The sequence below is a fragment of the Micromonospora sp. NPDC051925 genome (genome assembly GCF_044548625.1).
Taxonomy (GTDB): domain Bacteria; phylum Actinomycetota; class Actinomycetes; order Mycobacteriales; family Micromonosporaceae; genus Micromonospora.
In genome coordinates, this window is record NZ_JBIUCH010000023.1 from 1 (window position 1) to 103,426 (window position 103,426).

91 protein-coding genes and 2 tRNA genes (1 of these 93 cut by a window edge) are annotated in these 103,426 nt (G+C 72.3%); 42 read left to right on the forward strand and 51 right to left on the reverse strand.

Annotation, left to right across the window (positions count from 1 at the left end; all coding sequences use genetic code 11):
• Window positions 1–213: 213 nt before the first annotated feature.
• Window positions 214–1,575, forward strand: coding sequence for a PHB depolymerase family esterase (locus tag ACIG87_RS26715; RefSeq protein WP_396854175.1), 1,362 nt, complete (start codon window positions 214–216; stop codon window positions 1,573–1,575).
• A 137-nt stretch (window positions 1,576–1,712) separates the two neighbouring features.
• Here the strand turns inward: ACIG87_RS26715 and ACIG87_RS26720 are convergent, their stop codons facing one another.
• Window positions 1,713–2,048: an L-rhamnose mutarotase gene (locus tag ACIG87_RS26720; protein WP_396854176.1), complete on the reverse strand. Its 336-nt coding sequence runs from the start codon at window positions 2,046–2,048 to the stop codon at window positions 1,713–1,715.
• A gap of 49 nt (window positions 2,049–2,097) precedes the next feature.
• On the opposite strand from ACIG87_RS26720, the gene ACIG87_RS26725 reads away from it, so the two are divergent.
• Window positions 2,098–2,796 carry a FadR/GntR family transcriptional regulator gene (locus tag ACIG87_RS26725; protein WP_396854178.1) on the forward strand — a complete coding sequence of 233 codons (699 nt, stop codon included), beginning with the start codon at window positions 2,098–2,100 and terminating at the stop codon, window positions 2,794–2,796.
• A 24-nt stretch (window positions 2,797–2,820) separates the two neighbouring features.
• Here the strand turns inward: ACIG87_RS26725 and ACIG87_RS26730 are convergent, their stop codons facing one another.
• From ACIG87_RS26730 to ACIG87_RS26745, 4 genes are all read right to left on the reverse strand, one after another.
• Window positions 2,821–4,140, reverse strand: a complete 1,320-nt coding sequence (locus ACIG87_RS26730) for an enolase C-terminal domain-like protein (protein ID WP_396854180.1) — start codon at window positions 4,138–4,140, stop codon at window positions 2,821–2,823.
• A gap of 88 nt (window positions 4,141–4,228) precedes the next feature.
• Window positions 4,229–5,260, reverse strand: a complete 1,032-nt coding sequence (locus ACIG87_RS26735) for an ABC transporter permease (RefSeq protein WP_396854182.1) — start codon at window positions 5,258–5,260, stop codon at window positions 4,229–4,231.
• On the reverse strand, window positions 5,253–6,794 hold the full coding sequence (locus ACIG87_RS26740) for a sugar ABC transporter ATP-binding protein (RefSeq protein WP_396854184.1): 1,542 nt from the start codon (window positions 6,792–6,794) through the stop codon (window positions 5,253–5,255). The genes ACIG87_RS26735 and ACIG87_RS26740 overlap by 8 nt, the downstream gene beginning before the upstream one ends.
• Complete coding sequence (locus tag ACIG87_RS26745) at window positions 6,791–7,963, reverse strand: sugar ABC transporter substrate-binding protein (RefSeq protein WP_396854186.1); 1,173 nt, start codon at window positions 7,961–7,963, stop codon at window positions 6,791–6,793. Before ACIG87_RS26745 ends, ACIG87_RS26740 begins: the two co-directional genes overlap by 4 nt.
• 599 nt (window positions 7,964–8,562) lie before the next feature.
• Between ACIG87_RS26745 and ACIG87_RS26750 the strand changes: the two genes are divergently transcribed.
• Window positions 8,563–10,974 (forward strand): ricin-type beta-trefoil lectin domain protein, encoded by a 2,412-nt coding sequence (locus ACIG87_RS26750; RefSeq protein ID WP_396854188.1) that lies wholly within the window; start codon window positions 8,563–8,565, stop codon window positions 10,972–10,974.
• A 230-nt stretch (window positions 10,975–11,204) separates the two neighbouring features.
• On the opposite strand, the gene ACIG87_RS26755 is transcribed toward ACIG87_RS26750, so the two are convergent.
• The 3 genes from ACIG87_RS26755 to ACIG87_RS26765 all read right to left on the reverse strand — a co-directional run bounded on the left by ACIG87_RS26755 (window position 11,205) and on the right by ACIG87_RS26765 (window position 16,019).
• Window positions 11,205–12,653 carry an arabinofuranosidase catalytic domain-containing protein gene (locus ACIG87_RS26755; RefSeq protein WP_396854189.1) on the reverse strand — a complete coding sequence of 483 codons (1,449 nt, stop codon included), beginning with the start codon at window positions 12,651–12,653 and terminating at the stop codon, window positions 11,205–11,207.
• 473 nt (window positions 12,654–13,126) lie between these two features.
• Window positions 13,127–14,110, reverse strand: a complete 984-nt coding sequence (locus tag ACIG87_RS26760) for a LacI family DNA-binding transcriptional regulator (protein WP_396854191.1) — start codon at window positions 14,108–14,110, stop codon at window positions 13,127–13,129.
• Between the two features lie 547 nt (window positions 14,111–14,657).
• Window positions 14,658–16,019, reverse strand: coding sequence for a LacI family DNA-binding transcriptional regulator (locus tag ACIG87_RS26765; protein ID WP_396854192.1), 1,362 nt, complete (start codon window positions 16,017–16,019; stop codon window positions 14,658–14,660).
• 524 nt (window positions 16,020–16,543) lie between these two features.
• Between ACIG87_RS26765 and ACIG87_RS26770 the strand changes: the two genes are divergently transcribed.
• Entirely contained in the window at window positions 16,544–18,067 is a 1,524-nt protein-coding gene (locus ACIG87_RS26770; protein WP_396854324.1) for a glycoside hydrolase family 27 protein, read from the forward strand.
• 199 nt (window positions 18,068–18,266) lie between these two features.
• Here ACIG87_RS26770 and ACIG87_RS26775 read toward each other — a convergent pair whose 3' ends face one another.
• Window positions 18,267–19,226: a family 43 glycosylhydrolase gene (locus ACIG87_RS26775; protein ID WP_396854193.1), complete on the reverse strand. Its 960-nt coding sequence runs from the start codon at window positions 19,224–19,226 to the stop codon at window positions 18,267–18,269.
• A 98-nt stretch (window positions 19,227–19,324) separates the two neighbouring features.
• Complete coding sequence (locus ACIG87_RS26780) at window positions 19,325–20,350, reverse strand: LacI family DNA-binding transcriptional regulator (RefSeq protein ID WP_396854194.1); 1,026 nt, start codon at window positions 20,348–20,350, stop codon at window positions 19,325–19,327.
• A gap of 409 nt (window positions 20,351–20,759) precedes the next feature.
• On the opposite strand from ACIG87_RS26780, the gene ACIG87_RS26785 reads away from it, so the two are divergent.
• Genes ACIG87_RS26785 through ACIG87_RS26800 form a run of 4 tightly spaced genes read left to right on the forward strand, consistent with a single transcriptional unit; the run spans window position 20,760 to window position 25,055 of the window.
• Window positions 20,760–22,109 (forward strand): ABC transporter substrate-binding protein, encoded by a 1,350-nt coding sequence (locus ACIG87_RS26785; RefSeq protein ID WP_396854196.1) that lies wholly within the window; start codon window positions 20,760–20,762, stop codon window positions 22,107–22,109.
• On the forward strand, window positions 22,106–23,077 hold the full coding sequence (locus ACIG87_RS26790) for a carbohydrate ABC transporter permease (protein WP_396854198.1): 972 nt from the start codon (window positions 22,106–22,108) through the stop codon (window positions 23,075–23,077). The genes ACIG87_RS26785 and ACIG87_RS26790 overlap by 4 nt, the downstream gene beginning before the upstream one ends.
• Complete coding sequence (locus tag ACIG87_RS26795) at window positions 23,074–23,898, forward strand: carbohydrate ABC transporter permease (protein WP_396854200.1); 825 nt, start codon at window positions 23,074–23,076, stop codon at window positions 23,896–23,898. Before ACIG87_RS26790 ends, ACIG87_RS26795 begins: the two co-directional genes overlap by 4 nt.
• Before the next feature lie 2 nt (window positions 23,899–23,900).
• Window positions 23,901–25,055, forward strand: coding sequence for a serine hydrolase domain-containing protein (locus ACIG87_RS26800; protein ID WP_396854202.1), 1,155 nt, complete (start codon window positions 23,901–23,903; stop codon window positions 25,053–25,055).
• A gap of 230 nt (window positions 25,056–25,285) precedes the next feature.
• Here ACIG87_RS26800 and ACIG87_RS26805 read toward each other — a convergent pair whose 3' ends face one another.
• On the reverse strand, window positions 25,286–26,614 hold the full coding sequence (locus ACIG87_RS26805) for a hypothetical protein (protein ID WP_396854203.1): 1,329 nt from the start codon (window positions 26,612–26,614) through the stop codon (window positions 25,286–25,288).
• A gap of 427 nt (window positions 26,615–27,041) precedes the next feature.
• Here ACIG87_RS26805 and chvE point away from each other — a divergent pair, with 427 nt between their 5' ends.
• Window positions 27,042–28,184 carry a multiple monosaccharide ABC transporter substrate-binding protein gene (gene chvE / locus ACIG87_RS26810; RefSeq protein ID WP_396854205.1) on the forward strand — a complete coding sequence of 381 codons (1,143 nt, stop codon included), beginning with the start codon at window positions 27,042–27,044 and terminating at the stop codon, window positions 28,182–28,184.
• Window positions 28,185–28,296: 112 nt separating this feature from the next.
• Here the strand turns inward: chvE and ACIG87_RS26815 are convergent, their stop codons facing one another.
• From ACIG87_RS26815 to ACIG87_RS26845, 7 genes are all read right to left on the reverse strand, one after another.
• A complete protein-coding gene (locus ACIG87_RS26815; RefSeq protein ID WP_396854207.1) occupies window positions 28,297–30,054 on the reverse strand; it encodes a trypsin-like peptidase domain-containing protein in 1,758 nt (585 codons plus the stop codon).
• Between the two features lie 84 nt (window positions 30,055–30,138).
• On the reverse strand, window positions 30,139–31,689 hold the full coding sequence (locus ACIG87_RS26820) for a sensor histidine kinase (RefSeq protein ID WP_396854208.1): 1,551 nt from the start codon (window positions 31,687–31,689) through the stop codon (window positions 30,139–30,141).
• Window positions 31,686–32,387 (reverse strand): response regulator transcription factor, encoded by a 702-nt coding sequence (locus tag ACIG87_RS26825; RefSeq protein ID WP_088646020.1) that lies wholly within the window; start codon window positions 32,385–32,387, stop codon window positions 31,686–31,688. Before ACIG87_RS26825 ends, ACIG87_RS26820 begins: the two co-directional genes overlap by 4 nt.
• Window positions 32,388–32,454: 67 nt before the next feature.
• Complete coding sequence (locus tag ACIG87_RS26830; RefSeq protein ID WP_396854210.1) at window positions 32,455–33,072, reverse strand: PadR family transcriptional regulator; 618 nt, start codon at window positions 33,070–33,072, stop codon at window positions 32,455–32,457.
• Window positions 33,069–33,899, reverse strand: coding sequence for a DUF4097 family beta strand repeat-containing protein (locus tag ACIG87_RS26835; protein WP_396854212.1), 831 nt, complete (start codon window positions 33,897–33,899; stop codon window positions 33,069–33,071). The genes ACIG87_RS26830 and ACIG87_RS26835 overlap by 4 nt, the downstream gene beginning before the upstream one ends.
• A 209-nt stretch (window positions 33,900–34,108) precedes the next feature.
• Entirely contained in the window at window positions 34,109–35,026 is a 918-nt protein-coding gene (locus ACIG87_RS26840; RefSeq protein ID WP_396854213.1) for a lysophospholipid acyltransferase family protein, read from the reverse strand.
• Complete coding sequence (locus ACIG87_RS26845; protein WP_396854215.1) at window positions 35,023–35,802, reverse strand: GNAT family N-acetyltransferase; 780 nt, start codon at window positions 35,800–35,802, stop codon at window positions 35,023–35,025. Before ACIG87_RS26845 ends, ACIG87_RS26840 begins: the two co-directional genes overlap by 4 nt.
• Before the next feature lie 209 nt (window positions 35,803–36,011).
• On the opposite strand from ACIG87_RS26845, the gene ACIG87_RS26850 reads away from it, so the two are divergent.
• The 5 genes from ACIG87_RS26850 to ACIG87_RS26870 all read left to right on the forward strand — a co-directional run bounded on the left by ACIG87_RS26850 (window position 36,012) and on the right by ACIG87_RS26870 (window position 42,965).
• A complete protein-coding gene (locus ACIG87_RS26850) occupies window positions 36,012–36,677 on the forward strand; it encodes a hypothetical protein (RefSeq protein WP_396854217.1) in 666 nt (221 codons plus the stop codon).
• Between the two features lie 150 nt (window positions 36,678–36,827).
• Complete coding sequence (locus tag ACIG87_RS26855) at window positions 36,828–37,760, forward strand: ABC transporter ATP-binding protein (protein WP_396854219.1); 933 nt, start codon at window positions 36,828–36,830, stop codon at window positions 37,758–37,760.
• Window positions 37,757–38,581: an ABC transporter permease gene (locus ACIG87_RS26860; protein WP_396854220.1), complete on the forward strand. Its 825-nt coding sequence runs from the start codon at window positions 37,757–37,759 to the stop codon at window positions 38,579–38,581. The genes ACIG87_RS26855 and ACIG87_RS26860 overlap by 4 nt, the downstream gene beginning before the upstream one ends.
• Before the next feature lie 353 nt (window positions 38,582–38,934).
• Window positions 38,935–42,708 (forward strand): multifunctional oxoglutarate decarboxylase/oxoglutarate dehydrogenase thiamine pyrophosphate-binding subunit/dihydrolipoyllysine-residue succinyltransferase subunit, encoded by a 3,774-nt coding sequence (locus ACIG87_RS26865; protein WP_396854222.1) that lies wholly within the window; start codon window positions 38,935–38,937, stop codon window positions 42,706–42,708.
• Between the two features lie 65 nt (window positions 42,709–42,773).
• Window positions 42,774–42,965 carry a DUF6104 family protein gene (locus ACIG87_RS26870; protein ID WP_396854224.1) on the forward strand — a complete coding sequence of 64 codons (192 nt, stop codon included), beginning with the start codon at window positions 42,774–42,776 and terminating at the stop codon, window positions 42,963–42,965.
• A gap of 83 nt (window positions 42,966–43,048) precedes the next feature.
• On the opposite strand, the gene ACIG87_RS26875 is transcribed toward ACIG87_RS26870, so the two are convergent.
• Window positions 43,049–45,283 carry a bifunctional polysaccharide deacetylase/glycosyltransferase family 2 protein gene (locus ACIG87_RS26875; RefSeq protein WP_396854226.1) on the reverse strand — a complete coding sequence of 745 codons (2,235 nt, stop codon included), beginning with the start codon at window positions 45,281–45,283 and terminating at the stop codon, window positions 43,049–43,051.
• The gene (locus ACIG87_RS26880; RefSeq protein ID WP_396854227.1) at window positions 45,276–45,845 is read right to left on the reverse strand and encodes a hypothetical protein; all 570 of its coding nucleotides are present in this window, start codon (window positions 45,843–45,845) and stop codon (window positions 45,276–45,278) included. The genes ACIG87_RS26875 and ACIG87_RS26880 overlap by 8 nt, the downstream gene beginning before the upstream one ends.
• Before the next feature lie 405 nt (window positions 45,846–46,250).
• On the opposite strand from ACIG87_RS26880, the gene pta reads away from it, so the two are divergent.
• Together pta and ACIG87_RS26890 are read left to right on the forward strand one after the other, a co-directional pair.
• The gene (pta, locus tag ACIG87_RS26885) at window positions 46,251–48,326 is read left to right on the forward strand and encodes a phosphate acetyltransferase (protein ID WP_396854229.1); all 2,076 of its coding nucleotides are present in this window, start codon (window positions 46,251–46,253) and stop codon (window positions 48,324–48,326) included.
• On the forward strand, window positions 48,323–49,444 hold the full coding sequence (locus tag ACIG87_RS26890) for an acetate/propionate family kinase (RefSeq protein ID WP_396854230.1): 1,122 nt from the start codon (window positions 48,323–48,325) through the stop codon (window positions 49,442–49,444). The genes pta and ACIG87_RS26890 overlap by 4 nt, the downstream gene beginning before the upstream one ends.
• A 106-nt stretch (window positions 49,445–49,550) precedes the next feature.
• Here ACIG87_RS26890 and ACIG87_RS26895 read toward each other — a convergent pair whose 3' ends face one another.
• On the reverse strand, window positions 49,551–49,727 hold the full coding sequence (locus tag ACIG87_RS26895) for a hypothetical protein (RefSeq protein WP_396854231.1): 177 nt from the start codon (window positions 49,725–49,727) through the stop codon (window positions 49,551–49,553).
• A 156-nt stretch (window positions 49,728–49,883) separates the two neighbouring features.
• Between ACIG87_RS26895 and ACIG87_RS26900 the strand changes: the two genes are divergently transcribed.
• Window positions 49,884–50,771, forward strand: a complete 888-nt coding sequence (locus ACIG87_RS26900) for an alpha/beta hydrolase family protein (RefSeq protein WP_396854233.1) — start codon at window positions 49,884–49,886, stop codon at window positions 50,769–50,771.
• Window positions 50,772–50,948: 177 nt separating this feature from the next.
• Window positions 50,949–51,914, forward strand: coding sequence for an alpha/beta hydrolase family protein (locus ACIG87_RS26905; protein WP_396854234.1), 966 nt, complete (start codon window positions 50,949–50,951; stop codon window positions 51,912–51,914).
• 90 nt (window positions 51,915–52,004) lie between these two features.
• On the opposite strand, the gene ACIG87_RS26910 is transcribed toward ACIG87_RS26905, so the two are convergent.
• From ACIG87_RS26910 to ACIG87_RS26920, 3 genes are all read right to left on the reverse strand, one after another.
• A complete protein-coding gene (locus ACIG87_RS26910) occupies window positions 52,005–52,967 on the reverse strand; it encodes a zinc-binding dehydrogenase (protein ID WP_396854236.1) in 963 nt (320 codons plus the stop codon).
• Between the two features lie 137 nt (window positions 52,968–53,104).
• Window positions 53,105–54,283, reverse strand: a complete 1,179-nt coding sequence (locus tag ACIG87_RS26915) for an NADP-dependent malic enzyme (RefSeq protein ID WP_396854238.1) — start codon at window positions 54,281–54,283, stop codon at window positions 53,105–53,107.
• Between the two features lie 146 nt (window positions 54,284–54,429).
• The gene (locus tag ACIG87_RS26920; RefSeq protein WP_396854239.1) at window positions 54,430–54,780 is read right to left on the reverse strand and encodes a S24/S26 family peptidase; all 351 of its coding nucleotides are present in this window, start codon (window positions 54,778–54,780) and stop codon (window positions 54,430–54,432) included.
• 84 nt (window positions 54,781–54,864) lie between these two features.
• Between ACIG87_RS26920 and sodN the strand changes: the two genes are divergently transcribed.
• From sodN to ACIG87_RS26935, 3 genes are all read left to right on the forward strand, one after another.
• Window positions 54,865–55,269: a superoxide dismutase, Ni gene (gene sodN / locus ACIG87_RS26925; RefSeq protein WP_088645999.1), complete on the forward strand. Its 405-nt coding sequence runs from the start codon at window positions 54,865–54,867 to the stop codon at window positions 55,267–55,269.
• A 65-nt stretch (window positions 55,270–55,334) separates the two neighbouring features.
• Window positions 55,335–55,763 (forward strand): GNAT family N-acetyltransferase, encoded by a 429-nt coding sequence (locus ACIG87_RS26930; protein ID WP_396854325.1) that lies wholly within the window; start codon window positions 55,335–55,337, stop codon window positions 55,761–55,763.
• 58 nt (window positions 55,764–55,821) lie between these two features.
• Window positions 55,822–56,229, forward strand: a complete 408-nt coding sequence (locus ACIG87_RS26935) for an ATP-binding protein (RefSeq protein WP_396854241.1) — start codon at window positions 55,822–55,824, stop codon at window positions 56,227–56,229.
• A gap of 132 nt (window positions 56,230–56,361) precedes the next feature.
• Here the strand turns inward: ACIG87_RS26935 and ACIG87_RS26940 are convergent, their stop codons facing one another.
• Complete coding sequence (locus ACIG87_RS26940) at window positions 56,362–56,751, reverse strand: hypothetical protein (protein WP_396854243.1); 390 nt, start codon at window positions 56,749–56,751, stop codon at window positions 56,362–56,364.
• A gap of 42 nt (window positions 56,752–56,793) precedes the next feature.
• Between ACIG87_RS26940 and ACIG87_RS26945 the strand changes: the two genes are divergently transcribed.
• Complete coding sequence (locus tag ACIG87_RS26945) at window positions 56,794–57,744, forward strand: diacylglycerol/lipid kinase family protein (protein WP_396854245.1); 951 nt, start codon at window positions 56,794–56,796, stop codon at window positions 57,742–57,744.
• Window positions 57,745–58,187: 443 nt separating this feature from the next.
• Window positions 58,188–58,445 (forward strand): WhiB family transcriptional regulator, encoded by a 258-nt coding sequence (locus tag ACIG87_RS26950; RefSeq protein WP_067311984.1) that lies wholly within the window; start codon window positions 58,188–58,190, stop codon window positions 58,443–58,445.
• 124 nt (window positions 58,446–58,569) lie between these two features.
• On the opposite strand, the gene ACIG87_RS26955 is transcribed toward ACIG87_RS26950, so the two are convergent.
• The 4 genes from ACIG87_RS26955 to ACIG87_RS26970 form a co-directional block, all read right to left on the reverse strand.
• Window positions 58,570–59,352, reverse strand: coding sequence for a sirohydrochlorin chelatase (locus tag ACIG87_RS26955; protein WP_396854326.1), 783 nt, complete (start codon window positions 59,350–59,352; stop codon window positions 58,570–58,572).
• Between the two features lie 62 nt (window positions 59,353–59,414).
• Window positions 59,415–60,179, reverse strand: coding sequence for a phosphoadenylyl-sulfate reductase (locus tag ACIG87_RS26960; protein ID WP_396854247.1), 765 nt, complete (start codon window positions 60,177–60,179; stop codon window positions 59,415–59,417).
• Window positions 60,176–60,334, reverse strand: a complete 159-nt coding sequence (locus ACIG87_RS26965; protein WP_396854249.1) for a hypothetical protein — start codon at window positions 60,332–60,334, stop codon at window positions 60,176–60,178. Before ACIG87_RS26965 ends, ACIG87_RS26960 begins: the two co-directional genes overlap by 4 nt.
• A complete protein-coding gene (locus ACIG87_RS26970; protein WP_396854250.1) occupies window positions 60,331–62,052 on the reverse strand; it encodes a nitrite/sulfite reductase in 1,722 nt (573 codons plus the stop codon). The genes ACIG87_RS26965 and ACIG87_RS26970 overlap by 4 nt, the downstream gene beginning before the upstream one ends.
• A 1,575-nt stretch (window positions 62,053–63,627) precedes the next feature.
• On the opposite strand from ACIG87_RS26970, the gene ACIG87_RS26975 reads away from it, so the two are divergent.
• Window positions 63,628–65,292 (forward strand): glycosyltransferase family 39 protein, encoded by a 1,665-nt coding sequence (locus tag ACIG87_RS26975; RefSeq protein ID WP_396854252.1) that lies wholly within the window; start codon window positions 63,628–63,630, stop codon window positions 65,290–65,292.
• 84 nt (window positions 65,293–65,376) lie between these two features.
• On the opposite strand, the gene ACIG87_RS26980 is transcribed toward ACIG87_RS26975, so the two are convergent.
• Together ACIG87_RS26980 and ACIG87_RS26985 are read right to left on the reverse strand one after the other, a co-directional pair.
• Complete coding sequence (locus ACIG87_RS26980; RefSeq protein ID WP_396854254.1) at window positions 65,377–66,900, reverse strand: histidine kinase N-terminal domain-containing protein; 1,524 nt, start codon at window positions 66,898–66,900, stop codon at window positions 65,377–65,379.
• Between the two features lie 52 nt (window positions 66,901–66,952).
• On the reverse strand, window positions 66,953–67,984 hold the full coding sequence (locus ACIG87_RS26985) for an SIS domain-containing protein (RefSeq protein WP_396854327.1): 1,032 nt from the start codon (window positions 67,982–67,984) through the stop codon (window positions 66,953–66,955).
• A 190-nt stretch (window positions 67,985–68,174) separates the two neighbouring features.
• Here ACIG87_RS26985 and ACIG87_RS26990 point away from each other — a divergent pair, with 190 nt between their 5' ends.
• Window positions 68,175–69,998 (forward strand): tetratricopeptide repeat protein, encoded by a 1,824-nt coding sequence (locus ACIG87_RS26990; RefSeq protein ID WP_396854256.1) that lies wholly within the window; start codon window positions 68,175–68,177, stop codon window positions 69,996–69,998.
• Window positions 69,999–70,138: 140 nt separating this feature from the next.
• Here ACIG87_RS26990 and ACIG87_RS26995 read toward each other — a convergent pair whose 3' ends face one another.
• On the reverse strand, window positions 70,139–71,728 hold the full coding sequence (locus ACIG87_RS26995; RefSeq protein WP_396854257.1) for an MDR family MFS transporter: 1,590 nt from the start codon (window positions 71,726–71,728) through the stop codon (window positions 70,139–70,141).
• A gap of 111 nt (window positions 71,729–71,839) precedes the next feature.
• Between ACIG87_RS26995 and ACIG87_RS27000 the strand changes: the two genes are divergently transcribed.
• Window positions 71,840–72,403 carry a TetR/AcrR family transcriptional regulator gene (locus ACIG87_RS27000; protein ID WP_396854258.1) on the forward strand — a complete coding sequence of 188 codons (564 nt, stop codon included), beginning with the start codon at window positions 71,840–71,842 and terminating at the stop codon, window positions 72,401–72,403.
• 14 nt (window positions 72,404–72,417) lie between these two features.
• On the opposite strand, the gene ACIG87_RS27005 is transcribed toward ACIG87_RS27000, so the two are convergent.
• Window positions 72,418–72,948, reverse strand: coding sequence for a GNAT family N-acetyltransferase (locus ACIG87_RS27005; protein ID WP_396854328.1), 531 nt, complete (start codon window positions 72,946–72,948; stop codon window positions 72,418–72,420).
• On the reverse strand, window positions 72,948–73,163 hold the full coding sequence (locus ACIG87_RS27010; RefSeq protein ID WP_145921537.1) for a biotin/lipoyl-binding carrier protein: 216 nt from the start codon (window positions 73,161–73,163) through the stop codon (window positions 72,948–72,950). The genes ACIG87_RS27005 and ACIG87_RS27010 overlap by 1 nt, the downstream gene beginning before the upstream one ends.
• A 301-nt stretch (window positions 73,164–73,464) precedes the next feature.
• On the opposite strand from ACIG87_RS27010, the gene ACIG87_RS27015 reads away from it, so the two are divergent.
• A complete protein-coding gene (locus ACIG87_RS27015) occupies window positions 73,465–73,539 on the forward strand; it encodes a 50S ribosomal protein bL37 (protein ID WP_369752275.1) in 75 nt (24 codons plus the stop codon).
• Window positions 73,540–73,682: 143 nt separating this feature from the next.
• Here ACIG87_RS27015 and rsrA read toward each other — a convergent pair whose 3' ends face one another.
• From rsrA to ACIG87_RS27040, 5 genes are all read right to left on the reverse strand, one after another.
• Window positions 73,683–73,970: a mycothiol system anti-sigma-R factor gene (gene rsrA, locus ACIG87_RS27020; RefSeq protein WP_067312082.1), complete on the reverse strand. Its 288-nt coding sequence runs from the start codon at window positions 73,968–73,970 to the stop codon at window positions 73,683–73,685.
• 1 nt (window position 73,971) lies between these two features.
• Entirely contained in the window at window positions 73,972–74,790 is an 819-nt protein-coding gene (locus ACIG87_RS27025) for a sigma-70 family RNA polymerase sigma factor (protein ID WP_396854259.1), read from the reverse strand.
• Between the two features lie 249 nt (window positions 74,791–75,039).
• Window positions 75,040–75,651, reverse strand: coding sequence for an alpha/beta family hydrolase (locus ACIG87_RS27030; protein ID WP_396854260.1), 612 nt, complete (start codon window positions 75,649–75,651; stop codon window positions 75,040–75,042).
• A gap of 186 nt (window positions 75,652–75,837) precedes the next feature.
• Entirely contained in the window at window positions 75,838–76,230 is a 393-nt protein-coding gene (locus tag ACIG87_RS27035) for a WhiB family transcriptional regulator (RefSeq protein WP_396854262.1), read from the reverse strand.
• A gap of 199 nt (window positions 76,231–76,429) precedes the next feature.
• Window positions 76,430–77,128 carry an SOS response-associated peptidase gene (locus ACIG87_RS27040; protein WP_396854264.1) on the reverse strand — a complete coding sequence of 233 codons (699 nt, stop codon included), beginning with the start codon at window positions 77,126–77,128 and terminating at the stop codon, window positions 76,430–76,432.
• 102 nt (window positions 77,129–77,230) lie between these two features.
• Between ACIG87_RS27040 and aroA the strand changes: the two genes are divergently transcribed.
• From aroA to ACIG87_RS27060, 4 genes are all read left to right on the forward strand, one after another.
• Window positions 77,231–78,532 carry a 3-phosphoshikimate 1-carboxyvinyltransferase gene (gene aroA / locus ACIG87_RS27045; RefSeq protein ID WP_396854266.1) on the forward strand — a complete coding sequence of 434 codons (1,302 nt, stop codon included), beginning with the start codon at window positions 77,231–77,233 and terminating at the stop codon, window positions 78,530–78,532.
• Between the two features lie 165 nt (window positions 78,533–78,697).
• Window positions 78,698–79,630, forward strand: a complete 933-nt coding sequence (gene rsgA / locus ACIG87_RS27050) for a ribosome small subunit-dependent GTPase A (protein ID WP_396854329.1) — start codon at window positions 78,698–78,700, stop codon at window positions 79,628–79,630.
• 340 nt (window positions 79,631–79,970) lie between these two features.
• Window positions 79,971–80,789 carry an inositol monophosphatase family protein gene (locus ACIG87_RS27055; protein WP_396854267.1) on the forward strand — a complete coding sequence of 273 codons (819 nt, stop codon included), beginning with the start codon at window positions 79,971–79,973 and terminating at the stop codon, window positions 80,787–80,789.
• Between the two features lie 60 nt (window positions 80,790–80,849).
• Window positions 80,850–81,704: a hypothetical protein gene (locus ACIG87_RS27060; protein WP_396854330.1), complete on the forward strand. Its 855-nt coding sequence runs from the start codon at window positions 80,850–80,852 to the stop codon at window positions 81,702–81,704.
• A gap of 319 nt (window positions 81,705–82,023) precedes the next feature.
• Here ACIG87_RS27060 and ACIG87_RS27065 read toward each other — a convergent pair whose 3' ends face one another.
• Window positions 82,024–83,331, reverse strand: a complete 1,308-nt coding sequence (locus tag ACIG87_RS27065) for a glycosyltransferase (RefSeq protein ID WP_396854268.1) — start codon at window positions 83,329–83,331, stop codon at window positions 82,024–82,026.
• A 321-nt stretch (window positions 83,332–83,652) separates the two neighbouring features.
• Here ACIG87_RS27065 and ACIG87_RS27070 point away from each other — a divergent pair, with 321 nt between their 5' ends.
• Together ACIG87_RS27070 and ACIG87_RS27075 are read left to right on the forward strand one after the other, a co-directional pair.
• A complete protein-coding gene (locus ACIG87_RS27070) occupies window positions 83,653–84,456 on the forward strand; it encodes an ATP-binding protein (protein WP_396854269.1) in 804 nt (267 codons plus the stop codon).
• 73 nt (window positions 84,457–84,529) lie between these two features.
• Entirely contained in the window at window positions 84,530–85,102 is a 573-nt protein-coding gene (locus tag ACIG87_RS27075) for a DUF5709 domain-containing protein (protein WP_396854270.1), read from the forward strand.
• A gap of 3 nt (window positions 85,103–85,105) precedes the next feature.
• Here ACIG87_RS27075 and ACIG87_RS27080 read toward each other — a convergent pair whose 3' ends face one another.
• On the reverse strand, window positions 85,106–85,774 hold the full coding sequence (locus ACIG87_RS27080; protein ID WP_396854271.1) for a response regulator: 669 nt from the start codon (window positions 85,772–85,774) through the stop codon (window positions 85,106–85,108).
• Window positions 85,771–86,901 carry a MacS family sensor histidine kinase gene (gene macS, locus ACIG87_RS27085; RefSeq protein ID WP_396854273.1) on the reverse strand — a complete coding sequence of 377 codons (1,131 nt, stop codon included), beginning with the start codon at window positions 86,899–86,901 and terminating at the stop codon, window positions 85,771–85,773. Before macS ends, ACIG87_RS27080 begins: the two co-directional genes overlap by 4 nt.
• 121 nt (window positions 86,902–87,022) lie before the next feature.
• Between macS and ACIG87_RS27090 the strand changes: the two genes are divergently transcribed.
• Window positions 87,023–87,457, forward strand: coding sequence for an ATP-binding protein (locus ACIG87_RS27090; RefSeq protein ID WP_396854274.1), 435 nt, complete (start codon window positions 87,023–87,025; stop codon window positions 87,455–87,457).
• Window positions 87,458–87,462: 5 nt separating this feature from the next.
• Here ACIG87_RS27090 and ACIG87_RS27095 read toward each other — a convergent pair whose 3' ends face one another.
• A complete protein-coding gene (locus ACIG87_RS27095; RefSeq protein WP_396854275.1) occupies window positions 87,463–88,401 on the reverse strand; it encodes a ribose-phosphate diphosphokinase in 939 nt (312 codons plus the stop codon).
• 64 nt (window positions 88,402–88,465) lie between these two features.
• Here ACIG87_RS27095 and glpK point away from each other — a divergent pair, with 64 nt between their 5' ends.
• The 5 genes from glpK (at window position 88,466) to ACIG87_RS27120 (ending at window position 95,692) form a co-directional block, all read left to right on the forward strand.
• Window positions 88,466–89,950, forward strand: a complete 1,485-nt coding sequence (gene glpK / locus ACIG87_RS27100; RefSeq protein ID WP_396854276.1) for a glycerol kinase GlpK — start codon at window positions 88,466–88,468, stop codon at window positions 89,948–89,950.
• A 91-nt stretch (window positions 89,951–90,041) separates the two neighbouring features.
• Window positions 90,042–91,241 carry a hypothetical protein gene (locus ACIG87_RS27105; RefSeq protein WP_396854277.1) on the forward strand — a complete coding sequence of 400 codons (1,200 nt, stop codon included), beginning with the start codon at window positions 90,042–90,044 and terminating at the stop codon, window positions 91,239–91,241.
• A gap of 100 nt (window positions 91,242–91,341) precedes the next feature.
• Window positions 91,342–92,946 (forward strand): glycosyltransferase family 39 protein, encoded by a 1,605-nt coding sequence (locus tag ACIG87_RS27110; protein WP_396854278.1) that lies wholly within the window; start codon window positions 91,342–91,344, stop codon window positions 92,944–92,946.
• Window positions 92,943–94,697 (forward strand): glycosyltransferase family 2 protein, encoded by a 1,755-nt coding sequence (locus ACIG87_RS27115; protein ID WP_396854279.1) that lies wholly within the window; start codon window positions 92,943–92,945, stop codon window positions 94,695–94,697. Before ACIG87_RS27110 ends, ACIG87_RS27115 begins: the two co-directional genes overlap by 4 nt.
• Window positions 94,694–95,692: a glycoside hydrolase family 26 protein gene (locus ACIG87_RS27120; RefSeq protein ID WP_396854280.1), complete on the forward strand. Its 999-nt coding sequence runs from the start codon at window positions 94,694–94,696 to the stop codon at window positions 95,690–95,692. The genes ACIG87_RS27115 and ACIG87_RS27120 overlap by 4 nt, the downstream gene beginning before the upstream one ends.
• Window positions 95,693–95,741: 49 nt before the next feature.
• On the opposite strand, the gene ACIG87_RS27125 is transcribed toward ACIG87_RS27120, so the two are convergent.
• The 3 genes from ACIG87_RS27125 to ACIG87_RS27135 form a co-directional block, all read right to left on the reverse strand.
• Complete coding sequence (locus ACIG87_RS27125; protein WP_396854332.1) at window positions 95,742–96,659, reverse strand: alpha/beta fold hydrolase; 918 nt, start codon at window positions 96,657–96,659, stop codon at window positions 95,742–95,744.
• A gap of 173 nt (window positions 96,660–96,832) precedes the next feature.
• Window positions 96,833–97,057 carry a GntR family transcriptional regulator gene (locus tag ACIG87_RS27130; protein ID WP_396854281.1) on the reverse strand — a complete coding sequence of 75 codons (225 nt, stop codon included), beginning with the start codon at window positions 97,055–97,057 and terminating at the stop codon, window positions 96,833–96,835.
• Window positions 97,058–97,079: 22 nt separating this feature from the next.
• Window positions 97,080–97,301 carry a winged helix-turn-helix domain-containing protein gene (locus tag ACIG87_RS27135; protein ID WP_396854282.1) on the reverse strand — a complete coding sequence of 74 codons (222 nt, stop codon included), beginning with the start codon at window positions 97,299–97,301 and terminating at the stop codon, window positions 97,080–97,082.
• Window positions 97,302–97,681: 380 nt separating this feature from the next.
• Here ACIG87_RS27135 and ACIG87_RS27140 point away from each other — a divergent pair, with 380 nt between their 5' ends.
• Both ACIG87_RS27140 and ACIG87_RS27145 read left to right on the forward strand, forming a co-directional pair.
• A complete protein-coding gene (locus ACIG87_RS27140; RefSeq protein WP_396854283.1) occupies window positions 97,682–97,996 on the forward strand; it encodes a hypothetical protein in 315 nt (104 codons plus the stop codon).
• A gap of 62 nt (window positions 97,997–98,058) precedes the next feature.
• Window positions 98,059–98,400 (forward strand): hypothetical protein, encoded by a 342-nt coding sequence (locus ACIG87_RS27145; protein ID WP_396854334.1) that lies wholly within the window; start codon window positions 98,059–98,061, stop codon window positions 98,398–98,400.
• A 67-nt stretch (window positions 98,401–98,467) separates the two neighbouring features.
• Here ACIG87_RS27145 and ACIG87_RS27150 read toward each other — a convergent pair whose 3' ends face one another.
• Together ACIG87_RS27150 and ACIG87_RS27155 are read right to left on the reverse strand one after the other, a co-directional pair.
• Complete coding sequence (locus ACIG87_RS27150; RefSeq protein WP_396854285.1) at window positions 98,468–100,027, reverse strand: S8 family serine peptidase; 1,560 nt, start codon at window positions 100,025–100,027, stop codon at window positions 98,468–98,470.
• 268 nt (window positions 100,028–100,295) lie between these two features.
• Entirely contained in the window at window positions 100,296–101,129 is an 834-nt protein-coding gene (locus tag ACIG87_RS27155) for a phosphoribosylaminoimidazolesuccinocarboxamide synthase (protein WP_396854286.1), read from the reverse strand.
• A 144-nt stretch (window positions 101,130–101,273) separates the two neighbouring features.
• On the opposite strand from ACIG87_RS27155, the gene ACIG87_RS27160 reads away from it, so the two are divergent.
• Window positions 101,274–102,605 (forward strand): ABC transporter substrate-binding protein, encoded by a 1,332-nt coding sequence (locus ACIG87_RS27160; protein WP_396854287.1) that lies wholly within the window; start codon window positions 101,274–101,276, stop codon window positions 102,603–102,605.
• Window positions 102,606–102,669: 64 nt separating this feature from the next.
• On the opposite strand, the gene ACIG87_RS27165 is transcribed toward ACIG87_RS27160, so the two are convergent.
• From ACIG87_RS27165 to ACIG87_RS27175, 3 genes are all read right to left on the reverse strand, one after another.
• A complete protein-coding gene (locus ACIG87_RS27165; protein WP_396854288.1) occupies window positions 102,670–102,939 on the reverse strand; it encodes a hypothetical protein in 270 nt (89 codons plus the stop codon).
• Between the two features lie 137 nt (window positions 102,940–103,076).
• Window positions 103,077–103,150: transfer RNA gene (locus ACIG87_RS27170), tRNA-Met, on the reverse strand.
• A 221-nt stretch (window positions 103,151–103,371) separates the two neighbouring features.
• Window positions 103,372–103,426 (reverse strand) — tRNA-Met (locus ACIG87_RS27175); it runs 119 nt beyond the window's last position.

Below are 103,426 nucleotides of genomic sequence, written 5' to 3' on the forward strand. Positions count from 1 at the left end.
TCCAGGGCACTGGTAGTGCGTCGGGTGTGACCCCGACCTGCACCGCCAGCTGATCCTGCCGTCGGCCCGACCCGGTACCTCCGGGTCGGGCCGACGGTCCACGGCTATCCGACCGGCTCGACGCGCATCGGCCGGACCATCGTCTGCCAGGCCGGGCAGCCGGCCGGACTGCTGTGCGCCGCTGACCACCGACTCCCGACAGAGGAACCGTCGATGAGACCAAGAATCGCAATGCTCGCCGCCGCGCTGGCGACGGCCCTGGCGACGATGACGGCCGTGGTCACGGTCGCCACCCCGGCGTCGGCCGCGACGCTGACCCAGGTGACCAACTTCGGCACCAACCCGACCAACCTCCAGATGCACCTCTACGTGCCCGACCGGGTGGCTGCCCGGCCGGCCCTGCTGCTCGCCCTGCACTACTGCACCGGCAGCGGCCCGGCGGTGCACTCCACCTTCGGGCTCAGCACTCTCGCCGACCGCTACGGCTACATCGTGATCTACCCGTCGGTGACCCGGAGCAGCAAGTGCTGGGACGTCTCGTCCCCCCAGGCGCTGCGGCGGGACGGTGGCAGCGACCCGATCGGCCTCAAGTCGATGATCGACTACGTCCGGAACCGCTACCCGGTCGACCCCAACCGCATCGGCGTCGCGGGGTTCTCCTCCGGCGCCATGATGACCAACGTGATGGTCGGGCTCTACCCGGACCTGTTCAACGCCGGGGTCAGCTCCTCCGGCGTTCCGTTCGGCTGCTTCGCCACCACCAACGGCTCGGAGTGGAACAGCGACTGCTCCGGCGGCCGGATCGTCAAGACCCCGCAGCAGTGGGGCGACCTGGTGCGTAACGCCTACCCCGGGTACACCGGCAAGCGGCCCCGGTTCCAGATCTGGCACGGCACCACGGACACCACGCTGAGCTACGTCAACTTCGGCGAGCAGATCAAGCAGTGGACCAACGTGCTCGGCGTGTCCCAGACCCCCAGCTCCACCGACTATCCACAGACCAGCGCCACCCGTACCCGCTACGGGGGCACCGGCGGCACGCCGCCGGTGGAGGCGATCAGCTTCCAGGGCTACGGCCACTCCATCCCGTTCGACGCCGCTCAGGCCATCCGCTTCCTGGGCTTCGACGGCGCGAGTCCGACGACGCCGCCGAATCCGACGACGACCCCGCCGAATCCGACGACGCCGCCTCCGAGCCCGACGACGCCGCCTCCGAGCCCGACGACGCCGCCTCCGAGCCCGACGACGACTCCTCCGAATCCGACGACGACGCCGCCGGGTGGGGCTGGTTGTTCGGCTTCGGTGTCGTTGAATTCGTGGACCGGTGGTTTTGTGGCCACGGTGAAGGTGACTGCGGGTTCTTCGGGTACGCGTGGTTGGACGGTGAGTATGGCGTTGCCGGGTGGGGCGAGTGTGACGAACACGTGGTCGGCGACGGCCAGTGGTAGTTCTGGGACGGTGCGGTTCACGAATGTGGACTACAACGGTCAGCTCGGTGCGGGTCAGGTCACCGAGTTCGGTTTCCAGGGCACTGGTAGTGCGTCGGGTGTGACCCCGACCTGCACCGCCAGCTGATCGACTGAGCCACCTCGGCGTCGGGGCGGAGGGCCCGCACGGGTCCTCCGCCCCGACGTCCCGTGTCTGCGTCGGCTGCCGTCGGCACCGCACCCAGCCACCCGGCCCCCACCCGCGCTGCCGGGACGCGGGCCCGGTCAGCCGGTCTCCTCGGGCAGGTGCCACACCTCTCGCATCGGCGCCCACCAGTGCCCCGATCCGGGCTCGGCGAGCGACTCCTGGCACGGATCGGTCAGCTTCCACCACGCCTGCGTCTGCGGGTCGGCGGCGATCAGTCGCTGGTCGGCGTCGTGGTCGTCACCGACGTACTCGTAGTAGCCGAACAGCAGGTCGCCGTGGAGGAAGATGGTGTAGTTGCGGAAGTTCGCCACGCGCAGGGTCTGCTCCACGCCCGGCCACACCGCGGAGTGCAGCCGTAGGTAGGTTTCCCGGTGCTCGGGCCGGAGCCGGATGAGGCAGCCGTAACGTTGCATGGGGGTCCTTTCGGTGCGGGGTGGCTACGCGGGGGCTGGCGAAGGAGGCATGGTGGCGCTGACCGACGACGCGATCGCGCGGATTCGCAGCATGATCCAGAGCGGTGAGCTGCCACCGGGCGCGCGGCTGCCGCCGGAGCCGCAACTGGCCGCCCAGATGGGCCTGTCGCGCAGCGGGGTACGGGAGGCGGTGAAGGTGCTCGAATCCGCCCGGGTGCTCGACGTGCGACGTGGCGACGGCACGTACGTCACAAGCCTCGCCCCCCGCCTGCTGCTGGAAGGGCTCGGTGTCGCGGTGGAACTGCTGCGCGACGACACGCTGCTGGAGGTCATGGAGGTACGCCGCATGCTGGAGCCGGTGGCCACCGGGCTGGCGGCGCTGCGGATGACCGACGCGGACCTCGACGAACTCAGCCGGATACTGGAGCAGATGCGGGCGGCGGCCGACGACGCCGAGAAGCTCATCCGGTTCGACACCGCCTTCCACCACACCGTCATCGCGACCACCGGCAACGAGACCCTCACCTCACTGCTCAACGGGCTGTCCAGCCGTACCGTGCGGGCCCGGGTGTGGCGCGGGTTGATAGAGGGCAACGCGGCGCACAAGACGATCGACGAACATCACGCGATCTACCTCGCACTGCGCTCGCGGGACCAACTGCTCGCCCAGGCCAGCGCGCTGATGCACGTCAACACCTCGGAGGCCTGGTTGCGCCGGGTGCTCGCCGCCAAGGCGGCGGACGCCTGACGGCTGCCCCGGCGGCGGAGCAGGTCATCCCGCTGCCGTCCCGGCCGGGGCGGCAGCCCACTGCGGACCGTCCGGGAACCGGAAGGCGGCCAGCGAGGCCGGGTGGATCTCCGCGCTCATCCCCGGGGCGGTGGGCGTCAGGTACCGCCCGCCACCGACCCGGGCCGGGTCGACGAAGTGCTCGTGCAGGTGGTCGACGTACTCGATGGCCCGGTCGTCGGTGGTGCCGCTGAGCGCCACGAAATCGAACATCGCCAGGTGCTGCACCAGCTCGCACAACCCCACCCCGCCGGCGTGCGGGCAGACCGGCACCCCGAACTTCGCGGCGAGCAGCAGGATCGCCAGGTTCTCGTTGACCCCGGCGACCCGGCAGGCGTCGATCTGCACCACGTCGACGGCGTCGGCCTGGAGCAGTTGTTTGAACATCACCGCGTTGTGCACGTGCTCACCGGTAGCCACCCGGACCGGGTTGAGCGCCTTGCGGACGGCGGCGTGCCCGAGCACGTCGTCCGGCGACGTGGGTTCCTCGATCCAGTACGGGTCGAACTCGGCCAGCTCGCGCATCCACCGGATCGCCTCGGGCACGCCCCAGACCTGGTTGGCGTCGACCGCGAGGCGGACGGCCGGCCCGACGGCCTGGCGGGCGATCCGCATCCGGCGTACGTCGTCGGCCAGGTTCCCACCGACCTTGAGCTTGATCAGCCGGTATCCGTCCCGCACCGCCTCCGCGCAGAGCCGGGCCAGCTTCTCGTCGTCGTAGCCCAACCAGCCCGGTGTCGTGGTGTACGCCGGATAGCCCTCGGCCCGCAGCCGGCGCTCGCGTTCGGCCCGGCCTCCGTGCGCCCTTCTCAGCAGCGCGAGCGCCTCCTCCTCGGTGAGGGCGTCGCGCAGGTAGCGGAAGTCGACCTGCGCGACGAGCTGCTCCGGGGTGAGGTCGGCCAGCAGCTTCCACAGTGGCGTGCCCGCCCGTCGGGCGGCGAGGTCCCACACCGCGTTGACCAGGCCGCCGGCGGCCATGTGCACGACTCCCTTCTCCGGGCCCAGCCAGCGGATCTGGCTGTCGCCGACGAGTCTGCGCGCGAGGGCACCCGGGTCGGTGGTCAGCTCGTCGACCGGCTGGCCGACGACCATCGTGGCGAGCGACCGCACGGCGGCGACCTGGATCTCGGTGCCGCGTCCCACGGTGAAGACCAGACCGTGCCCCTCGGCACCCGCCGAGGTCCGCAGGACGACATAGGCGGCGGAGTAGTCGGGGAACGGGTTCATCGCGTCCGACCCGTCACGGTGCACGGAGGTGGGGAAGCGTACGTCGATCGTCTCCACCGACGAGATGCGCTCAGTCACGGGAACTCCTGGGAATGGGGACGTGGGCGGTCTGCCGCCCCGCCTCGGGGGCCTGTCACGCCTGGCCCGGCCGGGGGACCGGGCAGGTTCAGGTCTGTGCCTTGCCTCCGGTGATCCGGGAGACCACCAGGGCGACCAGGATGACGGCGCCGTTGAGGAAGTTCGTCCACTGCGCGGGCACCCCGGCCAGGGTCAACACGTTGATGATCAGAAACAGCAGCAGTACGCCGGTGAAGGCGCCGAAGACGCTGCCCCTGCCGCCGTTGAGGCTGACCCCGCCGATCACCGCCGCCGCGAAGACCTGGAAGATCGCGCCGTTGCCCTGGGCCGACGGCACCGCCGCGAGCCGGCCGCTGATCAGCAGGCCGGCGAGGGCGGCGAGGACACTGGCCACGATGAGCGCGAGCCACAGCATCCGGTCGGTGCGGATGCCGGCCGCGCGGGCCGCGTCGACGTTGCCCCCGATCGCGTACAGGGCCCGGCCCGGCCGGGTGTGGCCGAGCACCACGATGCCCGCGGCGAAAAGGGACAGGGCCACCCAGATCGACGCCGGAACCCCCAGCCAGGTGGCCGAGCCCAGGTAGGTCATCGACGATGGCAGGGCGAAGAAGGTCTTGCCGCCCGAGATGCCGGTCAGCAGGCCGCGCAGCACGATGAGCATGCCCAGGGTGACGACGAACCCGTTGAGCCCGAACCGGACGATCAGCAGCCCGTTGAAGGCACCGACGAGGGCGCCGACGAGCAGGACGACCGGGACCGCCCAGGCCGCCGGCAACACCTGCAGGCCCAGGCCGTGGGTGATCGCGGGGTCGACGATCAGCCAGGCCGCGATGCCCGGGGCGAGCCCGAAGGTGGACTCCAGCGACAGGTCCATCTTGCCGGTGATCAGCACGATGGTCTGGGCCAGCACCAGGATGGCGATCTCCGACATGCCCTGCAGCACGTTGATGATGTTGTCGGAACTCAGGAAGACCGGGTTGACGATCGACCCGACGATCGCCACCGCCACGATCGCCGGCACCAGGGCCAGATCCCGCAGCCGGGCGACGGCCAGCGTCCTCGGTGACGGCGGCGACGGCGGTACGGGCGTCGACGTGGTGGCGGACAGCGTCTCAGACATGGTGGAGGTCCACCCCTTCCATGGCGGCTACCAGATCGTTGTCGCTCCAGCCGTGCCTCATCTCGCGGACGATCCGGCCCTGGAACATCACCAGTACGCGGTCACAGATCCGCAGGTCGTCGAGCTCGTCGGAGACGACGAGCACGGTGGTGCCCCGGCGGCGCACGTCCTCGACGACCCCGAGGAGGGTCTGCTTGGACCGCACGTCGACACCGGCGGTCGGGGTGATGAGGACCAGCAGCTTCGGATCGCTGGCCAACGCCCGACCCATGACGACCTTCTGCTGGTTGCCGCCGGACAGGTCCGAGACCGGTGTCTGCGGTCCGGCCGCCTTGATCGCCAGCCCGGTGATGGTGTCCCGGGCCAGGGCGTCCCGTCGGGCCGAGGAGATGACGCCGTACCGCCCGATGCGACCCGGCACGGTCATCGCGACGTTCTCCGCGATCGACAGCGACGGCACCAGCCCCTCCCGGTGCCGGTCCTGCGGCACCAGGCCGACGCCGGCGTCCAGCGCGTCGGGCACGCTGCCCGGACGCAGCGTCCGACCGTCGAGGGTCACCGTCCCGCCCGCCGGGCGGGCCAGGCCGACGATCGCCTCGGCCACCTCGACCTTTCCGCTGCCGCCACCGCCGGCGATGCCGACCACCTCACCGGCCCGTGCCCGGACCGAGAACTCCGCGCCGGAGCGGGTCACCAGATCCCGCACCGACAGGGTCACCGGCACGTCGGCCCCGATCGTCCGGTGTGCCGGCTCGGGCAGGCTCACGTCCTCACCTGTCATCGCCGCCACCAGCGCCGGGCGGCTCAGCCGCGCCACCGGGGCGGTGACGATGTGCCGGGCGTCGCGGAACACCGTCACCTGGTCGCAGATCTCGTAGATCTCCTGCAGGTGGTGGCTGATGAACAGGAAGGTCACCCCCTGCGCACGCAGGTCCCGGAGCCGGTCGAAGAGTCGGTTGATGCCCGCGCCGTCGAGCTGGGCGGTCGGTTCGTCGAGGATGATGAACCGGGCGCCGAAGGAGAGCGCACGGGCGATCTCCACGAACTGCCGCTGTTCGACCGAGAGGGTCGCGGCGGGCCGGCGCACGTCGACGTCGACCGACCATTCGGCGAGCAGCCGTTCGGCGTCACGGCGCAGCGCCGACCAACGGATCAGCCGCCCGGGGCCCCGAGCGTGCCGGTTGAGGAACAGGTTCTCCGCCACCGTCAGGGTGGGGATGATGGTGGACTTCTGGTAGACGCATGCCACCCGTCGCCGCCAGGCGTCACGGTCGCCGAGCGCCGGGGCCGGTCGACCGTCGAAGGTCACCCGGCCCTCGTCGGCCGGCTGGAGGCCGGTGAGGACGCCGACCAGGGTCGACTTCCCCGCGCCGTTGCGCCCGACCAGGGCGTGGGCCTCACCCCGCCGGACCACGATGCCGGCGCGGTCCAACGCCACCGTGGACCCGAACCGCTTGGTGATGTTCACCGCCTCGACGGCCGGGTGGTCGTCGTCGACCGGCCCGCCGTGGGCTGCCGGGGCGCCGGCACTCATCCGGCGTTGCCCCACAGGGACGGGTCGTCGTACTTCACCATGGGCTGCCCGGCGATGGCGGCCCCGTCGGCGGTCACCAGCGGTGCCGCGAGCTGGTCTTCGAGTACGCCGTCGCGTACCTGGACGATGGTGCTGCCGTGGTCGGTGGGGCCAGGCGGGAAGGTCCTGCCGTCGATCGCCGCCTTGACGTAGTACAACCCGTACTTGGCGTACAGGTCGGCCGGCTGGCTGACGGTGGCGTCGACCAGGCCGTCCCGGATGTTCTTGAGTTCCTCGGGGATGCCGTCGTTGGAGACGATGAAGACGTGCTTCGGGTCGCTCGGCGGCACCTGCAGGCGCTTCTGCTTGAGGATCTGCAGGGTGCCCGACAGGGCGAACGACGACTGCATGTAGATGCCCCTGACGTCCGGGTCCGAGGCGAGCCGGGTCTGGAGCTTCGCCGCCGCCACGTCCGCCTTCCAGTCGGTGGCCTCACCGAAGACGGTGATCCCGGGGTACTGGACACGCATGCACTCGGTGAAGGCCTCGGTGCGGTCCCGACCGTTGATCGAGTCCAGGCCGCCCTGGAGCATGACGACCTTGCCCTGGCCGGCCAACTTGCTGCCCAGGAACTGGCACGCCTTGGTGCCGTACGCGCGGTTGTCGGCCCGGACCACCATGAACACCCTGCCGGCGTCCGGCCGGGTGTCGATGGTGACCACCGGGATGTTCTTGGCGTCCAACTGTTGCAGGATCGGCGCGATGGCGGCGGTGTCCTGCGGTGCCATCACCACTCCCTTGACCCCCTGGCTGATGAAGGTCTGGGTGTTCGAGATGAGGTTCGCGACGTCGTTCTGCGAGTTGGTCGTCTTGAGATCGACCCCCAGTTCCCGGCCGGCCTTCGGCACCTCCTTGATGTACGAGTTCCAGAAGTCGGTGTCCGACCGGGGGTAGTCGACCCCGACGAGCGGCGTCGAACCGCCCGAGCCGGTCCCGCCGGTGGTGTCCTCGCCGCAGCCCGTCGTGACGGTGGCCGTCACGCCGAGCAGCACTGTCAGCCCGACGCTCAGCAGAGTTCTGCGATCCGTTGTCGACCGTCCATCGGTCGTCTGCTGGGCGGGGGTGCGGATGAGTCCGCCGACGTTGAGGCCGGCCAGCGGCGAACGGCGGGTGAACGGGTGACGGGACATGGGAATCCTTCCACGCGGGAGTGGCGATGGTGGTGGCCGCGCGCTCAGACATCAGACGTTAGGGGCTTCGATTGGCCGACGTCAACGTCTATCTGCTCGGGTGATCCCATTTCGATGCGAGTGGTGAGCCGGCTTCCGCTCCTGTTTCAGACACGCACATCAGATGTCTCGGGTGGGCGCGGGCGTCGGCTGGGTGGCGTCGCCGCGGCGTCGGTCTCGAGCGTCGACTTCTGGGTTCCGATGCGGTGTCGTCGCTGTTGTGAGAACGTTAACATTGACAGCCATGATGGTGCTAGTCGTTCCAGGTGGGCGGCGGTGGTGCGCGGGAGGTCGTCGGTCCATGCATTGGTGTCACGTATGATGACTTTTCATCGACGTCTGTCGATTGCGAAGGCTGATCGCGCTTTCGTCCGGCGTCCGCGACGGGACCAGCCGGATCGTCGACCCTGGCGGCGGGCACCGCCACGGGTGGTTCACCGGGCCGTACCGGTCACCGATCCCGCCGTGATCAGCACCGCACCCCCCACCACCAACAGTGGACCGTCCCAGCGGTGTGACGAGAGTCCACGGTGCCGAGTCGTTCCGAAGGAGAACCACTCATGTTAGGAATCAACAGGTTCCTCCGCCGTCCCAAAGCCCTGGCGTTCCTGGTCGCCGGCAGCATGCTGGCGGCCAGCGGCCTGGTCGGCGGGTTCGCCGAGCCCGCCCAGGCCGCCACCTCCATCACGATCAACGGATCGTCCGGTGGCCGTACGTTCGACGGTGTCGGCGCGGTCAGCGGCGGCGGCGGCAACAGCCGACTGCTGATCGACTACCCCGAACCCCAGCGTGGCCAGATCCTCGACTACCTGTTCAAGCCCAACTACGGCGCCTCGCTCCAGATCCTCAAGGTGGAGATCGGCGGCGACACCAACTCCACCAGCGGCTCCGAGCCGAGCCACTCCCACTTCCGCGGCGACCTCGACTGCAACCGTGGCTACGAGTGGTGGATCATGGAGCAGGCGAAGCTCCGCAATCCGAACATCAAGCTCGTCGGGCTGGCCTGGGGCGCACCGGGCTGGATCGGCAACGGCACCTTCATGTCCCAGGACTCGATCGACTACCACCTGTCGTGGCTGGGCTGCGCCAAGCAGCACAACCTGACCCTGGACTACCTCACCGCCGCGCAGAACGAGCGGTTGTACGACGCCAACTGGACCATCAACCTCCGTACCGCGCTCAACAACAACGGCTACGGCGGCGTGAAGCTCATCTTCGGCGACGACTACCCGGGCAGTTGGAACCCGGCCAACGTGGCCGTCAACAACGCGGCCCTGCGCAACGCGATCGACGTGATCGGCGGCCACTACCCGTGCGGCTACCTGGCCGCGCAGACCACCTGCACGGTGTCGGCCAACGCCACCAACACCGGTGAGACGCTGTGGAACAGCGAGGGCGGCTCACAGGACTACAACGACGGCGCCAAGCCGTTGGCGCGCGGCATCAACCGGGGCTACATCGACGGGAAGATGACCGCGTACATCAACTGGAACCTGATCGGTGCGACCACCACGAACATCCCCTGGGCAACCGTCGGGCTGATGCTGGCCAACCAGCCCTGGTCCGGCTGGTACGCCGTCGGCAAGAACGCCTGGACCCTCGCCCACACCAGCCAGTTCACCTCGCCGGGCTGGAAGTACCTGGACTCCTCCAGCGGCTACCTCGGCGGCAACCGCAACAACGGCAGCTACGTGTCGTTGAAGTCGACAAACAACTCCGACTACACCACGGTCATCGAGACCATGGACGCGACCGCCGCGCAGACGTTGAACCTCAACGTCACCGGTGGGCTCTCCACCGGGGCCGTGCACGTCTGGCAGACCAACCTGAACTCCAACAACACCGCCGACCACTTCGCCCGTGCGGCCGACATCACCCCGTCGGGCGGCGCCTACTCGCTGACCGTGCAGCCCGGCTACCTGTACACGATCACCACCACCAGCGGTGGTGGCAAGGGCACCGCGACCAGCCCCGCGCAGGGTCAGCTGAGCCTGCCCTACAGCGACAACTTCGACAGCTACCCCGCCGGCAAGCTGGCGAAGTACCTCCAGGACAACCAGGGCGCGTTCGAGACCGCCACCTGCGGCGCCGGTCGGGCCGGCATGTGCCTGCGCCAGTCCTCCCCGATGGCGCCGATCACCTGGAAGACCCTGGCCGACCCCAGCACCTACGGCGGCAACCTGAACTGGAACAACTACACCGTCTCGGCCGACGTGCTGCTGGAGAAGTCGGGCTACGTCCAGTTGGAGGGCCGGGTCGGCAACCAGACCCTGGACCCGGTCAGCGCCCAGAATGCCTACTTCCTGCGGGTCACCGACGGCGGCAGCTGGTCCATCCTGCGCAACAACACCAGCAACCAGCTCACCACCCTGCGTAGCGGCACGGTCGCCGCGCTGGGCACCAACCGCTGGCACAGCCTGGCCCTCGGCTTCTCGGGCAGCACCATCACCGCCACCGTCGACGGGGCCACCGTGGGCACGGCCACCGACTCCTCGTTCGGTGCGGGGCTCGTCGGGTTCGGCACCAGCCAGGGCCAGACCGCCCAGTTCGACAACCTCAGCGTCGTCCCGGGCGTGGGCGGCGGCACGTCGTCGGTGCTGCGTAACGTCAACGCCGGTCGCTGCCTCGACGTCCCGTCGCAGTCGCAGACCAACGGCACCCAGCTGGCGTTGTGGGACTGCAACAGCGGTCAGAACCAGCAGTGGACGACGACGTCGGGCAAGCAGCTCCAGGTGTACGGCACGAAGTGCCTGGACGCCGAGAAAGCAGGGACCACCTCGGGCACCCGGGTGATCATCTGGGACTGCAACGGCGGCACCAACCAGCAGTGGAACGTCAACACCGACGGCACGATCACCGGTGTGCAGTCCGGGTTGTGCCTCTCGCCCAACGCCTCCGGCACCGCCAACGGCACACTGATGGTCCTCTCGACCTGCAACAACAGCAACAGCCAGAAGTGGACCCGGAGCTGATCGGGCACCGGTGACCCGGCACGCCCCCGGCGCACTGCGCCGGGGGCGTCGCCCTGTCCGCTGCCGCGGGGCGGCGGACGTCCACTCGGAACCGCGCGGACGTCGGCCACCCGGTGTCGGCACGCGGGTGCGCCCGGCGGGGCGGGCCCCGCCGGGCGGGAGATGGTCCGGCCGCCACCCCCGTCGTGGGACGGGGATGACGGCCGGATGGTTCGTCGGCGGCCGGTGGGTCAGCGGTAGCCGGCGGCGGTGATGTTCGCCTGCACCGCGTTCTCGGTCGCGTCGGACGGGTAGCCGGCGACCATCGCGCCCTCGTAGAAGGTGCCGACGCTCTGGTTGGAGTTGTCGATGCAGCAGTCCCCGCCGCTGCCCAGGATGATGGCGCCCTGCTTCTTCATTGGGTTGTACCCGGAGGGTAGTGAGCCGTCCCAGAGGGTGTAGAGGCTGCCGGACTGGGCGTTGCTGCCCTTGATGGCGAACCGGGTGGTGCCGTTGTTCTTCAGGGTGGCGGTGACGAACTTGCTGGTGAAGGCCCGCTGGTTGGGGTTCCAGGAGCTGCTGCCACCGGGGAACAGGCCCCATTCCAGGTCGGCCTGCACCCAGGGCCCGGAGCCGGAGCAGCCACCGAACCAGCAACTGGTGCCGAAGTAGATCGCGTCCATCGTGCCCCGGCCGTCGGCCCGGCGGGTCGTCTCGCTGTTGCCGTAGTCGAAGCAGCAGCCGCTGTTGACGTGGGTGCCGCTGGTGACCATGTACATGCCCTCGGGCGCGGCCCCGGTCGGGACGCCGGTCAGGTGACCGTCACGCCAGTAACTGCTGTTGCCGGGAATGTAGAGCGAGTAGACCTTGTCGCCGCCGACCGTCACCGACTCCCTGGTCGCGACCGCCGGTTGGACGGCGCCACCGATGCCGCCGGCACCCTGGTAGCCGAGGTTGTTGCCGCGCCCGGACTGGTCGTAGATGATCGTGATGACGCAGGTGGTGTTCGCGCAGAAGCTGTCCTGGGTGGCGGCGTTGGCCCGCCCACCGGGGGACAGCACCCCGATGTTCCTGGTGGTGTTGTCCGAGGAACGGCGTACCTGGTAGAGCGAGCCGTTGTAGGCGGCGTAGAGGGCCCGGGTGGTGCTGTGCGCCGCGACGCAGGGGGTGCCGCCGGCGGTGTAGATGTCGCACGGCTGGCTCGTGCTGGGCGGCGGTGTGGTCGGGGGTGGGGTGGTCGGTGACGGTGGTCCGGTCGTCGGCGGGTTGGTCGGGTTCACCCCGCCGGTGCAGGTGGTGCCATTGAGGCTGAACGAGGTGGGCGCGGGGTTGCTGCCGTTCCAGGTGCCGTTGAAACCGAAGCTGGTGGTGCCGTTGGTGGGGATGCTGGCGTTGTAGGAGACGTTGGTGACGGTGGTCTGGGCGCCGGTCTGGGTGTAGCTGCCGTTCCACAGCTGGGTGATGGTCTGTCCCGCAGTGAAGCTCCAGGTCAGACGCCAACCGTCGACCGCGTCGCCCAGGTTGGTGATGGTGACGTTGGCACCGAAGCCGCCCTGCCACGACGAGCTGACGGAGTAGGTGACCTGGCATCCGGCGGCAGCCGCCGAGGCTTCGGTCTGGGCGGCTGCGGCGCTGACGAGCAGGAGGGCGGCGGCGGTGATCAGCGCTGGCCGCCGATGGGGGAGTCGGGTTTGTCGCACGGGATCTCCTGGGGTGGGGTTGATGGTGGGAGGCGACGCGGGCCGGTCCGGGTTCCCGCTGCTCGGGCCTGGACTCCGAGCAGCGGGAAGCGCAGTCCGGCCCGGCCTCTGTCCACCGCCGGTCGTCGTCGGGCCGACCCGGGTCAGCCCGCCGTGGTGCGACTCTTGGGGTGCGCGGGTACTCGCCCATGACCCGGCGCTCGACCGGTCGGACCGCGAGCGGGGCGGCTCCCGCCTGCCCGCACGGCCCTAACCGGAGCGTTCCCGCTCCGGTTCTCCGCCCCACCCGCCCGTCCCGCCGGACCCGGCGTCAGCCGGGTAGCCCTGATCGGCGGATGGTGGGGCATCGGGATGACCTGGATCGCCCCAGGAATCGACGATCCTGGCAACGTTAACGTTAACAGCGACGACTGTCCATAGATGATGACAAGTGGGTGGGTGGTCGGTGGTGGCGGTGGCGTCCAAACCGGTCGTCACGGGGGTGGAGCGACGCTGTCCCGCCTGATCAGGGTGGGGGAGACGGTCTGCCGCAACGTGTGGTCGACGCCGGCCTCGATCTGCGTCAGGAGCAGGGCGAGGCTGGCCTCCGCCACGGTGTCGAAGTCCGGCCGGACGGTGGTCAACGGCGGGATGAAGTACGCGGCATCCGGGACGTCGTCGAAACCGACCACGCTTACCTCGTCCGGCACCCGCCGGCCGTACTCGTGCAGCGCGTGCAGCACGCCCAGGGCGAGATCGTCGTTGGCCGTGAAGACCGCCGTCACTCCCGGCGTCCGGGCCAGCATCTGACCGCAGCGGTACCCCGACGCGGCGGACCAGTCCGCCTGGAGCACCGGAGGAACCTCCGCGCCCGCCGCCTGCAACGTCTCCCGCCAGCCGGCGATCCGTCCCGCGCTGTCGAACCAGTCGATCGGGCCCGACACGTGCCAGACCGTCTGGTGGCCCGCGTCGAGGAGGTGCCGGGTGGCCAGTCGTCCACCCTCCACCTGGTCGATGGTGACCAGCGGCACCGGTCGGCGGGGGTCGCCGTCGACGGTGACGAGCGGGATGTCGGTGGGCAGGCACTCCAGCGCCTCGCCGGCCGACTCCACCGGCGCGATCACCACGATCCCGGCCACCCGGTGGGCCAGGTGCCGCTCGACGACTGCGGTGATGGAGGTGCGGTCCAGGTTGCGGACGCTGCCCACGCTGACGGCGAAACCCGCCTCGGCCGCGGCGAGTTCGAAGGCGGAGAGCAGCGACGCCGGGCCGTAGAGGGTGGTGTTGAGGGCGACCACACCGAGGACCTGTGAACGTCCGGTGACCAGCGTGCGCGCCGCGCGGTTCGGACGGTAGCCGAGTTCGGTGATCGCGGCCTGGACCCGTAACCGGGTCTGTTCGCGCACGTGGGGATGCCCGTTGAGGACACGCGAGACGGTCTGGTGGGAAACTCCGGCGAGGCGGGCGACGTCTCTCATCGCAGGAGCACGCACAGTCATCCCACACCTCTCCGTCCGCCCCGCAGCCCGTTGACGCGGAGCGGCCTGGCCCGCCGTCCGAGCCCGGACGTCAAGGCATGGGCGCACACGCCGTGGACAACGCTGGATCAGCGAGAGTCTACGCGGCGTGTGGCTGCGGGTGGGTCGACGGCGCGACCGAGAGTCGTCTGCGTACCGTGATGTTCGTCATCATGGATCGTAGGCGGCGCACGGACCGTCCGTGATGATTGGCCTCTTTTCCTCCCTCGGTCGTCGATGGACCCGGGCACGGTGTCCCCGTCGGCGCGGCCTGGCCGACCGGAGCGGTCGATTCGCCACGTCGGCCGGGCGTCGGTGCGCGTCGGGGCGGTGTGCCGTCGGCCGATCCGGAACCAGCGTCGTGGGACGCGCCGTATCGATCGGATCGGATGCTACTGGAAACGGTTCGGCAACGACAAGGACAGGTTTCCATGCTCTGCCCCGGTGCCCCGGTGCCCCGGTGCCCCGGTGCCCCGGTGCCCCGGGCCGGCCGCCGCCCCGGATCCGGTCAGCGATCCGGCGCGGCGGCGGCGGTGCTGTCCCGCACCACAAGCGTGGTCGTCAGCTCCACCCGGGTCTGGGCGAGGCTCTGGTTGGCCGCCAGGGTCAACACCATCCGCGTCGCGGCGGCCCCCATCTCGGTTAGCGGTTGTTTGACCGAGGTCATCGGCGGACCGCACAACCTGGTGTGTGGAATGTCGTCGAAGCCCACCACGCTGAGGTCCTGGGGAATCCGCCGGCCGGCGAGTCGGGCCGCCTCGTAGACCCCCAGGGCCTGCAGGTCGTTGCCGCACAGTATCGCCGTCGGCACCGGGTTCAGCCGCAGCAGTTCCTGGCCGAAGTTGAGGCCGTCCTCGAAGGAGAACCAGTGGCCGACACGCAGCCATCGCGGGGCCAGTCCGACTCCGTCCGCCTCCAGCGCCGCCCGGACGCCGTCGAGTCGAGCCTTGGCGCACAGTCGGTCGGTCGGGCCGGAGATCACTCCGATCCGTCGATGGCCGAGGTCGAGCAGGTGCCGGGCCGCCTCGAATCCGCCGGTCCAGTTGGTCGCCGTCACCGACGGGACGGCGTGCAACGGCGGCTCTCCCGTGGGGTCGAGGACCACCAGCGGGATCGCGCTCGCGCCCAGCAGGGCGTGTTGTTCGGAGGTGAATCCGAGGTGCACCGCGATCACCCCGGTCGGGCGTCGGGCCAGCAGGTCACGAGCCCAGAACCGTCCCTCCGAGATCTGCCGGCGGGCGTCGGTGAAGCCGACGGCGAGCCGATGTGCCCCGGCGACCTGCTGCACTCCCTGCATGATCATCACCGCCAGGTTGCTCTGCATGCCGTAGAAGACCACCTCCACGGTGGCGCTCGGCGTGCCCAGCTCCGGCCGGCGGTAGCCGTGCTTGCGCAGCAGGGCCTCCACCCGGGACCGGGTCTCCGCCGCGACTCCCGAGCGGCCGTTGAGGACCTTCGACACCGTGGGGGCCGACACGTCCGCCAGCAGGGCGATCGTGGCCAGGGTGGGCTCGCCCCGCCGTCGGCCCCGCCGTCGTGCCCCTGCGGACCCGCCGAGCGGCGTACTGACCGCGGTGGCCGCGGCGGTCACCGGGACGACGGCCGCCGGAGCGTCGGCGCCGTCCGTCGGCCCGCCGGCCGGCGTGGACAGTCGGGGGTCGTGCTGTCGCCGTACCGTGTCGAGCAGCAGGCTGCGGACCGCCTCGGCGTCCCGGGCCGCGGACGGACCGGCGGGTACCGTCTCGGTGAGGTAGCGCCGACGCCGCGACACGGGGTCGATGCCGGCGTACACCCGCACCCGTAGGGAGCCGCTGGGCAGTTCCTCGATCTCGCCACGCGCCCGCCGGCCGGGCCTGGAGCCAGTTGACATGGAGCTACCGTATTCGATGCGGGACCGTGCAGATAGCTCCAGGAAGGCTCCATGCCCCTGCTCCCAGGGGGCATTTCCCGCCGAAGGACGGGTATCTCGCCGGCTTGGCTCCACGGGCAGCCGTCCGCCAGGGGCGGGTGGGTACGCGGCTCGATGTGCGGTCGGGGTCCGTGCGGGTCGCCACCGGTCGGCGGTGTCACCCCTGCATTGGGGGGGCGACCGGAGGCCGGAACGGCGGCCGTGCGACGACGCAAGACATGGAAGCAGTTGAATATGCCGAAATGCTTCCGTAACATGAGGGGCCGTGTTAGCGCTAACAGCATGCGTCGGCCCCGGGTCTTCCGCTCGTCCGGCCGGCGTCTGCCCGAGGGCGTCACTGATGGGAGACTTTTGTGAAGCGTTTCGTTCGAGCCCGCGGTTGGGGGCGGGCCGTGCTGGCCGGGTTGCTCCTGGCCGGCGTCCTGGTGGGCGTCCGCGCCCCGGTGGCGCAGGCACTGGAGAACGGGGTGGCCCGGACGCCGCCGATGGGGTGGAACAGTTGGAACTCCTTCGGCTGCAACATCAACGAGACGTTGATCCGCCAGACGGCCGACTCGCTCGTCAGCAGCGGAATGCGGGACCTGGGCTACCAGTACGTCGTGGTCGACGACTGCTGGTTCAACCCCAACCGGGACTCGGCCGGCAACATCCAGGGTGACCCGACCCGGTTCCCCAGCGGGATGAAGGCGCTCGGCGACTACCTGCACGCCCGGGGGCTGAAGTTCGGCATCTACCAGGTGCCGGTCGACAAGACCTGCGCCCAGTACTTCGGCTCCTACCCGGGCGCGACCGGCAGCCAGGGCCATGAGGTGCAGGACGCCCGGCAGTTCGCCGCCTGGGGCGTCGACTACCTCAAGTACGACTGGTGCTCGCCGAACGGTTCCATCGACCAGCAGGTGACCACGTTCGCCAAGATGCGCGACGCCCTGGCCGCGACCGGCCGGCCGATCGTCTACAGCATCAACCCCAACAGCATCCACGCCAAGACCGGCCCGCAGCGCAACTGGGGCGACGTGGCGAACATGTGGCGCACCACCGAGGACATCACCAACACCTGGAACAGCGGCCAGACCAACGGCTACCCGATGGGCATCCAGAACATCATCGACGTCAACGTGCCGCTGGCCCCGTACGCGAAGCCCGGTGCCTTCACCGACCCCGACATGATGGAGGTGGGCCGGGGCGGGATGACCGACACGGAGATGCGCAGCCACTTCGCGATGTGGGCGATCATGGCCTCGCCGCTGATCGCCGGCAACGACGTCCGGTCGATGGACTCCGCCACCCAGACCATCCTCAAGAACGCCAACCTGATCGCCATCAACCAGGACTCCCTGGCGTTGCAGGGCAGCCAGGTCTCGTTCGACGGCACCCGCCGGGTGCTGGCCAAGCGGCTGGCCAACGGGGACGTGGCGGTCGCCCTGTTCAACCAGGGCGGATCGACGACGACGATCTCCACCACCGCAGCGGCCATCGGCAAGTCCGGCTCCTCCTTCACCCTGGTGGACGCCTGGACCAACGCCAGCACCACCAGCACCGGCACCATCTCGGCCAGCGTGCCGTCGCACGGCACCGTGGTGTTCCGGGTCAGCGGCGGTGGGACCGCCCCGCCGACGACGCCGCCGCCGTCCACGACGAACGCGCTGTCCAGCGTCGCCTCCGGCCGCTGCCTGGACGTCCCGCAGAGCAACACCGCCAACGGCACCCAGCCGGTGATCTGGGACTGCAACGGGGCCGCCAACCAGCGGTGGACGGCCAACGGCCAGACCCTCCAGTCCCTCGGCAAGTGCCTGGACGCCCCGCCCAACGCCACCGCCGGCACCAAGGTGCAGCTCTGGGACTGCAACGGTGGGACCAACCAGCAGTGGACGTTCAACGCCAACGGGACGATCAGCGGCGTGCAGTCCGGGCTCTGCCTCGACGTGAACAACAACGGCACCGCCAACGGCACCACCGTGCTCCTGTGGTCGTGCACCGGGGCGACCAACCAGCGCTGGAACCGGGTCTAGCCGGCCGGGTGTCGCCGCTCGTCCGACGCCCCACCGGGCGTCGGACGAGCGGGACGACGGCGAGGCAGGCCGGAGCCGGGCGAGGTGGTGTCGACACCGTCCGGTCCCGGCGTCCCGGCGTCCCGGCGTCCGCCGGCGGTGCGGCGGTGGGCGTCGGGCCGCCGCCCGGGGCGGCCGGCCGGACGGTGATCGGGAACTCTCAGCCGGTCGCGGTCACCGTGGTGGTCGGCGTGCCGGCCGTGGTCAGCCCGGTCGAGGTCCGGTAACGGACCGGGATCGGGTCGCTCAGCGCACCGACGAACTCTCCGTCGACGTGGTCGAGGAATCCGATGAGGGACCAGTCGCCGGCCGGACCGGCGACCAACCGGGGCGCGTAGAGGTGCGGGTGCGGGAACGGGCGGGCCGAGGCGATGTCCCACGGGCCGCGCACGTCGTGGCCCTCCGCCACCCAGATCCGATGACCGTGTCCTCGCGTGCCGGCGGCGTCGGTGGAGAACAGCAGCAGGGGCTGCCCGTCGACGACGGCGACCTGGGGCACCTCCAGATGTCCGAAACCGGCCGGGATCGACAGCGGTGGCTGGACTGTCCAGTTCACCAGGTCCGGCGAGGTGGCGTGACCGACGACCCCGCGGGCGTCGGCCGGCCCGGTGTTGGCGCGGGCGGTGACCAGCATGTGCCAGCCGCCGCCGTCCGGGTCGGGGAACACCCACGGGTCGCGCCAGGCCTGCTCGTACCAGAGCGTCCGGTCGAGAAGCTCGTACCAGGTGGGGTCGGCTTCGACGAGCGGCTCGGCACCGTGCCGATGCCAGGTGGTCAGGTCGTCGGAGACGGCCAGGCCGATCCGTTGGACCAGCCCGTCCTCGGCCCGACCGACCCCGGTGTAGAACAGGTACCACCGCCCGTCCGGGCCACGCACCGTGCAGCCCGTCCAGGTCGCGAGGTCGTCCCAGCTCGGCGCGTCGGCGGGCACGATCGCGTCGGCGACCAGTTGCCACGAGCGTAGGTCGGTCGAGACGGCGTGGCCGATCGTGGCGCGGCGGTGCCGGCGGTGCGGGTCGTGCAGGGCGCGGGAGGCGCGCAGGAAGAACGCGTGCCACCGGTCGTTGTCGTCCCGGGCGTACCAGCTGTCCCACACCCAGTGGTCGGGTAGACGTAGCATGGCGGGAAGGTAGCACTAAATCGTTTTAGCAGCCAGGTCGGCGAACCTCCGCAACCCTGCGAGGGGCCGACACGGGGTGCCCGGCGGGCTTTCGCGGCCTATTCCGCCGGGGCGGCCACGGACCTGCGTCGACGCAGCGGCATGGGGACGAGGGACGGCTCGGCGTCGCCGCCGTCGAGGAGGATCTCGACCGCCCGCCGTCCCATCTGCTCGTGCGGCAGTGCGGTGGTGGACAGGCCGGGACGCAGCCAGGCGGCGATCGGGTCGTCGTCGAACGAGACCACCGAGATGTCGTCCGGGACGGTCAGTCCGGCCTCGGCGAGCGCCTGGTAGGCGCCGAAGGCCAACCGGTCGTTCATGCAGATGATCGCGGTGGGACGGGCCGGCCGGCCCAACAGCGTGCGCATCGCGGTGTAGCCGTGCTCGGGCAGCCACTCGGCGCAGAAGCACTCGGTCAGCAGGTCGACCCCGGCGTCGCCGAGCGCCTGGTGGATGCCGCGCAGCCGGGCCCGCGCGGCGAGGGAGACCTCGATGTCGTCCTCCTTGAGCCGGTTGCGGCCGATCAGCGCGATCCGGTCCCGGTGACCCTGGTCGAGCAGGGCGGTGGCGACGGTGCGGCCGGCCCGCTCGTCGTCGGGGAGCACGCAGGGCAGGCTGTCCGGGCTGGTGGCGTTGAGCAGCACCACCGGGCCGCCGAGGATGGCCGGGGGGACGGTCAGCCGGCGGGTCGCCATCGCGGCGTAGATCACGCCGTCGACCTGCCGGTCGAGCATGGCCTCGATGGCGTACTGCTCGAACGTGGCGTCGCCCTGCGTCTCGGTGATGAGCAGGACATGGTCCCGTTCCCGGGCCGCGTCCAGCGCGCCGCGGATGAGGCCGCCGGCGAACCGGGTGGTGGCGACGATGTCGGACACGAACGCGATGGTGGCGGTCTTGCGGGTACGCAGGCTGCGGGCGGCCAGGTTGGGCCGGTAGCCGAGTTCCTCGGCGGCGGCGAAGACGCGTTGGTGTGCCTCGGCCGACAGGCGGGTGCCCTCCCGACCGTTGAGGACCATCGACGCGGCGGTCTTGGACAGCCCGGCCCGCCGCGCGACGTCGGCCAGGGTTGCTCTGTTGCGGCCCATCAGTCCTCCGAATCAGGGCGGCGTCACGGACACCGCACCCGCCCATCATGATGCGTCGGCCCGTCCGGCTCGCTGCCGGAGGCCGCCGGGCGCGCTGCCGGGGCCGCCCGGATCGGGCGTCCGGCCGTGAACCAGACGTTTCCGGACCGTTGCAATTTGGTCCTTGACAGCTCAAGCCGCCGCGCGCATGCTCTGCTAAATCAGTTTAGCGGCTACTTTTGGCAGGTCGGGCGGCACCCTCGTCGCTCCTGGCGCGGTCATCGGTGGCGGCATCGCGTGCTGCGGCGGCACGCCGGTCGCGACGTACTGTTGCGGCTGGTCAACCCGCCGTGACGGGTTCGGTGGACCGTCGCGGCCAGCGGTCGCGGGACGCGCGGAAGAGTCAGGGAGTCCTCAATTGGCTACATCATTGACAAAGTTCCCCCGCCGGCGGATGGCGTTCCTCGCTCCGGTGCTGGCGCTGGGGCTGGCCGCGACGGCGTGTAGCGCGCCCGGGGCGGACAAGTCGCCGACCACCGGGTCCGACGCCCCCGTCAGCACCGAGCTGGGCACCGACCCGATCACCCTGGAGATGTACGCCGAGACCGGCTTCCCGCTGGCCAAGGCGTTGGCCGACGAGTTCACCAAGCAGCACCCGAACGTCAAGTTCAACATCCGCGAGGACCAGTTCACGGTGATCGTGGAGAACGCGCCACGGGTGATGGCCTCGGACAACTCGCCCGACATCATCCGGCTCCCCACCATGGTCGACCTGGTCAAGGACGACCTGCTCAAGAACCTCGACCCCTACTTCGACGCGTACGGCTGGGACAAGTTCCCCGCCTCCCAGCTGGTGCAGCTGCGGGTCGGCGACGGCGGCACCACCCGGGGCACCGGGTCGCTGTGGGGGATGGGCCTCGGCTACAGCGTCACCGGGGTGTTCTACAACAAGAAGCTGGCCGCGCAGATCGGGATGACCCAGCCGCCGGCCACCATCGCCGAGTTCGAGCAGCTCCTGGCCAAGGCGAAGACCGGCGGGGTCCAGCCGATCGTGCAGTTCAACAAGAACACCGCGGGCATCAACTTCCCGCACCAGGCGCTGCAGAACCAGTTCGGTGACCCGACCCAGGTGGCCGACTGGATCTTCCAGAAGCCGGGCGCGACGTTCGACACCCCGGCCGCGCTGAAGGCCACCCAGACCATCCAGAAGTGGGCCCAGGCCGGCTACTTCACCAAGGACGCCAACGCCCTGGACTACGCGAGCATGGTGGGCGAGTTCCAGAAGGGCAACGGCCTGTTCATGTTCAATGGCGACTGGGAGTCGGCCAACCTCGACAAGACGATGCCCGGCGACGTGGGCTTCTTCCTGTTCCCGACCGAGTCGGCCGGCGGCAAGCACGTGGCGATGTCCGCCCCCAACACCTTCGGCATCGGCGCCAAGGCCAAGAACCCGGACGCTGCGGCGTTCTTCCTGAACTGGGTGCACACCAACGCCAAGGCGCGCGAGATCTCGGTCACGGTCGGTGGGTCCAGCCCCGGTGGGCCGAGCGACCTAGCCGTGCCGACCGCCGCCCCGAACACCGTGCTGGCCGAGACGCTCAAGGCGTCCCAGCAGCTCGGCGAGGAGAACGGCGCGGTGGACTTCACCGCGAACGCCACCGGTGGCATCTTCGCCGCCGCGATCACGCCCGAGATGCAGAAGCTGATCGCCGGTCAGCAGACGCCCGAGGGGTACGTGAAGGCGGTCCAGGCCGAGTACGAGAAGGAACTGTCCCGATGACGTCTGCCCTCGGCAGCGCACCGACCGGGCGGGGTGGCGCGGGACCGTCGCCGGACCGACCCACCCACCCGTCCCCCGCGCGGGCCCACCGACTCCGGTGGGCCCGCGCGGGCGGGACGGGCTGGCTCTTCGTCCTGCCGGCCGTGCTGATGTACGCCGTGTTCGTCCTGCGTCCGCTCGTGTTGACCATCCAGTACTCGTTCTACGACTGGAACGGCATCGGGGTGGCCCGCTGGGCGGGACTGGACAACTACCTCACGGTGTTCACCGACAGCGACCTGCTGAAGATCATCGGCAATGCGCTCGTCCTGATCGTCTTCTTCAGCTTCGTCCCGGTCGCGCTCGGGCTGCTGGTGGCCAGCATGGTCCGCCGGATCACCACCGGCGCGTTCGGCACCGTCGTCCGGACGGTCCTGTTCCTGCCCCAGGTCATCCCCCTGGTGGCGGCGGGCATCGCGTGGAGCTGGCTGCTGTCGTCGAACGGCCTGGTCAACCAGGTGCTCCGCGCGGTCGGCCTGGGCGGGGTGGCCCGCGCCTGGCTCGGTGACTTCGACACCGCGCTGCCCGCCGTCGGCGTCATCGGCGCCTGGGTCCTGCTCGGCCTCTGCACGATCCTGCTGGTCACCGGGATGAGCAAGATCGATCCCGCGCTGTACGAGGCGGCCCGCCTCGACGGCGCCGGCCCGATCCGGGAGTTCTTCGCGGTGACCCTGCCCAGCCTGCGCCAGGAGATCGGGGTCTGCCTGACGGTGACCATCATCGCCGCCCTGGCCAGCTTCGACATCGTCTACATCTCGACCAGCGGCGGTCCCGGACTGCAAACCACCGTGCCGGGCCTGGAGATCTACCGGCTGGCCTTCTCGCAGCGGCAGGTCGGGCTCGCCTCGGCGCTGGCCGTCGTGCTGATGGTCCTGGTGCTGGTCTGTGTGCTGCCGATCCAGCGACTGACCCGGGGAGACAAGTCATGAACCTGAGCCGGCGCGAACACCTGACCGGCCGGATCTTCCTGATCGTCCTGGTCCTGGTCACCCTGCTGCCGTTCGTCAGCATGCTCTCCGCGGCGCTCCAGCCGCGCGGCACCATCCCCAGCGGTCTGGCCTGGCCGTCGGACCCGCAGTGGGGCAACTTCGCCGACGCCTTCACGGTGGCGAACATGGGCGCGCTGCTGCGCTCCAGCCTGCTCATCGTGGCCGGCGTCGTGCCGGTCTCGGTGCTCATCGCCACCATGGCCGGCTTCGGGCTGGGGCAGCTCCGGGTCCCCGGCGGCCGGATCGTGTTCGGTCTGCTGCTGCTCGGGCTGACCCTGCCGTTCGAGGCGGTGGTCACCCCGCTCTACTACCAGATGCAGGATCTCGGCCTGCTCAACACCCGTTGGGCGATCATCCTGCCGTTGATCGGGCTGTACATGCCGTTCGCGGTGTTCTGGATGCGGGCGCACTTCACCAACGTGCCGGTGGAGCTGTCCGAGGCGGCCCGGGTGGACGGCAGCAGCACCTGGCAGCTGTTCTGGCGGGTCCAGGTGCCACTTGCCCGCCCGGCCATCGCGTCGCTGACCATCCTGATGTTCCTCTGGACGTGGAACCAGTTCCTGCTGGCCATCGTCCTGGTCGACGACCCTGCCAAGCGCACGATGGCGGGTGCGCTCGGGGCGTTCCAGGGCCAGTGGGGCACCGACCTGGTGCTGCTGTGCGCCGGGTCGCTGCTGATCCTCACCCCGACCCTGATCGTCTTCCTGATCTTCCAGCGTCAGTTCATCAAGGCCCTGATCCAGGGCTCACTGAAGGGATAGCAGTGGCCACGCAGCCGCAGATCCACGGCGACGCCGACGAACACTACGGGCGGGTGGCCGACGTCTTCCGGGAGAACTTCACCGCCCGGGGGGAGGTCGGCGCGGCAGTCACCGTCTACGTACGGGGTCGCAAGGTCGTCGACCTGTACGGCGGGACGGCCGACCCCCGGACCGGCCGGCCCTGGACGCCGCACACGCCGGTCGTCGTCTTCTCCTGCACCAAGGGCATCCTGGCGATCTGCGCCTACCTGCTGGTGCAGCAGGGCCGACTCGACCTGGACGCGCCGGTCACCCGCTACTGGCCCGAGTTCGGCCAGCACGGCAAGGAGCACATGCCGGTGCGCTGGCTGCTCACCCACCAGTCCGGCCTGCCCGCGCTGGACCGCCCGCTGACCCTCGACGAGGTGCTCGCCTGGGAGCCGGTCGTCAAGGCGATCGAGGCCCAGACCCCGCTGTGGCGGCCGGGTACGGCGCACAGCTACCACCCGATGACCTACGGGTGGCTGATCGGCGAGGTGATCCACCGGATCACCGGCCAGTTGCCCGGCGCGTTCTTCCGGGACGCCCTGGCGACGCCGCTCGGCCTGCGTACCTGGCTCGGGCTGCCCGCCGCCGAACGCGACTCGGTCGCCTGGAACCTCGCCCCGCCGCCCGACCCGGAGCCGTTCGTCGACCCGGTCGCCGACCGGGGGATCACCATGGGCGGCGCGTTCGCCTTCCCCGCCGACGACACCGGCCTGGTCAGCTTCAACGACCCGGCCATCCAGGCCGCCGGCATCCCCGGCGCGGGCGCGGTGAGCACGGCCGACGGCCTGGCCCGCCTCTACGCCGCCTGCGTGTCGGAGGTGGCGGGGCCGCCCCTGCTCGACCCGACGTCGGTGGACGACGCGACCGTCGTGCGGTCCCGGGGCCAGCAGCGGCACGGCCCGCCGGACACCGGACAGCGCTGGGGCAGCGGCTTCCTGCTGCACTCCCCGCCGGCCCGGCCGTTGCTCGGCGAGCGCAGCTTCGGTCACGACGGCGCTGGCGGGAATCTCGCCTTCGGTGACGACACCCACCAGGTCGGCTTCGGCTACGTGGTGAACCAGATGCAGGCAATGGGCGACGAGCGCGCCAACCTGCTGACCGCCGCCGTCCGCTCCTGTCTGGACGTCTGAGCGCCAGGGACCTCTGAGCGCTCCGGACGTCGGTGCGCTCCGGGCGTCTGGGCGTTGCGGTGACCGGGCGTTGCGGACCGCAGGGTGTTGCGGTGACCGGGGCGTTGCGGACCGCAGGGCGTTCGGTGCCGGCCGCTCGGGAAGACCGGAACGTCCGCCCCGGGTACCCCCGATCTCGGGCACCCGGGGCGGACGCTGTCCTGACCGGTGGTCGGGCGGGCCGGAGTTGCTCAGCTACCCGGCTTCGCCGGCTTCCGCTGGCTCAGCAGCCAGCGCAGGATGCGGCCGTCCTCGTAGGTCGGCCCGAACGCCGCGTGGTAGTCCGGCAGGGTGAACGCCGAGTCGGCGTACTCGGTGTAGTGGACCAGCCCGTCGATCTGTGCCGGCGTCTTGCCCCGGGTCTCGTACGCCTGCCGCAGCAGGGCGGAGGAGTTGCGCGCGCCCGAGACGTCGAGCAGGTGGTCGTGCTCGCCGTGGGTGATCCAGACCGGGACCTCGGCCGCCGCGATCGCGGTGGCCTGGCTGGTGTTGACCGGGAAACCGCCGGTGACCAGTCCGCCGGCGAACAGGTCCGGACGCTTGGCGAACGCCTCCCACAGCAGCTGGGAGCCGTACGACACGGTGGTCGCGTACACCCGGCGGGTGTCCACGGCGAACTCGTCGACGAACTGGTCGAGCAGCTTGACCAGCAGGTCGGCCTCGGCGACGCCGCCGACCCGCTGGTGCTGCGGGGCGAGGACGATCACGTCCTCGCGGCTGCCGGTCCAGCCCGGCTGCGACCAGGCGGTCGCCGGGATGTCGGCGGCGAGCTGGACGCCGAGGTTGTCGCCGTCCCAACCCATTCCGTGGCCGGGCAGGACGACCATCAGCGGGTACGTGCGGCCCGGTTGGTAGTTCTTCGGCAGGCGGTAGTGGTAGGGCAGCACCATTCCCGCGCTCAGGAACGAGCCGTAGCGGAACTCGTCGACCAGCGGGTCGACCGGCGCTTCGGTGACCGGGCGGGACTGGCCGGGAGTGGCCCTGGCCAGCACCGGCCCCTTGCCACCGCCCCGGCCCGGCTGGGCGTGCACGTCCTTGCGCTGCACCACCCGGGTGGGCAGCACGGGGTTGACCTTCACCGAGCAGAGGAAGGTCGGGCACTTGGAGACGATCACCGTCCAGCCACCCTGGTCGGCCGGGTCCAACTCCACGATGACGTACCGGCCGGGTGTCGACCGGTGGTCGGCCCGGGTGGTCGGTGCGCTGTTGGTGTAGGTGCGGGTGACCGTGCGGTCGGCGAGTTTCGGCAGGTCCTCGATGGGATCGAAGCGGAAGTTGTAGACGGTGTCGGCCACGGTGAAGGTGCTGTCGTCAAGCGTGCGGGGGTTGACCGTGGCGCCGTACTCGACGGCCACCGCGGACACCTTCTGACCGTAGGTGTAGACGGTGGTGATCGGGGTGATGCTGCGGATCCCGTCCCGGCCGCCGCGGTCGTCACCGGGGGTGCCGTACGCGGTGCCGGAGGAGGCGACCAGCACGAGCGTGGCGACGAGCGGGATCAGTCCTCTGCGCAGTCTCATCCGAGTCCTTTCCTCGGGGTACGGCCGTCCGTCCGGTCCCGTCCGCCGGCTCGTCTGCCGGCCGCACGGTGGAGAGGGGACGGTCGCTAAATTGATTTAGCGAAGCATGAATGTCTGCCCTCGCCGTGTCAATGGTGGACCCGTGGCAAGCCGGAAGCCTCGTGTGACGGGCTCCGGCGGCCGTCCGACCCCGGTGGCGTCACTGTGTGTGGGCGCGGCCGAACCGGTTCGCCGGCGCGGCGTGGAGTCGCGCAGGCCCCGGTGCGCGGGCGGGTCACTGGGCCGACAAATCGGTGGAGCCCGTTACGAGACCGTGACGTCCGGATTTCCGAGGGGGTGTTGACGGGGGCGATGTGAGCGCTAACACTACCCCGAAAGGTGACAGGTGGTCCCCGCAGTCGGCGGGAGTTCCGGAGAGGAGAAACCTGTGCGCAGGAAATTCCTGGTTGCGCTCGGCGGCGCGGCATTGGCGTTCAGCCTGGCCGCGTGCAGCGGAGGAGGAGCCGGTAGCGGCGGCGACACCAGCGACAAGAAGCCCGCCGACCTGACCATCGGCGTCGCCATGCCGACCCAGACCTCGGAGCGGTGGATCGCCGACGGCAAGGCGGTGAAGGAGAAGCTGGAGGCCAAGGGTTACAAGGTCGACCTCCAGTACGCCGGTGACGACATCCCCACCCAGTCCCAGCAGGTCGACCAGATGATCACGCAGGGCGCCGACGTCCTGATCATCGCGGCGATCGACGGCACCGCGCTGAGCGGCCAGTTGGACGCCGCCGCCGCCGCGAAGATCCCGGTCATCTCCTACGACCGGCTGATCCTGGGCAGCAAGAACGTCGACTTCTACGTCAGCTTCGACAACTACAAGGTGGGCGTCGCCCAGGCGACCGCTCTGCTGGTCGGGCTCGGCCTGCAGACCAAGGACGGCGCGAAGGGCACCGCGACCGGCCCGTTCAACGTCGAGCTGTTCGCCGGGTCGCTCGACGACAACAACACCCAGTACTTCTTCGGCGGCGCGATGGACACCCTCAAGCCGTTCATCGAGAACGGTTCGCTGAAGGTGAAGTCGGGTCAGAACCGCATCGAGCAGGCGGCGATCCTGCGCTGGCAGCAGGAGACCGCGCAGCAGCGGATGGAGAACCTGCTCACCTCCACCTACAACGACGGCACGGTGGTCAACGGGGTGCTGTCGCCGTACGACGGGATCTCCCGGGGCATCATCACCGCCCTGCAGAACGCCGGCTACGGCAAGGGCGCGAAGAAGCTGCCCGTGGTGACCGGTCAGGACGCCGAGATCGCCTCGATCAAGCTGATCAACGACGGGGTGCAGAGCTCCACTGTCTTCAAGGACACCCGGCTGCTCGCCGAGCAGGCCGCCCTCGCGGCGGAGGCATACCTGCAGGACAAGGAGCCGCAGGCCAACGACACCAAGACCTACAACAACAAGGTCAAGGTCGTTCCGGCGTACCTGCTGCCGATCCAGACCGTCTACAAGGACGACATCCAGAAGGCGCTGATCGACTCCGGCTACTGGACGGCCGAAGAGGTCGCCGCCGGCCAGGCCAAGAAGTAAGCCGGTCGTGGGGGGGGGGGGGGGGGGGGGGGGGGGGGGGCGGCCCCCCCCCCCCCCCCCCCCCCCCCCCCCCCCCCCCCCCCCCCCCGCCCGGAGGAGGCAGGTCTCGTTGCTATGACGTCTCGGCGAGCGTGACGGTTGCCGTAGCCTCGGCACCATTTCGCTTGTAGGTCACCTCGACCCGGTCACCGACCTTGCCGGCCTGGACCGCGCCGACGAGGTCGTTGGAGTCGTTGATCGCCTTGTCGCCGAACTTGGTGATCACGTCACCCCGCTGGATGCCGGCCCTCTCGGCGGCGCTGCCCGCGACGACCGAGGCGACCAGGGCGCCACCGTCCTCGGCCGCGTTGACGCTGACCCCGAGGGAGGGGTGGCTGATCTTCTCGCCACGCTGGAGCTTCTCGGCGACGTCCTTGGCCTTGTTGCTCGGGATGGCGAAGCCGACGCCGATGTTGCCGGTGCTGCCCTGCCCGGCGGTGGCGATGGCGGTGTTGATGCCGATCACCTCGCCACGGGTGTTGACCAGCGCGCCACCGGAGTTGCCCGGGTTGATCGGGGCGTCGGTCTGGAGCAGGCCGGAGATCGAGCTGGCACCCTGCTGCGGGGCCTGCTGCGGGATGTCCTGCGGCTGCTCCGGGCTCTGGCTGCCGGCCTGGATGGTGCGGTCGCGGGCGCTGAGGATGCCGGCGGTCACCGAGCCCTGGAGGCCGAGCGGGCTGCCCAGGGCGAGCACCTGGTCACCCACCTGCATGGCGTCGCTGTCGCCGAACTTCGCCGCCTTGAGGTTGTCGACGCCACTGGTCTGGACCACCGCGAGGTCGGTCTTCGGGTCGGTTCCGATGATCTTGGCTTGGGCGGACTTGCCGTTGGCGAAGACCACCTTGACGGTGCCACCCGAGGCGGACGCCACCACATGGTTGTTGGTGAGCACGAAGCCGTCGGCGCTGAGGATCACGCCCGAACCCTCACCGCTGTCGGTCATGATCGAGACCACGCTGTCCTGCACCGACGCCGCGATCTTCGGCAGGTCGGCGCTGCTGATCACCGGGGCGGCCGAGTAGGTGCGGGTGATGCCGCCCCGGTCGCCGCCGTCGACGGCGAGGGCGAGCGCGCCGCCGGCCACGCCGGAACCGAGCATGAGGGCGAAGACGGCCACTCCGGCGCCCACGAACTTGGCCACCTTGCCGGCCTGCGGCCCCGGGCCACCGGCCTGCGGCCCCGGACCGGACGCCCACGGCGGAACGGGCTGGCCGGGGTGCTGCGGCCCGGCCGGTCCACCGGAGCCGGCCTGCGCCGGGTAGCCGGCGGACGGCTGACCCGTGACCGTCGCCCCCTGCTGGCCGGGGTAGCCGGTGCCCGGCTGCCCTGCGGCGGTGGAGCCGTACTGACCGGAATAGCCGACGGACGGGTTACCCGGACCGGGCTGCCCGGCGGCGTGCTGCCCGGAGTGACCGGGGGCCCAGCCGGACTGCGGGTAACCGGACTGCGGGTAACCGGACTGCGGGTAACCGGCCGACGGCGGCTGGCCTGCCGAGGGGTAGCCCGGGTAGCCGGCGGACGTGGGATAACCGGGCCGGTACGCCTGGTCACCGGCGGTCGCACCGGACTGGTGCGGGGTCTGCGGGTACGGGGTGGCGGAGGGCGGCGCGTACGGCGACGACGGCGGCGCGTACGGCGATCCGGGGCTGGGCGTGCCGGCCGGCTCCCCCGCGGGGCCGGCGGCGTCACCGGGGGCGGCGGTGGTGTCGCCCCGGGCGGCGGTGGTGTCGGACTCGCCGCGCTCGACGCGGGACGGCTCGGCGGAGGGGTGCGACGGCTCGGCGTCGGTGGCAGCCGGCCGACGCTGCGGGTCGGTCTCGAACTCGGTCATGCCACTAGTTTTCCCCGTGGCACTGTCACCAGCCTGGAACCTGGCTGGAAGTTATCTGAAAGTCACCCCCCGGCCGGCGGAGGATCATTCCGGGTCGCCGTCCACCTCGGGCAGCAGGGGCAGCCTGACCCGGAAGGTCGCGCCACCGCCCGGCGTCTCGTCCACCTCCACCGTGCCCTGGTGGGCGGTGACCAGCGCGGCGACGATGGCCAGCCCCAGGCCGGTGCTGGTGATCCCGCTGGCCCGGCGGGTCCGGGCCGCGTCGGCCCGGTAGAACCGCTCGAAGACCCGCTCGGCCTGCTCCGGGGCGAGCCCCGGCCCGGTGTCCGCCACCTCGACCACGGCCACGTTCCCGGTCTCGGAACGCAGCCGCAGGGTCACCGACGCCTCCGGCGGGGTGTGGGTCAGCGCGTTGGTCATCAGATTGCCGATCACCTGCCGCAGGCGGGCGTCGTCGGCGTGCACCACCAGCGGGCCGGAGCCCGGTGCGATCTCCAGCTCGATGCGCCGCTCCGGGGCGACCACCCGGGCCGCCTCGACCGCCTCGGAGGCGAGCACCGGCAGCTCCACCGGGGCCAACGCGAGCGGACGTTCCCGGTCCAGCCGGGCGAGCAGCAGCAGATCCTCCACCAGCAGCCCCATCCGGGCCGCTTCGTCCTCGATCCGGCGCAGCAGGTCGGCGGTCTGCTCCGGCGCGCGGGCCGCCCCCTGCCGGTACAGCTCGGCGAAGCCCCGGATGGTGGTCAGCGGGGTCCGCAGCTCGTGCGAGGCGTCCGCGACGAACTGCCGCATCCGCTCCTCCGACCGCCGGGCCCGGGCCTCGGAGGCCAGGGCGGCGTACGCCGCGTCCCGGGCACCGGCCTCCGCCGTCCGGGCGGCCATCTCCGAGGCGGCGCGGGCGGTGAAGGCGGCCTCGATCTGGGCCAGCATCGCGTTCAACGCCCGGGAGAGCCGGCCCAGTTCGGAGGTGGCGCAGTCCTGCCCCTCCTCCGGGTCGGGCACCCGACGGGTCAGGTCGCCGCCGGCGATCGCGGCGGCGGTCCGCTCGATCTCCACAAGTGGTTTCAGGCTGGTCCGCACGATGGCCGCGCCGACCGAGGCGAGCAGGATCAGCACCGCCCCGCCGACCAGCATGTCTATCCAGATCAGCCGCTTGACGGCCAGGTCCACGTCGGTCATGTGCTGGCCGAAGGCCAGAATCCGGCCGTCACCGAGATCGGTGTAGAGCATCCGCCAGCGGGTCCGGCCGTCCTGGGACCGGACGGTGAACGGTTCGCCGACCTGGGCGGAGAAGCCGGCGAAGTCGTCGGGAAACGCGGGCAGTTCCTCCGGCCGCAGCCCCGAGTAGCGCGAGGGGCCCTCCACGCCGGAGCTGCTGGCCTGCGCCGCCACGTAGTCGGTAGGGATACCGACCAGGATCGGGCCACGAGATTCCTTGAGTGCCCGCGCCACCCCGTTGGTGTCGCCACTCAGCTGGTCGTCCACCTGCCCGATCAGGTACTCGCGCAGGAAGTACGTGGTCAGCGAGCTGATCACCACGAGGGCGATGGCGACCAGGGTGAGTACCGCCGCGACCAGCTTGACCCGCAGCGGGACGCTCCGGATCCGCCCTTTCGCCTCGTCGAGCGGGCTCACGCCGCCGGCTTGCGCAGGACGTAACCCACCCCACGCAGGGTGTGGATCAGGCGGGGCTGGGTGTTGTCGACCTTGCGACGCAGATAGGAGATGTAGGACTCGACGATGTTGTCGTCGCCCCGGAAGTCGTAGTTCCAGACGTGGTCGAGGATCTGCGCCTTGGACAGCACCCGGTTGGCGTTGAGCATCAGGTAGCGCAGCAGCTTGAACTCGGTCGGCGAGAGCTGCACCCGCTGGCCGGCCCGGTGCACCTCGTGGGTCTCCTCGTCCAGTTCCAGGTCGGCGAAGGTGAGCCGGGAGGGGGCGTGCTCGCCGGTGGCCGTACGGCGCAGCACCGCCCTGATCCGGGCGGTCAGCTCCTCCAGGCTGAACGGCTTGGTGACGTAGTCGTCGCCGCCCAGGGTGAGCCCACGGATCTTGTCGTCGGTGGCGTCCCGGGCGGTCAGGAACACCACCGGGGTGCGGGTGCCGCCCTCTCGGAGCATCCGGATGACCTCGAAGCCGTCCAGGTCGGGCAGCATCACGTCGAGCACCACCAGGTCGGGGCGGTGGTCCTTGGCCGCGTGCAGGGCCGCGCTGCCACTGGTGGCGGTCGCCACGTCGAACCCCGCGAAGCGGAGGCTGGCGGAGAGTAGTTCGAGGATGTTGGGGTCATCCTCGACGACGAGCAGTCGCGCCTCGGTCTGGGTAGCGGCCATGCTGGCCATCATCCGTGACGTCGCTGCGTCGGCGCTGGACGCTTCCTGCAAAAACCCTGTGAAGCCGTCAGCGCAACAGCCGGCGCAGCCCGTCCAGCGCGCCGTCGAGGACCCGGATCGCGGTACGGAGCTGGGTGTCGCTGAGCCGGCCGGCCCGGACCAGCGCGCCGACCTCCACGGTGAACGCGGCCAGCCGCTGGTCGAACTCGGCCAGCAGGGGAGAGCCGTCCGGGGCGGGGGCCGCCGGGCGGGGCGTCGGCCCGGGTGCCGGCCGGTCCCAGCGGGCCTGCCGGGTCTGCCGGGTGGCCTCACGCAGCTCACGCTTGAGATCGCGCACCGACCCTCGCACCTCGGACTGGATCTCCCCGGCCAGCGCGGAGAGATCCTCCACGGAGGCGGTGATGTCGGATTCCAGGGTGTTCAGTTCGTCGGCGCGTTGGCGCAGCTCGGCCCGGCCGACATCGGTGATCTCGTAGACCTTGCGACCACCGGCGGCGGTGTGGGTGACCAGGCCGTCGGCCTCCAGCCGTTGCAGCCGGGGGTAGATGGTGCCGGCGCTGGGGGCGTACAGGCCGAGGAAGCGCTCCTCCAGCAGCCGGATCAGCTCGTAGCCGTGCTTGGGACCGTCGTCGAGCAGCCGGAGCAGGTAGAGCCGGAGTCGCCCGTGACTGAACACGGCGGTCACGGCTGCTCCTCCTGGTCGTCGGCCACCGGCCGGGCGAGCAGCGCGATGCTGCCGGACGTCGCGGACGCCCAGAGCTTACCCTCGCCCGCGCCGAGCACCCCGTGGCCGTCCTTGACCGGGCCGGACCCGGCCCCGCCGACGACCTGGGGGAAGCCACTGGTGATCCGGCCGGAGGTGGTCTGCAGGTGGACGGCGAGATCGCTGTCCTCGCGGACCCGGACGGTGATCGGCCCGGAGATGGTGCTGAGCCGGATCTCGCTGCGCCGGGGGTTGTCCAGGTCGCAGGTGATCGCCCCGGAGACGGTGTTGGCACGGACCCGGCCGGCCGCGCTGTCGGCGAGGGTCACCTCGCCGGAGACGGTCTCCAGGGTGAGGTCGCCGGTCACGCCGAGCGCCTCGACCGGACCGGAGATGACCTTCGCGTTGGTACGGCCGGCGAGCCCCATCAGGGTGACCCGCCCGGAGGTGACGTCCACGCTGGTGTCGGCGGTCAGCCCGGAGGCGACCAGCGAGCCGTCGACCAGCCTCAGGTAGGCCGGCACGTCGGCCGGGACGGCGATGGAGACCTCGGTGCGGAACCGGCGACCGAGCTGCCCCAACCACCAGAGGAACCCGGGCCAGCGGGGGTCGCGCTCGTGCCTGATCTGGAGCGCGCCGTCGTGGTGCTCGACGACGAGCGGGCGGCGGCCGATCCGGGTGATGTCGATCCGGGCCGGGCCGTCGGTGCCGACCACGTTGAGCCGCCCGGTGATCAGCCGGACGTCGAGCCGGGTGACCGGCCCCTCGATGGTGAGCCGTTGTGGGCTGTCGACAGTCCAGGTGGTCATGGCGTCCTCCCCTCGGGTGGGGCCGACCGGTCCCACCACTCACCAGGGAAGCGTAACGCGATACATCGCGATAGAACAAGACTGTCGCGTGTCGCCTTCCCGTCCGGCCTTCGGGCACCCGGGCGTCCGGGCCGGAAGGGCTCCGACGCCAGCACCTCCGGGCGGTACCGCGGTGGGGCGGGTGGGCCCGCGACACGGGTGATGACCCGTCAGGCGGCCAGACCGAGCCCCTTCCCACCGACAGCCGGAGACCCGCCGGCCGTCGCAGACGCCACCGCTGGCACGGGCCGGAGGGCGACCGGGCGGGGCGGGAGCAGGTGCACCGCCGACTCGGCGGCACGGGCCAGCAGCCGACGGTCCGCGCCGGGGGCCGGGTGCAGGGCAGCGGTCACCGCGACGTCCACCACCAGGTCACGGGCGGCCAGCACCCGGCACACCGAGCGCCACAGGGTCTCGTCGCCGAGGAAGGCGGCCGTGGTCGTCGCCTCCCCGGTGGTGGCGCAGCGGTAGCCGATCCGCAGCGGCACCACCGGCGCCCCGGCGTCGATCGCCGCCTGGAACGCCGCCGGCCGGAATCCCCGGCGCGGCCGGCAGTCCGCCGAGGGGGTGCTGCCGCACCAGGTCGTACCCTCGGGGAAGACCGCGACCGGGTGACCGGCCCGCAGCGTGGCCGCGAGCCGGGCCACCGTGCGGGGCAGCTCCCGGGGCCGCGACCGGTCGACGAAGACCGCGCCGGCGGCGCGGGCCAGCAGCCCCAGCACCGGCCAGTTCCGGACCTCCCGCTTGGCCAGCAGCCGGGCCGGCGCGACCGCCAGCACCGCGAGGACGTCCAGCCAGGAGACGTGGTTGGCGACCAGCAACGCCCGCCGCCGGGGCAACCGGCCGCGCACCGCCAGCCGCACCCCGAGCGCCCCGGCCGTCCCCCGGGCCCAGCCCCGGACCGCCGCCGCCCGCTCCGCCGCCGGCAGCACCGGCAGCAGTACGACCAGACCGACCCCGACCAGCACCATCCCGAGTACGCCCAGCAACCGGGCCGCCCGCCGCCCGAGCGACACCTCCGCCCGCCCCGCCCCCGGCAGACAGTCCGGGCCGCAGCCGGCGGTCGGCCGCCACAGCTCGGCGCTCACCGCGCCGCCCCGCCCAGGAAGTGCCGCAGGTAACGCGGGTTCATCCGGTCCAGCGAGAAGAGCACGTAGAAGTCGGCGCAGCGGAAGTCCGGGTCGTACGCCGGCTCACCGGCGATCCACGCGCCGAGTCGCAGGTAGCCGCGCAGCAGTGGGGGGACCAGCGCCCGCCCGGCGGCGTCGCCGGTGGCGGTCTCCGGTGCCGCCGCGCCCGGCTCGGCGAACCAGGGCCGCAGCGGGCGTACCCGCAGTGGCGGGGGTGCGAGGTGGCCGGCCCGGATCAGCGTCCACGCCTCGGCGGCTGCCCGGCCACCGTCACCGACCGGCACCGAGGCGCAGCCGCCCAGCCAGTTCGAGCCGCGCAGGTGCAGGTAGCGGGTCAGCCCCGCCCACATCAGGTTGATCACCGCGCCGGAACGGTGGTCCGGGTGGACGCAGGAGCGGCCCGTCTCGACCAGCAGGTCGCGCAGCGGGTCCAGCGCGGTCAGGTCGAACTCACCGGCGGCGTACCGGCGGCCGGTCCGCCCCGGTGGCAGCAGCCGGTAGGTGCCGACCACCGCGCCGGTGCGCTCCTCGCGGACGATCAGGTGGTCGCAGTGGACGTCGAGATCGTCGGTGTCCAGTCCGGCGACGTCCGGACGCAGGGTCGCGCCGAGTTCGGTGGCGAACACCTCGTGGCGCAGGCGTTGCGCGGCCGCGACCTGGGTCGGGTCGTCGGCGATCAGCAGGGTGTATCCACTGGTCGTCAGGGGTGCGCCAGCGGCATGCAGAACAGCCATGGGACCTGTGTAGGTGCCCCGGGTTGCCGGCCGCCCGGAGACGGGTGTCGATCCGGTGAACGCCGGTCGGCGGACCGGCCCCCACCGTGACCAGCGAGACCGACGGGACCGGTGGGGCCGGTGGGGCGTTTCGCGGGCCGGGCGGGGCGTGCGAGGCTGCCTCCGGGCACCCGGCCACCCGGGCCGGACGTACGACACGCGGAGAGCAGATGATCATCGAATCCCGGTACAACGGCCCGCCCGGCTCCGGCAACGGCGGCTGGAGCGCCGGGGTCTTCGCCGGGGCGTACGGCGCGGACCGACCGGTCGAGGTGACGCTGCGCCGCCCACCGCCACTGGACACCCCGCTCACCCTCGCCGACGGCGACGTCCACGACCCGGACGGGCAGCTGGTCGCCGAGGTACGCCCGGCCGGTGACCCGCCCGCCCCGGTCCCACCGGTCGACCTGGCGAGCGCGACCGCCGCCTCGGCCGCGTACCCGGGACTGGTCGACCACCCCTTTCCCGGCTGCTACGTCTGCGGCCCGGATCGCCCGGACGGCCTGCGGATCTTCCCCGGCCGGCTGCCCGACGGCCGGACCGCCGCGCCGTGGCGGACGCCGGAGCGGGTGACCGCGCCGACCGCCTGGGCGGCGCTGGACTGCCCGGGAGGCTGGACGGTGATCACTCCCGGCCGGCCGTACGTGCTGGGCCGGATCACCGTCGCGCTCGACGCGCTGCCCGAGCCGGGCGAGGAGTGCGTGGTCACCGGCGCGGTGGTCACTGCTGAGGGACGCCTGGCGGTGGTGCACACCAGCCTCTACGACAGCGCCGGTGGGCTGCTCGGCCGGGCCCGCGCCACCTGGGTCGCGCTGCCCTCCGCGTCTCGTCCCTGAGGACGACCGCCTCCTGCCTGAGACGGAGTACGACTTACCGACCTGGGCTGATGGCGTAGCTTGACCTGACCAGCCAGGCTGGCAGCGGCGCGTTCCGCAACGACGCCGCAGGATGCGGCGCACGAGGCGCCGCCGCACGGGAGGAGAACGATGTCCGACGGGCAGAGGAGCCCCAGCACCGGCCAGATCGTCGTGTCCGGACTGACCAAGCAGTACAAGAACGTACGGGCGGTCGACAACCTGTCCTTCACGGTCGAGGCCGGTCGGGTGACCGGCTTCCTCGGCCCGAACGGGGCGGGCAAGACGACCACCCTGCGGATGCTGCTGAACCTGGTCACCCCGACCGGTGGCACCGCGACCATCGGTGGCCAGCGGTACGCCGACCTGACCGACCCGCTGCGGCACGTGGGCGCGGTGCTGGAGGCGTCCAGCGCGCACAAGGGCCGCACCGGCGTCAACCACCTGCGGGTGATCTGCGCGGCGGCCGGCCTACCCAAGAGCCGGGCCGACGAGGCGCTGGCCCTGGTCGGGCTCAGTCCGGCGGCGAAGCGCAAGTTCAAGGGCTACTCGCTGGGCATGAAGCAGCGGCTCGGCATCGCCGCCGCGATGCTCGGTGACCCCCGGGTGCTGATCCTCGACGAGCCGGCCAACGGCCTCGACCCGGAGGGCATCCGCTGGATGCGTGGCTTCCTCAAGGGGCTGGCCCACGAGGGACGTACCGTGCTGGTCTCCAGCCACCTGCTGTCGGAGATGCAGTTGCTCGCCGACGACGTGGTGATCATCGCGGCCGGCAAGCTGATCCGGCAGGGGCCGGTCGAGCAGGTGCTCGGCTCGATGGCGCAGAGCGGCCAGGTGCGGGTGCGCACCCCGCAGGCCGAGGAGCTGACCGTGGCGCTGCGCGAGCAGTCCGCGACGGTGCAGACCGACGAGCACGGCGTGCTGCTGGTCAGCGGGGTGGACGCGCCGGCGATCGGCCGGGTCGCCCTGGCTGCCAAGGTCGAGTTGCACGAACTGACCCCGGAACGACCCGACCTGGAGCGGGTCTTCCTGGAGCTGACGGCCGGGAAGGCGGGCATTCGATGAACCTGGTCCGATCCGAGCTGCTGAAGATCCGTACCACCAGCACGTGGTGGATCTTCGGGCTGATCACGCTGCCGCTGTGGGCGCTCACAGCGCTGATCAACTGGTTGCAGACCGACGCGCTGGCCAACAGCGACTTCGGCGAGATGTCGGCCGACCAGGAGGCCCAGATCGAGGCCTCGCGGGCCGTGGAGAGCCTGGCCGCCAACGTCTACACCAACGGGCAGTTCTTCGGGCTGCTCATCGTGATGCTGCTCGGCATCATCGTGGTGACCAGCGAGTTCTTCCACCAGACGGTCACCACCACCTTCCTCACCGTGCCGCACCGCACGGCGGTGATGGTGGCCAAGCTGGTCGCCGCGGCCGTCGTGGCCATGCTGTTCTGGCTGGCCACCACCGTGCTCAACCTGATCTTCGGGGCACTGGTGATGAGCAGCGTCGACCTGGGTTCCCAGCTCGGCAGCGGCGCGGTCTGGCGGGCCACCGCGCTCAACGGCCTGGCGTACCTGCTCTGGTCGGTGCTCGGCGTCGGCCTCGGGGTGCTGATCCGCAGCCAGATCGGCGCGACCGTCACCGGCATCCTGCTCTACCTGGGCGGTGCGGTCGGCGCGGCCATCGCGATCGGCATCCTGGCGAACCGCTGGGGCGACTGGATCAACGACCTCCAGGTGCTGGTGCCGTCGCTGGCCTCGTCGCTGATGGTCAGCGGCACCGACATCCCGGGCAACCCGCCGCGCTGGGCGGGGGCGGCGGTCCTCATCGGGTACGCGGTGGTGGCCGGTGCCATCGGCGCGCTCACCATGCGGCGGCGGGACATCTCCTGACCTGTCCGGCATCCCGGCTGGTTCCGGCCCGGCGCGACGACCCGTCGCGCCGGGCCGGCCCACGTTCCGGGGCCACTCCGGGCCGACGGTGACTCCCCGGAGGCCCGCACCCACAGCTGGTAGGGCCCCGCGCGCCGGCCGGTCGGCCCGGGTGGCGCAGCGGAGTCGGTGGGACACGGGGAGCTGATCGCGCCTCTCGCATCTTCTGTGAAACCGACCACCCGCCGGAGGTGGAAATGCCTACCGTATTCCTACGGCGTAGCCTGGGAGCCGTCCCCCGCCCATTCGCACTCTCGGACGACGGCGGACACCGCGTGACACACAAACCCGCGTGAAAGAGGCGATTACCGGCCGTGTCGACCCAGCAGACTTCGCAGGAGAACCCACTGGCGGGTTTCGGCCCGAACGAGTGGATCGTCGAGGAGATGTACCAGCGCTACCTCGCCGACCCATCGAGCGTCGACTCGGCCTGGCACGATTTCTTCGCCGACTACCGACCCGCCCCCGGCGCCGCGACCCCGCGTCCAGCCGAAGGCAAGGGCGCACCGGCCACGGGCAAGGCCGCGACGCCGGAACCGGCCGAACAGCAGGAGCCGGCCGCCACCGTCACCCAGCAGCCGGCGAAGCCGGCCGCGCCCCCCGCCGCGAAGCCGGCCACCACCGCGAAGCCCGCCACCACCGCGAAGCCCGCCGCGAAGCCGGCCACCGCCAAGCCCGCCGCGACCGACAAGGCCGCCCCGGCGAAGCCGGCGGCGAAGGTGCCGACGGTCAGCGCCGCCGGCACCACGCCGCTGCGCGGGGTCGCCGCCCGGATCGTGCAGAACATGGACGCCTCGCTGGCCGTGCCGACCGCCACCAGCGTGCGCGCGGTCCCGGCCAAGCTGCTGGTGGACAACCGCATCGTGATCAACAACCACCTCGCCCGGGGGCGTGGTGGCAAGGTCAGCTTCACCCACCTGATCGGGTACGCGCTGGTCCGGGCCGTGGTCGAGCACCCGGAGCTGAACAACTCCTTCGCCGAGGTCGACGGCAAGCCGGCGATGATCCGCCCGGAGCACGTCAACCTGGGCATCGCCATCGACCTGACCAAGCCCGACGGCACCCGCAACCTGGTGGTGCCGTCGATCAAGGGCTGCGAGCAGATGGACTTCCGGCAGTTCTGGCAGGCGTACGAGGACGTGGTCCGACGCGCCCGCCGCAACGAGCTGACCATGGAGGACTACGCCGGCACGACGATCTCGCTGACCAACCCGGGCGGCATCGGCACGGTCCACTCGATCCCCCGGCTGATGCAGGGGCAGAGCGCGATCATCGGTGTCGGCGCGATGGAGTACCCCGCGCCGTACCAGGGGATGAGCGAGGCGACCCTGGCCGAGCTGGCGGTCAGCAAGATCATCACGCTGACCAGCACCTACGACCACCGGATCATCCAGGGCGCGCAGTCCGGCGAGTTCCTCAAGGTCATGCACGAGCTGATGCTCGGCGAGCGCGGCTTCTACGACCAGATCTTCACCTCGCTGCGCATCCCGTACGAGCCGGTGCGCTGGGTGCGGGACGTGGCCGTCGACTCCGAAGGCCAGATCAACAAGACCGCGCGGGTGCACGAGCTGATCCACGCCTACCGGGTCCGGGGCCACCTGATGGCCGACACCGACCCGCTGGAATTCACCATCCGCAAGCACCCCGACCTGGACGTCCTCCAGCACGGGCTGACCCTGTGGGACCTGGACCGGACCTTCCCGGTCAACGGCTTCGCCGGCAAGCAGCGGATGAAGCTGCGCGAGATCCTCGGCGTGCTGCGCGACTCGTACTGCCGCCGGGTCGGCGTGGAGTACATGCACATCCAGGACCCGGAGGAGCGCCGCTGGATCCAGGAGCGGATCGAGCGCCGCTACGAGAAGCCGGCCGCCGACGAGCAGAAGCACGTGCTCAACCGGCTCAACGCCGCCGAGGCGTTCGAGACCTTCCTGCAGACCAAGTACGTCGGCCAGAAGCGGTTCTCGCTGGAGGGCGGCGAGTCGCTGATCCCGCTGCTCGGCGAGGTGCTGGAGGCGTCCGCCGAGGACGGGCTGGACGAGGTCGTCATCGGCATGGCCCACCGGGGCCGGCTCAACGTGCTGGCCAACATCGTCGGCAAGCCGTACGAGAAGATCTTCTCCGAGTTCGAGGGCCACCTGGACCCGCGCTCGACGCAGGGTTCCGGTGACGTGAAGTACCACCTGGGCCAGAACGGCAAGTTCACCACCCCGGACGGCGACCACCAGGTCAAGGTCTCGGTGGTGGCGAACCCGTCGCACCTGGAGGCGGTCGACCCGGTGCTGGAGGGCATCGTCCGGGCCAAGCAGGACCGGATCGACCTCAAGCTGGAGGGCTACACCGTGCTGCCGCTGGCGGTGCACGGTGACGCCGCCTTCGCCGGGCAGGGCGTGGTGGCCGAGACGCTCAACCTGTCCCAGCTGCGCGGCTACCGCACCGGTGGCACCGTGCACGTGGTGGTCAACAACCAGGTCGGCTTCACCACCGCCCCGGAGTACAGCCGGTCCAGCCTCTACAGCACCGACGTGGCCCGGATGATCCAGGCGCCGATCTTCCACGTCAACGGCGACGACCCGGAGACCGTGGTCCGGGTCGCCCGGCTGGCCTTCGAGTACCGGCAGGCGTTCAACAAGGACGTCGTGATCGACATGGTCTGCTACCGCCGGCGCGGGCACAACGAGGGCGACGACCCGTCGATGTCCAACCCGCAGATGTACAAGATCATCGACTCGAAGCGTTCGGTCCGCAAGCTCTACACCGAGGAGCTGATCGGGCGGGGCGACATCACCGTCGAGGACGCCGAGGAGCTGCTGCGCGACTACCAGTCGCAGCTGGAGCGGGTCTTCAAGGCCACCCGGGACGCCGCCACCACCCCCCGCCAGGTCAGCCGGCCGCGCCGCGAGCACGAGCCGGAGCCGCAGGTGGAGACCGCCACCGACGCCGCCGTGGTCAAGGCGGTCGGCGAGGCGCACGTCAACCTGCCCGACGGCTTCACCCCGCACAAGCGGATCCAGCAGTTGCTCGACCGGCGGGCCAAGATGTCCGTCGAGGGCAACATCGACTGGGGGTACGGCGAGATCATCGCGTTCGGCTCTCTGCTGCACGACGGGATCACCGTCCGGCTCGCCGGCCAGGACTCCCGCCGGGGCACCTTCGTCCAGCGGCACGCCTCGGTGGTCGACTCGAAGACCGGCGAGGACTACCTGCCGTTGAAGACGCTCACCGCCGACGGCGAGCGGTCCCGGTTCTTCGTGCACGACTCGCTGCTGTCCGAGTACGCCGCGATGGGCTTCGAGTACGGCTACTCGGTGGAAAACGTCAACGCGCTGGTCGCCTGGGAGGCCCAGTTCGGTGACTTCGTCAACGGTGCCCAGTCGGTGATCGACGAGTTCATCTCCTCCGGCGAGGTGAAGTGGGGCCAGCGCTCCGCGGTCACCCTGCTGCTGCCGCACGGCCACGAGGGACAGGGCCCGGACCACACCTCCGGCCGCCCGGAGCGGTTCCTCCAGATGTGCGCCGAGGACAACATGCGGGTGGCCATCCCGACCACCCCGGCGAACTACTTCCACCTGCTGCGTCGCCAGGCCCTGTCGCCCAAGCGCAAGCCGCTGGTGGTGTTCACGCCGAAGTCGCTGCTGCGGCACAAGCTCTGCGTCAGCTCGGTGGAGGACTTCACCACCGGCACCTTCGCCCCGGTGCTCGCCGACACCGCCGCACCCGCGCCGGAGCAGGTCAAGCGGGTGCTGCTCTGCTCGGGCAAGGTCTACTACGACCTGTTCTCCGCCCGCGCGGAGCGGGGCGTCACCGACACCGCGATCATCCGGATCGAGCAGCTCTACCCGCTGCCGGTGGAGGAGATCCGGGCCGCGCTGGCGGCGTACCCGAACGCCGAGGACTTCGCCTGGGTGCAGGAGGAGCCGGCCAACCAGGGGGCGTGGAGCTTCGTCGCGCTCAACCTGCTGGAGCACCTGGCCGACGTCCGGCTGCGTCGCATCTCCCGCCCCGCCGCCGCCGCCCCGGCGGTCGGCTCGGCCAAGATGCACGAGGTGGAGCAGACCGGTCTGCTCGACGCCGCCCTCCCCCGCCCCTGACCCACCCGATCCCGACCCACCCGGCCCGCCCCTGTCAAGGTGCGGGCCGGCCCCGTCACCGAGGAATGAGGAACACGGTGTACTTCACCGATCGTGGGATCGAGGAGCTGGTGCAGCGGCGGGGAGACGAGCAGGTCACCCTGGAGTGGCTCGGGGAGCGGCTGCGCGACTTCGTCGACCTCAATCCCGAGTTCGAGACGCCGATCGAGCGCTTCGCCACCTGGCTGGCCCGCCTCGACGACCTCGACGAGGACTGACCTTCCTGCACCCGCACCCGCCTGGTCCACCCCGGCGCGATGGTCAGCCGTCCGCCGCCGGACCGCCTTCGGAACGGCGGCGGTCAGCCGTTGCGGACGGCCGGTGCCAGGCCGGTGCGGCGGAGCTTCTGCCAGCCCAGCCGGCCGCCGGTCAGCGCGGTGACCACCGCCTGGACCAACACCAGGTACATCAACTGCCGGTAGACGAACTGCTGGAGGGGTAGCACCCACAGCACCCCCAGCTTCTCCCGGTCGAGCCGGAACGCCACCACGGCGGTGATGGTCTGCACGCCGAGCATGAGCAGCCAGGCCACCGCCGTGGCCTGGCGGTCGAGGAAGAACAGGCCGTACAGGGCCAGCAGGTCGATCACCGGCGCGAGCAGCGGCAGCAGCACCCCGAAGAGGCTGAGGAAGAACATGCACCGCCGGGTGAACCGGCCCGACGCGCCCCGGTCGAACACGGAGCGACGGTGCTTCCACATCGCCTGCATGGTGCCGTAGCTCCACCGGTAGCGCTGCTTCCAGAGCTGGCCGATGGTCGTCGGCGCCTCCGTCCAGGCGCGGGCGGTCTCCTCGTAGACCACCTTCCAGCCGGCCCGGCCCAGGGCGATGGTGATGTCGGTGTCCTCGGCCAGGGTGTCGTCGGTCATCCCCCCGGCGTAGCGCAGCGCCTCCCGCCGGAACCCGCCGATCGCGCCGGGCACGGTGGACATGCAGCGCAGCGTCTCGTAGAGCCGCCGGTCCAGGTTGAACCCGATGACGTACTCGATGTGCTGCCACTTGGCGATCAGGCTGCGCCGGTTGCCGACCTTGACGTTGCCGGCCACCGCGCCCACCTGCGGGTCGGCGAAGGGCTGCACCAACCGGCGTACCGCGTCGGGCTCGAAGACGGTGTCCCCGTCGACCATCACGATCAGGTCGTGCCGGGCCAGCGCCAGACCGGTGTTCAACGCGCTGGGCTTGCCCCCGTTGGGCTTACGGACGACCCGGACGTTGGGCAGGCCGAGGGCGTCGACGATGTCCGCGGTGCCGTCGGTGGAGCCGTCGTCGACGACGACCACCTCGATCCCGCCGGGATGGTCGCCTCCGGCCAGGGATCGGACCGCCGCGGCGATCCCCTCCTTCTCGTTGTACGCCGGGACGATCACCGAGACCGGCGCGGTGACCGGCGGCCCCCAGGTCCAGCCCTTGGCCCGTCGACGTCGGGCGTGCCGCCCGGCGAGCACGAACAGCACGACGCTACGCCCCACGGTGAGCAGACCGACGACGACGAAGAGGCTCCCGAACACGGTCAGCATGTTGTCGGCGCCCTGCACCGCCCAGATCAGCATCCGACCGCGCCACCGGTCCCCGGTGCTGGCGGCCTTGGCGGCGTCCACCCGATGGTCCACCCCGGCGGCGGCGAAGGCGAGGTTCAACCCCTCGGTCGCGGTGACGAACCGGTATCCCCGTTCCTTCATCATCGGGATGAACCGGTCGAGGGCGGCGACGGTCTGCGCCCGGTCGCCACCGGCGTCGTGCCAGAGGGTGATGGCACCGGAGTCACCGTCCGGGGCGGCGTTCTCGACGATCTTGTCCACCCCGGGCAGCGACCAGTCCTGGCTGTCGGTGTCGTTGAGGAACGTCAGGTAGCCCAGGTCACCGGCGGTGGTGACCACCGGCCAGTCCCGGTTGTCGATCGCGTAGGCGTGCGAGGAGTACGGGAACCGGATCAGCGAGGTCCGCAGGCCGGTGGCGCTGGCCACGGCGAGCTGCGTCTGGGCGTACTCCAGCCGTTGCCGCCACTCGGGCAACTCCGCGAGGTCGGGGTGGGTGAAGGTGTGCACGCCGAGCTGGTGCCCACCGTCGGCCAGGTCCCGGGCCACCTCGGGGTACCGGGCGACCTGCGAGCCGAGCACGAAGAACGTGCCCTTGACCTGGTGGTCGTCCAGCACCCGCAACACCTCACGGGTCCAGACCGGGTCGGGGCCGTCGTCGAAGGTCAACGCGATGGTGCGCGGTGGCAGCCGGTAGGAGCGGACCATCTCGCTGCTGGCACTGATGATCGGTCCACCGGTCACCACCGAGGTGGGCACCTCACGCTGCCCGTCGGTGCTCTGCCGGCGGTCCGGGGCGAAGGACGCGTTGGCGTACGCGCCGACGAGCAGCACGCTGGCCAGCAGGGCCAGCACCATGCCCAGCAGGATCCAGCTCGGCGGCGGTACCGCCCGGCGACGCCGGGACGGGGGGACGGCTCGCCGGCGGGCCTGCGGGATGGCTCGGCTACGGGACGGCGGGATGGCTCGGCTACGGGACGGCGGGCGGGCCGGGTCAGCCATCGACGCGCCCGCCGTCGGCCCCGGGCAGCGGCTCGGGCAGGGACGACGGGTCGTCGGTCGGCGGCGGGGTGGGTGTCGTGGCCTCCGGGACGGTCCGGGTCGGCCGGGGCGACGTCGACGAGGTGACCGGGCTACGGCTCGGCGAGCGGGTGACGCTCGGCGACCGCGAGGGGGCGGCCGTGGTGGCCGGGACGGCGGCGGGGGCGCTCGCCCTCGGCGTCCGGGTGACGGCGCTCGGCGGCACGGGGGCGGCGGCCGTGCTGGCGGTCGGGGTGCTGGTCGCCTCGGCCTGCGGCGAGGGGGACCGCGCGGGTTGCTCGATCTCGTCCACGAAGGGGAGCACCGTGTGCGGCTCGATGCCCCCGGCGAAGCTGACCCCCACCAGCCCGGTGTAGATCAGGCCCAGCAGCCCGAGGGCGTACGCGAGCCAACGCAGCCGGGAGTGGCGTCGGCCGCTGGGGTCGACGAAGACGGGGGTCAGCCGGGGAACCGCGGCGATCAGCGCGGTGGGACCGTCTGCCCGACTGATCACCACGGTCGGCCCGTCGGCCGGGCTGATCACCGCGGTCGGCCCGTCGGCCGGGGTGGACGATCTGACGGGGGCGGGTGGTCTGACGGGGGCGGCCGGGCCGACGGAGGCGCGGGGACGCACGACCGGGGTGGCCGCCCTCGGCCGCACCTCGGTGGGCCCATCGAAATCCGTCACGCTTTCGGTACGTGGTGAATCGACAATCGACCGACGGCCGTTTGCACCTACGGGCGTCGATCTCCCATTCGGCGCATTGTTGCTGCTCAGACGGTCGGCAGTCATGGGATGCGAGTCTAGGCACGAGGATCGTTCGACTCCCAATGCGTCCCACGAATGAGACTCGGGTCGCACTGCCGGACGTCGCCCCACCCCGCCGGTGGTGGCAGGTCAGGACGAAGGTCCCGGGCGGGGAACGACGTGATCTTCTAGGGTGGTGGCGTGGCCCGCAGCGTCTACCTGACCAGCGTGGGGTCCGGCGGGGGTAAGTCGACCATCGCCCTCGGCCTCGCGGAACTCCTCTCCCGGCAGGTCGGACGGATCGGCGTGTTCCGGCCGCTGGTCTCCGGTGGCGGCCCCGACCCGATCCTCGCCCTGCTGCACGACCGCTACCGGATCGACCTGCCCGAGGGTGAGCTGACCGGCGCGACGTACACCGAGGCGGCGGCCCTGGTCGCCGACGGACGCCGGGAGGAGCTGATCTCCCGGATCGTCGAGCGGTACCGGGCGGTGGAACGACGCTGCCCGGCGGTGGTCGTGGTGGGCAGCGACTTCGCCGACGGCGGGGACGCCGCCGGCCCCCGTGAACTGGCCTTCAACGCCCGGCTGGCCACCGAGTTCGGCAGCGTGGTGGTGCCGGTGGTGGACGGCTTCGGGCAGCAACCTGAGGCGATCACGGCGGCGGCGCGGGGGGCGTACCACGATCTGGCGGACCTGGGCGCGACGGTGCTGGCGGTGATCGCCAACCGGGTCACCGGGTCGCTGACGCTGCCGGAGCTGCCGGTCCCCGCGTACGCCATCCCCGAGGTGCCGAGCGTGTCGGCGCCGACGGTGGCCGAGGTGGCGGCGGCGCTCGACGCCACCCTGCTGGCCGGGGACGACGCCGCCCTCGGTCGGGACGTGCTCGACTACGTGGTCGGCGCGGCGCACGTGCCGACCCTGCTCGACCACCTGACCGAGGGGGCGCTGGTGATCACCCCCGGCGACCGGGCCGACCTGCTGGTCGCGGCGAGCACCGCACACGTCGCCGGGCAGGTCTCGCTGGCCGGCGTGGTGCTCACCCTCGGCGAGCAGCCCGATCCCCGGGCGATGCGCCTGGTCGAGCGGCTCAACACCGGTTTCGCCGTGCTCTCGGTGACCAGCGACAGCTACGACACGGTCGAGGCGTCCAGCCACATCGAGGGGCGGCCCGGCCCGGCCAACCCGCGCAAGGTGGAGGCCGCGCTCGGCGCGTTCGAGGGCCACGTGGACACCGTCGACCTGGCCCGCCGGCTGCGGGTCAGCCGCTCCGACCGGGTCACCCCGCTGATGTTCGAGTACGACCTGATCGACCGGGCCCGCGCCGACCGCCGCCGCCTGGTGCTGCCGGAGGGCACCGACGAGCGCATCCTGCGCGCGACCGAGATCCTGCTCCGCCGGGGCGTGGCCGACCTGACCCTGCTCGGCCGCCCGGACGACGTGGCCCGCCGCACCCGCGAGCTGGGCATCGACCTCACCGGCGCGGACGTGGTCGACCCGGCCGCCAGCGCCTGGCGGGACGAGTTCGCGACCCGGTACGCGAAGCTGCGCGCCCACCGCGGCGTCACCGCCGAACTGGCGCACGACATCGTGGCCCAGCCCAACTACTTCGGCACCATGATGGTGGCCACCGGCCACGCCGACGGGATGGTCTCCGGGGCCACCCACACCACGGCCGCCACCATCCGGCCCGCCTTCGAGATCATCCGTACCGTGCCGGGCGTCTCGGTGGCGTCGAGCGTCTTCTTCATGCTGCTCGCCGACCGGGTGCTGGTCTACGGTGACTGCGCGGTCAACCCCGACCCGGACGCCGCCCAGCTCGCCGACATCGCCATCTCCTCGGCCGACACGACGGCCCGGTTCGGCATCGAACCCCGGGTGGCGATGCTGTCGTACTCGACCGGGGACTCCGGCGCGGGCGTCGACGTGGAGAAGGTCGCCGCCGCCACCAAGCTGGTCCGCGAGCGCCGGCCCGACCTGCTGGTCGAGGGGCCGATCCAGTACGACGCGGCGATCGACCCGCAGGTCGCGGCGACGAAGCTGCCGCAGAGCACGGTCGCCGGCCGGGCCACCGTGTTCGTCTTCCCGGACCTCAACACCGGCAACAACACGTACAAGGCGGTGCAGCGCTCGGCGGGCGCGGTCGCCGTCGGCCCGGTCATGCAGGGCCTACGTCGACCGGTCAACGACCTGTCCCGGGGCGCGACCGTCGCCGACATCGTCAACACCGTGGCCATCACCGCCATCCAGGCGGCCGGGTCGCCGGAGGAGGGGTCGTGACAGACCGGGTGCTGGTGCTCAACTGCGGGTCGTCGTCGGTGAAGTACCGGCTCTACGACGGCGAGTCGGTGGTCGACTCCGGCACCGTGGAGCGGGTCGGCGAGCCGGGCGGCGGACCGGCCGACCACGCCACCGCCGTGCGGGAGATCCTGGGCCGGCTCGACCTGGCCGGACTGACCGCAGTCGGGCACCGGGTGGTACACGGCGGCCGGCGGTTCAGCGAGCCGGTCCGCATCGACGACGCGGTCTTCGCCGCGATCGAGGAGCTGGTCCCGCTCGCCCCGCTGCACAACCCGGCGAACCTGGCCGGCATCGCGGTGGCCCGGGAACTACTGCCGGACGTCGGGCAGGTGGCGGTCTTCGACACCGCGTTCCACCACACCCTGCCCGAGGCCGCCGCCACGTACGCCATCGACCTGGCCACCGCCCGCCGCCACGACATCCGCCGGTACGGCTTCCACGGCACCTCCCACGCGTACGTGTCGAGGCGCACCGCCGAACTGCTCGACCGGCCGTACGACCGGCTGCGCACCATCAGCCTGCACCTGGGCAACGGGGCGAGCGCCTGTGCTGTCGACGGCGGGCGCAGCGTGGCCACCTCGATGGGGATGTCCCCCCTCGAAGGGCTGGTGATGGGCACCCGCAGTGGTGACCTCGACCCGACGATCATCTTCCACCTGCGCCGCGAGGGCGGGCTGACCGTCGACGAGATCGACGACCTGCTCAACCACCGCAGCGGGCTGCTCGGGCTGACCGGGGCCAACGACATGCGGGAGGTGCAGTCCCGACGGGCCGACGCGGACCCCGCCGCCGTCCTCGCCTTCGACGTCTACTGCCGCCGGATCACCGGGTACGTCGGGGCGTACCACGCGCTGCTGGGTGGGGCGGACGCGATCACCTTCACCGCCGGGGTGGGCGAGCGCTCCCCCGAGGTACGGGCCGCCAGCCTGGCCGGGCTGGACCGGCTCGGCATCGCCGTCGACCCGGACCGCAACGCCGGCACCGGGGACCGGGTGATCTCCCCGGCCGGTGCGCAGGTCAGCGTCTGCGTGGTCGGCACCGACGAGGAGCGGGAGATCGCCCGGGAGACCCGTGCGGTGGTCGGGGCGGGCGGCTGAGGCCGCCTGGCCAGCGCCGCGCCGTCCGGCAGCCAGGGTTGCGGCTCTACGGAGTGGAACAGCGTCGGCCGGCTCAGGGGCGGGCCGGGCGCGGAACCTGGGCGGGTCAGCTCAGGGCGAGCCACAGGGTGACCACGACCACCGCCGCCACGACCACGGCCACGCCGATCAGCAGCGGCAACCGGGACGCTGCGGCATCCGCCGGCGAGGCGGCGTCGGGGGCGTGGGCGAAGGCGCGGAACTGCTCGGTGTCGCCGCTCGGGTCCAGGTACTCGTCAGGCATGTCGGAGACCCTAGCGAAGCCGGGCATCCCGCAGCACCCTGCCTCACCTGAAGTGACGGCTCCGATCCGAGGGGTGGAGGCCGACCGGCCGGGTGGTGACCCCCATCGGTCCGGACGGCGGGGCCGGGGTGGGCGGCCGACCCCTACGGTCGGGGGATGGGGATGAGGCGGCTGGGCGTCGTGGTGCTGACCGCGTTGCTCGCCGGTTGCGGCCCGGCCACCGCCACCACCGGGCCACCGCCGCCGGCCCGGCACGCCCCGGACCTGGTCCGGCCGGTCGCGGTACGCACCCTCACCGTCGACCCGACCGGGCCGCGTCCGCTGCCGGTGACGCTCTGGTACCCGACCGAGGGCGGTCGGATCGCCCCGGGTCGGTTCCCGGTGGTGGTGCACAGCCACGGCCTGCGCAGCCTCCCCGAACTGCACGCCGCGCTGGCCACCCGGTGGGCCGCCGCCGGTTTCGTGGTGGCCGCGCCGGCCTACCCGTACACCAACCGGCGGGCTGCCCGGTTCAGCCGCGCCGACGTCCGCAACCAGCCCGCCGACGCCTGGCGGCTGATCCGCCACCTGGTCCAGCTGGATTCCCGCGCCGGTGACCCGCTCGCCGGGCACCTGGACGTCGGCCGGTTCGCCGCGACGGGGCACTCGGCGGGCGGCTTCACCACGGCCGGCATGTTCACCTCCGGTCACTCCGCCCGGCTGCGCTCCGGCGTGATCATCGCCGGTGGCGGGCTGGCCGGCGCCTTCGCCGGACCGACCGCCCCGCTGCTCTTCGTGCACGGCACCGCCGACCCGGTGGTGCCGCTGGCCGTCGGTCAGGCCGGTTACCAGCGGGCGACCGGCCCGAAGGCGTTCCTCAGCGTGCTCGGACAGGGCCACGGCGAATACCTGGCCCCGGGCCGGCCCGGCTTCGAGCAGGTCCTCGCCACCACCACCGACTTCCTCCGCTGGACCCTCTACGACGACCGGGACGCCGGCCGCCGGCTGCGCACCGACGCCACCCGCCCCGGCGTCACCACCCTGGACGACCGGCTGACCGGCTGACCGCCTTCGCCGGCCGAGCCCCGCCCCGAGCCCCGCCGGCCGAGCCCCGCCGGCCGCGCGGGCCGACCGGCCGGTGGGTCGCCCCGGCGTGCTGCCAGGTCGACCGACCGTCCGCTGCCGGCCACCCCGCGTCCAACCCGGGGCGGGCGGCCTGCCGGGCGGGGCACAATCGGGTTCATGTTCCGTCGCCGTACCCCGGTCCTGCTGACCGCCGCGCTGCTCGCCACCGGCCTCGCCGGCTGTTCGACGCAGAGCCCCAGCTCAGGCAGCACCACGCTGCCGGAGCCACCGAAGATCACCACGCCGGCACCGCGCGTTTCCGCCGGCACCGCGCCGGCCGAGGCGTTCGCGGTCGGCGTACGACAGCTGAAGCTCAACCGGGGCGGCGACCGCCCGCTGCCGGTGACCCTCTGGTACCCGGCCCGGGGCACCGCCGGCGAGGCGGCGCAGCGCGACGCGACGGCGGCGACCGGACGGTTCCCGGTGGTGGCGTTCAGCCACGGCCTGAACGGCCGGCCGGCCGACTACCAGGCGCTGCTGACCCGCTGGGCGGCGGCCGGCTTCGTGGTGGCCGCACCGGCCTTCCCGCACACCGGCAAGGGCTCCGACGGCAACGTCCTGGACGTGCTCAACCAGCCCGCCGACGTGTCGTACGTGCTCGACAAGGTGCTGGCGCTGGAGACGAAGGCCGGCGACCCGCTGCGCGGCCGGTTGGCCACCGACCGGGTGGCCGCAGCCGGGCACTCGGCGGGCGGGGCGACCACCATCGGCCTGTTCACCACCTGGCGCGACAAGCGGTTGGCCGCCGGGGTGGTCTTCGCCGGGACAGGGCTGGGGGTGGGCACCGCCTTCGCCGGGGCCGCCGCCCCGCAGCTCATCGTGCACGGCCAGGCCGACAAGGTGGTCGACTACGCGGCCGGCAAGGCCGTCTACGACGCGGTGCCCTGGCCGAAGGCCATGCTCAGCCTGCCCAAGGGCGACCACGGCCAGGCCCTGCTCGGCGACGGCGCGGCCCTGCGGGTGGTCTCGGACACCACCGTCGAGTTCCTCCGCTGGACCCTCTACGGCGACGAGGCCGCCAAGGACCGGATCCCGGCCGAGGCGGCCCGGGGCGGCCTTGCCACCCTCGACGACCGTCTCTGACCGCGATGCCCGTCGGGCCGCCTGGCCCGCCACCGGCCCGGCGGCCACGGTCGGGGCCGTCGGGCCGACAGCGTGGCGGCCGTCGCCGGATCAGGCGGTGTGGTCGACGACGACCTTGCCGAAGACCTCACCGGAGTGCAGCCGGGCGAAGGCGTCGGCCACCCGGCTGAACGGGACCACGCTGTCCACCACCGGGCGCACCTCGTGCTCGGCGCAAAAGGCGAGCAGCTCGGTCAACTCGTCCGGGGTGCCCATCGAGGTGCCGAGGATCTCCAGCTGCATGGCGAAGACCCGGCGCAGGTTGATCTCCGGCAGGTGACCGGAGGTCGCGCCGGAGACCACGATCCGGGCCATCGGAGCGGCCGACTTCAACGAGTGGTCGAAGGTGGCCGCGCCGACCGTCTCGACCACCACGTCGACCCGCTCCGGCAGCCGGGCGCCGGGCTCCACCGCGGTGGCGCCCAGCGCGGCGATGCGCTCCCGCTTGCCGGCGTCGCGGCTGGTGGCGTACACCCGCTTGCCCAGCGCCACACCGAGCGCCACCGCCGCGGTGGCGACACCGCCGCCGGCCCCCTGCACCAGCACCGACTCGCCGTCGGCGACCCGGCCCCTGGTGGTGAGCATCCGCCAGGCGGTGAGCCAGGCGGTCGGCAGGCAGGCCGCGTCGGTCACCGACAGGCCGGTCGGCAGCGGCAGCAGGTTCATCCGGGGTACGGCCACCCGCTCGGCGAGGGTGCCCTGGTAGTGCTCGGAGAGGATGGAGACGCCGCGCGGGTCGCCGGGGGTGGGCAACACCGGGTAGATGACCACCTCGTTGCCGTCCGGGTCGGTGCCGGCCGCGTCACAGCCGAGGATCATCGGCAGTTGACCGTCGGCGAGCCCCACCCCCTTGAGCGACCACAGGTCGTGGTGGTTGAGCGAGCTGGCCCGGACCTGCACGGTCACCCAGTCGCCGTCCGGGTGGGCGGGCTCGGGGCGGTCACCGACGGTGAGCGCGGCGAGCGGGTTGTCGGCGTCGAACCGGGAGGCATAGGCGGCACGCATGATCCGCACCGTAACAGCGGAACGATCGTTCAAGAAGGGTCCGGGCCGGCCCGGACCCTTCCCGTGCGGTCACGACGTGCGGCGCACCACCGGTCGGGACGGCGTGGCGCACCGATGGTCGGCACCGGCGCGCGCCGGTCGCCGGCTCAGGCGCGGGCGACGCCGTCGTGCCGGGCCGCCTCGGCGACCGCCTCCGCCACCGCCGGGGCGACCCGGGGATCGAGCGGGGACGGCACGATCGCGTCCGCGCTGAGCGATTCGGCGACCACCCCGGCGATCGCGTCGGCGGCGGCCACCTTCATCCCGTCGGTGATCCGGGTGGCCCGGGCGTCCAACGCGCCCCGGAACACGCCGGGGAAGGCGAGCACGTTGTTGATCTGGTTGGGGTAGTCGCTGCGCCCGGTGGCGACCACCGCCACGTGCCGGGCCGCCACCTCGGGGTCCACCTCGGGGTTCGGGTTGGCCAGCGCGAAGACGATGCCGCCGGGGGCCATCCCGGCGACCGCCGCCTCGGGAATCCGCCCGCCGGAGACGCCGATCAGCACGTCCGCGCCGCGCAGCGCCTCGGTGACGTCACCCCGGCGGCCCTCGGCGTTGGTGATCTCGGCAAGGTGCGCCTTGGCCTCGGTCAGGTCGGTGCGGTGCCGGCCGATGACGCCCCGGGAGTCGCAGACCACCACCTGGTCCGGGTTCACTCCCCCGGCGATCAGCATGTGGGTGACCGCGATTCCGGCGGCGCCGGCCCCGCTGACCGTCACCCGCAGGTCGCCGAGCTTGCGGTGGAGCAGGCTCGCCGCGTTGCGCAACGCGGCCAGCACCACGATCGCGGTGCCGTGCTGGTCGTCGTGGAAGACCGGGATGGGCAACGCCTCGTCGAGCCGTCGTTCCACCTCGAAGCAGCGCGGGGCGCTGATGTCCTCCAGGTTGATCCCGCCGAACGACGGGGCGAGGGCCCGCACCGTCGCCACGATCTCGTCCACGTCCTGGGTGTCCAGACAGATCGGAACCGCGTCCACGCCGGCGAACTGCTTGAACAGCACCGCCTTGCCCTCCATCACCGGCAGCGCCGCACGCGGGCCGATGTTGCCGAGTCCGAGGACGGCGGAGCCGTCGGTGACGACCGCGACGGTGTGCGACACCCAGGTGTACTCGTCGACCAGGGCCGGATCGGCGGCGATCGCCTCGCACACCCGGGCCACCCCCGGGGTGTAGGCGAGCGAAAGGTCCTCACGGCTGGTCAGCGGGACCGTCGAGGTGACGGCCAGCTTGCCGCCGAGGTGCAGTCGGAAGACGGGATCAGCGGGATCCACGGTGGACGCAGACATGGTGACTCCAGGATCTGTCGAGCAGACGGAGCGGCCGGCGCGTGGGCGCGAGGTGAGGCGGTGCGGCGACACGCGGTACGCGGTACGGGGGTCACCCGGGCACCCCCGAGCATAGTCAGCCGACTGGCACCCGGATGTGGGGAGGGTCATATCGGTTTGGGTGTCAGCCGGCCGGGACGGGGCCAGTAGCGGAACACCACCCGACCCAGCACATCGGCCACCCCGTACGCCCGGGAGTCGTCGGTGACCAGGTCGTTGTCGCCGCGTAACCACCAGCCGCCGTCCTGCGGGCGGACGGCGCGCTTGACCACCAGCAGTTCCGGCCTGCTCCGGAAGACGGCCACCACCACGTCGCCGGGGCACACCGGCCGGCCACCCCTGCGGACCAGGACGGCATCGCCGTGCCGCAGCGTCGGTGACATGGACGGCCCGGTCACACCGACGGCGGTGAGCGGTGCGCGCAGCCGTACTGTGGAACCCGACCCACCTACCGTCACGAGGTTTCCCCTCCGCCCCTGCCGGGGACGTCCTCAGGAGTAGTGTCGGTTCGGATCATCGCAAACATCCCATGGAGGACCCTGATGCGACTTCCCCGCATCCTCTCGCCCCGTGTGACCGCCAGCGCGCACTGCGACCTGCCGTGCGGCGTATACGACCCGGCGCAGGCCCGGATCGAGGCCGAGTCGGTCAAAATGATCTGCGAGAAGTACCAGGCGAACACGGACCCCGAGTTCCGTACCCGGGCGATCCTGATCAAGGAGCAGCGCGCCGACCTGGTCAAGCACCACCTGTGGGTGCTCTGGACCGACTACTTCAAGCCGCCGCACTTCGAGAAGTACCCGCACCTGCACCAGCTGTTCAACGAGGCCACCAAGGCGGCCGGCGCGGCCGGCGCCAAGGGCGCGACCGACCCGGCCAAGGCCGACGAGCTGCTCCAGAAGATCGACGAGATCTCCAAGATCTTCTGGGAGACCAAGCAGGCGTGACCCTGCCCGCCCCGGCACCGACGATCCGGCCGGCACGTCCTGAGGACGTGCCGGCCGTCGTCGCGATGGTGCACGAGCTGGCCGACTACGAGCGGGCCGCCGACCGGTGCCGGCTGACCGGGGCGCAGCTCGACACCGCCCTGTTCGGCCCGACACCGGCCCTGTTCGGCCACGTCGCGGTGGACGGCGACGACGCGCCCGTCGGCTTCGCGCTGTGGTTCCTCAACTTCTCCACCTGGGCCGGTGTGCACGGCATCTACCTGGAGGACCTGTACGTCCGCCCGGCCTACCGGGGCACCGGGGCCGGTCGGGCGCTGCTCGCCACGCTCGCCGCGATCTGTGTGGAACGCGGCTACCAGCGGCTGGACTGGTGGATGATCGACTGGAATCCGGCCGCCACCTTCTACGCCTCGATCGGGGCCGAGCCGATGACCGAGTGGGTTCCGTACCGGCTCAGCGGAACGGCGTTGCGCGATCTTGCCGGCCCGGGGTGACGTCGACCACGCGCGCGGACGCCCGGCCGGGTAGAGTCCCGGACCGGGGGGATGAGGCGTGACTCAACTGACCGGCCAGCCAACAACCGACGACGACGTCGTGCACCTCACCGTGCCCGCCGACGGCGGCTACCTGGGCGTGCTGCGCACCGCCACGGCGGGGCTCGCGGCCCGTCTCCAGTTCGCCCTCGACGAGATCGAGGACCTGCGCATCGCGGTGGACGAGGCGTGCGCGATGCTGCTCGCCATCGCCACCCGCGACGCCGAGTTGGAGTGCCGTTTCTCGGTCACCGAGGACGCGTTGACCGTCGAGGTGACGGTCCCGACCGTGCGCGGCGCCGCGCTCCCGGGGGAGTCCTCGTTCGCCTGGAAGGTGCTCACCGCGCTGACCACGGCGGCGGCGGCCGAGTCGGCCGACGGCCGGGCCACCATCTCGCTGTTGACCCGCCGCTCCGCCGGCTACTGACCCCGCCACTGCCCCGCCTCCGGCCGTGCGTCGGGCACGGGCCCGTCAGCCGGTCGGCACGGGTGCCGGCCGTCGAGGGTGGGCACCGGGGTCGTCAGGGACCGGCGGCACCGGCGGACGACCGGCGGGTGGTCAGCCGAAGCCCAGGGCCTTCGTGGTGGGCGGACTGACCAGCAGCGCGCAGACGCCGAGGCCGAGCGCCATCAGCGGTACGCCGAGCCAGCCCAGCCCGCCGGAGATCATGAACCAGCCGACCGGCAGCAGCATCAGCTCCAGCACCATCGCCGGGGCGCGGGCACCCGCCCGGCGGCGGGCCAACGCCCCGCCCAACGCCCAGAGCGCGACGGCTCCGGCGATGGCGAACCCGGTCACGAAGAGTGCCGAGACAAGGTCGGTCCTGGTGGCGGTGAGATCGGCCCAGACCAACCATCCGGAGAGCAACGCCAGGCCGACCGCCTCGGCCCGCAGCAGGCGTACCGCCCAGCGCAGGGTGTCGGGAACCGGCACGGAGTCGATCGTCACGGGGGTCACGATACCCCCGCCCGATCACGTAAAGTGCCGCCCATGCGGGCCGTCCTGGTGGTCAATCCGAAGGCCACCACCACCAGCGAACGCAGCCGGGACGTGCTGGTCCGGGCGCTGCGCAGCCAAGTAGACCTGTCGGTGCGGTACACCCGACGCCGGGGCCACGCCACCGGCCTGGCCCGGGAGGCCGCCCAGGAGGGCGTCGACCTGGTGGTCACGCTCGGTGGCGACGGCACGGTCAACGAGGTGGTCAACGGTCTGATGACCGCCGATCCGCCGACGATCCGTACCGGTGGCTCCCCGGCGGAGCGGTTGCCCGCGCTGGCCACCGTGCCGGGTGGCTCGACGAACGTCTTCGCCCGCGCCCTCGGGTTGCCCCGGGAGTGGGCGGACGGCACCAGCATGATCCTGGAGGGGCTGCGGCTGGGCCGGTCCCGCACGATCGGGCTGGGCCGGGCCGACGACCGCTACTTCACCTTCTGCGCCGGCTTCGGGCTCGACGCGGCGGTGATCCACCGGGTGGAGCAGGCCCGGCGGCGGGGGCGGGTGTCCACGCCGACGCTCTACTTCCGCTCCACCCTGAGTCACTACTTCCTCGGCTCGGACCGGCGGCATCCGGCGATCAGCCTGGAGCGGCCGGGGGAACCGGCCGAGGGCGAGCTGGGCACGGTGATCATCCAGAACACCGCGCCGTGGACGTACCTGGGCGACCGGGAGATCAACCCGAACCCGGAGGCGTCGTTCGATCTCGGGCTCGACGTGATGGCGCTTCGTCAGCTGCGCGTCGCCAGCACCACACGGACGGTGACCCAACTCCTGTCGCGCCACCCCGATCCGCGCGGCAAGCAGGTGCTTCGACTGCACGACGTGGACGAGTTCACGCTGGTCTCGGCCCGTCCGCAGGCCTTCCAGCTCGACGGCGACTACCTCGGCGAGCGACACAAAGTCAGATTCACCTCCGTTTCCGGCGCACTGAGAGTAATCTGTTAGGTCTCGGGTAACGCCCTAGGTCGAGCGGTCGGGACACCGCGCGGCGCGGTGGCCGCCACACCGAGGAGGTAGTGCCGGAAATGTCAGCAATGTCACGCGGACTGTACTATATTGATCCTCGACTGTGGTACGCCGGGTAGCGGGGAAGCCCGGAAATCGGACAAAAGGGTCGTGAGCTTGCTCACCGAGCGGAGTTTTTCCGAGCGTCACCCCTTGACATCGCGTTCGTTCGTGAAAGTATTCACAAGCGAACTTGAGTTACCGGAACATTGCCTGGATATGCTCGGCGGGTTGAGTAGTTCCAGCAGGCCCAGGCGCTGAACGAGTCTGCTCACGCAATGCTGAATAGTCGTAAGCGAACCGTTACGACCGGCACTGCGGACGGATATAAGAAAAGCACGAGCGTTATCTGCCACCCATCCAGAATGAGGAGTGTTGCCGCCATGGACTGGCGTCACAATGCCGTCTGCCGCGACGAGGACCCGGAGCTGTTCTTCCCGATCGGGACGTCCGGCCCCGCCGTTCTGCAGGTCGAGCAGGCCAAGGCCGTCTGCCGGCGCTGCTCCGTGACCGACCAGTGCCTGCAGTGGGCACTGGAGTCCGGTCAGGACGCTGGCGTCTGGGGCGGGATGAGCGAGGAGGAGCGCCGCGCGGTCAAGCGCCGTGGCGGTCTCCGGGTGCTGCGCGCTCACTCCGCCTGAAACCGATCACACGCCGTACGCCCCGGCCGGGTTCGTCCCGCCGGGGCGTTCTGCTGCCCGCACTCTCCGTGACCGGGCTCGACGGACGACCCACCGCGCGTCGCGTCGATGCGGTGACGCAGGGTCACATCGGCGCGGTGACCCCGGTCATCGGGCCGCCCATCGCGTCGACCCGGCGCAGCACCAGATCGACCAGGTCCGGCGCGTCGTTCAACGGTGCGCTGACGGCGACCGCGCCGGCCCGTTCTGCCGCCGCCACCACGGAGTCGTGGAAGAGCCCCGGCGCCAGGAAGTACGCCGCCACCGCCACCCGCCGGGCACCCGCCGCACGCAGCCGGGCCACCGCCACGTCGGCCGTCGGCGGGGCCGCCGAGGCGTACGCCACCGTGCAGGGCACGCCGGACCGGGCGGCCATGGCGGCGGCGACCCGCCCCACCGAGCCACGGGCCCGCGCGTCCCGGGTACCCGCCGCCGCCAGCACCAGCGCGTCGACAGGCCCCGGATGCGCCTCGGCCAACCGGCGACCCAGCCCGGCCAGCAGCCCCGCGTCCACTGTCCCGTCGGCCGGCCCGAGCACGTCGGTCACCCGTACCGTCAGCGCCGGCGCGGCCTCCCGGGCTGCCGCCACCGCCGCCGGGATGTCCACCCGCCGGTGGTACGCGGCGGTGAGCAGCAGCGGCACCACCACGACCGTACGGTGACCGGCGGCAGCCAGCCCCCGCAGAACCTCCGTCGGCCCCGGATCGGTGTGGTCCAGCCAGCTCGGCAGCACCGGCGGGCCGGGGCGGGCCGCCTCGACGGCACGGGCCAACGCCCGGGTGGCCGCCGCCGCCCGAGGATCTCGGCTGCCGTGCGCCACCAGCACCACCGGCACCCCGGGACCGCACAGGCCAGCGGGACCGGGCAGGCCGTGAGAACCGGACAAGCCGGCGGGCGACGCGGAAGACACCGCGCCGGCCGCCGGGACGGTCAGACGTGCAGGCCGCACTCGGTCTTCTCGAACATGGCCCACCGGCCGGCACGCGGGTCCTCCCCCGCCTTGGTACGGCGGGTGCAGGGCCAGCAGCCGATCGAGCCGTATCCCCGGCCCAGCAGCTCGTTGACCGGGATGCGGTGACGGGAGATGTAGGAGTCCACGTCGGCCTGGGACCAGGCCGCGATCGGGTTCACCTTCACCTTGCCGCGGCGGGGGTCGAAGGTCACCACCGGGGTGTTCGCCCGGGTCGGCGACTCGTCCCGGCGCAGCCCGGCGGCCCAGGCGTCGTACCCGGACAGGGCCCGTTCCAGCGGCTCGACCTTGCGCAGCTGGCAGCAGTCGTCCGGTGAGCGGTTGAACAGCCGGGGCCCGTACTCGCCGTCCTGCTGGCCGACGGTCTGCCGGGGCCGGATCGAGCGGACGTTCACCGGCAGCCGGCGAGCCACCTCGTCGCGGACCCGCAGCGTCTCCGGAAAGTGCAACCCGGTGTCGAGGAAGACCACGTCCACGCCGGGGGCGACCCGGGAGACCAGATGGGCGAGCACGGCGTCGGCCATCGAACTGGTCACGCAGAACCGGTCACCGAAGGTGTCGGCCGCCCAGCGGGCGATCTCCAGCGCCGGGGCGCCCTCCAGCTCGCGGCCGGCCCGCTCGGCCAGCGCCCGCAGCTCGGCCGGGTCACGGCGGGTCGGGTCGGCCGGCTGCGAGCCGCCGGAGCCGACCAGGCCCAGGTTCGTCGCGGAGAGCAGGCCGCTCATCGGGCCACCCCCCGGCTCAGCAGGCCGTTGAACTTCACGGTGAAGACCCGGGCGCAGGCGTGGCACTCCCAGGCGCCGTGACCGGCCTCGTTCGGCCGCAGGTCCTCCTCGCCGCAGTACGGGCAGTGCAGCGGCGCGGATCGGGTTTCGCTCATCGGAGTTCCTCCTCGTCGACCCTGATCACCCAGTTGGCGAACGTCTCGCCCTCGGTCCGGCCGGCCAGGTAGCGGCGGGCCAGTCGTTCCACGTACTCGGGAAGCTCGTCGGCGGTGGTCTTCAGGCCGCGCAGCTTGCGACCGAACCCGGCGGTCTGGCCCTGGGCCATGCCCAACCCGCCGCCGAGGTGCACCTGGAAGCCCTCCACCTGGCGGCCGTCCGGACCGACCACCAACTGCCCCTTGAGACCGATGTCGGCGACCTGGGTACGCGCGCAGGCGTTCGGGCAGCCGTTGATGTGGATGGAGATGTCCGCGTCGAAGTCGCGCAGCCGCTCCTCCAGCCGGGCCACCAGTTCCTCGCCGCGCGCCTTGGTCTCGACGATGGCCAGCTTGCAGAACTCGATCCCGGTGCAGGCCATGGTGCCGCGCCGCCAGGCCGACGGCCGGGCCTCCAGGCCGATCCCGCGCAGCTCGTCGACCAGGGACTCGGTCCGCTCCGGCGGCACGTCGAGCACCAGCAGCTTCTGGTACGGGGTGAGCCGTACCCGGTCGCTGCCGTGCGCCTCGACCACGTCGGCGAGCTTGGTCAACTGCCCGCCGGAGACCCGCCCGACCACCGGGGCGGCCCCGACGTAGTTACGCCCGTCGCGCTGCCGGTGCACGCCGATGTGGTCGACCGGCTTGTCGGGGAGCTGCGGGGCCGGACCGTCGAGCAGGGTACGCCCCAGGTAGTCCTTCTCCAGCACCTCGCGGAACTTCTCCACGCCCCAGTCGGCGACCAGGAACTTCAGCCGGGCCCGGTTGCGCAGCCGGCGGTAGCCGTAGTCGCGGAAGATGCCGACCACCCCCGCCCAGATGTCCGGCACCTCGGCCAGCGGCACCCAGACGCCGAGCCGCTTGGCCAGCATCGGGTTGGTGGAGAGGCCACCACCGACCCAGACGTCGAAGCCGGGACCGTGCTCGGGGTGGTCCACCCCGAGGAAGGCGATGTCGTTCGCCTCGTACGGGGTGTCGACCAGCCAGGAGATCGTGGTCTTGAACTTCCGGGGCAGGTTCGAGTACGCCTTGTCGCCGACGTACCGGCTGACGATCTCGTCGATCGCCGGGGTCGGGTCGAGCACCTCGTCCTCGGCCACCCCGGCGACCGGGCTGCCCAGCACGATGCGGGGGCAGTCGCCGCACGCCTCGGTGGTCTGCAGGCCGACCGACTCCAGCCGACGCCAGATCTCCGGCATGTCCTCGACCCGGATCCAGTGGTACTGGATGTTCTGCCGGTCGGTGATGTCGGCGGTGTCCCGGGCGAACTCCCGGGAGATGTCCGCGATGACCCGCAACTGGGCCAGGGAGAGCTGACCGCCGTCGACCCGCACCCGGAGCATGAAGAACTCGTCCTCCAGCTCGTGCGGCTCCAGCACGGCGGTACGACCGCCGTCGATGCCGGCCTTACGCTGGGTGTAGAGGCCCCACCAACGGAACCGGCCACGCAGATCCTGCGGGTCGATGGAGGCGAAACCACCGTGGGCGTAAATGTTCTCGATCCGGGCCCGGACGTTCAGCGGGTCGTCGTCCTTCTTGATCCGCTCGTTGGGGTTGAGCGGCTCACGGTGGCCGAGGGCCCACTGTCCCTCTCCGCGGGGCCGGCGGGGGGCACGGGCGGCGGGGGCGGCGGGGGCCGTCGGGGTCCCGGGGCGAGCCGGGGTGCTGCTGACCGCCATCGCGGCGTCCTCCGTTGTCTCTGCGGTGCCTCGGTGGGAGCGCGGACGCGGCGGCCGGCCCTGGAAGGGCCGACGACAACGGTGTCGGAACGGCCGGCGCGGAGAACGCGCCCGAGACGGATGGGTCGGGCGTCGTCAGTGAGCCGGACAAAGCGCGCTGCGCACGCGGCCGTAATCGACGTGGCGACGGGCCACGAAGCGGCGGACGACAGCGGCGGTCATGCAGCCATGCTCCCACACCCTGCGGAGGTGGGCCAATGACCACGTGCGGCATCCCACATCACGGGCCGCATCCCCACCGTCACCACCCACCTCCCCCCGCCTTCCGGCGCGCCCCACGCCCCCGATGCCTCGCACTCACGCCCCGAACGCCCCACGCGCCTCGCCTTCCCCGTTCACTTCCTCGCGCCCCACGCCCCCGAGCCTCACCTCCCCGCATTCACGCCCCAACGCCCCTCGCGCCCCACGTCCCCGCATTCACGCCCCTCGTGCCTCGCCTTGCGCGCCCCCGCGCCCCCGCGCCCCCGCGCCCCCGCGCCCCCGCGCCCCCGCGCCCCCGCGCCCGAGCTTCTCCGTGCCCCGCATTGATGCCATGTCGCAGCCTCCGCCGCCGCTCGCCCATTGGGCCGCCTCGGTGTGCTTTCGCGGCTGCAGCCTCATGCCGGGGCGGAGTCAGCTGGCGCGGCCCGGCATGGGTCCGGCGGGAGGTCGGCCGGTGCGGCGGGCTCGGCCCGGAGCGCGGTCAGCCTGCCGGCGACGCCCCATCCCGGGCCGGAGTCAGCTGGCGTGGCCCGGGAAGCGCCACCCACATCGCGTGGGCCCAACCCTCGGCCGGCAGCCCGCGCGGGCAATCCATCCCGGGCCGCAGATCCCGGGCTGTCTCTCCACCATCCATCCTTTCGAGCTGATGACGTAGACGATTCAGGGCTCCGACCAGCAGACCAGGCCAAGCCTTCGAGGCACAGACCGCACGACCAACAAACCACGCGACCAACACACCGCACGACCAGACCAACACACCGCACGACCAACAGACCACGCGACCAACAGACCACGCGACGAATAGACCGCACGACGAATAGACCACAGGACGAACGGACCGCACGACCGACAGACCACGCGACCAACAGACCGCACGACCGACAGACCGCACGACGAACGGACCGTACGAGGCGACCGGCTACGCCGGGCCTGGGACCTCGGCGCACACCCAGGTGTGCAGGGTTCACCGGACAGATTGCCCACCGTCAGTGAATCGTTGACGACATCAGCTCCAAAGGAAGCGAACTACTACTAACAGCCCGGCTCCCGCTCCGCTCCGGCCTGCCTCCGACTCCGATCCTGCTACGACCCCTGGCGCTGACTCCGGCCCCGGCGGAGCGGCTCAGGCCCCAGCACCGGACCCGGACCCAGCCCTGGACCCGGCTCAGGACCCAGCCCCAGCCCCGGCCCGGACCAGGCCCCAGCCCCGGACCCAGCCCCGGACCCGGCTCAGGACCCAGCCCCGGCCCGGCTCCGGCTCCGGCTCCGGCAGCATCGTCGGGTCGGGTGTGGGACCCTCGACCGGTGGGCCTGATGTCCGGAAAGCGGCATTCAGCGGAGTTGGCGGGGCCGCTGCTCTGGGTGGCGCCGACGCTGGTCACCCTGGTCGCCGGGTGCTACGGCGTCGGCCGGGCTCAGCTGTGGCGTGACGAGCTGGCCACCTGGAGCGCGAGCACCCGGCCCGCGGGAGACCTGCTCCGGCTCACCGGCACCGTCGACGCCTCGACCGGGCCGTACTACCTGCTGATGCATGCCTGGACGGGGCTCTTCGGCGACTCCCTGCCGGCGCTGCGGCTGCCCTCGGCGCTGGCCATGGCCGGGGCGGCCGGCCTCACCGCCGTACTCGGTCGGCGGTTGTTCGGGACACCCGCCGGGCTGCTCGCCGGCCTACTCTTCGCGGTCCTCCCCGGCACCTCCCGGTACGCGCAGGAGGCCCGGCCGTACGCGATGGTGACCCTCTTCGCCGTGCTGGCCACCGTGCTGCTGGTCCGCGCGCTGGACCACCCGGGCTGGTTGCGCTGGTCCGGCTACGCCGTTGCCGTCGCCGGGCTCGGCCTGGCACACCTGCTCGCCCTCAGTCTGCTCGCCGCGCACGCCGTGGTGGTGCTGGTCGCCTGGGCCCTCGGCCGCCCGGCGGCCGGCCTCGCCCGCCCGCCGAACGGTTCGGCCGCGAACCCACCGGCCGACGGACCAAGCGGCGACGAACCGGCCACCGGTCAACCGGCTGCCACGGGAGCGACCACCACCACACCATCCACCGATCGACGGGACCGGCGGTTGCTGCGGTGGGCGCTGGCCGGGCTGGCCGCGGTGGTGGCGCTGACGCCGCTGCTGGTCACCGCGCAGGGTCAGCGGTCCCACCAGCTCGACTGGGTCGCCCCGGCCCGACCGGCGGATCTGGCGGCGTTGCCGGGCGGCCTGGCACAGAGCGGCGTGGTGGGGGGACTGCTGGTCGGGCTCGCCGCGCTCGGGGCGGCCCGGTCGGGGCGGCGCGGTCTGCTCCCCGGCGTCTGCGCGCTGCTGCCTGTGCTGCTGCTCTTCGTCGCCGCACTGGCCGTACCCCTCTGGGTACCGCGTTACCTGTTCTTCACGGTGCCCTTCGGCTGTCTGCTCGCCGGCGCCGCCCTGGCCGGACCGCCGGCAACGGCGGCCCGGACGGGGGTGGGGCCGGTACCGGTGGGGGCGGTAGGGGCGGGGCTGGCGGTGGTGGTGCTGGCCGGGCTGCTCGGAATGCCCGACCAGCTCGCGGTACGACAGAGCCACGGCTGGCCGCGCAGCGCGACCGTCGACTACCGGGGGGCGGCGGCGGTGATCGCCGCCGGACAGCGGCCCGGCGACGCGGTGGTCTACTCGCCCCGGGACGGTTGGCTCTTCCTCGACCTCGGGATCGACTACCAGCTTGCCCGCGTGGCCAACGACCCGCCGGCCGACGGACCCGCCGCAGCGACCCACCCCCGGGACGTGCTGGTCACCCGGGACCGGCGGGACCGGGCCGACCTGTGGGTCAGCGAGTGCCCCCGGCCGGCCGAGTGCCTGGCCGGCGTCGATCGGGTCTGGCTGGTGGTCGCCGGGCGTCACGACGACCCGCTCGCCGCCGTACCCGGTGTCAAGGGCGACGCGCTGCGGGCCGGGTTCACCGCCGACCAGGTCCGGCCCCGGCCGGGGGTGACCGTGGCGCTGCTCGTGCGCCGGGGCTGAGCAGCGCCACCACGATCCGGCCCTCGTGGGTCGCGCTGCTCACCTTCGTCCGGGCGTCACCGTGACGCCACCGATGGACCCGGCTCAGGCCTTGGCCAGCGGGACCACCAGCACGGCTTCGGTGCCACCGGCCGCACCGTCGCGCAGCTCGATGCTGCCGCGCAGTTCCCCGGTGACCAACGCCCGGACGATCTGCAGCCCGAGCCGTCCGCCCCGATCGGCGTCGAACTCGGCCGGCAGGCCCCGCCCGTTGTCGGTCACCGAGACGTGCAGCTGCTTGCGGAGCCGGTGCGCCGAGACGACCACTTCCGGCCGGGCCTCCGGCTCCGGCGCGTCGACGCCCTCCTCGGCCGGTGGGAAGCCGTGCTCGACGGCGTTGAGCAGCAGCTCGTTGAGGACCATCACCAGCGAGGTGGCGATCTCGGCGGGCAGCACCCCGAAGCTGCCGGTACGCCGCATCCCGACGCTGACCTCGGTCGCGGCCACCTCGGTCGCCGCGCTCGCCACCCGGTCGACGATGCCGTCGAACTCGACCGCCTCGTCGCTGGACATGGAGAGCGTCTCGTGCACCAGGGCGATGGAGGCGACCCGGCGTACCGACTCCTCCAGGGCTACCCGGGCCTCCGGCATGGAGACCCGGCGGGCCTGGAGGCGCAGCAGCGCGGCGACGGTCTGGAGGTTGTTCTTCACCCGGTGGTGGATCTCCCGGATGGTGGCGTCCTTGGTGATCAGGGCGCGGTCGCGGCGGCGTACCTCGGTGATGTCGCGGACCAGGACCAGCGCGCCGATCGGCACCCCGGCGGGCATCAGCGGGAGGGCCCGGGTGAGCATGGTCGCCCCCCGGGCGTCGATCTCCCGGCGGGGCGGGCCCTCACCGCGCAGCGCGGCGAGGATGCCGTTCGCCGCCTCGGTGCCGTCGAGGGGGTCGCTGGCCAGCCTGCGGTGCAGCTTGGCCAGGTCCTCCCCCACCAGGTGGGAGGCATAGCCCAACCGCCGGTACGCCGACTGCGCGTTCGGGCTGGCGTAGGTGACCTTGCCGCCCGCGTCCAGACGGACCAGACCGTCGCCGACCCGGGGCGCCGAGGTGGTCTCGCCCGGGTGCCGGGGCGGCGGGAAGGTGCCGTCGGCGATCATCTGGGCCAGGTCGTCGGCGGTGGTGAGGTAGTTCAGCTCCAGCTGACTGGGGGTGCGGGCGGTGGAGAGGTTGGTGTCCCGACCGACCACCGCGATCACCTCACCGGCCTCCCCCTCGGCGGTACGCAGCCGGACCGGGATCGCCTCGTGCCGGGCCGGCACGTCGCCGTACCAGACCGGGTCGCCCTCCCGCCAGATCCGGCCCTGCCGGTACGCCACCTCCAGGTGGGCCACCTCCGGCCCGCCGACGATCCGCCCCACCTGGTCGTCCAGGTACGCGGTCGGGGCGGTCGTCGGCCGGACCTGGGCGACGCAGAGGAACGTCCCGTCGTCGTCCACCGGCACCCACAGCAGCAGGTCGGCGAAGGACAGGTCGGACAGCAGCTGCCAGTCGCCGGCGATCCGGTGCAGGTGGTCGATGTCGGCCGGGCGGAGCTGGGTGTGCTCCTCGGCGAGGTCGCGCAGCGTGGACACGAGACACAGCGTGCCACGCCCACCCGGGCGGCGTCCCGCTGGCCGGCTCGGGTCACATCGTCGCGGTGACCTTCTTCAGGCCGCGCGGGGCGTCCGGGTCCTCGCCCCGGGCCAGCGCCAGGGCGAGCGCGAGGCGCTGCAACGGCAGGATGTCCAGCAGCGGGGCGTACCGCTCGTCGACCTCGGGCACGGCCATCCGGGTGGCCCCCTCGACCTCGGCCGAGCCGACCACCACCACGTCGGCACGGCGTTCACCGAGCCGGGGCAGCACCTCCCCCATGGACCGGCCACCGGGGCCGGAGCCGACCACGGCCAGCACCGGCACGTCCGGGTCGGTCATCGCGAGCGGTCCGTGCAGCAGGTCCGCGCCGGAAAAGGCCAGCGCCGGCAGGTACGACGTCTCCATCAGCTTCAGCGCCGCCTCCCGGGCGGTCGGGTACGCGTACCCCCGGCCGGTGGTGACGAGCTGGCCGGCGAACCGGTAGCGCGGGGCGAGTTGGGCCGGGGTGGGGTCGGCCAGGGTGCGTTCGGCCAGCTCGGGCAGGCGTTCCAGGGCGACCCGCTGGTCGGCCGGCAGCCCGCCGTCGCCGGCCCGCATCCCCTCCACCAGCAGCAGCAGGGCGAGCAGCTCGGCGGTGTACGTCTTCGTCGCGGCGACCGCCCGCTCGTGCCCGGCGGCGATGTCGACGCCCAGCTCGGCGGTCTGCGCCAGCGGCGAGTCGGGGGCGTTGGTGACCGCCAGGGTGAGTGCGCCGGAGGCACGGGCGGTACGCAGCACCTCGGTGAGGTCGGGTGAGCCCCCGCTCTGGCTGACCCCGACGACCAGCGCGTCGGAGAGGTCGGGACGGGCCCCGTACACGGTGACCGCGCTCGGCGAGGCGAGCCCGGCGGGCAGGCCGAGCCGGATCTCGGTGAGGTACGCCCCGTAGAGAGCGGCGTGGTCGGAGGTGCCCCGGGCGGTGAAGACCACGTGCCGGGGGCGGCGTTCCGCGACGACCGCCGCGACCCTGGCGATAGCCCCGGCGTGCTCGGCGGAGAGCAGCCGCGCGTAACCGGCCGGCTGCTCGTCGATGTCGGCGGCCATCCCGGCCCCTGGACGTGTCACGGAAGCTCCCCTCGATTGCGCGATCGCCGCGCGTTTCATGTTCAGTCTTGCACGATTGAGCCCACTTCAACAATCTATCGAGCACTAACGCGCAGCAGATCCGCGCCTCTTGCCGGCATCCCCTACGCTTGCTCAGCCCCTGGCAACCCCCTGCGAGCGAAAGGCCGACGTGTCGGAGGACCCACCTGCGCTGACCGCGGCGGAGGAGCTAGCCCTCGCCCGGCTGGCACTCGACGAGGGCGACCTGACCCACGCCGCCGACCACCTCGCCGCCGCGCTGGTGCTGGCGCCGACCCTGCCCGACACGCACGAGACGCTCACCCGGATCGCCGCCGCCTCCGGCGGGGACCTCGACCTCTTCCCCCTCGGCCACCGCGCACACGTCGGGGCCGTCGTCGCCCGCGCCCACCTGCTCGCCGCCGCCGGTCGCCCGGCCGAAGGGCTGGACCTGCTGGTCGCCGCCACCGGCCACGCCCCCGGCGTCGACTGGGCCGGGGTGCCCTGGGTGACCGCCCCCGAACTGGCCGAACGGCTCGACCCGGACCGCTGCGCCCGGATCCTGATGCAGGTCTGCGCCGCGGTGCCCGACCCGGTGCCCCGGATCGGCCGGGCGCCCCTGCGGCCGTACCTCACGCTGGCCCAGCACGCGGTCGCCGCGCACCCCCGGCACGCCCTCCTGCTCGGCGCGGCGTCCGCGCTGGCCCGGCGACTCGGCGAGGTCACCCTCGCGGTCACCTGGGCCAGCCGGGGAGTACGCGTGACGCCGTCCAAACTCGGCGAGGTCTGGCTCGGGTACGCCTACCGCAGCGCCGGACGGGCCCGGGAGGCCCTGGCCGCCCTGGAACGGGCCGTCGCGCACGATCCCGACGACCTCGCCGTGTACGCGGACATCGCCGGCACCCTGGCCGACAACGGCCGACTCGACCAGGCCCTCGACTGGATCGACCGGGCCCTGGCCCGCGACCCGAACTTCGACTGCGCGGTGCACACCGCGCACCGGCTGCGTTTCCTGCGCGACGGCGACGTGGCCCACCTGGTCGCCCTCGCCGACTTCACCCGGGACCACCCCGACGACAGCCACGAGCACACCGACCTCGCCGAGTCCTGCCGGGGACGCCCCTGGCTGGGGCAGGTCACCCCGGCCACCGGCGCGATGGTCGACGCGCTGCGCCGCGCGCTCGCCGCCGACGGCCTCCCCGACGCGGCGGTACGCCTCGACACGCTGGAACCGCCGAGCGCGATGCGCACCGTCACCGCCGCCGTGCCCGGCCTCTACGTCGAGGTCGTCGGGGTGGCCGACCCCGACCCGCGCGAGCCGCGCCGGGCGACCGACTGCCAACTCTGGCGCTACGAGGGCACCACCGCCGCGCCGATCCTGCCGGCCCCGTCCACCGCCGCCGCCGACCGGGTACGCCAACTCGCCCACCCCGCCTGGCCACACCCGCCGGCCGCGTACGACGCGGCGGTCGGGCTGGCCACCCTGGAACTGGCCGACCTGCTGGGCCTGCTGGTGCATCCGCCCGAGGCGCCACCCACCGCGCTGGGCCGGGTGCTCACCGGCCAGGACCCGTCCCTCTGGGTCCGCTGCGTGCAGGTCTGGGCCTGCCTCGGCCTGCTGCACCACCGCACCGACGAGCCGTGGGCGACCTCGACCCGCCGTCGGGTGCTTGTGGAACTGATCTGGGGCGTCGAGGACTGGATCACCGAGGCGGCACTGTTCGCCCTGGTCACCGCCGCCTGGGTGGACCCGACGATCCGCCCCGACGTGGCCGGGCTGGTGGCCGAGCGCCTCGCCGACGTGGCGACCGTCGCGCAGGGCCGGCGGGTGCCGATCGCCATCTCCCTGGCCCACCTGGCGCTGGCCACCCCGACCGTGGACCCCGCCACCACCGCGCTGGCCCACCGGCTCCTCGCCACCCCGGCCCGGACCCGTCGGACCGGGCGACTGGCCCGCGCCTGGCGTCGCCTCACCGCCCCGTTCCGCCGCCGCTGACAGCCCTTCCCTCCCCCGGCTCACGGGTCGGAACGGCGCGCGGCCGGTCCGCGCCCTGGGTGGGGGGCGAACCGGCCGCGCCGGACGGGGTCGGGTGAGGTCGGGTCAGGTGGGGTGGGACGGGGTGGGACGGAGCGGGGTCAGGAGACCGGGGCCTTGCCGAGGGCGATCTCGGCCTGCTCCTCGGGCGTGGCCTGCGGCGGTGGGACGTCGTTCGCCGTACGGAGCGGGATCTCCTTGATGAACCAGGCGAGCACCGGCACCGAGATGGCGATGACCATCGCCCAGAAGAAGACGTTCGAGATGGCGTCCGAGAGACCGCCGAGCACCGCCTCGCGCAGCGGGGCCGGCAACTCCTTGAGCTTCTCCAGATCGGTCCCCCGGCCCTCACCGGAGCCGCCGCCGAACGCGCTACCGGCAGCCGAGCCGGCGAGCTGGTTGGCGAAGATGGCGCCGAAGAGCGAGATGCCGAACGAGCCGCCGATGGAGCGGAAGAAGGTGGCCGCGCCGCTGGCCGCACCGAGGTCCTTCTGCTCGACGCTGTTCTGCGCGATCAGCATCGAGGTCTGCATCAGGAAGCCCATGCCGGCGCCGAGGATCAGCATGTAGAGCGACGACTCGACCTTGCCGGTGTCGACCTCCAGCCGGGACAGCAGCGCCATGCCGAGGGCCATCAACACACCACCGGCGATCGGGTACATCCGGTAGCGACCGGTCTTGGTGATGGCCCGGCCGATCACCAGGGACACCACCAGCATGCCGAACATCATCGGGAGCAGGAGCAGGCCGCTGTTGGTGGCCGACGCGCCCTGCACGGTCTGCTGGTAGAGCGGCAGGAAGTTCATCGCGCCGAACATCGCGAAGCCGAGCAGGAAGCCGATCGCCGAGATCAGCGTGAAGTTGCGGTTGGCGAAGAGGCCGAGCGGCAGGATCGGCTCGGCGACCCGGTGCTCGACGAAACCGAAGGCCAGCAGGCTGAGCAGTGCCAGCACGGCGAGGCCGAGGATCTGCGGGGAGCCCCAGTCGTACTCGTTGCCGCCCCAGGTGGTGACCAGGACGATCGCGGTGATCCCGACGGAGAGCAGCGCCGCGCCCAGCCAGTCGATCTTGTGCTCGGTCCGGTACTTCGGCAGGTGCATGGTGGTGGCCAGGATCAGCAGCGCGAGGCCACCGAGGGGCAGATTGACGTAGAACGCCCAGCGCCAGGAGAGGTTGTCGGTGATGAACCCGCCGACCAGCGGGCCGGCGACCATGGCGATCGCCATGATGCCGGCGATCATGCCCTGGTAACGGCCCCGCTCGCGGGGTGGCACCAGGTCACCGATGATCGCCATCACGCCGACCATCAGGCCACCCGCACCGAGGCCCTGCACGGCCCGGAACGCGATCAGCTCGACCATCCCGTTGCCGGTGCCGCCCAGCAGTTCCGAACCGGACATGCCGCAGAGCGCCGACCCGATCAGGAAGATGACCACCGAGGTCAGGAACACCGCCTTACGGCCGTACAGGTCGCCGAGCTTGCCCCAGATCGGGGTGGAGACGGTGGTGCCCAGCACGTACGCGGTGACCACCCAGGTGAAGTGGTTGACGCCGCCGAACTCGCTGACGATCCGCGGCAGCGCGGTGCTGACGATCATGTTGTCGAGCATCGCGAGCATCATCGCGATCATCAGGCCGAACAGCACCACCCTGATGTTGGGTCTCGCCGTCGCCTGGGTTTCCTGAGTCATCGGTAAGCTCTCCCGGAGATCTGTCGCACTTACTTGCCGCCCGGCTAGTCACCTTACTAGCCGCACGGTAAGTTGGGCAGCAGGACCCGTCAAGTGAATTGGGTGGTACAGGTGAGTCAGAGCACAGGCGGCACACGGGAACGCATCCAGGCCGTCGCGCTGGAGCTCTTCACCGAACAGGGGTACGAGAAGACCTCACTCAGGGAGATCTCCGAACGACTCGGGGTGACCAAGGCCGCCCTCTACTACCACTTCAAGAGCAAGGAAGAGATCGTCAACAGCTACGTGGAGGACCGGCTGCACCGGATGGACGAGCTGATCGACTGGGCCCGCGACCAACCGGCTACCCTGGCCACCCGACGGGCCCTGGTCAGCCAGTACGCCGACACGATGTTCGCCACGGAGCAACCCTCGGTGATGCGCTTCTTCGAGCAGAACCAGACGGTGCTCAAGAGCCTCGCCGCCGGCCAGCAGATGCGCGAACGGATGTTCCGGCTGGCCGACGCGATCTGCCTGGGCGACGACTCACCCCGGGCGCAACTCCGGGCGACGCTGGTCCTGTTCGCCGTGCACAGCAGTTGGTTCGCCATCCGGACTCCGGACATCACCGACGACGAGCGCAAGACGCTCGCCCTCGAGGTGGCCGACGAGCTGCTGGTCGGCATCGACAAGTAGGCGGGCCGCACGGGTCAGACCGGGCTGGTGGGCAGGTCCCGACGCAGGCCGAGCAGGTCGACGCCCGGCAGCGGCGACCAGTCCCGTTCCGGGGTACGGACGAAGCCGAGCCCCGCGTAGAGCCGGTGGGCGGCGTCGGCGAGCCCGCTGCGCACGCAGATGACCACCGCCGCGCAGCCCTGTTCGGCGGCTCGGGACAGGCAGGCCCGGACCAGCGCCGCACCCGCGCCCCGCCCCTGGGCGGCCGGGTCCACCGCCAGCATCCGGAACTCCGCCTCGCCCGGCCCGGACAACTCCGCGTACGGGCTGCCGGGCAGCACGAAGGTGACCGAGCCGAGGACCGCGCCGGTCACCGCGTCGACGGCGACCAGGATCTCGCCGTTCTCCGCCCGGCTGGCCACGTCGGCCAGCACCTCGCCGTAGCCGTTCTCGCCCTTGAGCTGACCGTCGGCCTCGTAGGCGGCGACGGTCAGCCGGGCCACCGCCGCGAACTCGGCCGGTACGGCCCGCCGGACCAGCAGCCCGGCCGACCGGTCACCGGGGATCAACCGATCACCGCGATCAGGTCACCGTCCTGCACCACGTCGCCCTCGTTGACGGCGAGCTGCTCGACCACGCCATCGGACTCGGCGACGACCGGGATCTCCATCTTCATCGACTCCAGGATCACCAACGTGTCTCCCTCGGACACGGTGTCCCCGGTCGACGCCACGACCTTCCACACGTTGGCCACCATCTCGGCGCGGATCTCCTCGGCCATCACGGCCCTCCCTCTCCACCGGGTGTGTCTGCGTTCGGTATCCAATCACGTACCGGCCCTGCACGGGGGTGGAGCGGCCTGACCCGTCCCGGTCACGCCACCCGAGGGCGGGCCAGGCCCCGGCCGGAGGCGACCCGGCGGCGAGGGTCGGTTCAGGTGCCGCTGCCGCCCCGGCGCACGACGGCGGACGCCGGCCGCACTAGCATCATCGGGTCGGACCCCGACGCCGGGAGGACCGGTGGCGTGCACCGGCGCCGAGGGTCGCCGCAGCAGGGGTCGGACCCATCACGAGGAGGTCAGCATGGCGAAGAAGGCCCGCAAGAAGAAGGCCCGCAAGAAGAGCAGCGCGAACCACGGCAAGCGCCCCAACTCCTGAGTCGTCCCGGCGGGCATCCGCCGCGACGCCAGGTCCGGCCCGGAGCCGGACAGACCGGTGGCCCGGGTCGACTCGACCCGGGCCACCGTCGTGGATCCGTGCGTCACTCGACGAGTTCGCGCGTCAGTCCGCGAACTCGTGTGTCACTCGGCGAGTTCTCGCGACTCGCTGGCCTCGAAGACCACCAACTCGGTGAGGCGTACCCGCAGCCGCTCGCGCAGCTGGTCGGGGGCGGTCTCGTTGCCGCAGCACCGGGCCACCAGCGCCCGCACCTCCTGCTCGATGCCGTACTCCCGCAGGCAGGGCCCGCACTCGTCCAGGTGGTAACGGATCAGCGAGCGCCGTTCCTCGGCGCACTCCAGGTCCAGGTAGAGGTAGACCTCCGCGAGCACTTCCCGGCAGTCCGTCTCGTGCGGCTTTCCACAGCTCACGTCACACCTCCCGGCTGGCAGCGGCGGTCGAGCCCTTCGGGGACTGCGCGGCGCTGAAGCCACGCTCGGCGGCGTACCGCTCGAGCAGCTTGCGCAGATTGCGACGCCCACGGTGCAGCCGGGACATCACGGTGCCGATCGGCGTGCCCATGATGTCGGCGACCTCCTTGTACGAGAAGCCTTCGACATCGGTCAGGTAGACGGCCAGGCGGAACTCCTCCGGCAACTGCTGGAGCGCCTCCTTGACGTCGCTGTCCGGCAGCCGGTCCAGCGCCTCGGTCTCGGCCGACCGCAACCCGCTGGAGGTGTGCGACTCGGCCTCGGCGAGCTGCCAGTCGGTGATCTCCTCGGTGGGCGCCTGAATAGGCTGGCGCTGCCGTTTGCGATAGGAGTTGATGTAGGTGTTGGTCAGGATCCGGTAGAGCCAGGCCTTCAGGTTCGTGCCCTGCTCGAACTGGTGGAAAGCGGCGTACGCCTTCAGGTATGTCTCCTGGACCAGGTCCTCGGCATCGGCCGGGTTGCGCGTCATCCGCAGCCCGGCAGCGTAGAGCTGATCGACGAAGGGCATCGCGTCCCGCTCGAAGCGGGCCCTGCGCTCGTCCGTCTTCTCGGTGGTCAACCGCACATCCCCTCGCGTCGGATGCTGTCCCGCCGAGGATACGCGGACGAACCCGTCCGCAGCTTCGGTTCTGCCGGGTGTGCCGGTGCTCACCACCCCGGGGGCGGCCCCCACCGCCGGCCAGTCCGGGCCGTCCAGCAGCCGTCTGAGCTGCCGCGCGTCCCGCTCGTCCCGCTCCCGGCTCCGCGTCTCGGTCGGCACCGGTCACCCCCCTCGCCAGATTCCTCGTCCGGGAGTCGTAACGCCCGACCACGGGCCGGACATTCCACCGGCCTCCCGCTCCTGGTCCCGGCCAACCGGTCGGCTACCGGGGGGCTGGGACCAGGAAGGGCCTGGGAGGGACGGTCCCGACCGCCCGAACCGGAAGGCCGACACCATCGGATGCAACGACGGGTCCGCCGAGGCGGAAACGGGTGGTCACCGGCCCGACCGACGCGCGGACGCGGCGGTTCACTGCGCCCACCGGTGTCGACGCAGCCAGGTGACCACCGCGTCGGCCACGCCGGCCGGGTCCTGGCGCAGGTCGTGACGTTCACCACGGCGCACCACCACCTCGACCGGGCCGCCTGCGGTCGGCACCCCGAAGGGGTCCCGGTCGCCGTTGACGACCAGCGTCGGCAGCCCGGTGGCCAACTCGGCGGCCCGGGAACGCTCCGGCCGGCCGGGCGGGTGCAGCGGGAAGGCCAGCGCGACCACCCCGACCGCACCCACCGCGCGGGCCGTCCGGCAGGCCACCCGGGCGCCGCTGGACCGCCCGCCGACCAGCAGGGGCAGCTCGGGGTGTCGGCTCCGCAGCACGGTCAGCACCGCCGCCCACGCCTCGTCCAGGTGCCCGGCCGGGGCCGGGGCCCGCCGGCCGGCCACCCGGTAGGGCTGGGTCACCCGGGCCACCGCCACCCCGGCGCCGCGGGCGGCGTCGCGCAGGGCGAGCAGGTCCGGCGCGTCCACCGCGCCGCCGGCACCGTGCCCGAGCACGAGCAGGGACGTCGGGGGACCGACCGGCAGGTCGGTGTCGACCCGGGCCGGGCCACGTGGGGTGTCGAGCTGCGCGAGGTGCGGCACCCGGCCATTCTGCGCCGCCGCCCCCGGACGGCCGGAAAGCCACCCGCCCGGATCGAACGGCCACCGTCCAGGACAGGAAGCCGGACTGGAAGGCCGCCGCCCAGACGCGGAAGCCCCGTACCAGCAGCAAAGGCCGCTACCCGGGACACACGCGACAGACCGGACCGGAGGACCGGACCGGGCGGGTCAGCTCAGCGGCACCAGGGTGAGTAGCCGGTCCCGCACCGGTGGGCCGGCGTCGTCGGCGGCGTCGGGATCGGACTCGACCTCGCCGCGCCAGGCCACCAGCATGGCCCGGCGCTCGCGCGGCGTGGTGCCGCCCCACACCCCGTGGGTGTCGCCCACCTCCAACGCCCAGGCCAGACAGGAGCCCTGGACGTCACAACTGCGGCAGAGCGAGACCGCCGCGTCGGCCGGTTCGTTGGGCGCCGGAAAAAACGTCTCCGGGTCCACGCTCTGGCAGGTTCCTCTGGTCCGCCAGGCATCGTCGGAACGGCGGTCCCGCAACGCCCTCAGTAGTCGCGGATCTCGCCGTGCGGCGGCAACCTCGTGCGGACGTGGCATACGCGCCCGGGTCATCACACCCACCTCCCCCGTGGGACCGGCAAGATCGACGGGCGTCGTTCACACTGCGCGAAGACGCTCCCAGTGCCAGCGCTGTGTTCTATCGCACTGTTGGCTACGGGGACAAGGGGTCTGCCGGAAAGATGGCCAAAAATCCGAGCGACGTTTCGCCCGGAACTCTGGCAATTCGTGCGCGACAATGTCGCCAATCACGTCAGAACAGCGTGCTCTCCCCGTGGGAGCGTTCCCGTTCCGGAGGTACCCGCGCGATCAGCCCCGGGCCGTCGTTGCGGACATCGCCCACCGCCGGCCCGACCGGACGGATCTCCAGCCCGGCGAGCCACTGCGACGTCGGCGGGACGAGCAGCGCCGCCGGATCGTCGACCGGGGCCAACCAGTCCGCCCAGCGGTCCCGGGGCAGGAGCAACGGCATCCGGTCGTGCACCTCGGCCAGCTCACCCACCGCCGCCGTGGTGAGCACGCTGAAGGTGAGCAACGTCTCCCACCGGGACCAGATGCCGGCCAACGCCAGCACCGCACCGTCACGTGGGGTCATGAAGTACGGCTGCTTGCCGCCACCGGCCCGGCGCACCCACTCGTACCAGCCGTCGGCCGGGACCAGGCAGCGCCGACGGGCGAACGGCACGGCGTACGCCCGGCTGGTGGCGACCGTCTCGGCCCGCGCGTTGATCATGCGAGCCGCCCCGGCCGCCGAGGACGCCCAGTGCGGCACCAGGCCCCAGCGGCCGACCGAGAGCACCCGGGAACCGTCGGGGTCGACCCGGACCACCGGCACCGGATCGGTCGGCGCGACGTTGTGGGCGGGCCCGAGCCGGCCGTCGGTGTCGTCGTACGACTCGAAGACGGCGCTCAGCTCCCCCGCGCCCCGGGTCGTCGCGTACCTGCCGCACATGGCGCACACGCTAACGCTCCACGCCGCCGACGGCTGTCCCGCCAACCGGGAGTCGGCCCGACAGCCGGCTCGAAGTCGTCGTCGGATTGGCAGAATGTGATCGTGGGAAACCCGACCGCCACCCGTGCGCAACAGCCCTGGACCGCACCGACCGCCAGTGACCCGGTCACGGCGACGCTGCGCCTGCCCGGCTCCAAGTCGATGACCGCCCGAGCCCTGGTGCTCAGCGCGCTGGCCGGTGGCCCCTCGACACTGCACGGACCGCTGCGGGCCCGGGACACCGAGCTGATGGCGGGTGGGCTGCGCGCGATGGGTGCGCACGTGTCGGTCTCCGACGACGAGCGCTGGCTGGTCCGGCCGCACCGGCTGGTCGGCCCGGCCCACGTCGACGTGGGCCTCGCCGGCACGGTGATGCGGTTCGTCCCGCCGGTCGCCGGCCTCGCCGAGGGGCGGGTCACCTTCGACGGCGACCCGCAGGCCCGGGTCCGGCCGCTCGGCCCGCTGATCGGTGCGCTGCGCTCGCTCGGGGTCCGGATCGACACGCCGGACGCCGGCAGCCTGCCCCTGGTGGTGCAGGGCGGCGGTCGGGTCGCCGGCGGCGAGGTGGTGATCGACGCCTCCGCCTCCAGCCAGCTCGTCTCCGGCCTGCTGCTCGCCGGGGCGCGCTTCGACCGGGGCGTGGTGGTCCGGCACGAGGGCCCGCCGGTGCCGTCCGCCCCGCACCTGCGGATGACGGTGCAGATGCTGCGGGCCGCCGGGGCGGCCGTCGACGACAGCGTCGCCGATGTCTGGGTGGTCGAGCCGGGGCCGCTCGCCGGTCGGGGCTGGGAGATCGAGCCCGACCTCTCCGGCGCGGTGCCCTTCTTCGCCGCCGCCCTGGTCACCGGAGGTGAGGTGACGTTGCAGGGCTGGCCGCACAGCAGCGTCCAGCCGGTCGAGCAGCTCCGTTCGCTGCTGCACCGGATGGGCGGTGAGGTGAGCCTGACCACCGGCGGGTTGACCGTCCGGGGCACCGGCACGGTGCACGGCCTGACCGCCGACCTGTCCGACGTCAGCGAACTGACCCCGGCGCTGACCGCGCTGGCCCTGCTGGCCGACTCGCCGTCGACCTTCACCGGGGTCGGGCACATCCGGGGGCACGAGACCGACCGGATCGCCGCGCTGGCCCGCGAGTTCACCGCGCTGGGCGCCGACCTGAGCGAGACCGACGACGGGCTGGAGATCCGGCCCCGACCGCTGCGCGGCGGCCCCTTCCGCACCTACGCCGATCACCGGATGGCGCACGCCGCCGCGGTGGCCGGGCTCGCCGTGCCGGGCGTCGAGGTGGACGACGTGGCGTGTACCTCGAAGACCATGCCGGAGTTCCCGGCACTATGGTCGGCGATGGTGACCGGCAAGAGCTGACGGCGGAGGGGGCAGGTCCTGACGACCAAGCGACGGGAGTACGACGAGGACGACGTACGGGTCCGGCCCGGCCGGTCCTCACGTCCGCGTACCCGGACCCGCCCCCGGCACGACGACGCGGTGGACGGGTTCGTGATCGCCGTCGACCGGGGCCGGTACACCTGCGTGTTCCCCGAGGCCCCCGACGATGCCGCGATCACCGCGATGCGGGCCCGCGAGCTGGGCCGCAAGTCGGTGGTGGTCGGCGACCGGGTGGGCCTGGTCGGAGACGTCTCCGGCGCGGACGGGGCGCTGGCCCGGATCGTCCGGATCGCCGAACGGCGCTCGGTGCTGCGACGCACCGCCGACGACGACGAGAACACCGCCGAGGGGCGACAGGAACGGGTGGTGGTCGCCAATGCCGACCAACTGGTGATCGTCAGCGCGCTGGCCGACCCGCCGCCCCGGACCGGGTTCATCGACCGCTGCCTGGTCGCCGCGTACGACGCCGGCATCGAGCCGTTGCTCTGCCTGACCAAGGCCGATCTGGCCGGCCCGGACCAGGTGGTCGGCTACTACGCCGAGCTGGAACTGCCGTACGTGCTGGTCCGGCCGGACTCCGACCTGGACGCGCTGCGCGCCCTGCTCGCCGGCCGGGTGTCGGTCCTGGTGGGGCACTCCGGGGTGGGCAAGTCGACGCTGGTCAACCGGCTTGTGCCGGACGCGCTCCGGGCCGTCGGTGTGGTCAGCGCGATCGGCCGGGGCCGACACACCTCGACCAGCGCGGTGGCGTTGCGGCTGCCGCGCACCCCGGACGCCGACGGCGACCCGGGTTGGATCGTGGACACCCCGGGGGTACGCAGCTTCGGGCTGGCCCACGTCTCGGCGGAGAGCCTGCTGCACGGCTTCCCCGATCTGGTGGAGGGGACGGTGGACTGTCCCCCGAACTGCCCGCACACCCCGGACGAGGCGGACTGCGCCCTGGACGCCTGGGTGGCCGCCGGCAAGGCCGACTCGCGCCGGCTGGCCTCGTACCGTCGGCTGCTGGCCTCCCGGTCCGGCGACGGCGACCCCCGCGAACCCGAACGCAACCCCGGCGACCCCCTAGCCGGCTCATGACTCGGAAGTAGACCCACTTCCTCCCGATCAGAGCCGCTCCGCATAGCGGAGTACCCAGGACCAACCCACCCTTCCCCTCCCCTCCCCGCTGCCCCACCCCACCCCACCCCGGCCTGCCCCACCCCGCCCCGGTCTGCCCCGCCCCGGTCTGCCCCGCCCTGGTCTGCCCCGCCCTGGTGATCAAGAGGTTTACGTCACGGTGGCCGACGCTGATGACGCAAACTTCTTGATCACCGGGGCGGGGCGGGCCGAGGCGGGGGTGGGAGCGGGGGGGTGGGAGCGGGGGGTGGGGGTGGGGGGTGGGGGTGGGGGGTGGGGGTGGGGTGGGTACGGTTTCGGTGTGGTTGGGGTCGTTGACGACATTGCTCTTGCGCACCGGCTCGCGGACGCCGCCGATGCCATCTCGATGGCCCGGTTCCGGGCACTGGACCTGCGGGTGACGGCCAAGCCGGACCTGACTCCCGTCTCCGACGCGGACACCTCGGTGGAGCGGGAGATCCGGGCGCTGCTGGCCACCCACCGGCCGGGCGACGGGCTGCTCGGCGAGGAGTACGGCGAGCAGCCGGCGACCGGCCCGGACGGTCGGCGTTGGGTGATCGACCCCATCGACGGCACCAAGAACTTCGTCCGGGGCGTCCCGGTCTGGGCCACCCTGATCGCGTTGCTGGAAGGGGACCGGCCGGTTGCCGGCCTGGTCTCCGCCCCGGCGCTGGGCCGGCGCTGGTGGGGCGCTCCCGGCGTGGGCGCGTACGCCGGCCCGGACGCCAGCTCCGGCGTACCGATCCGGGTCTCCGGGGTGGGCGACCTCGCCGACGCCAGCTTCTGCTACTCCTCGCTGACCGGCTGGGAGGCGGCCGGCCGGCTGGACCCGGTGCTCCAGTTGATGCGGGACACCTGGCGCAGCCGCGCGTACGGCGACTTCTACGGCTACATGTTGCTGGCCGAGGGGGCACTGGACGTGATGGTGGAGCCGGAGTTGTCGCTCTGGGACGTCGCCGCGCTGGTGCCGATCGTGACCGCCGCCGGGGGCACCATGACCACTCTGGAGGGCATCCCCGCCCCTGGTGGGACGGTCTCCGGTGAGATCAGCGCGATCGCCACCAACGGGCCGCTGCACGCCGACGTCCTGTCCCGGCTGGGTCAGCCAACCGCGCGCTGAACCCACACGACCCTCTATCCTCGCCAGGTGGTGTCCTCCGGTTGGTGCTTCCTCGCGGCGATGATCGTCGCGTACGGCTTCGCCAACATGCTCCAGTCGGTCGCCGCCGCCCGGACGACCGTGCACCACACCTTCGACCCGGGTCTGCTGCTGCGGCTGGCCGGGCACCGGACGTACCTGATCGGGCTGTTCTGCCAGGTGACCGGCTTCGTGCTGGCCTTCCTGGCCCGCCGTGACCTGCCGTTGTTCCTGGTCCAGGCCAGTGTGGCGGCGGGTCTGGGGGTGACCGCCCTGCTCGGCGTGGTGGTGCTCAAGTGGCGGCTGCCCGCCGCCGAGGTGGCGCTGCTGGTGCTGCTCTTCGCCGGGATCAGCGCGCTGGTGCTCTCCGCCCAGCCGGCCCCCTCGAAAGGGCTCGGCACCGCCGGCCTGATCGCCCTGGCGGTGGCTCTCGGCGCGATCGGGCTGCTCGGCTTCTTCGCGGTACGCCTGCACGGGGCACCCGGTTCGGTGGCGCTGGGCTCACTGGCCGGGATGGCGTTCTCGGCCGCCGCGGTGGCCGCCCGGCCGCTCGCCTCCGCCCCGTCGGCCGAGGCGTTCGTCCGCGATCCGCTGCTCTACCTGCTGATCGCCCACTCACTGGTGGGCCAACTGCTGCTCGGTCTGGCGATGCAACGCGGCTCCACGACGGCCGCCGTCGCCGCGATGGACGCCGCCGGGGCGGTGCCCGCCGCGATCGTCGGCCTGCTGCTGCTCAACGACAAGATCTGGCCGGGCCGGGAGTGGCTGGCCGCCGTCGGCTTCCTGATCACCCTCGCCTCGGTGATCGGGCTCACCCGGTACGCCGCGCCCCAGCACCACCACGCGGTGACCCGGACCCGGGAACGCGCCATGGTGGGTGCCGCCCCACGCGCCTGAACCGGCGCAGGGAACCAGAGCCAGAATCAGCGCAGGGAACCCCAGAGCCAGGACCAGCGCAGGGAACCAGAAGCAGGACCGACGCAGGGAACCAGCGCAGGAACCAGAAGCAGGACCGACGCAGGGAAACCAGAGGCGGCCGGGCTGGGGCAGGGGACCGTGAGCCGTTGACGTCATCAGCTCGACAGGATGCCGGTAGGCACAGGTACATCCGACCGGCAGTCGTCCGGACGGCACCCGCGCCCAGGGCGTCCACCGGGACGCACTCCCCAGAACCAGGACGGCCGGCGGCGCGGAAGGACCCGGCCGGGCCGTCCGCTCAGACTCCGACCGGGCCGGCGGTCGTCCCCTCGACCGGAGCGGCGGCCGTCCCCTCGACCGGAGCGGCGGCGTCGCCTTCGACCGGCACCGTGTCGGGCACCTCGACGGACACCTCGACCGGCGTGCGCCGACCCACCACCCGCTCGTAGAGCCGTTCCAACGCGCCGGCCGTCCGCTCCCAGGTGTAGCTGCACCGGACCCGGTCCACCGCGGCGTGCCCGTACGCGAACCGCCCGGCGTTGTCGGCGAGCAGCCGACGCAGCGTCATGCCCAGCGTCCGGACGTCACCGGGGGGCACCAGCCGGCCGGTGACCTCGTCGACCACCGAGTCGGCGATCCCGCCCATGGCGTAGCCGACCACCGGCACACCGCAGGCCATCGCCTCCAGCGACACCCGCCCGGCGGAGGAGTAGTGCGGGGTGCAGGCCACCACGTCGGCAGAGCGGTACCAGGTCGCCAGTTGGTCGTGCGGCACCGCGCCGACCAGGGTGACCTGGTCGGCGACCCCGTTACGCTCGGCCAGCTCCCGCAGCCGGCGGGCCTCGGCGTGGGTGGCCAACTGGTCCGGCGGCGGCCCACCGGCGATCACCAGTTCCGCGTCGCCGACCAGCCGCATTGCCCGGATCAGGTCGTCCTGACCGTGCCCGGGGGAGAGCCCGCCGACGGAGAGGATGCGGGCCCGCTGGTCCCGGGGGGCGGCCTCGCCGTCGGGGTGGAACCGCTCGATGTCCACCCCGGTCGGCACCATCGCCACCGAGGTTCGTTGCAGCCCCATCCGGGTCAACTCGTCGACCTCGTCGTTGCACTGGGCGACGGCGACGTCCACCGCCCGGGTGAGCGCCCGCTCCAGCGGTATCCGCTCACCGGGGCCGTCGTACTGTCGGCCGAGGTGACGCCGCTGTTCGACGCCGAGCGAGTGGAAGGTCTGCACCACCGGGATGTCCGTTTCGCGCACCGCGTGCGCGGCGGCCAGGCCCCCGATCCAGTAGTGCCCGTGCACCACCTCGGGCGTCCACTCCCCGCTCCACTGGTCGGCCAACCAGCGGCCGAACTCGGGGACGTAGGGGACCAGTTCGGCGGTGGCGGTGGGCTGCGCCGGGCCGACGGGCACCCGGTCCACCCGGTAGCCGTCGATCGCCACGCTCGCCGGCAGGGCCGGGTCGTCGCGGCGCTCGTACACCCGGACGTCGTGGCCGCGCCCGGCCAGCTCGCCGGCGACCCGGGCGACGTGCTCGTGGGTGCCGACGGGTGGTCCTTCCGCGTACCGGGGTGGCCCGGCGTGCGCGCAGACGAGGCCGACGCGCATGGTGCACCTCCATGCGATCTGCGAGGGATGGTCTTCCGGTCAGAGCGTCCCATTAACCTGCCTCCGACGAGCCGAAACCTCGCAGATCGGAAGCGGTCAGGCCGCTGGTGGGGGCGGGTGTGGGGCGACACGACGGCCGGCCGGGGGCCGCGTCGATCAATGACCGCACGTCGGCATGACCCGGCCCGCCCGGGGGTACCGACCAGAGATGCCGATGACCCGCACCCTCGCCGACACCGCCATGGTGGTCACCGGTGCCTCCGGCAGGACCGGCATCGCCTCGGCGTACCCCCTCCCCCGACGCGGACGGGCGGGAGGGCGATGAGCCGCGCCGACCTGCCGCCGGCCCGTCCCGGACCCGGCTCCCCCGGGACGGTCCGTCCATCGCGGGAGGGTTGCCGGGTGGCGGCCGACGACTCCTCGGCGCTGGTCCGGCTCAGCGGGGTACTCGGACCGACCGACGCCGACCAGGTACGCGATGCCCTGCTCGCCCGGTTCGGCGACCGGCCCGGTCCGATCGTGGTCGACCTGGCCCGGCTGCGGTGCGTCGGGCCGACCGTCGGCCGGCTGCTGGCCGAGGTACGGCACACGGTGCTCGACTGGCCCGCCGCCGACCTGCTGGTGGTCGACCCGGCCGGGGCGGTCGACGGGGAGTCCGCCGCGCAGTTGGCGGTCTACCCCACCCCGGCCGAGGCGACGGACGCGTTGGCCCGTACGCCGATGGCGGCGGTGCTGTCCGAGGCGCTGACCCCGACGGTCGGGGCGGCCCGGCGGGCCCGGCAGCTGGTCGCCGACGGCTGCGACCGCTGGGGGATGCCGGAGCTGACCGAGCCGGCCTGCATCGCGGTCACCGAGCTGGTCAACAACGTGGTGGCGCACGCGTCGACCCCGATGACGCTCCGACTGGCCCCGGGAAGCGGCAGCACCCTGCACGTGGCCGTCCGGGACCACTCCCGGCAGCAGCCGAGGTACGCGGGCGTGGCGCCGCTCACCTCGACCGGTGGTCGGGGTCTGCTGCTGATCGACACGGTGGCCCGGCGCTGGGGCAGCACCCCGCTCCCGGACGGCAAGGTGATCTGGTGCGTGCTGCACACCGAGGACGAATCCCGGTGGCCGCATGACTGATTCATGCGCTTTCGTCCTGATCCCGGGCCGTCGATCCGGTTACCCGGACCATGGCAGTGGGTAGTGCTCAGCCATGCGCGACGACGAGTTCCCGACCCCCGTGTCCGACCCCGAGGCGCTCGGCCTGCCCGACACCGCCGACGACGACTCGACCGCCAACGACGACGTCCTGACCGGCCGTGAGGCGGACGGCCCGGACCCGGCGCAGCTGCCCGGCGACCGGACCCCGGTGGCCGTCGACGGCTTCGGCACCACCGCCGACGAGCAGCTCGACGGGGAGTCGTTGGACTACAAGCTCGACCGCGAGCAGTACGAGCGGCGGGCCGACGACCCGCTGGCCGGCCCGGTCGACCCGGACATCGCCGCCGAGGCGGAGAACGAGGAGGCCGCCGCGCAGGCCCAGCTCGACGCCGACGTGCTGGATCCCGGCCCGACCTCGGACCCGAACTCCCCGGTCTCGATCTACGACCACGGTCAGCTCGGCACCGTCGCCGATGCACAGGTGGGCCGCCTGGTCGAGCCCGACGAGGGCGACCGCACCGACCAGGAGACCGACAACGTCGCGTACGACGCGGGCGCGGCCGGCGGCGGCGCATCGGCCGAGGAGCTGGCCGTCCACGAGACCCGGCCGCCCGAGGCGCACTGAACCTCAGTCGTCCAGGCCCTGCTCGATCGCGTAGCGGGTCAGCTCCACCCGGTTGTGCAGCTGGAGCTTGCCCAGCGTGTTCTGCACGTGGTTCTGCACGGTGCGGTGGGACAGCCCGAGCCGCCCAGCGATCTGCTTGTAGGACAGCCCTTTCGCCACCAGCCGCAGCACCTCGGTCTCCCGTTCGGTGAGCCGGGGTGCCGTGTCGGGTCGGCCGTCGACGCTCCCGCCGGCCGAGGGGTCGGCGGCGAGCCGCCGGAACTCCCCCAGCACCAGACCGGCCAGGCCGGGGGTGAAGACCGGCTCACCGGCGGCGGTCCGGCGGACCGCGTCCAGGAACTCCGCCGGGGCCGCCGACTTCAGCAGGTAGCCGGTGGCCCCGGCCTTCACGGCGTCCAGCACGCTCTGCTGCTCGCCGCTGGCCGACAGCATCAGCACCCGTACCCGGGGCAACACGGCACGCAGCCCGTGGACCACCGCCACCCCGGAGATGTCCGGCAGCTGGAGGTCGAGCACCACCACGTCGGGTCGGACGGCCGCGGCCACCCGGACCGCCTGGCGACCCTCGCCGCTGGTGGCCACCACCAGGTGCCCGGCCTCGGTGAGGTCGCGGGCCACCCCTTCCCGCCACATCGGGTGGTCGTCGACCACCATCACCCGTACCCCGGTCATCGGTTCCTCCTCGGCACCATCAGCTCGATCTCGGTGCCCTCCCCCGGCGTCGAGACGATCCGTGCCACCCCGCCGAGGTCGGCGATCCGCCCCCGGATGGCCTGGGCCACTCCCAGCCGACCCTGCCGGGCGGCCTCGACCAGCCGGCCCTCCGGGATGCCCGGACCGGCGTCGCGGACCGACACGGTCACCGTGTCCCCCTCGTCCTCGACCAGCACCCAGGCCCGCCCGTCGGCGTGCCGCCGCACGTTGTCCAGCGCCGCCGCCGTCGCCGCGGTCACCTCCCGGGCCACCGGGAAGGGCAGCGGCACCGGGGTGGCCGGGGCGGAGACCTGCACCGCCGCCGAGGCGTACCCGCCGAGCAGGGACCGCAGGTCCACCTCACCGACCGGATCGACGGGGGGCGCCGCCCCGGACCCGGAGATCAACGCGCGCAGGGCCACCTCCTGCTGGCCCGCGAGCCGGGCCAGTTCACCGGCCTCCCCGTCCAGGTGGGCACCGCGCCGCTGGACCAGCGCCAGCACCTGGAGCACCGAGTCGTGGATGTCCCGGGCCAGCCGCTCCCGTTCCCGGGTCGCCGCCTCCAGCTCCACCGCCCGTTGCAACCGCTCCTCGGCGGTCACCGCCAGCCGGGCCACGTGCCCCACCACCACCCCGGCGAGCAGCAGCAGGGTCACCCCGGTCAGCGAGGACGGGCCGATCCGGCCCCGGGTGGCCAGGTCCGTGCCGCCGACCAGCAGGGCCGCCACCGTGCCGCGCCGCCGCCCACCGGAGACCGCCCAAGCCAGCACCGGCCCGGCCAGCCAGGCCACGGCCAGGGCCGGCACCCCGGCCGCCAGCGCCGGGCGTCCCACCACCCACGGCGTGACGGCCAGGATCAGCAGGACCACGCCGAGGTCGGCCAGGAGCAGCGGCCAGCCCCGGTTGGCCGGCCGGGCGTAGCCGACCGCGGTCACCCCGGACCAGGCCAGCATCACCAGCAGCACGCCCCCGGCGGCGAGCGGGTGGGCGTACCGGTCGGCGTCGCGTAGGACCAGCAGGCCGACGTACGCCAGGGAGGCGAAGCGGAAGACCGCGACGGAACGCCAGAGCGGGACCTCGAGACCACCCGGCGGGGACGACGGCATGGCCGCCACGATGCCACAACCGCCCCGGTCACCTGCCGGACCGGCCGGTGGTGCGTCAAGAACCCTGACGTACGGTAGAAATAGCGTGAAAGACTCCGAGATCGCTGTCGGGACAGGGCCCATGACGAACGCAGAACTTCCCACACCGCGTACGGTGGTGCCCATCGAACCTTCCCTTCTCATCGCCGAGGCGTTTGACCAGGCACAGGTGACCGAGCTGCGGCACTCGGTCAGCTCGTGCGCGCACTCGGCCGGGTTGGCCGGTCAGCGGCTCGACGACTTCGTGCTGGCGGTCAACGAGTTGATCACCAACGCCGTCCGGCACGGCGGCGGCCGGGGCTGGCTGCGGCTCTGGCGACGCCCCGGCGAGTTGGTCTGCGAGGTCTCCGACCACGGCCACGGCATCAGCGAGCAGCGGCTCGACGACCGCAGCCGGCCGGCCCCGGACACCGCTGGCGGCTGGGGGCTCTGGTTGGCCCGGGAACTCAGCGACGCGATGGAGGTCGAGAGCGGCGCGGCCGGCACCACGGTCCGGATCAGCGCCGCCGCCAACTGACCCGGTCAGCCGAACAGGGCGCTGACCGACTCGCCGTTGTGTATCCGGCGCATCGCCTCGGCGAGCGCCGGGGCCACCGAGAGCACCTCCAGCTTCGGCACCCGCTTCTCCGCCGGGATCGGCACCGTGTTGGTGCAGACGATCTCGCGTACCCCGTCGGTGTCGCTGAGCCGCTTCAACGCGCCGCTGGAGAAGAGCCCGTGGGTGCAGGCCAGCCGGATCGACCGGACGTTGCGCTCCCGCAGGTGGGCGATCAACTCGATCACCGTGCTGCCCTTGGCGATCTCGTCGTCCAACACGATCACGTCCCGGTCGGCCACCTCGCCGATCACCGTGCTGATGGTGACCCGGTCGTCGCTGAACCGCTGCTTGGCCCCCGCGGCGACCGGCGTGCCGAGCATCCGGGCGAAGGCCGCCGCCTCCTTGGCGTTACCCAGGTCCGGCGAGACCACCACCGTGTTGCCCAGGTCGTACCCCTTGAAGTGGGCGGCCAGCTCACGCAACGCGTGCAGGTGGTCGACGGGGACGCTGAAGAAGCCGTGCACCTGCGGCGAGTGCAGGGTCATCGCCAGCACCCGCTGCGCGCCGGCCGACGTGAGCAGGTCGGCCACCAGCCGGGCACCGATGGAGATGCGAGGGGCATCCTTCTTGTCCGACCGGGCGTACGCGTAGTGCGGCAGCACCACGGTGATCCGGCCGGCCGACGCGCCCCGGGCGGCGTCGATCATGAGCAGCAGCTCGACCAGGTTCTCCTGGACCGGCGGCACCAGCGGCTGGATCAGAAAGACGTCCCGCTCCCGGCAGTTCGCCTGCAACTGCACCTCAAGGCAGTCGTTGGCGAACCGGGACACCCGCACCGGGTGCAGCGGCACCCCGAGGTGGGCACAGATCTCGGCGGCGAGGTCGGGATGGGCGGTTCCACTGAAGACGGCGATATCGCGCACGTCTGGAGATCGTACGGAGCCGCGGCGGTTCTCCGGGACACACCCGGCCGGGTACGGTGCCGAAATGACCGGAGAGTACGTCGCCGCCATCGACCAGGGCACCACCTCGTCGCGGTGCATCGTCTTCGACCGGGCCGGTGAGATCGTCGCCGTCGCGCAACGCGAGCACCGGCAGCTCTTCCCCCGGCCCGGCTGGGTGGAGCACGACGCCGAGGAGATCTGGGCCAACGTCGAACGGGTGGTCCGTGACGCGCTGGCCACCGCCGGCACCGGCCCGGACGGGTTGGCCGCCGTCGGCATCACCAACCAGCGGGAGACCACAGTGGTCTGGGACCGGGCCACCGGCCGTCCGGTCGCCCATGCCGTCGTCTGGCAGGACACCCGTACCGGCCCGCTGCTGCGCGAGCTGGCCGAGTCGTACGGCGAGGAGAAGCTGCGCGCCCGCACCGGGCTCACCCTGGCCACCTACTTCGCCGGCCCGAAGCTGCGCTGGCTGCTCGACCACGTCGACGGGCTGCGCGAGCGCGCCGAGCGGGGCGAGGTGCTCTTCGGCACCATGGACAGCTGGTTGATCTGGAAGCTGACCGGCCGGCACGTCACCGACGTGACCAATGCCAGCCGGACCATGCTGATGGACCTGGAGACCCTCGACTGGGACCGGGAACTGCTCGACGCGCTGCGCGTCCCGGCCGCGATGCTGCCGCAGATCCGCAGCTCGGCGGAGGTCTACGGGACCGCCCACGGGGTGCTCGCCGGGGTGCCGGTGGCCAGCGCGCTCGGCGACCAGCAGGCCGCCCTGTTCGGGCAGACCTGCTTCCAGCCCGGCGAGGCGAAGTGCACCTACGGCACCGGCAGCTTCCTGCTGCTCAACACCGGGGCCAGCCCGGTGCCGTCCACCCACGGCCTGCTGACCACGGTGGCCTACCGGATCGACGGCCAGCCGGCCGCGTACGCCCTGGAGGGGGCGATCGCGGTGACCGGTTCGCTGGTGCAGTGGCTGCGGGACAACCTCGGACTGATCTCGTCCGCCGCCGAGGTGGAGGAGTTGGCCGCCACCGTCGACGACAACGGCGGCTGCTATGTGGTGCCGGCCTTCTCCGGGTTGTTCGCCCCGCACTGGCGCAGCGACGCCCGGGGGGTGATCGCCGGGCTGACCGGCTACATCACCAAGGGGCACCTGGCGCGGGCGGTGCTGGAGGCGTCCGCCTGGCAGACCCGGGAGGTGGTCGACGCGATGAACGCCGACTCCGACGTGGCGCTGCGCCGACTGCGGGTGGACGGCGGGATGACCGCCAACACCCTGCTGATGCAGTTCCTCGCCGACGTGCTGGACGTGCCGGTGGTCCGCTCCCGGATCACCGAGACCACCTGCCTGGGCGCGGCGTACGCGGCCGGCCTGGCGGTCGGCTTCTGGCCGGACCTGGCCACCCTGCGCGCCCAGTGGCGCTCCGACGCGCAGTGGGAGTCCCGGATGAACCCGCAGGACCGGCAGCGGGAGCTGGGCCAGTGGCGCAAGGCCGTCGCCCGCACCCTCGACTGGGTCGACTGACCGGCCCGGACCGGCCCGGGACCGGTGCGTCGGCCGGTGCGTCGGCCGGTGTGGGACGCCCCGGCGGATACCATCCGCTCGGGGGGATGGCATGCAGACAGTCGGCCCGTACGTGCTGCACCGGAAGCTGAGTTCGTGTGCGCTGGGTGAGGTCTGGGCCGCCCGGGACACCGCCGACCGGCCCTTCACCGTGGCCGTGCTCGCGCCGGCCGCCGCCGAGGGAGGCTGGCGGGACGAGTTCGCCGCAGCGGCCAACACGCTGGCCCGCTCGGGCGGCCTGCCGATCACCGGGGCCAACCACACCGGACCGGTCCCCTGGGTGGCCTGCGCCGCCGAGCAGGGCGCGGGTGCCGCGCACGTCTTCCTCGCGCTGGGCCAGCAGCTCACCCCGACACCGGTCGAGGAGCCCCGGCCGACGCTGGCCGGGACGACCACGCCGACGTCCCCGGCGGCGATCACCGCCGAGCCGGCCATCAGGGACACCGCCGCGCCCCACCGTCCTGCGTCGCCGCCCCCGGTCCACCCGCTGACGCCGGCCCGGCACCCCTCGACCCCGCGCCAGGCGACATCGGTGGCGTACCCGGGAACGGTGGCATCCGCCGGGGCGGACCGACGGGGGCGGACGGTGCTGGTGCTGGCGCTGGTGGCCGGGTTGGCGGCCACGCTCGGCGTGGCCGGCGGCTACGGCGTCGCCGGCCGGTCCGCCGACAGCACCCCCGCCACCGCCGCGCCGACCCCGGGTGTCGACCTGGGGCTGCCGACCGCGCCGCCGCGCCGACCGGGGGTGGAACCGCCGATCGGCGGCGGCTGGCCTACCGCCGCGCCTCACTTCGCCGGCACCGAACCGACCCGGGAGATGACCGGACTGCCGGGCGTCGGCTTCACCTTCCGGGTGCCGATCGGCTGGAGCTGCACCGAGGCCGGCCGCACCAGCGGTTCGGCGCACTACCAGTGCGGCGTGCCCACCGCCGACGGGTCGATCATCGGTGGCGACCTGGTCGTCCGGCAGTGCCCCCGGCTCTGCACCGACGAGCGCCGCACCGCGCTGCGCCGGCAGGAGGAGGCGTGGGGGTTGCAGTGGATCCGCAGCGGCGAGTTCACCACCTGGGCAGAGACCGCCCGGGTGGACGGTGCGCCGCGCTACGGGCTGGTCTACCTCTCCTACTGGCGCAGTGTGCCGGAGGACGCGGTCGACCGGCAGTTGGTGCTCCGGATGACCGCGCCACTGGACCGGGCCGACGAGGTACGCAAGGTGGCCGCCTCGGTACGCGAGGACACCTTCACCCTCTGACGCGGGGCGGGAGGCCACCCCGGGTCGACCGGTACCCTCCGCCCGGACGCCGACGGCGCTGCGGCTTGTCCCTTCCACGACCGGGCGGGCCATGGTAGGCATGCTGGCTGGCTCCCCCGACAACCCCGCCCCGCGCCGGCCCGTCCCCGGCGCGGCGAGGACCGCCAGGAGCGACGCACCGACCGCCCTGATCGTCCGCGTCCCCGACCTGCCGCCCGATCCGGCTGCCCCCTGGCACCCCACCGGGGCCGACCAGCCGGAACCGCCGGAACCGCTGGACGCGCCCTGGCTGCGGCACCTGGCCCGGCTGCTGCCGATGGCCATCGTCGGCGTCCTCGGCGCGCTCGGGCTGCACCGGCCCGGCCTGTGGGAGGACGAGCTGGCCACCTGGGGCATGGTCAGCGTCGGGTTCGACGACTGCGTGGCGGTGTTGCGCAACGTCGACGCCTCCGTCGGCCCGTACTACCTGCTGATGCGCGGCTGGGTGGCGCTGGCCGGCAGCTCCGACGTCGCGCTGCGGATGCCCTCGCTGCTGGCCATGGCGGCGGCGGCCGGGCTGGTGGCCGCGATCGGCCTGCGGATCGGTGGGCTGCGGGTCGGGCTGGTCGCCGGGGTGCTGTTCGCGGTGCTGCCGACCACCTCCCGGTACGCGCAGGAGGCCCGGCCGTACGCCCTCGCGGTGTTCGCCGCGACGCTGGCCACCCTGCTGCTGATCCGGCTGCGGGAGCGGCCCCGGTTCCTCCGCCACCTGGGCTACGCCGCCGTGGTGACCCTGCTCGGGCTGCTGCACCTGGTCGGGTTGCTGCTGCTCCCCGCGCATGCGGCGGTGGCCTGGCGGACGGCGGCCCGACGGCGCACCTTCTTCGGCTGGCTCGGGGCGGCGGTGGCCGGCGTGCTGCCCGTGCTGCCGGTGCTCTGGCTGGCTCGCCGACAGACCGGTACGCAGCTCCACTGGATTCCGCCGGTCACCGTGGACCGGCTGGCCGACACCCCGGAGGCGCTGTTCGGCGGTCCACTGCTCGCCGGCGCGGTGCTCGCCCTGGCCTTCCTCGGCATGTCGATGCGGCAGCGGGCCGCGGTGGCCACCGCCTGGCTGATGCTGCCCACCCTCGGCCTGCTGGTCGCCGCCCAGCTCACCCCGCTCTGGCTGCCGCGCTACCTGCTGTTCACGGTGCCGGCCTGGGCGCTGGTGGCCGCGCTGGCGCTGCGTCGCAGCTCGCTGCTGCGGGGCACCGCCGCGATGCTGGCGATCGGGCTGCTCGGCATCCCGGTGCAGGTGGAGATCCGCGGTGGCAGCGGCCACAGCCAGGGCACCAAGGACGTCGCCGCGGTGCTGCGGGCGAACGCGGACCCCGGCGACGTCCTGGTGTACGGCCCGTTCGACGCGGGTGACCAGCGCACCAGCCGGGACGCGGTGAACCGGTACGTCGACGAGAGCCGGCGTCCCCGGGACGTGCTGCTGACCGTCCCGGCCCGCCGGCAGGGCACCGTGGGCGCGCGGGAGTGCGCCGACCGGGACGTGCCGGTCTGCCTGGGCCGTCCGGACCGGGTGTGGATCGTCCGCAAGGGGGCGTTCGACAACCCGGTGCAGCGGATCGGGCCGGCGAAGGAGGCCGCGCTCAAGCCGTACGCGCTCGAGCGCACCTGGCGGGTCCGGGGGTTCAGCATCGCGCTGCTGGTGGGCAGGCCGGAGGCGGCGACGTGAGTACCCGGGCCGGCGCGGGCCGGGCCGGCGAGACGACGGAGTCCCACCGCCCGGCGGTGCCACCCCGACCCGGCCCGGCAGTGCCGCCACAGCGCCCGGCGGTGCCGTCGTGGCCGGGGCAGGGCGCACCGGGACGGCCGGCGGTGGTGCCGGCCCCGCGCGGACCGGCGGCGCGGCAGGCGGTGGCACCGGCGGTGCCGGGCCGCCCGAAGACCGTCGACCCGTCCCTGCCGCTGCCCCCGGACGACGAGGAGAAGGCCGCCTACCGCCGACGCCGGCTGCCGGTGTTGACGGTCGCCTCGCTCGTCAGCTTCGGCGGGCTGCTCACCAGCCAGTTGCTCTTCGTCCGGATGGCCCCCTGGCTGCTCCTGCTGCTGCCGCTGTTCGGCTTCACCGTCCTCTACCACCTGATCTCGCTCACGGTGAACATCGGCACGCCCGGCTTCGACCTGGACCGGCACCGCCGGCTGGTCCGCGACTTCCGACCGGCAGAGCACCCCTCGGTGGACGTCTTCCTGCCGGTGTGCGACGAGGCGACCGAGGTGCTCCGCAACACCTGGGAGCACGTCAGCCGGATGGTCGACCACTACCCGGGGCGGACGCACGTCCACGTGCTCGACGACTCGGCGACCGACGAGCGGGAGGCGATGGCGCTGGCCTTCGGCTACGTCTACCAGCGCCGCCCCAACCGGGGCTGGTACCGCAAGGCCGGCAACTTGCGGTACGCGTACCAGCGCACCCTGGGCGAGCACATCCTGGTGCTCGACGCCGACTTCACCCCCCGCCACGACCTGCTCGACGAGCTGGTGCCGTACCTGGCCGCCGAGCCCGACCTCGGGATCGTGCAGTCCCCGCAGTACTTCCGGGTGCATGCCGGGCAGGGTTGGCTGGAGCGGGGAGCCGGGGCGGTGCAGGAGTTGTTCTACCGGATGGTGCAGGTCTCCCGGCAGCACCACGAGGCGGCGATCTGTGTCGGCAGTTGCGCGCTCTACCGGCGGGAGGCGCTGGACGCGATCGGCGGCTCCACGCTGATCGAGCACTCCGAGGACGTACACACCGGGTTCGACATGCGGCGGCGCGGCTGGCGGCTGCGTTACCTGCCGGTGCCGCTGGCCACCGGTTTGTGCCCGGCCGACGTCAGCTCGTTCTTCACCCAGCAGTACCGCTGGTGCGCCGGCTCGATGAGCCTGCTCGGGTCGACGAAGTTCTGGAACACCCGGATGCGGCTGCGCACCCGGCTGTCGTACCTCTCCGGGTTCTGCTACTACCTGCACACGGCGCTGTTCACCTTCGTCGGGCCGCTGGTGCCGATCGTGCTGCTGGCCTGGTTCCCACAGTCGGTGGCCCCGGCGAACTACCTGTGGATCGTGCCGAGCCTGGTCTACAACCTGCTGTTCTTCCCGCTGTGGCACCACTGCGCCTACCGGGTCGAGGCGTGGACCGTGAAGATGATCTACGGCTGGTCGCACGCCTTCGCGATCTGGGACCTGCTGCGCGGGCAGAGCATGGGCTGGCAGCCCACCGGCGGCACGGAACGGAAGAGCAGGACGGGTCGGCTGTGGTGGGCAATGGCCGTCTGCACGGCGGGCAGCGGAGCACTGTGGACCGGCCTGGCGGCGCACCGGATGATCACCGACGACCTGCTGACCTTCGCGCCCGCCTTCCTCGGTGGCACCTTCTACCTGGCCCTCGCGTTGCAGGCGCTGCTGGTGGAGCCGGCGCGGGACATCCGGCCGGAGCGTTCCCGGTGACCTCCCGCCAGCTGTTCACCATCGTGACGATGTTCGTGATCGGGGTGTTCGGCTACGCCGCGCTCGCGCCCGGCCCGGCCAGCCGCCCGGCCCGGTTCGCCACCGAGCCCAACGGCTCGGCCACGCCCACCGCGCCGCCCCCGGCGTACGACGTCCGCCCGCTGGTCCAGCCGCAGGGCCGCTACCTCGGGGTGGCGCTGGACGGGGCACCGCAGGACCTGAGCCGGGTCGACCGGTTCGCCGACCTGGTCGGCAGGAAACCCAACATCATCACCATCTACGAGAGCTTCGACGACGAGTTCGCCGCCGCCGAGGTCCGGCGGGTCCACCGGTACGGGGCGCTGCCGATCGTCCGCTGGGAGCCGTTCAAGGCGAAACTGAAGGACATCGCCGCCGGGCGGCACGACCCGTACCTGGTGGAGTTCGCGGTCGCGGTGCGCCGGCTCAACCTGCCGGTCGCCCTCACCATAGCGCACGAGATGAACGGCCACTGGTACCCGTGGGGCGCGCACGACAACACCGCCGAGGACTTCGTCGCCGCCTGGCGGCACATCCACGCCGTCTTCGGCCGGGCTGAGGCGACGAACGTGATCTGGACCTGGACCCCGAACGTGGTCGACCCGGTCCCGTCGGTGAGGCTCGCCCCGCTCTTCCCCGGCGACACCTACGTGGACTGGGTCGGCATCGACGGCTACTTCACCCGACGCGGTGAGCAGACCTTCGACGACCTGTTCGGGCCCACCATCAAGCAGGTCCGCCGGTTCACCCAGCGGCCCCTGCTCATCGTGGAGACCGGCGCCGAGGCGGGCACCCTGCGTGCCCGCGCGGTCGACGAACTCTTCACCGCCATGCGCAGACGGCCCGACCTGCTGGGCTTCGTCTACTTCAACCAGAAGGGCTCCGGCGACTGGGTGATCGACTCGGACACGCCGGCCCTCGCCGCGTACCGGGACGGCGCGGCGGCCGACGCCCGGATCGGCTTCCGGGTGGGCTGACCCGACGGACCCGCTCCCGGAGCGTCCCGACCGGCCCGCGCCGGGCGCATCAGCGCAGCGACCGGAAGGCGGTGCGCAGTTCCTCGGAGAAGATCTTCGGCTGTTTCCAGGCCGCGAAGTGCCCGCCCCGGTCGAGCTTGTTGAAGTAGATCAGGTGGGGATACGCCTGCTCGGCCCAGCTCTGCGGGGCTTCGTAGAGCTCGTCGGGGAAGACGCTCACCGCGACGGGAACGGACACGCCCTTGGCGGCGAAGAAGGACAGCTTGTTCTCCGCGTAGAGCCGGGACGCGGAGATCGCCGTGTTCGTCAGCCAGTAGAGCGAGATGTTGTCCAGCACGTCGTCGCGGGTGAGGCCCTCGGTGGCGCTCTCGAAGACCCGTGAAATCAGCGCCAGGCTGCGCGCGTCGTGGTCGAGCAGGAAGGCCGCCAGGCCGACCGGGGAATCCGCCAACCCGGTCAGCGTCTGCGGGCGGGTCGCCATCATCAGGGCGTACGCGACGTGCTTCCAGACGTAGTCCAGCTCCCGGGCCGCGCGCACCTCGTCCTCGGACAGGCCCGGTGGCAGCGAACCCAGGGCGTTGTTCGCCCCGGTCGTGTCGCCCTGGAACAGGTTGTCGATCTCGGGCGGGACCGCACCGGCCATGTTGGTGTGGATGCCGAGCAGCTCCGGTGGCGTCTGCACACCCAACTGGTCCACGATGACCGCACCCCAGTCGCCGCCCTGCGCGACGAACCGCTGGTAGCCGAGGCGCTTCATCAGCTCGGTCCAGGCGGTGGCGATCTTCTGCGGGTTCCAGCCCGGCACGGTCGGCTTGCCCGAGAAGCCGTGACCGGGCAGCGACGGGATCACCAGGTGGAAGGCGTCCATCGCGCTCGCGCCGTGCGCCATGGGGTCGGTGAGCGGCTCGATGATCTTGAGCTGCTCGATCACCGACCCGGGCCACCCGTGCGTGACGACGAGCGGCAGCGCGCCGCCGCACCTCGGAGCCTAGAGCGCCACGACCGGGGCTCGTGGCGATACGAGCAGCCCGGGACAGCGGCCGGTTCATCCGGGTGACGGCCGGACGACATGCTCACCCTGGCCGGCGGCGGACTGGCCCGGCACCTGCGGATCAGCCGGACGACGGCCCGACGCTCCGGCTACTCAGCCTCCGCCACGAGGACGCCCTTGCCCTGCTTGCCGTATACCAGGCCGCGATCGTGAAGTAGACCGAAGGCGCGGTTCACGGTGGCGAGTGAGACGTGATGCCTGTCGGCGAGTTCGGCGGTGGAGGGCAACTTGTCGTGTGCCTTCAGCTCTCCGGACCTGATCTGGCCGGCGATGCCGTCAGCGATGCGGCGGTACTCAGCCTGCTCGTAGGGCACGAGCTGAGTCTAGGTCAGCAGGTCAGTTCGCCGGCAGGGCCTTGACGTAGACGCCCTCCCCTTGGCGGCCTTCGACCAGACCTTCGGTCTTGAGGACCAGCATGGCTCCACGGATCGAGCCGTAGGACACGTCGTACTCGGCTTTCAGCTCCGCCGTGGAGGGAAGCTTGTCCCCCACAGCGAGCTTGCCGCTCCGGATCTGCTCGCGGATGGCCTCGGCCACCCGCTCGTACTTGGCGGGCATCTGAACTCCTCGGGTCGCACCCCGAGTAGATCACTTTCAGAAAGCCACATCAACTATGTCGAGCAGGCTAGACTAAGTAGACATAGTTGATTAGGCTTCGAGTCGTGTTCGTCCTCGGGTCGCACCAGGAGGGGCACAGGTCCGGTGCCTGCCCGCTCGTTCCCCGTGCCGAGTTGCGGCAGGCACCGGACCTGATCGACCACCAGCCACGTCGAATCAGGCCGGTCCAGGGTCGGGCCGCGCATCGCTGTCGACAGCGGGGAACGGAGGCACATGCAGCCCAGCACAGATGCGCCCGCCGAGCAGATCGAGGGCCTTCTTTCAACGGGATCGGCGACCGGGCCAGCGGCACTACCGAGGGCCAAGAGACGGGATCGTCTATGACCGACTATCCGGCGATCCATGGTCCGTCGAGGCCGGACTGGGACTGCCTCGTCTGCGGTGAGCCCTGGCCGTGTCTGACCCGCAAGCGCCAGCTCAAGGAGCTGTGCCAGTGCAACATTCGCACGCTCGTGCACTACCTGAGCCCCTACCTGAGCGACGCCCTCCAGGACATCGACGGGATGAGCGCGGCCGAGATCACCGAGCGTTTCGTGGGGTGGTGCAGCAGACCGCTGGAGGTGTGGATATCGCCAGAGCGGGAGAGAACTCCGACCGGGGACATCGGTACGCACACCGGCGAGGAGGCAGGATGACGGACCCGAGGAACTCCGGCTCGATGCCGACCCGGAAGCTGACGACGGGAGCGGCCCGCCCGGTGCCGAACAGCGGCCCTCGTGCTCAAGCCGGCTCCACGGTCGAGGTTCCCGCACCGGGGGACGTCCTCCGCGTGACCCGTGCGGCGTCCGTGCAGTTCATCCGACCGATGACCTTCAAAGTGATCAAGGTGCTGACCGAGCTGCACACCTATGACGGCTGGCTCTGGCTCCGGGGCTACCAGTTGGACGACAAGGGGAACGCGGTAGCCAGCCGGGAGATCTTCGTCCAGCCGGCGGGCCTGGTGACGGTGCAGAGGCATCGGCCCCCGAAGGCAGCCACGACCAACGCCCAGCGCAGAAGGAACATGCCGCCGGTCAGGGCAGCCCGCCGTACTGGATAGCGGTGCGGCGGGAGGAGACCGGGCGGATCAGGGACCTCGCCTCCCCGGGCATCCGCCCGGTGCCGGTTCACCGGCCGGGGCCGGGCCCCGGTTCGTCGAAGAGCTGCACCGGTGGGCCCGGCTCGGTCGGCTCCACCGACCGGGCGGGTGCCGACGCGACGGCCGCCCGCCAGCGTCGCCGGCGCACCCTCGGCAGGGTCAGCGCGACGGCGCAGACCACGAGGACGGTGGCGAGGGCGATCACGGAGCCGGCCAGCGCGATCCGCCGGCTCTCCCGTACCGCCGGGTCGGGCCGGTCGACGGCCGGCCGGAACGGGGGCGGCACCGGCCGTGCCTCCGGCAGCAACCGGTCGTTGATCGCCCCGTACGGGTTGACCGTGCCGTGGCCGTACTCGGCGCGGTCGGCACCGGGGACCGCCGTCACGGTCAACAGCCGGATCACTTCGCTCCGCGAGGTGCCGGCCCGTTTGGCGAGGGTGAGCGCGGCCGTAGCGGCGACGAAGCCGCACGCCAGGGCGGTGCCGTCGGCGGCCTCGACCAACCCGCTGCCGCGTTGGGTGGTGGTGACGGCGACGCCCGGCGCGACCAGGTCCAGGTACGGACCGTACTGCGCCTTCCGCCAGCGCCGGCCGTCCGGACCGATCGCCCCGACGGCGACCACCTCCGGGTAGCCGGCCGGGTAGGAGACCGGATTGCCGTCACCGCCCCGGTCACCGCTGGCGGCCACCACCACCACACCCCGGTCGGCGGCCCGGCGGACCGAGGTACGCAGCGTCTCGGCGTCCCGGTCGACGGCGACGGTGACCGCGACCACCCGGGCACCCCGGTCGACCGCCCAGGTGATGCCCCGGGCGAGCACTGCGGCATCGACCGGGGTGTCGCCGAACGCCTGGTCGTCGACCACCCGCACGGGCAGCACCCGGGCGCTCGGCGCGAGCCCCGCGAACGGGGACGGGCCGGTCTGCCGGGCGACGATCAGCCCGGCCACCCGGGTGCCCTGACCACTGCAGTCGGTGTCGGCCGGGCCGTTGCCCCGGACCGCGTCGAAGCCCGTCTCGACCCGGCCCCGCAACTGCGGGTGGTCACCGTCCACCCCGGAGCCGAGCACCGCGACGGTGACCCCCGAACCCTGACTCGACGGCCACACCTGTTCCGGGGCGAGCACCTGCTGGGCCCAGGACGGCGTGGTGACCTGCCCGCCGGCCGGTGCGCAGTCCGGCGTCGCCAAGGCGGGCGTCACCGGCCCGACGAGGACGGTCGCGGCGAGCCCGACGACGGCTCCACCCGCCAACCAACGCCGTCCCGGTCGCGACGCGCCACCGTCCGACAGTCGGTGTCGGCCCGGTCGTACCGCGCCGTTGCTCGTCAATTGGACCCGTACCCCCGTGGTCGCCGGCCGTTGTCGACCCGGCCCACGCCCGGCCGTCCGGCCCGGGGTGAAGTGCTGCCCGGACAGGTCCATGGTGGAGAGGCGCTGGCCGCCACCGTCGCCGTTGTCGTCACGCAGCTCAGGAAGGTGCAGCTCGGCCCGGGTGAAGAGGCGGAAGGACTTCGTGCGGTCGTCGTCGCGCACCGCGCGCAGCAACCCCCGTTCGGTGTCGGTGGCCGGCTGCCACGACTCGCCCACGACGGGTCTCCTCCCTGCCCGGTGCCGGACCTGAGCCTATCGATCCCCCGTCGACGGACGGGACAGGCTGTGCACGCTAGGCTACTGGTCGGTTGCCGTCCGCCGACATCCCCTGAGGAGGAACCCTGCGACGTGCCGTCGCGATCACCGTCCGGGTCGACCCGGAACAGGTCGCCCGACGGCGGCCCGGGGTGGGACCAGCCCACAGGTGGACGGCCCCACCGAACACAGTCCGACCGGTCACGGCCCGCACCGGTGGCCCGGCAGGTCAGGACCAGCGTTCGCCGGTCAACCGCTCGTAGACGTCGACGTAGCGGGCCCGGGTGGCCTCCACCACGTCGGCCGGGACCTCGGGGGCGGGGGCCTGCTTGTCCCAGCCGCTGCTGGTCGCCCAGTCCCGGACGTACTGCTTGTCGTAGGAGAACTGGGTACGACCCGGCTGGTACGACTCGGCGGGCCAGTACCGGGACGAGTCGGAGGTGAGCACCTCGTCGCCGAGGACCAGGGTGCCGTCCGGTGCCCAGCCCAGCTCGATCTTGGTGTCGGCGACCAGGATGCCCCGGTCGGCGGCGAGTTCCGCGCCCCGCCGGTAGACGTCGAGGGTGATCTGGCGCAGCCGCTCGGCGGTCTCCGCGCCGACCTTGTCCACCACGGCGGCGAAGGTGATCGGTTCGTCGTGTTCTCCGGCCGGTGCCTTGGTCGACGGGGTGAAGATCGGCTCCGGCAGGATCGACGCCTCGACCAGCCCCCGCGGCAGCGGTACGCCGGAGACCGCGCCGGTCTGCTCGTACTCCTTGAGGCCGCCGCCGGTGAGGTAGCCGCGGGCGACGCACTCGACGGGCACCATGTCCAGCCGGCGACAGCGGATCGCCCGACCGGCGAACTCGGCGGGCACCTCGGTGGCCGAGATGACGTGGTGGGGCACCAGATCGGCGAGCTGCGCGAACCACCAGAGCGACAGGGCGGTGAGCAGCCGACCCTTGTCCGGGATCGGGGTGGGCAGCACCACGTCGTAGACGGAGATCCGGTCGGAGGCGACGAGGATCAGGTCGTCGCCGTCGGCGTAGACGTCCCGGACCTTGCCCGAGTGCAGAAGTTCCACGCGCCCTAGTACACCACGGGTACGACGCCGGCCGGTGCGCCCACCCGGGTGGCTGGCGTACGGCGGGCCGCCGGGCGTTGACACTGGCCGCGCCGCCTGCGTGAATGATCCGGCTACCGGCCCGCCCGTCCCCAGGAGCACCCGTTGTCCGCTGCGCGCTTCCCGCTCCCCCGGCCCGGCGTCGATCCGGCCCGGCGGCGGCTGCTCGGCGCGCTGCTCGGTCTGCCGGCGCTGGCCACCGGCGGGCTCAGCGGGTGCGGCGTCGAGCCGGACTCGCCGGCACCGGACGGCCCGGTGGAGCTGTCGGTCTTCTGGTACGGCGGCACCCGGCGGGCAGAGGCCACCGAACGGGCCCTGCGGTTGTACTCGGCGCGCAATCCGCTGGTCACCTTCCGGGTGACCTGGCAGGGGCAGGGCGGCTACTACGACCGGCTCGCCACCCAGGCCGGTGGCGGCAACGTGCCCGACCTGTTCCAGATCGACGACTCGATACTCGGCGAGTACGCCCAGCGGGGCATCGTCCTCGACCTCGGCGGTTACGTCGACGACGGCCGGATCAACCTGAACACCCTGCCGCCCGGCCTGGTGGACTACGGCAAGATCGACGACCGGGTCTACGCCGTCCCGGCTGCGCAGACCCACGCCGCCGTGGTGTTCAACCGGGACCTGCTCCGCCGGCTCGATGTGCCCGAGCCGACCACCTCGATGGCCTGGGCCGACTACCTGAGCTGGGCCGCCGGGGTGACCCGGGCCAGCGGCGGCCGGGTCGCCGGCTCGATGGACCCGTCGGGGGACCACCGGGCGCTGTGGCTCTGGCTGCGCGGGCTGGGCACGAAGTTCTACCAGGGACGCCAGTTGGGTTTCGGCTCGGCGGCGCTACTGGACTGGTTCGAGCTCTGGGAACGGGCCCGCAGCCAGCGGGCCACCCCGGCCGCCGCCCTGGTCGACCGCGCCGACGGCGGTGACCCGGCCCGGCAACTGGTGGTCACCGGGCACACCGCCGCCTCGTTCGCCTGGTCACACCAGCTCCCCGAACTTCAGCGCTACACCAAGGACGAGCTGGCCCTGGTCGGCTTTCCCGGCCCCCGGGCCGCCCAGTGGGACTGGGCGTCGATGTACTGGGCAGGGTTCCGGGGCACCCGTCATCCGGGGGTGGTGGCGAACGTGGTCAACTTCCTCACCACGAGCGTGGAGGTGGGCCAACTCCTCGGCACCGAACGGGGCCTGCCGGCCAGCCTGACGGTGCGGCAGGCGGTCGTCCAGACGCTCGACGATCCGATGGCCGAACGCGTCGCCGCCCTCGGTGACGCACTGCACCAGCAGGTGGGCCCGGCGCCCGAGCCGCCGCCGAAGGGGCACGGCGAGGTGCGTGACCTGCTCACCGAGGCGGCCCGGAGCATCCGCGCGGGACGCTCCGGGGCGCGGGCGGCGACGTCACAGTTCATGGCGCGGGCCCAGGCGGCCCTGGCCCGGTGACGGTCAGTGGGCGCTGACGTCGTGTTGCCGGCCCCGTGACGAGTCAGCGGGGCGGGGTGACGGGTCAGCGGGGCGGGCGGTTGCGTCGGTTCCGCGTCAGCAGGACCACCAGCAGGACGATGCCGCCGACCACCACCAGGCAGCAGAGCAGCCCGAGGATGCCGAACCCGCCGCCCCTCGACCGCCGACGCGCGGCCTCCACCACCAGCTCACCGGTGCCGGTGGACGCCCAGGCGGCCACCGGCACGAAGACCGAGAGAACCACCGCGCCGAGGACCGCGCTCAGCCGGCCCCACCACTTGATCCCCGTAGACGTGCTGATCCCAGTAGACATGCCCCCATCCTGACCGAGGACAGCAAGTCCGGCACCCCGAAGGGCGGGTCGCCCCTGTCTGCCGGGCTTCCGGGTGGCTTCGGACCGGCCGGAAACGGCGAGAGGCCCCGGAGAAAACTCCGGGACCTCTCGAACAGTAGCGGGGACAGGATTTGAACCTGCGACCTCTGGGTTATGAGCCCAGCGAGCTACCGAGCTGCTCCACCCCGCGTCGGCTCGTTAAGCCTAACCCATCCGTCCGACGGAGATCAAACCGGGCCCCGATCCGACATCCGCCCAGCTCAACACCGCTGTTCGGCACCGGTACGCAAAGTGACCCTCCAACGCGGTCGGCGGCGTCACCGGACCCGCGACCATTCTGGCGCAAACTCCAGGGCGGGAGTGCGAGAACGGCGAGAGGCCCCGGAGAAAACTCCGGGACCTCTCGAACAGTAGCGGGGACAGGATTTGAACCTGCGACCTCTGGGTTATGAGCCCAGCGAGCTAC

Excerpts from the sequence above, each read along its gene's own strand:
- ACIG87_RS26715 (WP_396854175.1), top strand. The coding sequence starts at position 214 with ATGAGACCAAGAATCGCAATGCTCGCCGCCGCGCTGGCGACGGCCCTG.
- ACIG87_RS26720 (WP_396854176.1), bottom strand. The coding sequence starts at position 2,048 with ATGCAACGTTACGGCTGCCTCATCCGGCTCCGGCCCGAGCACCGGGAA.
- ACIG87_RS26725 (WP_396854178.1), top strand. The coding sequence starts at position 2,098 with ATGGTGGCGCTGACCGACGACGCGATCGCGCGGATTCGCAGCATGATC.
- ACIG87_RS26735 (WP_396854182.1), bottom strand. The coding sequence starts at position 5,260 with ATGTCTGAGACGCTGTCCGCCACCACGTCGACGCCCGTACCGCCGTCG.
- ACIG87_RS26740 (WP_396854184.1), bottom strand. The coding sequence starts at position 6,794 with ATGAGTGCCGGCGCCCCGGCAGCCCACGGCGGGCCGGTCGACGACGAC.
- ACIG87_RS26745 (WP_396854186.1), bottom strand. The coding sequence starts at position 7,963 with ATGTCCCGTCACCCGTTCACCCGCCGTTCGCCGCTGGCCGGCCTCAAC.
- ACIG87_RS26750 (WP_396854188.1), top strand. The coding sequence starts at position 8,563 with ATGTTAGGAATCAACAGGTTCCTCCGCCGTCCCAAAGCCCTGGCGTTC.
- ACIG87_RS26760 (WP_396854191.1), bottom strand. The coding sequence starts at position 14,110 with ATGAGAGACGTCGCCCGCCTCGCCGGAGTTTCCCACCAGACCGTCTCG.
- ACIG87_RS26765 (WP_396854192.1), bottom strand. The coding sequence starts at position 16,019 with ATGTCAACTGGCTCCAGGCCCGGCCGGCGGGCGCGTGGCGAGATCGAG.
- ACIG87_RS26770 (WP_396854324.1), top strand. The coding sequence starts at position 16,544 with ATGGGGTGGAACAGTTGGAACTCCTTCGGCTGCAACATCAACGAGACG.
- ACIG87_RS26775 (WP_396854193.1), bottom strand. The coding sequence starts at position 19,226 with ATGCTACGTCTACCCGACCACTGGGTGTGGGACAGCTGGTACGCCCGG.
- ACIG87_RS26780 (WP_396854194.1), bottom strand. The coding sequence starts at position 20,350 with ATGGGCCGCAACAGAGCAACCCTGGCCGACGTCGCGCGGCGGGCCGGG.
- ACIG87_RS26790 (WP_396854198.1), top strand. The coding sequence starts at position 22,106 with ATGACGTCTGCCCTCGGCAGCGCACCGACCGGGCGGGGTGGCGCGGGA.
- ACIG87_RS26795 (WP_396854200.1), top strand. The coding sequence starts at position 23,074 with ATGAACCTGAGCCGGCGCGAACACCTGACCGGCCGGATCTTCCTGATC.
- ACIG87_RS26805 (WP_396854203.1), bottom strand. The coding sequence starts at position 26,614 with ATGAGACTGCGCAGAGGACTGATCCCGCTCGTCGCCACGCTCGTGCTG.
- ACIG87_RS26815 (WP_396854207.1), bottom strand. The coding sequence starts at position 30,054 with ATGACCGAGTTCGAGACCGACCCGCAGCGTCGGCCGGCTGCCACCGAC.
- ACIG87_RS26825 (WP_088646020.1), bottom strand. The coding sequence starts at position 32,387 with ATGGCCGCTACCCAGACCGAGGCGCGACTGCTCGTCGTCGAGGATGAC.
- ACIG87_RS26835 (WP_396854212.1), bottom strand. The coding sequence starts at position 33,899 with ATGACCACCTGGACTGTCGACAGCCCACAACGGCTCACCATCGAGGGG.
- ACIG87_RS26845 (WP_396854215.1), bottom strand. The coding sequence starts at position 35,802 with ATGGCTGTTCTGCATGCCGCTGGCGCACCCCTGACGACCAGTGGATAC.
- ACIG87_RS26850 (WP_396854217.1), top strand. The coding sequence starts at position 36,012 with ATGATCATCGAATCCCGGTACAACGGCCCGCCCGGCTCCGGCAACGGC.
- ACIG87_RS26855 (WP_396854219.1), top strand. The coding sequence starts at position 36,828 with ATGTCCGACGGGCAGAGGAGCCCCAGCACCGGCCAGATCGTCGTGTCC.
- ACIG87_RS26860 (WP_396854220.1), top strand. The coding sequence starts at position 37,757 with ATGAACCTGGTCCGATCCGAGCTGCTGAAGATCCGTACCACCAGCACG.
- ACIG87_RS26870 (WP_396854224.1), top strand. The coding sequence starts at position 42,774 with ATGAGGAACACGGTGTACTTCACCGATCGTGGGATCGAGGAGCTGGTG.
- ACIG87_RS26875 (WP_396854226.1), bottom strand. The coding sequence starts at position 45,283 with ATGGCTGACCCGGCCCGCCCGCCGTCCCGTAGCCGAGCCATCCCGCCG.
- ACIG87_RS26895 (WP_396854231.1), bottom strand. The coding sequence starts at position 49,727 with ATGCCTGACGAGTACCTGGACCCGAGCGGCGACACCGAGCAGTTCCGC.
- ACIG87_RS26900 (WP_396854233.1), top strand. The coding sequence starts at position 49,884 with ATGGGGATGAGGCGGCTGGGCGTCGTGGTGCTGACCGCGTTGCTCGCC.
- ACIG87_RS26905 (WP_396854234.1), top strand. The coding sequence starts at position 50,949 with ATGTTCCGTCGCCGTACCCCGGTCCTGCTGACCGCCGCGCTGCTCGCC.
- ACIG87_RS26915 (WP_396854238.1), bottom strand. The coding sequence starts at position 54,283 with ATGTCTGCGTCCACCGTGGATCCCGCTGATCCCGTCTTCCGACTGCAC.
- sodN (WP_088645999.1), top strand. The coding sequence starts at position 54,865 with ATGCGACTTCCCCGCATCCTCTCGCCCCGTGTGACCGCCAGCGCGCAC.
- ACIG87_RS26930 (WP_396854325.1), top strand. The coding sequence starts at position 55,335 with ATGGTGCACGAGCTGGCCGACTACGAGCGGGCCGCCGACCGGTGCCGG.
- ACIG87_RS26945 (WP_396854245.1), top strand. The coding sequence starts at position 56,794 with ATGCGGGCCGTCCTGGTGGTCAATCCGAAGGCCACCACCACCAGCGAA.
- ACIG87_RS26950 (WP_067311984.1), top strand. The coding sequence starts at position 58,188 with ATGGACTGGCGTCACAATGCCGTCTGCCGCGACGAGGACCCGGAGCTG.
- ACIG87_RS26960 (WP_396854247.1), bottom strand. The coding sequence starts at position 60,179 with ATGAGCGGCCTGCTCTCCGCGACGAACCTGGGCCTGGTCGGCTCCGGC.
- ACIG87_RS26965 (WP_396854249.1), bottom strand. The coding sequence starts at position 60,334 with ATGAGCGAAACCCGATCCGCGCCGCTGCACTGCCCGTACTGCGGCGAG.
- ACIG87_RS26970 (WP_396854250.1), bottom strand. The coding sequence starts at position 62,052 with ATGGCGGTCAGCAGCACCCCGGCTCGCCCCGGGACCCCGACGGCCCCC.
- ACIG87_RS26975 (WP_396854252.1), top strand. The coding sequence starts at position 63,628 with ATGTCCGGAAAGCGGCATTCAGCGGAGTTGGCGGGGCCGCTGCTCTGG.
- ACIG87_RS26985 (WP_396854327.1), bottom strand. The coding sequence starts at position 67,984 with ATGGCCGCCGACATCGACGAGCAGCCGGCCGGTTACGCGCGGCTGCTC.
- ACIG87_RS26995 (WP_396854257.1), bottom strand. The coding sequence starts at position 71,728 with ATGACTCAGGAAACCCAGGCGACGGCGAGACCCAACATCAGGGTGGTG.
- ACIG87_RS27010 (WP_145921537.1), bottom strand. The coding sequence starts at position 73,163 with ATGGCCGAGGAGATCCGCGCCGAGATGGTGGCCAACGTGTGGAAGGTC.
- ACIG87_RS27035 (WP_396854262.1), bottom strand. The coding sequence starts at position 76,230 with ATGACCCGGGCGCGTATGCCACGTCCGCACGAGGTTGCCGCCGCACGG.
- ACIG87_RS27040 (WP_396854264.1), bottom strand. The coding sequence starts at position 77,128 with ATGTGCGGCAGGTACGCGACGACCCGGGGCGCGGGGGAGCTGAGCGCC.
- ACIG87_RS27060 (WP_396854330.1), top strand. The coding sequence starts at position 80,850 with ATGATCGTCGCGTACGGCTTCGCCAACATGCTCCAGTCGGTCGCCGCC.
- ACIG87_RS27065 (WP_396854268.1), bottom strand. The coding sequence starts at position 83,331 with ATGCGCGTCGGCCTCGTCTGCGCGCACGCCGGGCCACCCCGGTACGCG.
- ACIG87_RS27070 (WP_396854269.1), top strand. The coding sequence starts at position 83,653 with ATGAGCCGCGCCGACCTGCCGCCGGCCCGTCCCGGACCCGGCTCCCCC.
- ACIG87_RS27075 (WP_396854270.1), top strand. The coding sequence starts at position 84,530 with ATGCGCGACGACGAGTTCCCGACCCCCGTGTCCGACCCCGAGGCGCTC.
- ACIG87_RS27080 (WP_396854271.1), bottom strand. The coding sequence starts at position 85,774 with ATGACCGGGGTACGGGTGATGGTGGTCGACGACCACCCGATGTGGCGG.
- macS (WP_396854273.1), bottom strand. The coding sequence starts at position 86,901 with ATGCCGTCGTCCCCGCCGGGTGGTCTCGAGGTCCCGCTCTGGCGTTCC.
- ACIG87_RS27090 (WP_396854274.1), top strand. The coding sequence starts at position 87,023 with ATGACGAACGCAGAACTTCCCACACCGCGTACGGTGGTGCCCATCGAA.
- glpK (WP_396854276.1), top strand. The coding sequence starts at position 88,466 with ATGACCGGAGAGTACGTCGCCGCCATCGACCAGGGCACCACCTCGTCG.
- ACIG87_RS27105 (WP_396854277.1), top strand. The coding sequence starts at position 90,042 with ATGCAGACAGTCGGCCCGTACGTGCTGCACCGGAAGCTGAGTTCGTGT.
- ACIG87_RS27110 (WP_396854278.1), top strand. The coding sequence starts at position 91,342 with ATGCTGGCTGGCTCCCCCGACAACCCCGCCCCGCGCCGGCCCGTCCCC.
- ACIG87_RS27135 (WP_396854282.1), bottom strand. The coding sequence starts at position 97,301 with ATGCCCGCCAAGTACGAGCGGGTGGCCGAGGCCATCCGCGAGCAGATC.
- ACIG87_RS27140 (WP_396854283.1), top strand. The coding sequence starts at position 97,682 with ATGACCGACTATCCGGCGATCCATGGTCCGTCGAGGCCGGACTGGGAC.
- ACIG87_RS27165 (WP_396854288.1), bottom strand. The coding sequence starts at position 102,939 with ATGTCTACTGGGATCAGCACGTCTACGGGGATCAAGTGGTGGGGCCGG.